The organism is Ruegeria sp. BH6 (genome assembly GCF_056538105.1).
Genome location: NZ_JBQFSR010000008.1, coordinates 1 through 113,832, shown reverse-complemented (window position 1 = coordinate 113,832; position 113,832 = coordinate 1). Strand labels below are relative to the sequence as shown.

Sequence of the window (113,832 nt, the reverse complement as noted above, 5' to 3'; positions counted from 1 at the left end):
ATGCGTCGAGGGGATCTTCACCGAAGAACCAGTGGATTGCGATGCTTCGCTTGCTGAGATCATGAACCGCCTTTCCCAGCGCACCGAAGCCGCTGTTCGCGCGGGCAAGGTTCCGGTAACTTTGGGCGGAGAGCATTCACTCAGCTACGGTGCCGTAATCGGAGTGGCGCGCGCATTAGGTCAACCAATCGGCATCGTTCAGATCGACGCCCATGCCGACCTGCGCAATGCCTATCAGGGGGAAAAACACTCCCACGCATCGGTCATGCATCTGCTCGCTGAAGAAGATATCCGATTGGCCCAGTTTGGCGTGCGCGCCCTTTCGACCGAAGAAGTGCAAAGCCGCCTGAAAAATCACGTTTTCCACGTTGATGCCGAGGAGTTGGTCACCGGTAATATCCACGCCGTCGACCTGCCCGAGGATTTCCCCGAGCTGGTCTATGTCAGTTTTGACGTGGACGGGCTGGATCCCGCCATCATGCCCGCCACCGGGACACCGGTGCCCGGTGGGCTGGGCTACTATCAAGCGCTGCGGTTGGTCGAACATATCCTGAAAAGCCGCAAATGCGTGGGCTTTGACGTGGTCGAACTGGCCCCCAACGGCAATACCGCCTGGGACTTTACCGCTGCGCAGATCGTCTACCGCCTGATGGCTGCCTGTTAACCCTCGGATGTTTCGTTCAGTTCCATGTGCCCCTCGCCCTTGTTCAGGACACGACGCAACATGGGCTCGAAGAACTCCAGCGGTTTGGTCGGGTAATCCGGGTCGAACGCCTTTTGGTCGTATTCATGGCAGAAATAGCGGCAGTCCTCCCAATAAGGGCTGTCGCGATACTTGTCGCGGGCGTTGCGGTCGCCGCCTAGATGATGGTTGTAGTAGTACCCCTGAAACACACAGTGATGTTTGAGAATCCAATAAGTTTTCTCACTGACATAGGGCTTCATCATCGCCGCTGACAGCTCACCATGGTTATAGGGTGACAGAATATCGCCGGTGTCGTGGATCAGTGCTGCGACCACGATTTCCTCGTCCGCGCCGTCTTCAAAAGCGCGCGTCGCGGCCTGCAGGCTGTGCTGATAGCGGTTCACGGGATAGGGCGTCCAGTCTTCGTCCAGCGACCGGATCGCGTCCAGAATCCGGTCAGGCAAAGCGGCATTGTATGCCTCTTCATACTCCATGACGGCGTCCCAGTCGGCCTTGGTGGCCTCTTCGAAACTGGTCCAGGTGGGTTTGTGGCTTTTGTCCAGCATGGCGCGGTCCTTTGGCTGATCTGTTGAAATCAGAGTAACGCATCCCTCTTACTGAAAAAAATGAATTGATTTTATCAGTCTGATGAAAAAATAGTATCGCCATGCAATTCAAAGCAATCGAGACCTTTCTATGCGTGGCCGAGACCGGGGGCTTCCATGCCGCCGCGCGCAAACTGAACGTGACACAAACCGCCGTCAGCGCCCGTATCCGGCTGATCGAAGAAGAAACCGGCAAGGCGTTGTTCACCCGCGGTGCAGGCGGCACCAGCCTGACTGAATTCGGGCAACAGTTCCGACCATATGCCGAACAGATGCTGTCGCTTTGGTCATTTGCATCGCGCGAGCTGCCAGCCCAAACGCAGAACCGGATCGCGCTGCGTCTTGGTGCGCAACTGAGCATCTGGGACCCGCTGCTAGTCGATCTGGCCGTTCAGTTCGAACAGCGCCTCGGGCAACTTTTGCTGACGTTGAACTATGACCACGATCTGAACATGGTCGACGCGGTCGCCACCCATGTTCTGGACGCCGCATTGACCCACGAAACACCCAACGATCCGCGCGTGCAATCGCACGAGTTAAACCCCGAACGCCTGTTGCTTGTCAAAACTCCGGAAACGGACGATCCAGTTTTCGTCAATCTGGAACTGGGCGAGGTCTATCAGGACCACGTCCGTTCGGCTGTGCGGCAGGCCACGGGGCAGACGGTGTTTCTGGGCAATTGCCTGATGGCCCTGCGTTATGTCCTGCGGCGGGGCGGAACCGGGTATTTCCCGGAATACGTCATCCGAGATCATCTGTCCGCGGGTCAACTGACCCCTGTGGCCGGGGCCATTGACCTGCTGCTGCCGCTGCATCTGGTGACCCGCCGTGACAGCACAACCAGCGACGATGTCCTGACCTGCCTGACCGAGCTGCGCGCAGCCTAGGCCTGAGAGATCGCGCTCGAGGCATCTCTGTGGCGCCTGCGCAGCAACGGCCGCCCGGCAACCAGCAAGAACAGACAGGCGACCGCGATGCCGATGACCGCCGGCAGATACAACAGCATCCACAATTTCGGTTCTTCGATTACAACGGGCGAAACAAAGCCCCGCACCCCTTCAAGCACGACCAGAATCGAAAACGCACCCAGTATCTGAGGCCACAGACCAAATCGCGAAAAGCTACCCAACATCAACGTGGCATACCCGGCCATTGCCACGGCGATACAAATGGCAACCCACGAAAACCGCTGATGCAATTCGTCGACCAATTCTCCGATGGGAAAGCCTTCGGCGACGCTGATGGCGGCGCGGTCTCGCAAAAGTTCAATGGTGGGAATGGCTTCGAGACTGCGCTCGGCCATGATGTTCGAATTCGTCAGCGCGGAAATGTCATATGAGGCGTCCTCGAACAGCGTCGATGACAAGGTTCTGCCCTCCTGATCCAAACGCAACGCGATCCCGTCCAACATCACCAAGTGGATCCCAGATTCATTGTTGACCAGATAGGCTGTCTTCGAGGAATAACTGACCGGGTTCAGCGCATCCCGCCGGTCAGAGACGAAGACCTCAGACAGCGTGCCGTCCAGATCAATCTTGCCGATATAGACTGTGACGCCATGCGCCGGGTGCAGGAATTCGCCCTCGTTCAGCAATTGCGCGGTGACGTCCCCTGCAACCTCGGCCTGGCGCTGCTCAAGCTGTTCGACCGATGCGGGGCGCAAAAAGACGCTGATGACTGCCATCATCAGCCCGGCCACCAACCCAAACAGGAATACCGCACGGGCCAGCCGCCATGGGCTGGAACCGGTGGCCAGCATCACCGTCATCTCGCTTTCGCGGCTCAGCCGGTTGGTGGCATAAACAGCGGCGGCAAACACCGCCATCGGCATCACCGTGCGGATCAGCGTTGGCAATGTCAGCGCCGAGAATTCCAGAAACACCATGGCCGATTGGCCACCGCTGATGACTCGGTCAAACAGGCTAACCGATCGGGTGATCCAAAACACACCGACCAGAACCAAGGTGAAAAAGCCGAACAGAATCAGCAATTGCCGCAGGAAATATCCATCAAAGCGCGACATGGGTCCTCTTACGTGTGTTCGTGGTGGTCGGACATTATGTCATTCCGTCGCTGTAGGAAACCGGGATTGGCCAATTGTCACCACCACGAAAAGCGCGGCAATGGCCTGGCTTGCTGAACCCAAGACTGTGGCGTGGCCGATTCACGCGGACTATACCTCTGGAAACTCTTTTTTTTCGGATCAAGGTGTGTCCTCCTTACCCGCCCATCCCGCTGTATCTCGGCGCTGTGTATCTACCTCTTCGAATTCCTGCTAAACAAAAACAAAACAAAAAAACATCCTTGAGCAGACGAGCAGATGAGAGGTCTAACCGCAGCGTTGGCAGTTCTCTTGACTATGAGCGCGCCATTGGCATCGAAAGAAATACAGGTTGGCAATGACTCAGGCGGGCGGATTCTGGACCGCAAGGTTCAGATCGAAATCGCCAACAGGACCAACGCGCGCATACACATTGTCGGGGATTACTGTAATTCCAGCTGCACCATGCTGTTGGGGGCAGACGATGTGTGTGTATCCTCCGAAACGCTTTTCGGGTTTCACGGCCCGTACCGTGTAAACCGGACAAAGATGACCGAAAAGGAATTCGACCAGAAAAGCACTTCGCTTGCCACGTACTACCCGCGCCCGATAAGAAACTGGTTCATGTCCGAGGCAAGGTTTGTGGGCCCGGATGAGTTTCTGTATGTGTCCGGTGAATATCTGATAAGCATCGGCGTGCAAGAGTGCGCGTAAGACTTCTGCAGGCTGTCACTTCTCACAACAACCCATATGCAGATCGCACGACTCATGCGCATCCATTGAAACAGCGATTTGAGTGGAATGGCAGGGGCAGCAGGGTTCGAACCCGCGACCTACGGTTTTGGAGACCGTCGCTCTACCAACTGAGCTATACCCCTAAGGTGCGCCTCAGATATGCCAGCCGCGCGACGGACTCAAGAGGCTTTTTCAGATTCCGCGCGACAATTGCATTCGACAAACAAGTTGCGTGCGGCGTTGAGTTCTATAAGACACGGTTTGGTCAGTACGAGGGACCCCATCCGTGAGTATCCGCAAAAAGATCGCCGACAGCGAAGCCGTTCTGAACTGGGCTGCGCGCCGCATCGCAAGCTATATCCGGATGGTCAATCGCAACACCACATGGCAACGCATCGGGTACGACGAACTGGACCAGTTGGTCGAACAGGGTGAGCCGGTGATCGTGGTGCTGTGGCACCAAAGGCTGGCGCAATCCCCCTATTTCTTTCCTTTGGAAAAAGGGCCGATCTGTTCGATCACCTCATCCGCAAGAGCGGGTAGTATGGTGGGCCGAGTGCAGAAACTGTTCGGCATGGATACCATCGCCATGACCAGCAAAAACGCAAATAACATTGCGATATCGCGCCAAGTGATCGGCAAGATTAAGCAGGGCATTTCCATAGGCATCGCCGCGGACGGTCCGCGCGGTCCCGAACGGGTACTGTCCACTGTGCCTCTGGTCTGGGCGCGCACCTCGGGCAAGCGGGTGTTCGGCATCACCTTTTCGGCAGAACATGGCCGCGAGGCGGGGACATGGGATCGCCTTTTGATGCCGCGCCCCTGGCGGAATAAGGGTGTCTTTCTGTGCCGGGAATGGACTGAAACCGTGCCGCGGAAAGCGTCCGAAGAACAGATCGAAACCCTGCGCCAAAGCCTTGAGCAGCACATGAACGACATCACCGCCGAAGCCGACCGCATGGTCGGGCGCGAACCGTGGTCGCCTAAGGGTTAGCCGCCCCTCAGCCGTTGCATCAGATAGATTTCGCTGCCTTCGGGGATCGGTTCGGTTAACCCGCTGGCGATAACCCGCCCGTCGATGGCGATGGACACCCCCGCATCAATCGGGGCCTGCAATTGCGGATGGATCTTCACCAATTCTCGCAGCAACTCGCCTGTGGTCTTGGCCTCAACCTCCACCACCTGCTGGCCCCCGGTCAGTGACCGGAGGCTGGACCAGAGGTGAACCTCAACCATTGTCCTTTAGCGCCGCCAGAATGCGGGGCGGTGACATCGGCAGTTGCTTCATCCGAACGCCCGCCGCATGCGACACCGCATTTGCGATGGCGGCCAAAGGTGGCACGATGCCCGTCTCACCCACACCACGCACGCCAAACGGATGGCCAGGGTTGGGCACTTCGACAATCACCGTGTCGATCATCGGCAAGTCACTGGCGACAGGGATACGGTAATCCAGGAAGATCGAGTTCTGCAGGCGGCCATCCTCGCCATAGATATATTCCTCGTTCAGTGCCCAGCCGATGCCTTGCGCGGCACCGCCCTGATACTGGCCTTCCACATAGGTAGGATGGATCGCCTTACCCGCGTCCTGAATGACCGTATAGCGGGTAATCGCAGTCTTGCCTGTTTCCGGATCGACCTCAGCATCAACGATATGGGTGCCAAAGGATACGCCTGCGCCTTCTGGCGTGGCCTCGAAATGGCCCGAGATAGGCCCGCCGGTTTGACCCATGTGGGCGGTGATATCGGCCAGTGGGCGCGGGTCGAAATCACCTGCGTTTGGACCCGAAGGTACAGCGCAGCCGTTTTCCCATTTCACCGCATCCGCCGGAATTCCCCAGCTGGCGGCAGCGCGTTCGCACAGCTTTTCAACCGCGTGTTTTGCTGCCTTGATGGTTGCCAAGCCGCTTGCATAGGTCACGCGCGAACCATGCGAAACGTCGTTATACCCCAGCGTCGCAGTATCGGCGACGGTCACACGGATATTCTCATACGGAATGCCCAGAACCTCGGCCGCCATCAGCGCCATTGACGCGCGTGAGCCGCCGATATCGGGCGTGCCCACCATCAACTGTGCCGAGCCATCCTCGGACAGCGCCAGCGAAACCGACGTTTCACCCCCGTGGTTGAACCAGAACCCGCAGGAAATCCCACGACCCTGCCCCGGCTTCAGCGGGGCTGAGTAATGCGGGTGGGCCTTCGCGGCCTCAAGCGTTTCCACCAAACCGATCCGCTCATACGTCGGGCCATAGCTGGCTTTGGTGCCTTCATGGGCGGCGTTTTTTAGACGAACTTCGATCGGATCGAGGCCCAGCTTCTTACACAGCTCGTCAATAACGGATTCAACCGCAAAAGCCCCCATCGGTGCACCCGGCGCGCGGTAAGCGGCCTGTTTCGGGCGGTTGGCCATCACGTCATACCCAATCTGGCTGACATTGGTCAGGTTATAGGGTGCAAAGGCACACATGGCGGTCATGTCACCCGGGGCGCCCGGAAACGCCCCGCCCTGCAGGCGGAACACGCCTTGGGCTGCCGAGATGGTGCCATCCTTCTTCATCCCGATCTTGATATCCATCGACGCCGAGGATGTCGGGCCAGTGGCCCGGAACACCTCGGACCGGGTCATCACCAGCTTAACCGGGCGGTTCGCCTTGCGGCTCAGTGCCAGCGCGACAGGTTCGATGAAGACTGTGGTTTTACCGCCAAAACCACCACCAATCTCGGACGCAGTCACGCGCAGTTGCGAGGTTTCGATACCCAATAGCGCGGCACAGGTCTTTTGTGCGATCCAGTGACCTTGAGTGGTACACCACAGCTCACCCTTACCGTCGTTGCCCAACATGCCCAAACAGGCATGCGGCTCGATGTACCCCTGATGGGTTGCCTCGGTGACAAAGCTGTCTTCGATAATCAAGTCAGCTTCGGCAAAGCCAGCTTCTACATCGCCGTGCCCGCTTTCGTGGTACCGCACGACGTTCGGGTGCATCCCCTCGGGTACGGAATAATCCGCAGCACCTTCGCGTAAGACCGGCGCATCCTGCTCCATCGCTTTGTCTACGTCGGTGACGTGCGGCAGCACCTCGTATTCAACCTCGATCAGCTTGAGCGCATCGCGCGCCGCCAAAGCCGAGGTCGCCGCCACAGCCGCGACTGCGTGCCCGTCATAGAGCGCCTTTTCACCCGCCATGACATTTTCCAGAACATTCCAGAATTCACCCTCAAGGCCGGGTTTGAACGGCACTTCGGCAAAATCCGCGCGGGTGACGACGGCTTTGACATCCTTGTGCGCTTCGGCCTGCGAGGTGTCGATCTTCACAATCCGTGCGTGGGCGTGGGGCGAACGCAGAATCGCGCCGTGCAGCATGCCTGGCGCAGAAACATCCGCCCCGAACTTGGCGCGACCAGTGACCTTGTCCAGACCATCGGGCCGATCCGGGCGCGTGCCGACGAAGGTGAATTGCGTTTTACGATCGTCGAGTGCCATTATGAAGCCTCCCGCAGTTCTTCGGCCGTTTCCATCACGGCGCGAATGATCTTGTCATACCCAGTGCAGCGGCAAAGGTTGCCTGCCAGCCAGTACCGGGCCTCTTCTTCGGTCGGGTTGGGGTTCTTCTCCAGCAGCGATTTGGCCGCGACCAAAATGCCCGGCGTGCAGATACCACATTGCAGGGCGGCATGCTCGATGAACTTTTTCTGCAGCGGATGCAGTACGTCACCCTCCGCGATGCCTTCGACGGTTTCGATCTGCTTGCCATCGGCCTCGACCCCTAACATCAGGCAGGAACAGACCAAACGGCCATCAACCGTGACCGAGCATGCGCCGCAATCGCCGGTGCCGCAGCCCTCTTTCGCACCAGTCAGGTTCAGCTTGTCGCGCAGACAATCCAGCAGGGTTTCGCGCGGATCGCAAAGGTAATCGACCGCGTCACCATTCACGGTGGTGGATACGTGGAACTTGCTCATGCTTCCTCTCCCTTGGCGCGGGCATAGGCAATTTTCGCGGCGCGCTTGGCCAGAACGCCGGCGACCTCGGTACGGAATTCGATAGTGCCGCGTTTGTCGTCAATCGGGTTGCAGGCGGCGGATGCCGCAGCGGCCAGTGCGTCCAATGAAGCGTCGTCCAGCGCGCTGCCGATGATGGCCTTGGCACAGTCCTCAACCAGCAGAATGGTCGGCGCGACAGCGCCCAATGATACGCGCGCCTCGGTGACGGTGTCCCCGTCCAGACGCAGGCTGACGCCAACGCCAACCACGGCAATGTCCATCTCAGTGCGCGGGATAAAGCGCAGGTATGCGTCGCCGCCATTGTCGCCCCGTGCGGGGATGTGGACGGCCGAGATCAACTCGCCCTTGGCCAGCGACGTTCTACCGGGTCCGGTTGGGATGTCTTCGACCGCTACCTCACGGTCGCCATCCGGGCCGGTCACCGTGACCGTGACACCCGCCGCAACCATGGCAGGCACCGAATCCGCCGCCGGAGAGCCGTTGCACAGGTTGCCGGTCAGCGTCGCGCGCCCCTGAACCTGGGTCGAGCCGATCAGATCCATCGCCTCGACCACGCCGGGCCAGTCGCGACCCAGTTCCAGATGTTCGCTCATCTCAGCGCCAGTGGCAGCGACGCCCAGCGTCCAACTGCCGTCGGCGTTGCTGTTGATATCGCGCACGCCGTCGATCTTCTTTATGTCGATCAGCGTATCGGGCGTCACAAGTTCTGATCGCAGTTGCACCAGAACATCGGTGCCGCCTGCCAGAAACCGTGTGATGCCCGTCGCGTTTGCGGCCAGTGCCGAAGCTTCGGCAAAGCTGGCGGGGCTGTGATAATCCATGAAATACCTCGCACCTGTTGATCAGGATTCACTGGGTTCAGAGGGGACGTTAGTGCAGCAGCATGGCCGCGTCCATGGCAGGAGCGACCAAATTTCATGTTACCCGATGTCGTTTCCAGACCTGAGGTCAGAGGTCGATCTCGATCACACCGTCTGGCTGCGCCGCGCGACTTTGGCACAGGATCATCGCATCCGCGCGTTGCTGGTTCGACAGAACGAAATCGCGATGTTCAATGTCTCCCGAAATCACACCGCATTTGCAGACCCCACATATGCCGTCTGAGCATTTGACGTCCACGTGAATCCCCGCCTCGGTCAACACCTGTGCGGCGTCCTTTTCCGCAGGTACGATCAATTCCCGACCCGATTTTGCCAGCCGTAAGGTGAACGGATGGTTTTCATATTCAGGCTGTTCAGGGACCGAGAAATACTCCAGATGCCGCGCGTCCTCAGGGAAGCCCTGCGCCTCGGCCGCTTGTATCACACTGTCCATGTAGCGGTCCGGCCCACAGGTATAAACGTGCCAACCCGGTTGGTAGCCCGACAGAACCGCTCCTAGGTCGGCGCGGGTGCCTTCGTCCGAGAAATGAAAATGTACATGTTCCGCCCAGGGCATCGCCGCCAGATCGTCCAGAAACCCCGCACTGGCGCGGGTTCTGGCTGAATAATGCAGCGCGAACGGCTTGCCCAGCGCGTGCAGGCGGTGGGCAAAGGCGATCATGGGGGTAATGCCAATCCCGCCGCCCATCAAAAAGGTCTTGGTGGCCGTCTCATCCAATTCGAAATGGTTGATCGGTTTTGAGATGAACACCTTGCGCCCTTCGTTAAAGATGCGGTGCAGCAGGGCCGAACCGCCGCGCCCGTCGTCCTCGCGCAGCACTCCGATTTGATAGGAGGACCGGTCAGACGGATCGCCAGACATAGAATACTGCCGCAGGAATTCCGGCGCGACCAGCACGTCCAAATGCGCCCCTGCGGTCCAGTCGGGCAAGGGCGCGCCGTCGATGGCCGCAAACTCGTACTTGGTCACATCCGCCGTCATCTTGTCGACTTTGGTCAGCTCAACCCGCATCACTGGCGCGTCGCCCGCAATAGTGTAGCGGTGGATTACCGACATATCGCCAGCAGCTTTGCGGGCCTTGTATTCCTCAGCCGTGACCATCGCTTGATAGGCGGTAATCCCGGCTTCGCGATCCATCGCAAAGGGATAGGGCCACGGGTGCGGCGCCAGATAGGCGGGGTATACCGCCAAAGTCTGGTCTTCGTATTTCAGGTCCAGGTCTGTTTGCAGACCACGCCGGTTCAGCGGGTGAGCGGTGGGACGATAGGCGCCGTCAGTCTGCAACTCGATATCCCACCACCATTTCTTGGTGTCGTTCAAACTGCCATTTCCGACCGCATCATCCAGTTTTGCCAACACAGGTGCTGCTTGTGGCAGGTTGATCGCGGCCCAGCGAAAGGGGCGCTCCTGGAAAATACCCTCAAGGTTCCATGGACAGGTTTTCATGCACCGCCCGCACATGGCCCCACCTGACGTGCCGATCCGGTACGTGGCACATTTCTGGCTGTCGGATTTCCAGATTTCATAGCCGTTGAACATCAGTTTCGGCCCGGCCGTGATCGCCCCCGAAGGACATTCACGCGCACATTTGTTGCATGCCTCGCAAAAGCTCTGCAGACCGAAATCGATGGGCTTGTCGTGGCTAACCGGCATATCCGTTGTCACCACACCGGACTTCAGGCGCGGCCCCAGATAGGGGTTCAGGATCACCTCTCCGATCCGACTGACCTCACCCAGACCAGACAGAAGCAACAGCGGCGGTTGCAGCACTTCACCGTCCATGACGGTATGCGCTTTGGCCTTGTATCCGAGGTTACGGATTTGCTGCGCAATCACGCCGCCAAGAAGGGAAAACCGCAAGTAAGCCCGCATGGACTGGCTGACCGCGATCCAGTCGTCACCACTGGACCCTTCCATGGTTTCACGCCCTTGGTCGATGATCATACTGATCGCCTGATCATGCGGGGGGTTGATTTCCTCTCCAGCAGCGTCGTGGGAATACCAGCTCCATTCAGGGCACCGGCTGAGGCCAACGGCATCGGCACTTAGAAAATAGCTTGCGGCCTTAATATTCGCGGCATTGCGCGCGGCATCGGTAGGCTGCGACACCTCAGCACTTTCACCATCCTGCAAAAGCACGAAGGCCCCAAGCGCCCGGCGCTGCGCAAAGCTGGGGGCAGATTTGCGGACATAATGCCCACCCTTTGCCGCGTCCTGCAGCGGTTTGCCCATATCGCCAAACAACGCACGGGCGAACATGTCAGCACGCTTGGGGACGCGGGCGACATTTTCTTCGTCGATATAAGTGGTAGGGCTCTCAACGCGTTTAAGCTTTTCGAACGGATGTGCGCCGTCCACATAGCGCCGTTTGGCGTAAACGTCGCGGTTCAAGGCGTTCTTGGCAAACCCGGTGCCCAACCACCAGGCCGGACCCTGTGTGTGAAACCACGGCTGTTGCGCCATGGGTATCAGAGGCTGGTCATGCGTGATCTCTAACTCGGTCGTTACGGCGGTCAGACCGAACCGTTTGCCCAACCACGGGGCCACTATGTCGCCACCCTCAACCGTGGCTAGACCGGCCGCCACTGCCAGCCGGCCCAGATCAACCTCGGACGACATCGCGGTATGCGCCCGCGCGTCATAACCCAGCAGGCGGATGTAATTGGCGATCACCACCGCATTCTCAGTCGCCAGCAGACAGGCGCGATGATCCTGCGCGTCGATGATCCACTCGGCCCCTGGCTCGGTCGGGTCTGGATCACGATTGTGTTCGTACAGAAAAACGATGGCGTGGCGATGCGTGTCCATCGGTTTGGGCGCGGCCTCCATGCTTTCCTTCAGGTCCGCCATGATCAGGTCGATCCCCGAAGCCAACGTCTTGGTCTGTCGCGTCTTCAGCGCATGGGCCAACCGGTCGATATCGGGGTTGCGACGTGGCTCAGACAACAACGCCTCAGACGGCAACGGGCCGCAGCCCATCATCGAGGCATCATTGAAATAACCAAATGCCTTAAGGTGGCTGGCGCGCTCGGACGGGTCCGCCGGAATCTCTGATCTCGCCGGATTCACGAACCCGTCGCGGATGGCGTCCATCATCGCCTGAAACTCACCCATCGCGTTGACGATGCTTTCGGGTTGGTCCGGTTGGCGAAATCTCAGCTTTGGCATCTGGGGCACTACAGACAGATCCGGCATCTCGATCTGACGCTCCAACCGCTCCAGCGGATACCGGCCCATATGGACAGGTCTGTTCTTATCCGAAAAAAAGCGGATTCCCATTGCGCGCCTCCTGTTACTGACTGTCACCTAATGCGCCGTAGACAGCAAATCCATTCATGAATAGTCATATATGATATGAGCAAAACTGATTTCACGGATCTGGACGGCAAAGTCCTGCGAACCTTTCTGACGATCCTCGAGGAAAGCTCGGTTTCAAAGGCTGCCGACCGGTTGGGTGTGACTCAATCGGCAATCAGCCACACGCTGGCCAAACTGCGGCAGGTTCTGGGGGATCCGTTGTTCGTGCGCTCGGGCCAGGGCCTGACCCCGACCGAGCGCGCCTTATCGCTGAAAGAGCCGGTACAACAGGTGCTGGACGGCATGCGGGCACTGACTGACGAGCGTCCGTTTGATCCGCTGGCCGATGAGATCAGCATCCAGATCGCCACCAACGACATGCCGCGCGACCTGATCTTTCCGCCATTGCTGCACGCGCTTCGGGCCGAAGGCGTGCGCCTGCGGCTGGGGTTCATCCCGTCCGGAGTCCCCGACCCCGACCTGCTGCGCAGCGACCGGTGTCAGTTGATGCTGACCCCGCTGCCGCCCGATGGGCCGGATATTTTTCAAAAACGCGTACTGATCAGCCCGCTGATGATTTTCTACGATGCCGATCAGCGCAACCCGCCAGACAGTTGGCAGGCCTATTGCCAGTCTGAGCATATTGAAGTGCGATTTACCGACGGACGCAGTTCCCGCGCTGTGATGCGTGGTGTGGACCAAAGCCAGATCCGGCCACCAACCGTCACCCTGCCGCATTTCCACGCGATTCCGTCCTTTGTGAAGGGCAGCGACCTGATATCGACGGACACTGTGCTGATGAAACACGGGCCATTGGCGGCACTGGACTGCGCGCCATTGCCGTTCGAGTGCGAGCCGGTCTCGATTTACATGGTCTGGCATCAACGCTCGGCCAATGACCCGGCCCATCGCTGGTTGCGCGCACGGATCGAGACCATCGCCACGACGCTGCAGAATTGATCACCGGGGCGGTCGCGGATCAGAACCGTGCCTTCATCAGATGCATCAACGTCGCGCCCGTCTCGAAATAAGCACGTCGCAGGGCGGTCCAGCTTTCGCGGTATTCAGGAACCGCGGGCACAGGCAGCAGGCTCGGGTCGTCCTGCAGCAGGCTTTCTGCCATCAAGCGGCCAAAAACCGTACCCGGACCGATGCCCCGTCCAGAATATCCGTGTGCTGAAAGGGCATTGGGACCGATCTGCGTGATCTTGGGGATGTGGTCCGAGGTCATGGCGATGCGCCCATGCCACCCCTCGGTCAACGGCTGATCTGCAAGTTGAGGAAACAACTCGGCCAGTTTGCGCCTGCACCATGCCGCGTGAACTGCCCGGCCCACCTGGCCCAGATCACCCATGCCTCCGATGATCAGCCGCCCTTCGACATCCATACGGAAAGAGGTCATGACCAACCCGGTGTCCCAGCCCCCCTCCGCCCCCGGCAGAATACTGGCCCGCAGATTGTCCGACAGCGGAGCCGTAAAGAACTGGAAGTAATAGACCGGAACATAGTCCGGGGCGGTATCTTGAAGACCCTGATGATAGGCATTGGTGGCCTGAATTACCGATTTCGCCCGCACCGAGCCATGCGGGGTTTTCAGCACCCAATGACCATTGTCGTACTTCATCGACTGCACCGGGCATTGGGTGACAATCCGCGCCCCGGCCTCGGCAGCGGCACGGGCCAGACCACGCACATAGCCCAATGGGTGAATCGTCCCCGCACGCGGATCAAACAGCGCGCCATGGAATGCCGCGCTGCCAGTCCGTTGCGTGGCCTGATCGGCGGGCAGCAATTTAACTGGGGCTCCCGTGGCGCTCAACTGGGCGTGACGCCTCTGCAAATCCTGCAGGCCCGAGGCGGAATGCGCGCAGTGTAACGTCCCATTGCGAACAGGATCACAGTCGATGCCATGCCGCTCGATCAGGTCAAACACATCCGCAGGTGCCGCGGCCAAAAGATCGATCAACCGATCCCCGGCCCGCTTGCCCAGATGCGCGCGGATATCCTCGGGCGGCAACCACAGCCCCGCATTCGCCAGACCGACGTTTCGGCCTGAACCGCCGTGGCCAATGCCTTGCGCCTCCAACAGGCAGACCGACGCCCCGGCCTGCGCTGCCGTCAATGCTGCGGAACAGCCAGTATAGCCGCCGCCGATTACGGCCAGATCAACCGTTAGATCACCGCTTAGGGGGCGGTCTTCCACATGCTCGCGGCAGGTTTTCAACCACAGGGATTGGTCGTGGTCACTCACGCTAAGCTCCAGAATTTTGCGCGGATCATTGCGGTGGACTCAGCCGGTTGCAAGTGCCCTTTGATCATCACGGCCCATTGCGATCAGAAACGGCTCGACCTGTTGCCGCGCCTGAAACGCCGCCTTGTCCGACATGCCCTTCCAATCGGCCAGAACCAGTGATTGCGCCACGGCACTCCCCAGGGTCGCGCCCGGGCCGGTGACGATGAACAGGTCAGGGGCGAACTCGCGCGCAGCGGTCTGGATGGCGCGGGTAAAGTCATAGGTCTCGGTCACCTGATGGCCCAGAGTGTAATCCCACAGCGCCTGCGTATTTGTCGCGCCCGGCCACCAGATTTTGCCGCGCCCATCGATCAAGGGGCGATCAGGCTGCGCAAACAGATCCGGTGCCAGTCGCGCGCGCCCTTCCGCAGCGACCGGAGTCTGCAAGGACGTATGAAACGCCGCGTGGTTCGCCAACCGCATCGGAAAGCGTTCCTGTACAACAGGCTGAGAAGCTTCGAACGCCTTCAACCCCGCTTCGTTCCCGGCCAGCACCAACATCCCACCCAGATCGATGGACAGCGCCAGATCACACCCGTCGGTTGCGTTGATCCGCGCCACATCCGCCAGCAACTCGGCCTTGCGCGCCGGAGCATCCCGCCAATCGTCGCCCGCGTATGGATAGACAAGCTGCCCGCCAATCAGCTGTTCCTGCATCAGCGTGCCCATCGTGTTCACCACACGAAAACCATCCTGCGGCGACAGCGCACCACCAGCGGCCAGGGCAATATACCAGCCCATCGAATTGCCGGTGACCGCGACAACCTCGATATCGTCCGCCAAAGCCTGCGCATCGGCAAACGAGGCCGCATAGATTAAGGGCGAGGCCACATCGCCCCGCGAATACTTGGACATCGTATACCGGCCTGCACCATCCAGGGCGGTCACGGCGTCCTGCCCCGTCTCGGCACGGATGGCGTCGAAGCTGTGGAACAGGTCCATCCACTGCGCGTGATGGCGGTGCAGAAAGCCCAGCTCGGGCTTGTTATAGGTGCCCCGACCGGGGCAGATGACGACGGCTGTGCGGGTCATTGGCGGCCTCCGGCCAGTTTCAGCGCGGCGGCAACGATACCGCCCTTGGATGGCAGTGGCGCGGCATAGGCCGGACCCGTGGCGATAAAGCAATCCTCGGCCACAACGCGTGCGGTTGGCGTTGCGGGGTTTTCTTCGGCGAAGAATGTCATCAGCGCCTCGGACTGGCTGCCGGTGCGGCGGCATTCATCTACGACCAGAACATGTGCGCAGGGCTTGGCGGCCTCGCGCAGGGCCTCGACTGGCAAAGGCGCCAGCCAGCGCATGTCGATGATGCGCGTCTTTATCCCGGCTGCGTCGAGCTTGGGCAGCGCCTGTTGCGACAGATAATGCCCGTTGCCATAGGTCACGATGGCCAGATCGGTGCCATCCCCATGCACGCCAACCTCACCCAACGAAATACGTTGATCCGGCGAAGGGTAGGTGGTCATCCATCCGCCATCTTGCGCCCCGTGCAAATCGCGCATCGGATACAGCGCGATGGGCTCTAGAAACACCACCACCCTTTGCTCTTCCCGCGCCAACCGCACGCATTCACGCAGCATCTGTGCCGCATCTGCACCAGAGGACGGACAGGCAATGATCACGCCGGGAATGTCGCGCAGCACCGCCAGGGAGTTATCGTTGTGGAAATGCCCGCCGAACCCTTTCTGATACCCCAGCCCCGCAATCCGCAGCACCATCGGGTTCGTGAACTGCCCGTTCGAGAAGAACGGCAGCGTCGCGGCCTCGCCCCTGATCTGATCTTCGGCATTGTGCAGGTAGGCCAGGAACTGAATTTCGGGGATCGGAATAAAGCCGTTGTGCCCCATTCCTATCGCCAGCCCAAGTATGGATTGCTCGTCCAACAGCGTGTCGATCACCCGATCCGGACCAAAGCGTTGTTGCAATTTCTGCGTCACACCATAGACGCCTCCCTTACGGCCCACGTCTTCACCCATACAGACGACTTCACCGTGTTCCAGCATCAGATCGGTCAGCGCCCAGTTGATCAGGCGGCTCATGGGCTGGGGGTCATTCATCGCCCGCAAATCGCCGCCAAAGGCTTTGGCGCGCGCCTCGGCATCCGGGCCGTTGGTGGGTTTGCAGATACGTTTCGGTGGAACCAGACTGGCCACCACCTCGGCGGCATCTGACAAGTGAGGGCGGGTGGCGGCCTCAGCTGCGATGCGATCCGTGCGGGCGCAGGTGTCATTGTAAATCTTCAACGCCTGATCCGGCTGCAACGCGCCCGCTTGATCCAACAAACGCACAGTATGCAGCAGCGGGTCGTTGGCCTCATCAGCTTCGACCTCGGCTTTCGACAGATAGGTGGTCGGCACATCCGCCCCGGCGTGACCGTAGAGGCGCACTGTTTTCAGGTGCAGAAAGGCGGGCTTTCGGCGGGTTCGCACGTAATCGGCGGCTTCCTTGGCCACGGCGTAGGTCTCGAATATGTCTAACCCATTGGCTTGGAAATACTTGACGCCCGGCCGATGCTCCATCGACGATTGAATCCAGCCCTTCGGTGTCTTTACCGAGATTCCGATCCCGTTATCCTCGCACACGAACAACAACGGTAACGGCGTCGATTGCACGCTGGTCCAACCGGCCGTGTTGAACGCCCCCTGCGCGGTCGAATGGTTGGCCGAAGCATCCCCAAAAGAACAAACAGCAATCCCGTCCAAGGGCAACTCGCGGTGTTCCGGATCATGCCGCCGCGCCGCGCCCAGGCTATAGGCCGCGCCCACCGCTTTGGGCAGGTGGCTGGCAATGGTCGAGGTCTGCGGCGGGATCGTCAGCGCCTTTGAACCCAGCACCTTGTGTCGCCCGCCCGAGGTCGGGTCATCCTTGGAACATGCAAAGCTAAGCAACATGTCCCAGGCGATCTGCTGGCCCGGCACCTGTTCGGCCCGGGCAATCTGAAACGCCGCGTCGCGATAATGCAGAAAGGCAATGTCGGTCGGGCGCAGTGCATGGGCGACGGCTGCCATCCCCTCGTGACCCGAAGAGCCTATCGTATAGAAGCCCTGCCCCGCCTTCTGCATCGCACGGCTGGTGCGATCCAGCGCACGGCTGAGGACTTGCGATCGAAACAATGACACCGCATCGGGGTTGCTCAGACCCGGTCTGGGGGCGGCCCCATCAGGTAAATCGCGCTGTGCGACTCGGGTCAGGAAATTCTCGTGAACGATCTGAGCGCGATCCATGGCCAGTTCCCTGATCCTGTGTGACTTAATCCGGAGTGTTGCCGCAGCAGCACCCCCCTTTTTTGCAGGCTTTCGAGGGCAGAAGCAAAAGAAAGCCGCAAGCACCCCGGAACTAAACACCCGATCCGATGCACAGGCTTACACGCACATACCCTGAAGAAATACCTGCATTTGTATCGGGCTGGCGCGCGGCAAAAGCCAGTGATATTCCTTTCGAAAGGTATGAGGATTTGTCATATGATCGCCCCGCGCCGCTTTTTGCCCTCGATCCCCTCTTTGCTGGCGCTTGAGGCCGTTGATCGCCTTGGCAGCGCCTCTGCCGCCGCCGAAGAGCTGTCACTGACGCAAAGCGCAATCAGCCGTCAGCTCAAGACGATGGAGGAACAGCTTGGCGTCGCCCTTATCCAGCGCAGCCAGATGCGGTTGCATCTGACGCCTGCGGCAAAGGAATATGTCCAGGTCGCCCGCAAAGCGCTGAACCAACTGGCGCAGGCGTCGCTGAAGCTCAAGGCCAACCCGACCGGAGGGTCGCTAAACCTGTCGATCCTGCCTGCATTCGGCATGCACTGGCTGGCGCCACGCCTACAGGATTTCGCCCGCCGCCATCCAGAAGTCACCGTAAATCTGAATACGCGGCTGCGGCCCTTTGATTTCGACACGGAACAATTCGACGCCGCGATCCACTTTGGTCAACGCGACTGGGCCGGCGTGAATTACCTGCCCATTATGCGCGAAGATGTGGTGCCCGTTTGCGCACCCGATATGCTGCCCGACGACAGCGATGACATTGAGTGGTTGATCAAAGCGCCCCTGTTGCATTTGGAAACACGCCCCGAAGCCTGGGAGAAATGGTTCGCCGCACAAGGCCGCGAGGTTTCTGGGATACAGGGAATGCTATTCGATCAATTCTCGACCATGGGACAGGCCACTATCCACGGGCTGGGCGTGGCATTGCTCCCAAGTTACTTGATCGATGCTGATCTGGCAGCGGGGCGGCTTGTCCCAGCGTGGCACGGTCCGGGTGTCAGCCTTGGGAATTTCTATCTGGTCTGGCCACAATCGCGGGCGGAATCCGAACCACTCAAATCATTCCGAGCGTGGCTGCAAGGTCAGATTGATCAGGCCCCCAACACGTAAGCCAGAGGTGCAATGCGGCTCTGCGCCGCCTTCGGCCTTGCGTCCTGCCTGGCCCAACGGGAGGAGATGTTTCGTCAGAAACATTGATGACGGGCGGGAGTAACCGGTCTGATTAAGTATCCAAAGATCGGGCAATGAGTTCCTTCATGATCTCATTGGTGCCGCCATATATCATCTGAACGCGGGCATCCGCGTAAAGGCGGGCAATCGGGTATTCCATCATGAACCCATACCCACCGAACAGCTGCAAGCATTCATGCATGATTTCGTTTTGAACTTCCGACCCCCAGTATTTCACCATCGAAGCGGTCGCCGCATCCAGCGTGCCAGCTTCAAGCCGTGCGATGCAATCATTGACGAAGCTGCGCAAAACCTCGGCCTTGGTCTTGCACTCGGCCAGCTTGAAGCGGGTGTTCTGGAAATCCATCACCCGTTGACCAAATGCCTTGCGTTCTTGCGTGTACTTCACCGTCTCAGCGATGGCGAAATCAATTGCGCCCAGCGCACCGATGCCAATCGTCAGGCGTTCCCAGGGCAATTGGTTCATCATTTGGTAGAACCCCTGCCCCTCTTCCGCGCCCAGAAGGTTGGTCATAGGCACCTTAACGTCTTCAAAGAACAGCTCAGCCGTGTCATTGGCCTTCATCCCCAGCTTCTTGAGGTTGCGCCCCTTGCGAAAGCCCTCGGCGCTCTCGGTCTCAACCCCAATCAGTGAAACCCCTTTTGAGCCCAGCGCCTTGTCCGTCTTGCACGCCACAAGGATCAAGTCTGCCGATTGCCCGTTGGTGATGAATATCTTGGATCCGTTCAAACGGTAGGAATTTCCATCCTTGTCGGCCGTCGTGCGAATGGCCTGCACATCCGAGCCGGTCCCGGGTTCGGTCATGGCAAGCGCGCCGACCATCTCGCCCGACGCCAGTTTCGGTAACCAGTTTTGCTTTTGATCCTCGCTGCCATAGGCGTTGATGTAGTGAATGACGATGGATTGGATCGCATAACCCCATCCGGAATCCCCGAGCGAGGATTGCGCGTACATAGTAACTGCATCAAATCCGATGCCACCACCTACACCGCCGTAAACCTCGGGGATCGCGCCTGCCATTAGCCCTATGTCGCCAGCCTTGCGCCACATGTCGCGATCCACGACACCATTTTCGATCCAGCTTTCGATGTTGGGGATCAGCTCATCATCCATGAACCGATCCGCCATTTCGGCAAACATCCGGTGTTCTTCGGTTACCCAACTGGCGGTCGTGGTAAATAGCTGCATGCGGTATCCTCCCCAAATCTTTCGTTGATCAAGGTAGCTTTGGAGGCATTGCAATCCAATCCACCCAACGCGTTGGAACGTAACGTTCTTTTGAATGTTTGGGTCCGGTCAGGCCAGCGCCGCGTCCAGCAAGACCCGGGCAGCCGCCTTAGCATCCCCCGCCGGGTCGCAGGTTTTCAAGAACACAGCCGTCACAATCGCGCCTTCCTGCAATAGAACAATCTGGCAGGCCAGATGTTCTGGATCACGGGCACCGGCCTTCCGCGCCAGATCGATAAAATGATCGAGCAATATGCGCTTGTGCTCGGCGGATTGCTTGTGGATCGGGTGGTCAATTTCCTGATACTCCGCCCCTGCTTTGATGAACATGCAGCCGCGGTATTCTTTCTCATCAAACCACTCGCCCAGCGCATCGAAACTTGCGAGCAACTGGCCGACAGGGGTATCTGCGAGCTCCTCGATCCGAGAAAAGAACTCTTTTCGGAAGTTCTCATCCCGCAACTGCAAGGCAGCCAGAATCAGCTCTTCCTTGGTGCGAAAGTGTTTGTACATCGAGGTTTTTGACACGCCCGTTTCCACCACCAGCTTGTCCATTCCGGTGGCGTGAAATCCGTCACGATAAAAGACCTGCAAAGACTTGCGGACCAGTTCATCGCGTTTGTTTGGGCGCATGTGTCACCTCCTACATGTACAGATCAGTACATAATACCGCACTGTCCTCACGGCAACCGTAGAGTGCGCTGCGGTGAAATTTCAAAATAAGACTTGCAAAAGTTTACAGATCGGTACACATTGCCAACAAGATGTACCGATCAGTAAACCATGGAGCGTTCAGATGAGACACCATGCCAGCCTTTTCCCACCCCAGTACGTCCCGGTTGTTTTAACCTTGGCGATGCTTGCAGCCATACTGACATGAAAGACCACGCAATGAGCCGACCCCCGCTGCCCCCGTTCAGTTTGGAAACCGCCAAACAGAAAGTCCGAATGGCGGAAAACGCTTGGAACAGCCGCGACCCGGATGTGGTCACTCCGGCCTATACTGATGACAGCCAGTGGCGAAACAGGGCAGAGTTCCTAAACGGTCACGCCGAAATCCACGCCTTTTTGACCCGAAAGTGGAGCAAGGAACTGGATTATCGCTTAATAAAGGAACTGTGGGCCTTTTCCGGCAACCGTATCGCCGTGCGCTATGCATACGAATGGCGGGACGACAGCGGACAGTGGTTTCGGTCCTATGGCAACGAGAACTGGGAATTTGCACAAGATGGGCGGATGGCCAAACGCTATACCTCATTAAACGACTTACCAATTTCCGAGGGCGATCGCCTGTTTCATTGGCCACAAGGGCCCCGTCCCGATGATCACGCCGGGCTGTCTGACCTGGGGTTGTAAAGGGGTAAAAACATGCCGCGTGCCTTTTCCGAACTGACATTTACACCAGCCGTCCGTGCGCATCAGGAAAGGATGGGCTCAGCCAAGACTTACGCCAAGTTTGTTGACGGCGGTCCGCAGCAAGGCCATCAGATCGGACCGGTTGAAAAGGCCTTTATCGAAGCGCGCGATGGATTCTATCAGTCCACCGTTTCCGAGACCGGCTGGCCTTACGTTCAATATCGCGGCGGACCGATTGGGTTTCTAAAGGTTCTGGCCCCACAGACCATCGGATACGCCGATTTCACGGGGAATAAACAGTATATTTCGCGCGGGAACCTGGATGGAAACGACCGGATCGCCCTGATCCTGATGGACTATGCCAACCAGAGGCGCCTCAAGATTTTGGGTCGGGTGGAGTTTACTGAGGGCGCGGCCGCCGCCGCCGACCTTTATCCCGAAGGCGCAAAAGCCCCCACCGAACGCGCCGTCCGAATTCGGGTCGAGGCGCTGGACTGGAACTGCCCCAGCAACATCACACCCCGCTTTACCGAAGCCGAGTTGCGCCCGCATCTTAGCGCGCTGGGCCAGCAACTGGCTCAGTTACAGGCCGAGAACGAAAAACTAAGACAGCAACTAGCGCAACGGTCCTGACCCCGTTGCACCCAAAATTCGCAAACTAAATCAGATAATAGGGTCCACAACCATGCTACGCTTTGCCTTGAATGTTGTTCATCTCGGCCTGATTGGGGCACTGTTGCTGGCTATGGGCCTTGCGTTGGCGTTTTTTGCCTCGCCTGAATCCGTGCGCTCCCCCCTTCCCTTTTCGCACGATTCCCTTTTGCTTGATCAGCTATCGAACAATTGATCTGCGCTGCGGAATTCTACGGATATCTGACATGACCCCTTGACCTTCCCGTGACTGGAACCCTCATCTGGAGGGTAAAAGTGACGATAGGATGAGTCGGATGGCTGCGCCGCAGACAACTCAGTTGAAAATCTCAGGCATGGGATGTGCCTCTTGCGTCGGTCGGGTGGAAAGCGCCTTGCTGGATGTGCCGGGTGTGTCTGACGCATCGGTCAACTTTGCGACGGAAACCGCGCAGGTTACCTATGACGGTCAGGTCGGCGGTTTGATCAACGCACTGTCACATGCCGGATATCCCGCTGCGACCCGGCAAACGACCCTGAAGATCGCCGGTATGAGCTGTGCCTCGTGCGTCTCTAAAATCGAGCGCGCGTTGAAATCTGATCCGGCAGTGGTCGACGCTCAGGTCAATCTGGCCACGGAAAGCGCGCAAATCACCTATGTAGACGGCGCAACCGATCCACAGGTGCTGGCGAAACGCTGCGAAGAGGCCGGGTATCCGGCGCGCGTGGCGGACGCTGCCGACCCCCAGACCGATGGGCGCAAAACCGAAGAGGCCCATGCGCTGACCCGCGCCACCCTGTTTGCCGCCATCCTGGCCCTGCCCGTGTTCGTATTAGAGATGGGCGGGCATATGATCCCGGCTTTCCATCACTGGGTGCAGGCAAGCATCGGCGCGCAAACCAGCCATCTGATCCAATTCGCGCTGACCTCAGTGATCTTGCTGGGGCCCGGGCGGGTTTTCTACGCAAAGGGCATCCCCTCGCTGCTGCGCGGATCTCCGGATATGAATGCGCTTGTGGCTTTGGGCACGGGCGCGGCGTACTTGTTCTCGGCCACGGCCACCTTTGCGCCGCAGATCCTACCGCAGGGCAGCGCAAACGTGTATTTCGAGGCCGCCTCGGTCATCGTCGTTTTGATCTTGCTGGGTCGCGTGATGGAAGCCCGCGCTAAGGGCCGCACCGGGGCCGCAATCCGCAAACTGGTAGGCTTGCAACCCAAAACCGCGCGGGTCGAAATGGACGGTCGCTTCATCGACCGTCCGATCGCCGACATTACTGTTGGGGACATCCTGCAAATCCGCCCAGGTGAGCGGGTTCCTGTGGACGCAGAGGTGCTTGAGGGCACTTCCTACGTGGATGAAAGCATGATCACAGGCGAGCCCGTTCCTGTGGGCAAATCCCCAACCGATCAGGTTGTTGGCGGAACGGTCAACGGCACCGGCGCGCTGCGCCTGCGCGCCACGCGGGTCGGGGCTGATACGGTTCTGGCGCAGGTCATTCGGATGGTCGAACAGGCGCAAGGGGCCAAGCTGCCGATTCAGGGGCTGGTCGACCGGATCACCGCATGGTTCGTGCCGGTGGTCATCGCCGTCGCACTGCTGACGATTGTCGTCTGGCTGATCTTTGGCCCCGCGCCTGCGCTGCCGATGGCACTGGTTACCGGGGTCTCGGTCCTGATCATTGCCTGCCCCTGCGCGATGGGTCTGGCGACGCCGACCTCGATCATGGTCGGCACCGGGCGCGCAGCTGAACTGGGGGTTTTGTTCCGCAAAGGCGATGCGCTGCAGCAATTGCAGCAGGCTAAGGTCATCGCGCTGGACAAGACCGGAACCCTGACGCTGGGGCGGCCCGAACTGGAAAGCGTCACTACCACGAACGGCTTTGATCGCGACACCGTTCTGCGGTTGGCCGCAGCGGTAGAGGCGCAGTCAGAACACCCCATTGCGACCGCAATCACCCGCGCGGGCCCGGACGATCTGCCCGCAATATCCGCATTTAAATCCCTAACCGGGCTAGGCGTTCAAGCGACGGTCGACGGACACGATCTGTTGATCGGGTCGCCGCGGCTGATGGCGCAGCACGGGGTGGACTTAACCACCCTGACTGCCGAGGCCGATCTGCGCGCCAGCGAAGGTGCCACACCTCTGTTCGTCGCCATTGACGATCAGGCGGCGGCTCTATTGGCGGTCTCGGACCCGGTGAAACCCGGCACGCAGGACGCGTTAGAACGATTGCACGCGATGGGCCTGAAACTGGCGATGGTGACCGGCGACAATGCCCGCACTGCACAAGCGCTGGCCGACAGGCTGGGCATCGACCATGTCACGGCCGAGGTTTTGCCGGACGGTAAACTGACCGCGATCACCGCGCTGCGTGAACAATTCGGAACATTGGCGTTTGTCGGCGACGGTATTAACGACGCCCCAGCGTTGGCGGCGGCGGATATCGGCGTGGCCATCGGAACCGGCACTGACGTGGCGATTGAAACGGCGGATGTGGTGTTGATGTCGGGTGATCTGCGCGGTGTGGCCAATGCGGTCGAGATCAGCCGCCGCACCATGCGCAACATTCGCCAGAACCTGGGCTGGGCCTTTGGTTACAACATCCTGCTGATCCCGGTGGCCGCTGGGGTGCTGTTCCCGTTCAGCGGGCATCTGTTGTCCCCTGCCCTCGCTGCCGGGGCAATGGCGTTGTCCAGCGTCTTCGTGGTCGCCAACGCGCTGCGCCTGCGCCGTGTCCGGGCTGCACTGCCCGAAACATCCCAAGACCACACATCCCAAACCGTGACGCCATGAATATCGGAGACGTTGCAACCCAGACCGGCCTGCCCGCCAAGACGATCCGGTATTACGAGGATATCGGCCTGATCAAACCTATGCGGGACGACAACGGCTATCGTCGGTTCCGCGAACAGGACGTGCATAAGCTGAACTTTCTGGGCCGCGCCCGCGCGCTGGGGTTCACGATCGAGGATTGCCGCACTCTGATGGCCCTTTATGAGGATGAAACCCGCGCCAGTGCCGATGTCAAAAAGGTTGCCCGCGCGCATCTGGCGCAGATCGAAACCAAGATCGCCGACCTCAACGCGATGCGCGATACGCTGGGCCACCTGATCGACGCCTGTGCCGGAGATGACCGGCCTGATTGTCCGATCCTGCAGGATTTGGGTGGCAAACCCTGACACGGGGTTGCTCTTTGCGCGCGGCTTTGCTTTGTCTCTGCCTGGCAATCCGGCCCGCCAAATGAAATGGCCCGGACAACAGAGAGGATCACAATATGGCAAAAGTTGCGTTTCTGGGTTTGGGCGTCATGGGCTATCCAATGGCCGGTCACCTGCAGGCGGCGGGCCATGAAGTAACCGTATACAATCGCACTGCCGCAAAGGCCGAAGCCTGGGTTGCCCAACATGGTGGCGCGATGGCAACCACCCCAAAAGAGGCCGCCCAGGGCGCGGAGTTCGTCATGGCCTGCGTCGGCAACGATGATGACCTGCGGATGGTCTGCACGGGTGAAAATGGTGCCTTTGACGGAATGGCCGACGGCACAACTTTCGTTGATCACACCACCGTTTCCGCCAAGGTGACCCGTGAGCTTTATGCGGCGGGCCAAAGCAAGGGTATCGCATTTGTGGACGCCCCGATCTCGGGCGGTCAGGCGGGAGCCGAGAATGGCGTCTTGTCGATCATGTGCGGTGGTGATGAGGCCGCCTATGATGCGGCTGAACCGATCATGCAGGTCTATTCCAAGATCTGCCGTCGGATCGGCGACAGCGGCGCAGGGCAGATGACCAAGATGAGCAACCAGATCGCCATTGCCGGTCTGGTTCAGGGTCTCAGCGAAGCGCTACATTTCGCTGAAAAAGCCGGATTGGACGGTCGATCCGTTGTTGAGGTGATCAGCCAGGGCGCTGCGGGCAGCTGGCAGATGGCGAACCGCTATGAAACCATGCTGGATGATCATTTCGAACACGGTTTTGCGGTTGACTGGATGCGCAAGGATCTGGGGATTTGCCTTGAGACGGCAAACGAAACCGGGGCGTCCCTGCCGGTTACGGCGTTGGTCGATCAATTCTACAAAGATGTGCAAAAGCTGGGCGGCGGACGGTGGGATACATCTTCGCTGTTCAAGCGGTTGCGCGCGTTGGACTGACGGCATTGGGGGGCTGTCTGCCCCCTTTTGGACCGTTCGGCCAATTCACCCTCGAGGATATTTTCGGCCAGATGAAGGGGAACCCCGTGAAAATTGGACAGGGAAGCGTATGAGCGACTTGACCGTATTCTGGGCGGATGCCCTGCGCGCCCATTGGGGGCTGGACGCCAAGCTGACGCGGCTGGATGGCGAATATGATCTGAACTTTATGGTGCGGGCTACCAATGGTCAGGATTATGTACTCAAAGTCATGCGCCCCGGATGCGAAGCAGAGTTCGTTGATCTGCAGGTCAAGGCATTGGCCCATATCGCGGGTGAGGCGCCGGGGCTGCCATTCCCTCAGGTCTATCCCGCCCTTACCGGGGCGCAGCTGCCGCAAATTGCCGATCAGCAAGGGCAGATGCGGCTGGTCTGGTTGCTGGAATGCCTGCCGGGGCAATGTTACGCTAAGGCCGCGCCTAAATCCGAGGCGTTGATCTTAAAATTGGGGCGTGTTCTGGGTGCCACCGACAAAGCGTTGGAGCGGTTTACCCATGACGGGCTGCATCGTGCAGATTTCAAATGGGATCTTACGCAAGCCGGTTGGATCGCCGATCGGCTGGATGCGATCACTGATCCTGCTCGTCGGGTTTTGCTGTCCGAGATTTGTGACCAGTTCGCGGCGATCTCGGGTTCGTTGGCGGAACTGCCGAAACAGGCGATCCATAATGACGTCAACGACTACAACATTCTGGTTGAGGGCGAACTGGGTCAGCGTCAGAGTATCTCGGGCCTGATTGATCTGGGCGATATGTGTGCTGCGCCGCGTGTCTGTGATCTGGCGATTGCGGGGGCCTATATCGTTCTGGATCACCCTAAACCGGAACGCGCGCTTGCCGCTCTTGTGCAGGGCTATCATGCGGCTAATCGGCTGCGCCCCGATGAGATTGATTTGATCTGGCCCTTGCTACGGATGCGGCTGGCGGTGTCCGTTGTAAACTCGACCCATATGGCGATCGAGAACCCGGACGATCCTTATGTGACGATCAGTCAGGCCCCCGCATGGCGGTTCCTTGAGAATGCAGGCGTGAACGGTGACCTGATGGCGGCGCGGCTACGAACGGCCTGCGGTTTGCCCGTTACTGACGGGGCCGAACGCATCCACGCCTATCTGTCCGAACATCGCGGCCAGTTCGCCCTGATGTTCAATCAGGATCTAAGCGATGCGCCCATGGGCTCGCTTTCGGTTGAGAACTCGACCTGGCCGCAGAACCCGTTCCATATGCCACTGGAAGAGGCCGCGTGTGTGGGTGAGGAATTTGGCCAAGGGCTGTGGTTGGGCTTTTACAACGAACCCCGCCTGATCTATGCCGAGCCCGGGTTCCGCAAGGGGCCCTGGAAGGCTTCGGACCGGCGCACCGTGCATTTGGCGGTGGATGTGTTTGCCCCGGCAGGCACCGTGCTGCACGCGCCGATGAGCGGCCGGGTCGAAGCGGTCGAGAACCGCGACGCCCATTTGGACTATGGCGGCGTTGTGATCCTGCATCATGAAACGCCCGAGGGCGATCCCTTCTATACTCTTTATGGTCATCTGGACCCCGAAGTTTGTGACCGTCTGAAGCCGAGCGATCCGGTGGCGCAAGGCGCGGCATTTGCCCGGCTGGGCGATGCTAGTCAGAATGGCGGCTGGGCCCCACATGTGCATTTCCAACTGGCCCTGACCACGGATGGAATGCAGACCGACTGGCCCGGTGTCGGCGATCCCGATGAGATGGAGCTGTGGCACGCCGTCTGCCCCAACCCCGCGGCGCTGTTGAACCTGCCGGATGAGAAAGTGTTCTATCGCCCCACCGACAAGCAAGCGATCCTGCAGGGGCGGCACGATCATTTCGGCGGCAACCTCAGCCTGACCTATGACGATCCGGTCATGCTGGTGCGCGGTTGGAAACATCACCTGTTCGACGAATGGGGGCGACCCTATCTGGACGCCTACAACAACGTGCCCCATGTGGGCCACGCGCATCCGCGAATTCAGGCGGTGGCGGCGGATCAGCTGAAGCGGATGAATTCAAACACCCGTTATCTGCACCCCGCACAGACAGCCTTTGCCAACAAGATTCTCTCGAAACTGCCGGATCATTTCGAGGTCTGCTTTTTTGTCAATTCAGGCACCGAGGCGAACGAGTTGGCCTTGCGTCTGGCCCGCGCCCATACCGGCGCCAAGGGCATTGTCACCCCGGATCACGGCTATCATGGCAACACCAACGCGGCTGTTGCGATCTCGGCCTATAAGTTCAACAAACCCGGCGGTGTCGGTCAGGCCGACTGGGTCGAGCTGGTTGAGGTTGCCGACGACTATCGCGGGTCATTCAAGCGTGACGACCCGGACCGCGCTACAAAATTCGCGAATTTTGTAGACCCTGCAATCGCTGCTCTGCAAGACAAGGGGCACGGGGTCGCAGGTTTCATTGCCGAGACCTTCCCCTCGGTCGGCGGCCAAATCATTCCGCCCAAAGGTTACCTGCCAGCGGTATATGAGAAAATCCGCGCTGCGGGCGGTGTGTGCATTGCCGATGAAGTACAAACCGGGCTTGGGCGACTGGGTGAGTACTATTTCGGCTTTGAACATCAAGGCGCGCTGCCGGACATCGTCGTCATGGGCAAACCTATCGGTAACGGCCATCCGCTGGGCGTACTGGTTACGACCAAGGAAATCGCCCAGAGCTTTGACAACGGGATCGAGTTCTTTTCAACCTTTGGCGGCTCGACCCTGTCATGCCGGATCGGCAAAGAGGTGCTGGACATCGTCGATGACGAAGGCCTGCAGGACAACGCCCGCGATATGGGCGCGCGCCTGATGGATGGTCTGCGTCAGATTGAGTCCGATTTCGGATGCGTTGGCGATGTGCGAGGAATGGGCCTGTTCCTTGGGGTTGAGCTGATCAACCCGGATGGGTCCGAGGGCACCGAAATCTGCAAATACGTCAAAAACCGGATGCGCGATCATCGTATTCTGATCGGCAGCGAAGGGCCCAAGGACAACATCCTGAAAATCCGCCCACCGCTGACGATCGAGGCCGAGGACGTCGACATGATCCTCTGGGCTATGCGGGACGTTTTGACCGGAGTGGGTGATTTCACCCCTGCCCCAGCCTGCGATCACGAGCATCACCATGCTGGGTGCGGGTGCTGCTGAGAAATAAACCCCGGCCTAGGGAGGGCCGGGGTTCTGCGCCACGCTGCTGCCTAATGCAGCAGGGCTGCGGGGGGTTGGTGCCCGGTTGTGGGCAGCGGAATCGACGCGGTCATGCGTCGCAGCGCCAGTCCAAGTTGTTCTGATAATGAGGCCAGAGCGGGGGCAAAATCCGGTCGCACAATCAGGGACGCCATCATCATCGCGTCTTCACGGGACCCTTCCGAAGCCGCCGCGATCATCTGCGCAAAGCAATTTTCGTCAGCGCCAAGACAAGAACACCCCAATCCGTGACGGATCAACGGGCGGCGCCCGTGATGCGCGCACAGCGAACACAGGCGGTCAAGCGACATCATCGCAGCGCGCCCGCATTCTGCGCCCAACGCAATTTCAAAATCGCTGGCGGCATCTGCGCGGCCCTGGGCACCATCACCCCAAAGCCGCAAGTACATCACGGCTCCGGCTTCGACGGGGCCAAGGTCAGTTAAGCGGCCAACAGCCGCCCCACCCCGAGAGGAAGTTTCGCTCATTTCGTCAGGATCAATTTGCCTGCGCGGGTGATGCGCAGCGTATACAGCTGGTCGCCCAATTCGATATGGGCCAGGTTACCGCCATTGGTCAGTTCTTCGGCCTTATGCGATGGCAGCATGGATACAGCATAGGATTGGCTGGGATTCGGGGTCTGCATATTCATCAGGACAACTCCAGAGGGGGCTGGGGCGAAATGCCTTAATCTGTTCGCGTTTTACTTGATCTGGCTGACCCTGACAGGGGTTGGCTGTGGACTTGAATAATAATCTGATTAAAATAGTCAGGTATGTCAAGGCCCGTTCTGGTGAATTCTCCAACCTCGCACGATTGCACCAAAAATTCAGGCAGGGTACCACTTTCTCAGAATATCAAACCAAGGGGGCAGCCAATGGCCGCGACTATCATGTTTGACCTAGATGGAACGCTCGTGGACAGTCTTCCTGATCTTGCAGCGGCCGCGAACAATATGTTGCGTGACGCCGGCGTAGCGCCCTTATCACAGGACCAGATCAAACAATTTGTTGGCAACGGGCTACCCAAACTGGTCGAGCGTGTGATTGAGCATTGCGACCTGCCGATGGTCCAGCACGGTGATCTGACCCGGTTGACGCTTGCCCATTACAACGCCGCCTCCAGCGATAAAACCGTGGTCTATCCCGGTGTGCTGCAGGCGCTGAAGCATTTGCGTGACATGGGCTGCGTTCTGGGGGTTTGTACCAACAAACCCGAAGCCCCTGCCCGCCATGTGCTTGAGGCGATGGGGCTTGCACCCCATTTCGATGCCGTCCTTGGCGGTGACAGCCTGAACACCCGCAAACCCGACCCGGCCCATCTTGAGGCCAGCTTTGCCGCCGTTACCACAGCCGGTCCGCAGTTGTTTGTCGGAGATAGCGAGGTGGATGCCGAAACCGCTCAACGTGCACAAGTGCCGTTTTTGTTGTTCACCGAAGGTTATCGAAAATCACCGGTTGCCGACATTCCACATACAGCAAGCTACGACCGATCCTCTGAATTGCCCAAACTGGTTGCACAAGTACTGCTATCTCTGGAGCAAAGCGCCTGAGAGCCTATTTCTAGAGGGGGATCGAAACGGGTCGCGGCCAGTGACTGAGGGGCCGGCCGAGGGGGTAAGTAGCCAGCCCCTCACAGGGGAAAAGTGGTATCGTCCGATATGACCCGTTCGATAAAACACAGTTAACGAATCGGCCTGAATTTCGATATAGGGGGTTTCCCGTAGCGCGCCGGACAGTGTTGAAATCACAGTTAATTTTTTCGCCCATTTTGGCGCAAACAGGGGTTTTGCCCTGAAAACAGATAAAATAGGCGAACCCTTAGCGCGCTTGTAAGGCAGGACCGTGCGGCTGCATGTCCTACCGGGCAAATGACGTTGGACGGTACAGTCCACCACCTTGGCGTTGAACTGGAAAATCCGCTGGATCACAGATTTTTTTGGAACACACCGCGCGACTGTGGTCGAAAAATCCGCCGGTTCAGCGGCCATTCATCTTCCACTCTATACATCCGGTTCGTCTCTCGGTAAGGAGCGTGCTTCGACAATGATCCGTGTGTTGGACGCTCTGAGGGTGACCGCATCACCCAAGAGAGCCGAGCTATGAAACAGACAATCGCAGATGCGCTGAAGCGCAAAGGATATGATACCCTGACCCCGGTCCAGGAGGCCGTGTCCGCACCTGAATTGCAAGGAAAGGACCTGCTGGTTTCGGCACAGACAGGATCGGGAAAAACCATCGGGTTCGGCCTGGCCATCGCGCCGACCATTTTGGGCGATGCGCAGGTTTTCGGCACCTCAGACGCGCCTTTGGCACTGGTGATTGCGCCAACGCGAGAGCTGGCAATGCAGGTCAAACGCGAATTGGGATGGCTTTACGCCGACGCGGGCGTGTTCATTGCCTCATGTGTTGGCGGAATGGATATGCGCGACGAACGCCGGGCCCTGTCACGTGGGGCGCATATCGTGGTCGCGACACCGGGGCGTTTGCGCGATCATATCATGCGCGGGTCGATTGATCTGACGGCCGTGCGCGCTGTGGTTTTGGATGAAGCCGACGAAATGCTTGACCTTGGGTTCCGCGAGGATCTGGAGTTCATTCTGGATGAAACGCCCACAGACCGCCAAACACTGTTGTTTTCCGCCACGGTTCCGCGCGCCATTGCCACCCTTGCCACCCGGTATCAACGGGATGCCGAGCGTGTAAGTACCGTCAGTGAACGGACGCAACACGCCGATATCGAATACCGTGCAATGAATGTGGCCCCGCGCGATGGTGAAAACGCGATCATCAACGTGCTGCGTTATTACGAGGCCCCGAACGCCATCGTCTTTTGCAACACACGTGCGATGGTTGCACGCCTGACTGCCCGCTTGTCGAACCGTGGATTTTCGGTTGTGGCTTTGTCCGGTGAACTGACCCAAAGCGAACGCTCAAATGCCCTGCAGGCCATGCGCGACGGGCGTGCCCGCGTCTGTGTGGCGACCGACGTGGCCGCGCGCGGGATTGACCTGCCGAATCTGGATCTGGTGATCCATGCCGAACTGCCCAACAGTCACGAAACTCTTCTGCACCGTTCAGGTCGAACCGGGCGCGCGGGGCGCAAAGGGGTCAGCGCCCTGATCGTCGCACCGGCTTCGTTCAAAAAGGCTCAACGGCTGTTGAAATTCGCCAAACTGACTGCTGATTGGGGTCCGGCACCTTCCGCAGACGCAGTCAACGCACAGGATCTACAGCGGATGTTCGGCTCGGACGACTGGCAGGTGGATCTCGTCGAGAGCGAGCGCACATCGGTCGACGAACTGGTGTCCAGATTCTCGCCGGAACAACTCGCCGCGGCCTATGTCCGTCAATACAAACGTCAGCATTCTGCTCCGGAAGAGTTAAGCGACGTCAAAACCACAGGGACAAAGTCAGAGGCACCTTTTGGCCCGAGTGTGTGGTTTTCGCTGTCGGAAGGACGCAACGATAACGCGTCTCCGCGCTATGTTCTTCCCATGGTGTGCAAGGCCGGGAACCTCACCAAATCCGATATCGGCGCGATCCGTATCGCTGACGATATGACCTTTATCGAAATTCGCGAGAGCAGCGTTTCCGAATTTTTGGACGCGATTGGACCTGAGATGAAGGTCGAGGGCACAAAAGACATCGTGCGGTTGGACACGGTCCCCGACTTTTCGAAACCGACAAAGAAAGGCCCAAAACGAGGCGTGAAAGGCAAGAGAGACCCGCAAAAGTCTGAGCGCAGACCGCCTCGCCTTGTTGATCCACAGCCTGCGAAGGCGCGAAAAAAGACGGCATCAAAGCCGCCTGAGAAAACCAAAGTCGACACTAAGCCCAAGCGCGATGGCGATAGCCTAAGCAGTAAAGGCAAAAAACCAAACCGCAGCCCAAAGGGCCCGCCGCCGCCCAAGGGAAAGCCAAACAGCAAGAAAAACCGCGCACGCGCTGCCGCGGCAAAGGGTGGCAATTCTGTACCGAGACGTTCAAAGTAAGCTGAAACGTTCCCCCGACCCGAATTCGCCTGTGTTCGTTCTTGGGAGGCAAACAAGCAGCACTGAAAAAGCGGCTTTTCTCGCGCTGTCAGAAAAGGTTTAATCCACCCGTTTTAAGCTTTTGCTAAATGGGTCAGTGGCATGAATATTGCAGACATCGTCGACTTTGGGCGTTACCCCCTGGGAAATGCAGATTTCGGTACGAAGGCAAGATCGTCACTGAATGAAAACGGTGTCTTGGTCCTTGAGGAATTCATCCGCCCCGAGGCACTGGCAATGATGCAAGCCGAGGCTTTGACGGGACAAGACCAGGCATATTTCTGCACTCAAAGCCACTCGGTTTACCTAACGCCGCCAAATCCAGAGTTTGACGCATCACACCCGGCAAATCGTCAAGTGGAGTCGTCCAAAGGATGTATCTGTGACGACGTGGTGTCACCGACATCGCCCCTGCGCATTCTGTATAACGACCCATCATTCCACAGCTTCATCAAGCAGGTCACGGGCGAGACTGAACTGCACCCTTATGTCGATCCGCTGTCGTCTATCAACATTCACTACGCAACCCGCGGACAAGAACTCGGTTGGCATTTCGACAATTCCTCGTTCGCAATCACATTGCTGATCCAGAAACCCGACACCGGTAGCCGTTTCGAATATGTAAAGGACCTGCGGGACGCGAGCGCAGGCGACATGAACTATGAAGGTGTCAGGGCTGTTCTGGACAAGGAACTAAAGCCACAAGTTCTGAACATGGATCAAGGCACGCTGGTTCTGTTTCGCGGTAGAAACTCCATTCACCGGGTCTCACCGAATGAGAGTGACAAGACAAGAATGCTCGCCGTGTTGGCCTATAACTCGGAACCTGATGTGGAACTGTCAGAGAGTGCCCGCATGACCTTTTACGGTCGATTGAACTGACGTCGGCTTACTGCAATGCAGTACGAACATGCGCGAGATGGGACCTGGAAGGCCGCCAGTTATTCCACTGAGTCCAATTCTGAGGTGGCTCGCAGAAGCGCCGCCTCGCAATTTAAGATATTGATTTAAAATCAAAATGACCTGGAAACATCGACTGCAAGACAAACAAGCAGATTTTCAAAGCCTCTCGGGGTTTGAAAATATCTGAGTGCAAATGGAAGTCGGTCCAGAGCCCTTCCAACAAAGCAATCAATGCATCTGTTGCAAGTTTGGCGTCTACGTCTTTGTACCCACCTTCGCTTATGATTTGCTGCAACAGTTCAAGGATCACTGCCCGGAAACTTTTGTCCCGTGAGTCGATGAAAGGGAATATGTCGGGGTTCGAGAGCGCTTCGGCCCGAAATGAAAACCAGATCGCAACGTCCCGTGCATTCAGGACCAAAGGGTCGAAATCCGCCTTGAGGATTGAGATCAACTTGTCCGCAGGGCCTAATTCCGGACTGTCCGCGATTGCTTTCCACTGCCCGGCATAGCGCGCTGACAACTCCTCGGCCACGGCAAGCAGCAATTTCTCTTTGGAACCAAAGTGCAGGTTCACCATCCCCCTCGACAGTCCTGACAGCTCCTGGATTCTGGCCGAGGTCGTGCCGCGAATACCGTATTTATGAATGGCAGCCGCAGCCGCCTGAATCAGCTGCTGTCGGTTCTGCAACTTACTCAGATCGCGGGCATTGGTCGGAGTATCGGCCTCGAGAGTAATCTTGTTTTTCCTTCGCTGGGTTACTCGCCTTTGCTTTCTCGCATCTAGTGAAGCGAAAGTTCAAGGATTGACATTGAATGAATGTTTGTTCATTTTGTGATAAATATTACATCAAGGTGCCCCATGACCCTGTTCAACTCCGACTTTCAGTCCGTACGTGACTGGGACAACGAACACTTCCTGCATCCGTGGGAAGGGATGTCATTCCTTGGCCAAAATGAACGAACCTTTGCCGAAAGTGGCCGAGGCGTTCACATCGTGACAGAGGACGGAAAACGCTTGATTGATGGGCCTGCGGGGATGTGGTGCGTTCAATTGGGCTATGGGAACGCTGAAATTGCAGATGCGATGGCCCAGCAAGCGAAAGAGATGGCGTATTTTTCGCCCTTCAACAACGCCAACTCGGCCCCAGCCCGGCTGGCACATGAGATCGCCAAAAGAACGCCGGGTGACCTGAACCATGTGTTCTTTACAACCGGCGGCTCAACAGCCGTTGATAGCGCCCTGCGGTTTGTGCAGTTCCGCAATAACCTGCTTGGCAAACCTGAAAAAAAGATCGTGATATCGCGGCAAAAGGCCTATCACGGTTCGACTTATTTGGCGGCCTCAGTATCTGGAAAAGAGCGCGACAAAGGGTGGTTGGACCAAGCCTCTCACCTGACGCGTTTCCTGCCGAATGTGAACCCGTACACGCGCCGCGCCGATCAAACGGTTGAAGATTTTCTAGACGAAAAAATCGCTGATCTAGAGAACATGATCCTGGAAACCGGCCCTGACAAGGTCGCGGCTTTCATCGCTGAACCGATCCTATGTTCTGGTGGGGTCATCGTGCCTCCGCAGGGGTATCATCAGCGCTGCTTGGACATCTGCCGGAAATACGATGTCCTGTATATTTCAGATGAGGTTGTGACTGGATTTGGGCGGCTTGGGCATTGGTTTGCATCCGAAGACGTCTTTGGCATTCAACCAGATATCATCACCTGCGCCAAAGGTATGACGTCTGGCTATGTCCCCATGGGGGCCTGCATCATCTCTGATCGACTGATCGCAGATGTCTGTGGTGAGAACGCGCCGGAGGCTACGTTTTCAAACGGGTTCACCTATTCGGGCCACCCGGTAAGCGCGGCGGCTGGTTTGAAAACCATCGAAATCATGGAGCGCGACGGTATTCTGGAACATGTCCGCGCGCTTACGCCGCTGTTCGAAGAACGCCTTCAGGCTCTGGCGGCCTTGCCGCTTGTGGGTGACGCCCGAGGTATGGGGCTGGTTGGCTGCGTCGAATGCGTTGCCGATGCTAATGCTGATAATCTTTTGGACCTTGATAAGTCTGTTGGCGCATTGATTGACCAGCATTGCCAGGAAAACGGGCTGATCCTGCGACCGATCATCAACATGTGCGTGTTTTCCCCACCGCTGATCATCACGGAAGGCGAGTTGAACCAGATGTTCGATATCCTTGAGAAAGGTATTCGGTTGGCAACTGAAGACCTGACACAGCAGGGTGCGTTTAAGGCTTAGAAGCCGTCTTGATGCGGCATCACTATTTTACAAGTTGCAATGCCGCATCGCCTTCCGCTGTCCTCAACCCGCCTGCATCGCCTCAGGCGGTAATTTAATCGGAAACTTGGCCCGCACCTCTGCATCAGCCTTGCTGCCAAAGTAGTTCGGATAGTGATTGGATAGGATGTCGTTGACCACCGACCGACTCCGCTCAAACATGTCCTGTCGACCTGCCTTTTCCCAAGTATCGGTCAGTTCCCGATCCAGCAGGGTCGGGTAGACATATTCCGTCTCCATATATTGCAGGGTCTGCGCGTTACCAAGGAAATGACCCGGATCAATTGCGCATTCATGGATAACGTCGACCGAAAGCGTGTCGTCGCTCACCTCGATCCCGCGCAGCGTTCGCGAGATCATGCCCGCAGCCTCGTTGTCGATGACCATAGACTCAAAGCTGCAGCCCATCAGACTGCCAAGCATACCGCCAAATTCGCAGAGCCTGTTGGCACCGGCATGCGCCGCCAAAGCAAAGGTCAGTGCCTTTTCTAACCCGTATTGCGCATCCGGGATTTTGGAATCCGTCATGCCGCACCCAACGCTGGTCGGCAGGTTATAGAAATTGCCCATCTGGATGGCCGCAGCTGAAATTAACGCCTGTTCGCCACTGCCGCCAGTAAAGGACCCAGTACGCAAGTCGGTGATGAAAGGCCAAGCTGCAAAGACGACCGGAGTGCCCGGATTGATGAGGTTCGCAATGGCGACGCAAGACAAGGTCTCAGCAACCGCTTGCGCTAAGGTTCCTGCCAAAGGCGCCGGCGAAGTCGCCCCGGCCTGTGGGGGAACGGCAAGATCGCACACCAGCCCCATCTTCGCCGTATCGATCAAGATCTCCAGATTTTCGCGCCCGAACCTAAGCGGGGATACGATGGGACAGCCTCCAAAGATGACCGAGGGCTTTTCAAGGAACTTGCCCTCGCCACCCGATGCCAGATCGAACAGATGGATCGCATCCTGAATGTGCTCGCGGGTTCTGAAGGTCAGGCAGGAAGGTTTTTCGCTGCCTGCCAGAATGGCGTAGAGCATGCTCATGTCATGCTCATAATCCTGTGGCACATCCGTCGCCAAAACCGTGTCACCGGTCATGTGAATATTATCAAGCCGGTCGACCAAGCGGGTGAAGTCGTAAATATCCTTGAGCGTTGATGGCCTGTAACTGCGAGTCTCGGCATCAAAGGTTGTCACCGCCGTGCCGGAATTTGCGTAATACACCTTTTCTTTGGTGCAGTGCATGTCGTCCTTACCGGCCCGAGATCCGCGTGCATGGACATAGAATTCACTGGCGGCTTTGGCCAACAGATCTTCCATCAAGGCGCGAGGAAAGCACAACCTGCCGTGCGCGTTCAATATCGCCCCTTTTGGCACCACAAGATCGAGAACTTCCTGCGTTGGGTCCCCCACGCCTGTGCGTTCCAGAATGCTAAGCGCGGCCTCGTGAATGCGCGACATGTCCGCGTCTGACAGGGGCTTGTATCGCCCACCGGGAATGCCCGGCCAGATTGCTTGCGAGGCTGCGTTGCTGGTTCGCACGGCTGCGCGTGCCTCACGCCCGCCCCCGCGCCGTCTTGATCTGCGCTGCGTTAGCTCTGTCATGTTCTTTCTCCGAATTTTGCGCGTCTCAGATCATGCTGAAGTAGTTGCGATAGAAGCCCGAAATGCTCCATTCCATCTCGGACAATGGCCCGGGGACGAAATGGTGCGAGTTCACGCCTTCCTGATTGTGACGGATGATCCGTTCGTCATCGAGCGACGTGACATGCCACAGCCATGTCAGGGTATCCTTGTCATAGTCGCGCCCCTCTTCGGCGTCGCCGCGCACGTACCAGACGATCTGAATATCGGTGTCTTGCAGAGCACGCGGCACGAACCGATACCCGACCACGTGATCGGCATAAACGAGGAAATAGTTTAGCGTACCGATCCCCAGATCGGTGGCCCCGCCGTCTTGGGATTTCAGCTCACCCAATGGCGGCGCCAAGGGCGCGCCATCCTTGCTGCCGGTCAAGTAGCCGGGGAACAGTGGGTACCGCCGCCAATAGACATCTGCGCCCGGTGCGACTGCGTTTTCTCCAGTCAGATCAAGCTCCTCGAGGGGAACCCCGGCTTCTTTCATCCGCTCGTGCAGTGCCCCGCTGAACTCAAGAACCTGGGCCGGATCTTTCAAGGAATGACTGCGCGAATAGTCCTGATGAGATGGCGCGCAGTGATAACATTCCAAGTAATTCTCCAGAGCAAGCTTCCAGTTCGCCGGAACCGGGTATGAGGCCTCATGGGCAATCTTCAGATTCTCAAAACCGAACGGCTTTGACAGCGGGGCCAGTCTATCCAAAGCGGCGTCCAGCGGCGGCGCGTCTTCGGACGGGCAAACAAAAATCAGACCCTGAAATATCTTTACCTGAACCGGGAACAAACCGTACTGGCCCGGGTCAAAATCCGCCCCCATTGACCGCCCGTTTCTGAGTTTACCGTTCAGGTCAAAGGTCCACGCGTGATAGGGACAGATGAAGTTTCGCGCCTTACCTTTCTGTTCAATGCAAACGCGCGATCCCCGGTGGCGGCAAACATTTAGATGCGCGCGCACCTCACCCTCGCGATCCCGAACAATGATGATGGATTCAGGCCCGTAGTCGAACAGGAAATAGTCGCCCGGCTCGGCAATCTGGCTGACATGTCCGACCCAGATCCAGTTGCGATTCCAGAACGTGCTGATATCGTTTTCGTATACTGCCTGAGACGTATAGAAATGGCGCGGCAAGGCGAACCCTTCCCGCTGCGCTTCCATCAAGTCGCGCATTACTTGCAAGTCATCTTTTGGCATAGCGCACCTCATGCAGATTCAAGGGAAACGATTTCCCGACGGAAAAATTCACGGTCGATGTCGCCCGCGTCGCGTTCAAAATTCCTGGCTGCCATGTGGCCCGAATATACAGCGTCAGCGATCAAACCGGGGTTTGCCGCATCACCGATCAGTTCCAGACTTGTCAGTGGCTTGTCGGGCAAATTTCGCAGTTCCTCATAAAGGGCAGTCTCTCGCGCACGCTGCGTGACCAAAACAACTGATGCGCACTCGACGCTTTGTTCGCGTCCGGTATAAGCGCATTGAACTTTCGCCAATCCGGGCGTGATTTCGACCAGGGTCCAGGACAACACCAGCCGAACACCTTTTTCCAACAAACCGCGTTGCACTTTGACCTGTTCCAAGGTCAATTCAGTGAAAGGTGAAACCATTGAGGCCGGGGTTACAAAGACGACCTCTCGCCCGGCCTGCGCCAGATGATCCGCCAACACACCACCGAGATAGGCCTGATCATCATCGTAGACCATAATCGGGCCATCCCCCGGCATTACCCCTGACATGATGTCGTCCGGAGTGAATACTTGAGAGCCTGACTCTATCGATACGCCCCGGAACGCAGACTTCCCGCGACCGTCTAGCCGCCATGACGCGCCAGTTGCCAGAAAGACATTCGGAATGCCCAACTCGACAACCTCGCTTGCTGACAAGCGACTGTCGGTGAACAGTTGCACGTTCCCGCGTTGCTGCAAGTCATAGATCCTGTGATCTGTCACGCGCTTCCATGCGGATAGCCCGGCCAGACCGGATTCCTGCAACACGCGACCACCAAGCTCTTGCTTGGCTTCGGCCAGGGTTACGTCATAGCCCCGACGCGCCAATTGCATGGCGCATTCAAGCCCGGCGGGACCGCTGCCGACAACAAGCGCGGCTTCTTCTTTTCCTCGGCTCTCTATGATTTCAGGATGCCATTTCCGGCGCCACTCCTCCCCCATCGTCGGGTTTTGAGTACACCGGATAGGAACGCCCAGCGCGTCGGAGGACACACAGATATTGCAGCCAATACACTCGCGAATTTCCTCGATCCGACCTTCCCTTATTTTGTTGGGAAGAAACGGGTCGGCAATGGATGGTCGCGCTGCGCCGATGAAATCAAGGATACCTTTCCTGACAAGTGACACCATCAAGTCCGGAGACGTAAAACGCCCGACACCCACAACAGGCTTGGACGTCACCTGTTTGACGAATTCAATGTATGAGGTTTGAAAACCGTCGCGGGGCTCAAAACGTGTCGTCGCCGAGTCATTGCTCCAGTCCGCGACGTTGACGTCCCAAAGGTCTGGCAGGTCTGCCAGCAATTCGACTACGGCACGGCCTTCTTCCTGCGCCTGCATCCCGTCTGATCCCAGCATTTCATCAACTGCGAAACGCAAGGCGATAGCACACTCATCCCCGACCTCTTCTCTGGTTTCTTCCAGAAGCTCTCGGGTTAAGCGCACCCGGTTCTCCAACGAGCCTCCGTATTCATCCGTTCGGTCATTGAACTGAGGCAGCAGAAAATGATGCGGCAGGGTCATGTGATGACCGGCATAAACATACACGATGTCAAAGCCCGCCTCGCGCGACCGCCGCGCCGCCGCGCGGTGCCACTTGCGAAACTCGCGAATGTCCGACTTATCCATCGCCCGAGCCTGTTTGGGATACGCCGTTTGCAAGGCAAGTTCTGACGGGCCTAGCAAAGGCGCGCGGCTCAGGTGGTTCTGCGCATGGTGGCCGTTATGTGCCAATTCAATGGCCGCCAACGAACCCTTGGCATGAACTGCATCGGTCATCAGACGCAGCGCTGGAATATCCCGTTCGTCCCATAGTCGGTTTTCCGCATATGGGGACAAATCTGAAGTGGGATGAATTTCCGTCTCCTGATTGGACACTACGGCCCAACCACCCTCGGCCTTCATTGCCCGCATGGCAGCTTCGGCCTGCGGTCGCAGATGTCCCATACCATTGCAGTGGGGCACCTGATAGAACCGGTTTCGGGCCGATACAGGTCCGATCTGAACCGGTTCAAAGAGAACAGAATATCCGTCAGCGCCTGACATTGTCGCGCTTCCTCCAGAAAATTTGGAAATGGTTCTGTGGGATCGGCGGGCTTTCTAAGGCACCGCCAATCCCAATTGTGTAGTTAGATGGTTCTAAAAGCCCGCTTTGATGCGCTCGAACTCCTTCAACATCTTCGCTTCAATCTCAGGATTGACCGCGTCGAAGAACAGGCTACCGTCAAAGAAGCTGTCCACGTCCGAGAACCCGTAGGTCTCAATCAACTCTGGATCAGCTTGCGCAAATGCGTCTTCATTAGCATGGGCATAACCCCAGCTTTCGATGATATACTTACCGCTGGCGGCCGAGCTGAGCGCGTTGAGCATGTCGTAGACCTGTTCATCGGACTGTTTGGCAGACTTCAGATGCACGTAACCACAGACCCAGGTGGCGATGCCTTTGTCCACATCACGCATCATGACTGCTGGGGTTTCGTTCCAAATCAGGTTCAACTCCGATTGGTTCCAGCCCCAACCCAGGGTCACCTCACCACTGGCAATGGCTTGATCCAGTTGACCTGCATCAGACCAGTAGAAACGTACATTGGGATGAATTGCCCGCAGGTAATCCGCCGCCTTCTGGAACTCCTCTTCGCTCATATCGGAATAGCTTGAGGCACCAGTTGCCAGTGCAGCCATGGCGAACGCGCTGGAGGCTGCATCCGGAACGGCAACCTTGCCCTGATAGGCCGGGTCTAACAACAATTGCAGCGAAACATCATCAGCCGAAATCATGTCGGTGCGGTAGATCAGGCCGGTGTTCCCCCATTCAAAGGGTACCATATAGGTCTGCCCGTCGATCGTGATACCATCGACCTCTTTGATCTTGGGCATCAGCTTGTCCCAGTTTTCCAGCTTGCTGGTGTCAATCGGCTTGATCATATCCGCTGCCACCCATTTTCTCAGGGCGTCCGTACACGGATGGGCCAGATCGGCCTCAAACCCGGATTGAAGCTTGGTGAAAGCCTCTTCCACGCTGCCGAAATAAGTGTAGCTGGGCGGCCCGCCGTATTTTTCGACGTAATCACCAAAGAATCCCTGATCCTCATATCCTGACCAGTCGAAAACGGTCAGATCAGCCGCGTCGGCCAATGCTTGGCTTGCCGTGAAGGTGGCAACCACTGCTGCCGTAAGTGATGCTGTTTTATTCATGTGTTTCCTCCCAAAGATTCACGTTTGCCCAAGTCGATCACCGAGGCGCTTTGAACTCCAAGCCAGACGGTATCGTCGCGGCTGTGATCAACTGTGTGAAAGTAGTTTGGCACTGCAACGGCGATGCTTTCCGGCAACCCGTCGACGCGCACATAATAGTGGACGCTTTCGCCATAGAAGGCGACGTCCGACACCTTGCCCTGAACATGCGCGTCGTACCCATCCGGTTTTTCCGCGCTGATCTCCAATTGCTCGGGGCGAACGCCGACCAATAGATCCATGTCATGCACCTGAACGTTGGGGTTCACCCCGATAGTCATCGAGCCAAACCCTTGAACATTCACGTCCAGCGTGTCGGCGTTCTCAGCAGTCACTTCGGCATTCAGAAAGTTCATCCCGCCGATGAAAGAGGCCACTTCTCGGTTGCAAGGTTGGGAATACAGAACCTCGGGCTTGTCGACTTGCTTGAGCTGCCCAGCAAACATGACCCCGATCCGGTCGGACATGGTCATCGCCTCATACTGGTCATGCGTGACCATGACGAAGGTAATGCCAAGCTTTTGCTGCAAGCGGCGCATTTCCAATTGCATCGCTTCGCGCAGGTTTTTGTCCAGCGCGGATAATGGTTCATCCAGCAGCAACACCTTGGGCCGCATGACCAATGCGCGGGCAAGCGCCACACGCTGCCGTTGCCCACCTGACAACTCATTGGCCTTGCGATCCTGCAAGCCGCCGAGTTCCACCATCTCAAGCGCCTCGGCAACGCGTTCCTTGATTTCATTTCGGGATAGCTTTGTCTTTCGCAAGCCGAACCCGACATTGTCACCCACATTCAGGTGCGGAAAGATCGCATAACTTTGGAACACCATGTTGGTGGGCCGCTTGTTGGCGGGCACCTCGCCCATCGTCCGCCCGTCAATCCGGATCTCGCCCTCTTCATGATCCTGAAACCCCGCGATGATGCGCAAGGCCGTTGTCTTTCCACAGCCCGAAGGCCCAAGCAGCGAAAAGAACTCGCCCTCTTTCAAGGTCAGGTTCAGGTCGGACACGGCCACAAAGGAACCAAAGCGTTTTTCGACGCCCTGTATTTCGATGATGTTCTGTTCGCTCATCAGGTTGGTTTCCTTAGGTTTCAATCTGAGGATTGGATGGAACGGCGGCGGAAATATTCGGCAATCAACAGCAGCAGAACCGAGGACAGCAAAAGCAGCGACCCCAGCGCCAGTGTATTAGGCAGCTTTGCCGGAAAGCGGATCTGGCTCCAGATATAGACCGGCAATGTCGGGCTGTTGCCGGACAGGAAGAAGGCCAGAACAAACTCGTCGAATGACACGGTGAACGTGACCAAAAGACTGGCGATGATGCCCGGTGCAACGATTGGTAGGGTGACACGCCGAAAGGTTCCCACAACGCTTTCGCCCAGATCAAACGCGGCCTCTTCCAACGACTGGTCGAAATCGTCAAAGGCCGATTTCATGATCGACACGGCAAAGGGCAAGGCCACAAAGACATGGCCAAGGATCACTGTCGTCAGCGATGGCTTCAGCCCGACGCTGATGAACAGCACCAGCATGGAACTGGCAACGATAATGCCGGGAACGACCAGCGGGAGCATGACCAGACCTTCGGAGAATTCCCGCCCTTTGAACCGGTACCGGACATAGGCGCGCGCAGCGAAAAGGCCCAGAGACGTCGCCATCAAGGCAGTCACGCTGCCAACGATCAGCGAGTTCACCATCGCTTGAAGCAGCGTGTCCTGCTGACCCAACTGCGCGTACCATTTCAGCGTGAACCCCTTGAGCGGGAAGGCCACGATGGTTCCGTCATTGAACGAAAACAGCGGCAAAAGCAGAACCGGCAGGTAGAGAAACACCAGGTAAGCGATCGCGTAAACAAGCAACCATGGGATACGAATGGCCTTGGTCATCTGATCCTCCGCCCCAGAGCGGTGACGACCACCACGAACAGGATTGCAACGCAGCCGACCGAAAGCATGGCGAGCAGAGACAGGGTTGCACCCAAGGGCCAATTATTGGCCGCGCCAAACTGCACCTGGATTAAATTGGCCACCATTTTCCCCTGCGATCCACCGACCAGGGCCGGCGTGACGTAGTCGCCCACTGTGGGGATGAAGATGATCAAGCAGGCGGCGATGATCCCCGGTACCGTCAGGGGCAAAGTCACGCGCACAAACCGTTCCAGCTTGCTGCAACCGAGATCGGTTGCGGCCTCTAACAAGCTGCGGTCGATCTTTTGCAGCGACACGTAAATCGGCAGGATCGCAAATGGCGCCCATGCATGTGCAAGTGTAAGGACAACGGCGAATTCATTGTAGAGCAGGAAGGTCAGTGGTTCCTGAATCAGCCCCAGCGAAATAAGGGCCGAATTCATCACCCCATTAAAGCCAAGGATCAGCTTCCAGCTGAACACCCGCAGCAGGTAGCTGCTCCAAAATGGAATGGTGATCAGCAATAGCCAGAGGGTCTTTTTCTGCGTCCGAAATGCGATGAAGTAGGCAATCGGATAGGCCAGACCGACTGTTGCCAGCGTCACCGCCCCCGCTATCGCAACCGATCGGATCATAAGATGCCGGACCAGCGGATCGGTGAACGCCTCTTGGTAATTCGCCCATGTCAGCGTGCGGTCAATCTCGACATAGGTCTGGGTCCAAAAGCTGTAGGCGACAAGAATGCACAGGGGCACGGCCACAAGCAGACCGACATAGAGCGTCGCAGGCGCGCTCAGTGCCAGGCCCTTGCCCGTTTCACTTCGTATGACTCCAGCCATGCTTCCCTGCTGAACTTTGCTTTCGGTGGCGCGACAATATCGATCACAAAATGGACAATCGTCCATTTAAATCTGGAATTTTAGGGCTAGCTGTGTCAACTGATATTTTCACAACCGGGGCTGGCCAATTTCCCAAAGGCCATTAGAAGGACCCGCAAGAGACTGAAAACAAACAAAACCACCTGATCAGATGACTGGAAGACGACAAGAAATTCGAGAACGAAACCGCCTATCACTGATCGAGGCGGTACTCGACTCGGTCGCAGAAAAGGGGATTTCCGAGACGTCGGTCAGCGAAATCATTCAACGCGCCGATTTATCCCGCGGCATGATTCACCTTCATTTCGGGGGTAAGGACAACCTTGTCGACGAAGCTGCGCGCTATTCTTCCGAGCAATATTACAATGGCATCTATGCCATGCTGGAAACGACCGGACAAACAGGCCAGGAACATATTGAGATGATCGTTCGGGGTGACTTGAGCGAAGCCATTCTCAATAAGAAAAACGTCGCAATTTGGTACGCGTTTCGAGGTGAGGCCAGGAACAGAGCGGCAATCGCTGCGTTTTCAGATACCCGCGATGCAAAGCTTAGGAAACTGATCTTCAACGCGTTCGCCCGCATAGCGAAAGAGACTGAAATCGAACACCCAAATCAAGTTGCGCGCGACGCCACCCACGGCACGCTCGCCATGTTGGAAGGCATGTGGACTGACTACTTGCTTCACCCGGATTCATTTGATCGCGACGAAGCAATCCGAATTGTCTTTCGGTTCCTGAGGGCAATGTTCCCCAAACACTTCGACCTTAGTGGCGCCCGGTTATATCAATGAAGCTTGCGACGCAGTGCCTGTCTGGCCACTTTAGCTTGGGATACCCGACAAGGTTTGCGCTTTCCTTCTTGTGTTGCAGTCACAAGACTGACTGAACGCGCCAGATTTCCATACATAAGATTGCCCACAGCAATAGGAGTCCTTCGGTGGTTCGTCCCTGCCCTCATCAGGATTCAGTCGGCCCATAGCTTCCGTCTTTGCGATGCACTTCGCGCCCGCTGAGTGGCGGATTGAAGACGCAGACAAGCCGCAAATCAGCGTCTGTTGCGCGAACGAGGTGCCGGTCATGTTGATCCAATGCATAAAGAGTAAATGGCTCAAGCGAATGCCAAGTTTCATCGCCTGAGGTCTTTATCTGCCCTTTGCCTTCGATACAGTAACACGCCTCTAGATGATGGGTGTATTCAAGCTCAAGCATTTCACCCTTTTTGATGATCGTATCCGTAAGCGAAAAACCCATGCCATCAGATGCCAACAACAGTCGTCTGCTGTTCCAACCCGGACCGGAAACATCCCGATCTGTACCTAGGATTTCATTGAGTGCCCTAACAATCATATTTCTGCCTCGTTGCTACCGAACCGCGCGGTTCATCCCGCCGTCGGACAATATACTCTGACCGTTAATATACCGGGCTCCCTCGCTGGCAAGAAAGACACAAGCCTGTCCAATCTCTTCAAAAGTTGCTGACCGCTGAGCGGGAATTTCACGGCGGGCCCGTTCGGACAGGTTTACGTTCTCGCAGAAGCCGGGCAGCAGGTTATTCATTCGAATATTGTAACGTGCATAGCGATCCCCATAGAGCTTTGAGAAACTGTGCAAAGCGCCGCGCAGCATGCTCATGGGATAGGGCGCACGTGGTTCGATTGTGTTCATGGACGAAATATTTACGAAAGCGCCCCCGCCTTGTTCAATCAAGATAGGCGTGACGATACGAGCAATCTTGACGACGTTCAGCACATACATGTCCAGACTTTCGTGCCACAACTCATCGCTCAGTTCCAAAAGCGGTCCGTCAAAGTCGGGGTCGAATCCCACCGTTTTGATGGCTTCGGGCACCGTTCCGCCGTGGCCCATGTTGCTGACGATTGCATCAATCCGCCCATATTCGCTTATGGTGTCGTCGATCATTGCTTGCAGATCATCGACATCCAGCACAGAACCGCGGCGGCCGATGCCCCCAAGCTCCTCGGCCAGTTCGACCGAGCGGTTCGACGGGGACATCAGCGAAACCTTGTAGCCTGCTTTTGTCATTTCGACCGCACAGCCCCGGCCAATGCCTTGGCCTGTACCTGTCATCAGCGCGACTTTGGATTCGGGCATGGGAATTCCCTTCTTTAGGCAAGCAAAGTGTGAGATTTTTTTGTGTTTAGATCAGTCTAACTTCTTACATTTAAGCGCAGCTATCGAATTTCTGGCACGTTACTGTTAGATTTTCTCACATTATGGAAAATCTCAGACACCTTCGTGCCCTTCAGGCGTTTGACGAAACTGCAACCCATTCCAGCCTGACCAAGGCAGCGGGTGTGCTGAACGTCACCCACGGAGCGATCAGCCGACAAATAAAGTTGCTGGAACTGCACCTTGGGGTGACACTCTTTCATCGCCGCCCCAACGGCGTTGAATTGACCAAAGCCGGCGAACGCCTGCACCAATCAACACGCGGGGCATTTTCTGCATTGCAGTTGGGCGTGATGGAGGTGAAGCGATTACATCACCGCCAGTCGATTACAGTGTCTTTATCCACATCATTGGCGCTCAAATGGCTTGTGCCGTTACTAAGTTCGTTTCAACAAGAACATCCGGGTATCGCGCTATTGCTGGACACAAATGATGCCTTTGCCGATTTCGATACGTCCGAGGTTGATGTAGCCCTGCGATTTGGAGAACCGGGTTGGAACGGGCTTTATCACGAGCAAATAAGACAAGAGGAGCTGGTCGTCGTAGCCGCGCCATCGCTTGTCGAGAATACACAGCTGCCAATGCGTGCCACTGACATCACCGATCTTCCATTGTTGCACGATGCCTTCAACATCGGCTGGGAAAGCTGGGCCGCGCAAGTTGGTCTGAACGCGGATCAGATCAAGTCGCAGAGCATCAAATACGTGGATAGTGCTGTGCTTTTGGAGGCCGCGATTGACGGACAGGGCGTGGCATTGGCAAGACACCTCTTGGCGGCGAGAGACTTGGAATTTGGTCGTCTGATCCGTCTGGACGAAAGCCATGTTCCGCTGGATCGCGGGCTCTACTTTGTCTGTCGACCCAGCGATCAGGATCGAGTCTCGGTGAGAATTTTCAAGAAATGGCTTTTGTCGATTTGACTTACGGGTTTCATAAAATTCCCCCTAGACGGATACGGCCTGCAACACCTGATCACGCGTAAGGTTATCTCTTGTGCCTTTGATCATGACTTCGCCACGCCGTAACACGACAAGCCTGTCAGCAAGGTCATAGGCAAAGTCGAAATACTGCTCGACCAGAACAATTGCCATTCTACTTGTCGTTCTGAGGTGCCGGATCACTTCGCCAATCTGTTGGATGATGTTCGGTTGAATGCCTTCGGTTGGCTCATCAAGCAGCAACAGGTTCGGCTTTGTGATCAGCGCCCGCGCGATGGCCAGCTGTTGCTGCTGGCCGCCGGAAAGGTCACCGCCGCGCCGGTTCTGCATCTGTTTGAGGACCGGGAACAGGTCGAATACCTCATCCGGGACGAAATGCTCACTGACAGGCAGGCAAGAGAACCCCGTTTCCAGATTCTCGCGTACTGTCAGCAAAGGGAATATCTCGCGCCCTTGCGGGACATAGGCCACACCTTTCCAGGCCATCCGATGCGCAGGTAAGACACCCAATTGTTCCCCGTTAAGCTCCAATTTTCCACCGGAACGCGGATGCGTGCCCGAGATTGCCTTCATCAGGCTGGTTTTCCCGACACCGTTGGTCCCCATGACGCAGGTCACTTCACCTTGCCTGGCTTCCATGGAAATCCCGTTAAGAATTTGCGAGTGCCCATAGTGCAAAGTCAGATCGGTCAGCTTCAGCATTGTTTAGCGCCCCAGGTAGACATCGATGACGTCTTGATTAGATGTCACGAGATCAAGACTGCCCTCGGCCAAAACAGATCCTTCGTGCAAAACCGTGACCTTGCAGTTCAGACGCCGCACAAACTCCATGTCATGCTCAACCACCACAACAGCGCGGGTTTTTGCAGCCTTAACAAGCAAGTCTGTAGTGTGTTCACGCTCTTGCGGTGTCATGCCTGCGGCGGGTTCGTCAACCAATAGCAGACGTGGGTCTTGTGCAAGCAGCATGCCAATTTCCAACCACTGTTTCTGCCCATGGCTCAGTTCACCGGATTTGCGGCTTAGTTCCTGATGCAAACCAATTTCGGCGGCCAGATCTTTGACTTTCTGCAGATCATTTGCCGAAGGGCGGTAAAGTAACACACCCAGCCAACCACGTTTGTTTTTAAGTGCCATCAGCAGGTTTTCCTGTACAGTCTGATCTTCGAAGACGGTTGGTTTCTGAAACTTCCGCCCGATCCCTGCCTGCGCGATTTTTGCCTCGGTCATGTCCAACAAAGAAATGGACTTCTTTCCCCAGATAACCCGCCCCTCATCAGGTCGTGTCTTACCTGTGATGATGTCCATGAACGTGGTCTTGCCTGCACCGTTAGGGCCGATTACAGCACGCAATTCGGCATCACCAATTTGGAACGACAAGTTATTGATCGCGCGGAAACCGTCAAAAGTGACCGAGACGCCGCTCACCTCTAGCAGAGTACTCATTCAATGGCCTCCTTTTCACGCAACGCACCGTCATCGGGACCCAGGTTGGCACCGTGGCGATCCGGGTGTCGCCGGTCGCTCAATAAGTCGAATAACCCGCCTATCCCTTGCGGAGCGAACAGAGTGACCAGCACGAACGAGACGCCCAGCAGCACCTGCCACCAGTCGACCCATTTGATGGTGTAGAAACCCAACGGAATGTTGGGCGCTTGCCCGCCGGTGAACCAGGTGCTGAGCAGGCTTACAAACGCCGCACCGATCACGGCACCATAGAGACGCCCGCGCCCACCGATGGCGACCCAGACGGCCAGATAGATAGACGCGATGGGGGCCATCTCCTCGGGGTTGATGATGCCTGCCTGCGGGTAATAAAGCGCACCCGCGATGGCGGCTGTGCAGGCGGTCAGGGTGAAGACGGTCAGCTTGTAAACCTCGACCGAATATCCAAGAAACCGCACCCGCGCCTCGTTATCGCGGATGCCGCGGATGACCGAGCCAAACTTACCCGAAACGATCCACGCCGCCAGCATGTAACCCAATCCCAGCGCCAATGCCGAAGCCCAGAGGAACCAGATCGACACCACGTCCTGCGAGGCGGTCACGCCGGGCAAGTTCTGCAAGCCCGACAGCCCGTTGTTGCCACGCAAACCGCTGTCGTTTTGGAACAGATACAGCGCCAAGGCCAATGTCATCGCCTGAGTCAGGATCGACAGGTACACACCGGTAACGCGACTGCGGAAAGCCAACCAGCCAAAAATCAGCGCAAGAAGACCGGGCACCAGCACAATCATCGCCAACTGCAGAACCAAACTGTGGGAAAATGCCCAGATCAGCGGGAATTCCGATGATCCGACGACGCCGAAAATCTGCGTCCCGATGGCGTCCACGACCTCGGACGGTGTTGGCGGGATGTCGGCCTGCGACAACGACTCGACCACGATCAGGCGGGTGCGTTCGTACATCAGCCACATGCCGATCATGTAGCCGCCCAGCCCGAAGAAGGCGAAGTGGCCCAGCGACAGGATGCCGGTGAAACCCCAGACCAGATCCATCGCCACTGCGATCAGGCACAAGCATAGGGTCTTGCCCAATGTCTTGACGAAACTGGTTGAGATTACGCCGAACCCGAACCCTTCGGACAGGATGGTCACGCCCAATGTGAACAATGACAGGATGGCCAGAAAGACCAGCACGGAAGGGTTCTTGGCGACGAAGCTGCGTTCCATGTCTCAATCCTCCGCCGCGCGACCTTTGAGGGCGATGATGCCCCTTGGTCGGAACTGGATGAAAACAATGATGAAGACGATCATGTAGGTTTGTGCCGCAAGTGTGTTCGAGGGGTTCATCCACTCGATCCCTTTTTGCAGGAAGCCGATCATCCCCGCCCCGGCCAGTGCCCCCCAGATGTTGCCAACGCCGCCTACGACCACGGTCATGAAGCTTTGAACGATATAGTCGCTGCCCAGATCCGACGTGACCTTGGCAAAAAGGCCAATGGCGACCCCTGCAATCCCGGCGATGCCGGAACCCAAGCCAAAGGTCAGCATATTCACCCGCCCGGGATTGATCCCCATTGATCCAGCCATGCCTGGGTTCTGCGTAACCGCGCGCATCTCAAGCCCCAGCCGTGTGCGTTTCATGATGTTCAGGAACAGCCCCAGAAAGGTCAGAGCCAGCACGAAGATCGCGATGCGGATATAGCTGATAGAAACCACATCATTCAGCACCCACGCCCCATCCAGCCAACCCGGCGCTGTCAGTGGACGGGCCTGCGTGCCAAAAATGTTCTTGGCCAGTTGTTGCAGGGCAATTGAGATACCGAATGTCGCAAGAAGCGTCTCGAGCGGGCGGGCATAGAGCCAGCGGATCACCAACCGCTCCATCGCGACACCCATGGCGAAGGTGACGGCAAAGGCCATCGGGATCGCGACAATAATCGACAGCGTGTGGTCGGGGATGAATTGCTGAACGACATAGCCCGTATAGGCGCCCATCATGATGAATTCGCCATGGGCCATATTGATCACGCCCATCACCCCAAAAGTGATGGCCAAACCGATGGCCGCCAGAAAATAGATTGATGCCAGTGAGATCGCGTCCAGCGACAGGTCGAGTGTCTGGTTCAACCCGACCTTGAATTCAATATGATCCAAAGCCTTCTCGGCAGCGGCAGTTACTGCAGGCGAGGCCTCGTGATAGGTTTCAAAGAAGACATGTTTGCCCAGCGCGTCATCGATATCCGCCTCTGTTACCAACGCGGAAACCGCCCCCGTTTCAACCAAGGCGGCATATGCTTGAGTGCGAGCGGTTTCGTTGTTCAATTGTGCAACCGGGACGCCACCGACGCGGCCTCGGTCGATATTCGCTGACAAAGCCGTGCGGATGTCGTCCTGAGACACACGCGGAGCCGCAAGGTTGCTGGCGACCAGCAAGTCATATGCTTCGTCCCGCGACAAGGCCTCTGATCCGGGTTCCAGAACGACAGCGATATTCTCATCCGTCGGCAGATTCGGCGCGACCATTCGTGTGGTCACCACCAAAGGGTTCAGCGCCGCGCGCACGTCGACACCCAAGTCGTTTGACATTTCCTCAACCGCAGCCACGCGAGCCGCGGTGTCTGCGTCGTACCCAATGGTCAGCAATCGTTCGAGCCGCTGTTTCTGCGCCTTCAAATCTGCATCCGTTTCATCCTCGATCGAGGCGCGCAAAGGTTCAAGCAGAGCGCCTTCGGGGTCACGTTGAATAGATTGCAGAGCGGCCAGGCGCCTTTTTCGATCCTGATCGGTCAGTTGGTACTGCACCAAAGCGGTCCCGATCATGGCACGGACGCCGCTGTTGGGTTTCAATTGTTTCAGATCGGATTTCTCGTAGGTGCCGATTACCTCGCCTGTGTCGAAATCGGTCAGCTCGTATGACCGCCCTTCAACCCTTTTTCCCGCAAAGAACAAACCATCGGATTTGCGCATCCACATGTCCTTGGCGGCCCATGTTTCAAGCATCACCTGCGCTTGTGGTAACCCACTGGCCGTAATCGCATCAATCGCCGGTTTGATCGTCTTGCGCGAGCTCTTGGCGATGATCTCCTGATGGCTTTGCAAGATCGGCTCCAGGCCAGCTTCTTGCGCGTTGGCGGGTAGGCAGGCAAACAGAATTGCGAGGCTCGCAAGGAATAGTCGAAACATGTGGTGAAACCCGTGTGTCTTGGCGGCAAGGCGGGCGATTACACCCGCCTTGCTTGCAGATTAGTAGTTCGACAGGGTCTGAACGCACGTCTTGGTTTCGGTGTTGTACATACCGCAACCAAGATCCTTCCAATCCGATTTCAGGACCGCCGATTCCGGCAGGTAATCGGTCCAGGCGTCGCCTGGCACAACATCTGTCTCGCTAATGATGTCGAACTGGCCGTCTTCCTGAATCTCGCCAATCAGAACCGGCTTGGCGAGGTGGTGGTTCGGCAGCATGACAGCAGTACCACCGGTCAAGTTCGGGAATTCCTGCCCGTACATCGCGGCGCGCACAGCGTCGACTTCGGTTGAACCGGCTGCGGTCGCGGCGTTCACCCACATGTTAAAGCCGATGTAATGCGCCTCCATCGGATCGTTCGTCACGCGCCCGTCGCCCATGGTGGCTTTCCAGGTGTCAACGAATTCGGCGTTCTCATCGGTGTCGGCCGACTGAAAGTAGTTCCAAGCCGCTAGATGGCCGACAAGGTTGGCGGTATCGAGACCCGACAACTCCTCTTCCCCGACCGAGAAGGCCACAACCGGGATGTCATCCGCCGATACGCCGGACGCGGCCAGTTCCTTGTAAAAGCCGATATTTGCATCACCATTGATGGTCGAGATCACGCCAACCTTCTTGCCATCTGCGCCCAGCGCAACCACGTCAGCCACGATCTTGGACCAGTCGGAATGGCCGAAGGGCGTGTAGTTGACGAAGATATCGTCATCCGCGATGCCCTTCTGCTTCAGATAGCTTTCCAAAATATTGTTCGTGGTTCTGGGATAGACATAGTCGGTGCCAAGCAACGCAAATTTCTCGACTCCCAGTTCATCCAGGAAATAGTCGGTCGCAGGGATTGCCTGTTGGTTTGGCGCGGCACCGGTGTAGAACACGTTTTTCGAGCTTTCTTCGCCCTCGTACTGAACCGGGTAAAACAAGAGACCGTTGAGTTCTTCGATCACCGGCAGAACCGACTTGCGACTGACCGATGTCCAGTTGCCAAAGATCACATCCACCTCGTGAACAGTCAGCAACTCACGCGCTTTTTCCGCGAACAAGGGCCAGTCCGATGCGGGGTCCACGACGACCGCTTCAAGCTGTTTACCCAACAGACCGCCTTTGGCGTTTTGCTGATCGATCAGCATGAGCATGGTGTCTTTCAGCGTCGTTTCCGAGATTGCCATCGTGCCCGAAAGCGAATGCAGCACTCCGACCTTGATCGTATCTTCGGCCGACAATGCAGCAGTAGCTATGGCCGCAAAGACAACCGATCCGGCGAGCGTGGATTTGAGCGGTTTCATGTAATCCTCCTGGCGGGGCCGGGAGAGAGGGCTTGCGCAAAGGCACGTTTCTCTTCTACCTGATCCCCGCAACTGTTGTTGCGTTTACGTGTGGCGGTTGTGTTCGAGGTCCAATTCGCGCAGCCGTCACACACCCCCGGGTCATCTCCGCGGTGGCACCTATACGGTTTCTGCATTGCAGCAAGATTGGCAACTTGCCTCTAACTCAATTTGCGGAATCAGCCAGAAGCGCCCAATTTTTCATCCAAGACTAAGGTCACTGTCTAAAAATTAGACGCACGATGTGGAAATAAGCAGTTTCCGACACTGCAAGTTAGTGTTCTGACCCTTCAACAGTGAAACAAGAGGCACCAAACCACGCGCTAAAGGTGCCTTATTACCCAAGTTTCAGCCATATTACCCACGCACAGTGCGGTGCCGCCGCGTGCTGCTGGCACCGTCAGTTTGAGCACCAAGAAATTGGGCGACAGAACGGTTCTGGACAAGTTTCGCCAGTCGGGGTCCTTTAAGTGCCTGTTTCCCAGAACCACGACGCCTGATCTTGATGCCGTTCTATTGAACACAGCAGGTGGCGTGACCGGAGGCGACACATTCCGGTTTTCCGGCAAGGCAGCGGAAGGCACGGCGCTGACATTGACAACACAAGCCTGCGAACGCGCTTACAAGGCTCAGCCCGAAGAATGCGGCCAGATCACCAACCATCTGACAGTCGAGACAGGCGCCCGGCTGAACTGGTTGCCGCAAGAAACCATTCTGTTCAATGGCTGCACTTTGGACCGACGCCTCAGGATCGACCTGTGCCCGGATGCCCAGACGCTGATGGTAGAGCCGCTGGTCTTTGGGCGCGCGGCCATGGGCGAAACATTGACCGATATCCGCCTAAACGATCGGATCGAGATACGGCGCGAAGGGGTGCCGGTGTTTCTGGATGCAATCCGGTTCTCTGGCGATTGGCACGCGCATATGTCCAAGCCGCATACCGCAAATGGCGCAGGGGCGATGGCGCTGATCGTCTTTGCCTCAAGGTCCGCCGCAGGTCAGTTGGACCCTGTTCGCGAAATGCTGCCCGAAACCGCCGGTGCAACCCTTATCCGGGACGACCTGCTGGTTATCCGTGTTCTGGCCAAAAGCAGCTTTGCCCTTCGGAGCGCGTTGATGCCGCTTTTGCGCAGACTGAACAAAGACACGTTACCCCGATGCTGGATGCTCTGACATGAACCTGACCCCTCGTGAAAAAGACAAACTGCTGGTCGCCATGGCAGCCGAGGTCGCCCGAAAACGGTTGGCCCGCGGCGTCAAGCTGAACCACCCCGAGGCTATCGCCCTGATCACCGATGCCGTGGTCGAGGGCGCGCGCGATGGTCGTTCGGTCGCCGATATGATGCAAGCCGGGGCCGAAGTGATCACCCGAGGCCAATGCATGGAAGGCGTACCCGAGATGATCCACGAGGTACAGGTCGAAGCCACCTTCCCGGATGGCACCAAGCTTGTAACAGTCCACAACCCCATTCGCTAATTACCAAAGGAGATACAAATGAACCGCATGCTCTTTCCCGCTCTTATTCTGGCTGGTCCGGCCATGGCCCACACGGACACTCATGTTCATGCACACGGCAGCGATTACGCCGCGTTGGCAGCTGGGTTGGCCTTGATCGCCGTCATCGCCATCACCGTGATCTTGAAGCTGCCGAAATGATCCCAGGTGAGATCATACCTGCCGACGGGTCACTGACGCTCAACGCCGGTCGCAGCAGCCGTCTTGTTGTTGTCGCCAATACTGGTGATCGGCCAGTTCAGGTCGGTAGCCACTACCACTTTGCCGAAGCAAACTCTGCCTTGGATTTTGGTCGCTACGCGGCCTTGGGGATGCGGCTGGACATCCCCGCAGGCACCGCTGTGCGTTTTGAACCGGGCCAAATTCGCGAGGTTATGTTGGTGCCATTTGAGGGGCGCCGGCACATCTACGGTTTCAATATGCACATCATGGGGGCTTTAAAAGATGCCGGGCAAGATCAGTCGGGGTGATTATGCCTCTATGTTCGGCCCAACGGTCGGCGACAAAGTACGATTGGCGGATACCGATCTGATCATAGAGGTTGAAAAAGATCTGATCGTGGAACGCGCAACAGCTGCACGGTTCAGCGAAACCGGGCACCGCGAAGATGTGTATGGAGAAGAGGTCAAGTTCGGCGGTGGCAAAGTCATTCGCGACGGGATGGGCCAATCTCAGGCCACACGCGCCGAGGGGGCCGTTGACACGGTCATCACCAACGCACTGATTGTAGATCATTCCGGAATTTACAAAGCGGATGTGGGGCTGAAGGACGGGCGTATCGCCAAGATCGGCAAAGCCGGAAACCCGGATACGCAGCCTGGCGTGGACATTATCATTGGCCCAGGAACCGAGGCAATTGCAGGCGAGGGCCGCATCCTGACGGCGGGTGGGTTCGACAGCCATATCCACTTTATCTGCCCACAACAGATCGAAGACGCCTTGCATTCCGGCCTGACGACAATGCTTGGCGGTGGTACCGGCCCGGCACATGGTACTTTGGCGACCACTTGCACCCCCGGCCCTTGGCATATCGGTCGGATGTTGCAAGCTGCGGATGCCTTTCCGATGAACCTTGCCTTTGCGGGCAAGGGCAATGCCTCGCTACCCTCGGCGCTGGAGGAGCAGGTCAAGGCAGGGGCCTGCGCGCTGAAACTACACGAGGATTGGGGAACGACCCCTGCCGCCATCGACTGCTGCCTGTCAGTGGCCGATGCGATGGATGTTCAGGTGATGATCCACACCGATACGCTGAACGAATCCGGATTTGTCGAGAATACCGTGGCTGCCATGAAAGGTCGCACCATCCACGCCTTCCACACCGAAGGCGCAGGTGGTGGTCACGCCCCAGATATCATCAAAATCTGCGGTGAGAACCATGTTCTGCCGTCCTCGACCAACCCGACGCGACCGTTCACCGTGAATACGGTCGAAGAGCATCTGGATATGCTGATGGTCTGCCATCATCTCGATAAATCGATCCCCGAGGACGTGGCCTTTGCCGAAAGCCGTATCCGGCGCGAGACCATTGCCGCCGAAGATATCCTGCACGACATGGGCGCGTTCAGCATCATCGCCTCCGACAGTCAGGCCATGGGCCGTGTGGGCGAGGTGCTGATCCGTACATGGCAAACGGCTGATAAGATGAAGAAACAACGGGGCCGGCTGCCCGAGGAAACCGGGGACAACGACAACCTGCGCGTCCGCCGGTACATCGCGAAATACACCATCAACCCGGCTATCGCCCATGGGCTAAGCCATCAGATCGGCAGTATCGAAGAAGGCAAACGCGCTGATCTGGTGCTGTGGAACCCGGCGTTTTTCGGCGTGAAACCCGAAATGGTTTTGCTAGGCGGCACGATTGCCTGCGCGCAGATGGGCGATCCCAATGCCTCAATCCCGACACCGCAGCCTGTCTATAGCCGTCCGATGTTCGGGGCCTATGGCCGCTCGGTCGAGCATTCGGCGATCACATTTGTCTCTGAGGCCGCACAGACCGACGGGATTGGTGATTCACTGGGCTTGGCGAAGCAAACTGTCGCCGTGCACAACACGCGGAATATCGGCAAACGCGATCTGTTGCTGAACAATGCAACACCCCAGATCGATGTCGACCCGGAAACCTACGAGGTCCGCGCGGATGGTGAATTGCTAACCTGTCAGCCAGCCGAAGTTCTACCGATGGCACAGCGATACTTCATGTTCTGATTAAAAATTTCGCTGCATTGCAGCAAGCGCATCCCGGGCATGACCAATTGCCCACTACTAAGCGAGTGCAATATGACAGATACTATCACGCAAGGGAGGACCAACGTCTCGCAAGCATACGAGGGTCCCAATGGCACACACAGAAAATCAACCGCATTCCGGTTTTTCCGTATTCGGTCTGTTCTCGACGATTGGTTCGTCGATCTATTCGGCTCTTGCTCGATTGGCCGAAGCACGATCGCGCACCGATCAAATCCAGTTCCTGCAATCGCTGAGCGACGAAGAACTGCGCAAACGCGGCCTGTCCCGCGACCGTATCGTACAACACGTTTTCGCGGGTTCTATCTGGTAACAACTGCCCGTTCCACAGAGGGGGCGTTGGCATGACCATCCTCCTTTGTACAGCACGGCAATATTCTGATCATTTACACGGCAAGCCTGCGGACGCCCTGTCACTGACCTATGATGACCGTTTTTTGCGCCGCAAGGTTCTGACCTGCGAAAGTGGCGAACAGATTCTTGTCGATCTGGCGCAAACGACGTCGTTGAACCACGGCGGCGCTTTGGTTCTGGATGACGGCCGCGAAGTAGAAATACAAGCTGCACCCGAAGCGTTGCTGGAAATAACAGCCCCGGATCTGACGCGCGTCGCTTGGCATATCGGCAACCGCCACACGCCTTGTCAGATCGAAAAGGATCATCTGCTGATCCAAGTCGATCACGTCATCCAAGACATGCTTTTGAAAATCGGGGCTTCGGTGCGGGAAGTGCATGAACCGTTCACCCCCGAAGGCGGGGCCTATGGCCATGGCAGGACTCATGGCCACGCCCACTGACGCCGACATCCTGACGCTGACGCAATGGTTGTCGCCCGCTTACCCTGTAGGGGGCTTTGCCTATTCTCACGGGCTAGAGACCGCAATTGACGAAGGGACCGTCACCGATTCACGAGGCACCCAAGCCTGGATTTCAGATGTGCTGGAACATGGTTCTGGTTGGAACGACGCTCTGTTCGTTGTTTCGGCATACAACGCGCAGGATAAAGATGAACTTATCGGCGTCGACGTTACTGCACGGGCCTTTTGCGCGTCGTCCGAAAGAAAAATGGAAACCGAGTTCCTAGGACAGGCATTCGGGACGGTGACTGGAAATGTCTGGGATTTAGACCTTCGAAAGTACTCCTATCCCGTCTCACTAGGCCACGCCGCGCGTTTGCAAGGCCTTCCCCTTTTGCTGACGACAAAGATGTTTCTGCAAGCCTTTGCAAGCAATCTGGCCTCTTGCGCAACACGCCTTGTGCCGTTGGGCCAGACCGCGTCTCAGAAAGTGATCCGAGAATTGACACCGCTATGCGCCCGTATTGCCGAAACGGCGCAAAAGGCCAGCCTGGATGATTTGAACTCGACCGCGTTCCTGACAGACATCGCGTCGATGAAACACGAAACACAGTATTCAAGGATGTTCCGAACATGAGCAGTATGAACGGCCCCCTGCGCGTTGGCATCGGTGGTCCGGTGGGCGCCGGAAAGACCACTTTGACCGCAGCGTTATCCGAAGCCCTGCGCGATGCCTGCTCAGTGGGCGTTATCACCAATGACATTTACACGCAGGAGGATGCCGAAGCGCTGATGCGCATGCAGATCCTGCCGCAAGACAGGATCATTGGCGTGGAAACCGGTGGGTGCCCACACACAGCGATCCGCGAAGACGCCTCGATTAATTTGGCTGCGGTCGCCGAAATGCAAGACCGCCATCCCGATCTTGATGTGGTTCTGATCGAAAGCGGCGGGGACAATTTATCGGCTACGTTCAGTCCGGAACTCGCAGACCTAACAATTTATGTGATTGACGTCGCCGCCGGAGAGGAAATTCCACGCAAAGGCGGGCCGGCGATTACGAAATCGGACATTCTGGTCATCAACAAAACCGACTTAGCGCCGCATGTTGGTGCTTCGTTAGAAGTTATGGAACGTGATGCGCAAAGAATGCGCAAAGGACGGCCGTTTTTGTTCTCGTCCCTTCGTCGCAGAAAAGGGGTCGACGCAATTGTGGACCTCCTTGTGAAAGGCGGAGGTCTAAGGATTTCGCAAGCGCGTTAGATCGCCAGTAAAGATGGTAAGTTGTCGGCACACAAAGCCGATGTTGGACATCGATTGAAGGGGGCAAAAGGACAATCGTGTTTTTCACGCTTGTCCGGAAGCTACCTAAGATTGGTGCGCACGATCATCCTGTGCGCACCAAACTCAACAGGTGCGGATTACAACTCTACAACCACTTTCCCGACCGCAGCTCCGCTCGTCAGGTGCGCATAGGCTGCGCCGACATCGGCCCACCCAAACTTGTGTTCGTCAACAATAGGTTTGAGCCCCCCTGCATCCGCCAGATTCGCCAATGTCTTGAGGATGTCACCATGGGTTTGCCGCCCGACATCATGCATCATCGGGATCAGCATGAAGACGACGTGCAGGGACAGACCTTTGAAATGCGCGGGCGTCAAATCAATCTCGACCATCGCAACGGTTGAGGCGACATGGCCGTTGAGCTTGGCCGCTGCGAACGAGTTTGTCATGTTCGGCCCACCAACGCTGTCGAACACCACATCAAAGCCCACGCCATCAGTGTGCGCAGCCACGTAGTCTTCAACCTTTTGCGTTGTGAAATCCAAAGGACGCGCACTCAACCCTTCAATCAGAGCCATCTGATCCGCGCCGCGACCTGTTGCGGACACGGTTGCACCAAGGTGACGGGCAATTTGCACTGCGACATGGCCAACGCCTCCGGCGCCGCCCTGTACCAGCACGGTCTGCCCATCGCCTACACCAGCACGGGTCAACCCTTCGTAGGCGGTGATACCGACGAGGGGCAGCGCTGCGGCTTCCCGCATACTCAGCGATTTGGGTTTGCGTGCAATCAGGCGGGCGTCTGCGTTCATGTACTCGGCCAGAGTGCCAGGAAGGTCCATCAGACCACCGGCGCAACCGTACACCTCATCACCTAGGGCAAAGTTTGTCACTCCGTCGCCCAATGCAACAACTGTGCCTGCAAAATCCATGCCAAGTACGGCAGGCAGCGCGGGGGACAGGGGCAGTTCTGCCCCCATGCTTCGGATCATCGTGTCGACTGTGTTGACGCTGGTGGCCGCCACCTGGACCACCACATGTCCGGGTGCCGCAACCGGGTCTGGCATTTCTGCGGGCTCAAACTGTGCGTCGGGTCCATAGGTATTCAGAACCATTGCTTTCATTGGGAAATTCCTTTTCTAGCACCACGCTGGGGCGCGCATCGAGATATCGGGCGCCTGGACGTAGTTATTTTGATGGGGGTTCAGTTGATATCTTGCACCTGCATAACCAGGTCGCCCCACTTACGCTGATTTTCGATGTCGTGTTCCAAACCTTGTTCATCCGCGATGGCAAACCGTTTGACAGCCGGGGTTTTGCTGGTGGCCTGATAAAGCCAATAGGCTTCGGCCTTCAGTGCCTCATGAATGGGTTTGTCGATGGATTCATAGACCATCTGCTTGCAGGCGTTGATCGACTCTGCCGGAAATTGCGCGATCCGTTCGGCCAGCGCGGTAACATATGGGCCAATCTCATCCGGCTCCAAAGCCTTGTTGATCGTGCCCAGACGCTCTGCATTATCCGCGTCATAATCCTGCGCGCTCAGGATGATCTCAAGCGCTTTGCCAAGGCCGGTTTGGCGTGCCATCCGCGACGCGCCACCGCCGCAGGGCAGGATACCCATACCGACCTCCATCTGCATGAACTTGTACTTTCCCCGCGCGGCAAAACGCATGTCGAGCGCCAGTGCCAATTCGTGCCCGCCACCGCGTGCGAACCCTTCCAGCTTAGCAATAGTGGCCTGCGGCACCTTGCTGATCCGTTCGCAAACCGATTGCAGGTCCAACAGCTGTGCATCCTCGCGGGAAACCGCCTCGGTCGACATGTCTTTGAGAAGATCGGTGTCGTAGTGGCAAACCCAGATTTCTGGGTTGGCGGATTGGAAGATCACTACTTTGGTGTCGCGGTCGCGCTCTAGCCGCATGGCCAGGCTGTTGAGGTCGGCCAACATTTCCTGGCCTTGCACGTTCACGGAACCGAAATTGAATGTCACCGTGGCGATACCTTTTTCAACGGCAACCTCAAAAGTTTGGAAGTTTTCGTATTTCATCAGGCAGTCCTTTCTTGGGCCTCGACGCGGCACGCGTGAGGGGTGATAGGAGGTAAAGGTGGATGTGTGTTTGGGGCGGCCGCGCCGCCCGGATCAGCCTGTCTTTCCGATCAAGCCCTTGATTGTGTTCATGACGTCGGCCGCGTGCTCTTTGTCGAGCGCTGCGGCATGAGGATCAGCGAAGGCCCCACTGTCATTGTCAAAATAGGCACCTGACGCGTCAGCAAACCGCCCGCCCAGGGCCGCATCCATCAGTATATCAGCGCCAATACTCATATCGTTCCCTGAAACGCCAAAGCCCTCTTTCACCATCTTCGAGGCCAAAAGCGACCCGGGATTCACCGCGACCATCACCGGCCCATTGGGTTGTAATTTAGCCCATTCCCTTGTCCAGATCGTGATAGCCAGCTTGCTTTGGGCATAGGCCTCCATGTCTGTCAGCGGCACATTGCCCTGCATTGCCTTGACGTTTACCGGTGCCTGCGCCGCCGATGACAGGTTCACAACGCGCCCGTCGGCGGGAATGATCGGCCATAACAATTCGGTCAGCAGATAGGGGGCAAGCGTATTCACGACAAAGCGGATGTCCTGTCCATTCTCAAGCGCCGTTTGCGGGGCTTTCAACACACCCGCGTTATTGATCAACACATCCAGTTGGTCATGTTTGGCGCGTATGGTTTCGGCCAGTTTTCGAACCGCGAACAGATCGCTTAGATCAGCGGTATAAGTTTCGACATTGCTACCGACTTCGGCGGCGGCGCTCTCCAATTTGGGTGCGCTGCGCCCGTGCAAAAGCACTTGGTGCCCGTCAGCGGCCAGTTTCTTTGCTGTCAGCAAGCCAATGCCGTCAGTTGAACCGGTGATAAGAACAGTCTTGGTCATCAGTTTTATCCTTTAGGAAAAGCCTGGCAGCACAACGTCTGCCAGACGTTCAAGTGTTGTGTCGATGGGTGCTTGATTGAACCTGAGGTTCAGCGCCACGTGATTGACCCCAAGGGTTTCAATCTCGCGAAGATAGTTGCACAGGAAATCAGTTCCGGACTGAAACCCAAGGTGGATCGGGCGCGGAGGTGCAGCGGGATCGGCAACGACATCGACATAAAGCGATTGCATAACCGGCTTGTCCGGTTGCCCTGCCGCCTTCGTGCGTGTTCGATATTCCGCGATGACCCGACCTTGGGCTGCGGCATTGCGTGGATAGGTCATCCAACCGTCCCCGTTCCGTGCCACCCAATCGGAGGTTTGCTGGCTGCCGCCAGTGATAAGCAACGGCAAACGCGTGCCATGCGGCTTTGGCAACAGATCAATGTCGCCAGACAGTGTGCCCTGCCCGCTTTCATGTGTGGGATAGCCCAATCCGACTGCGCGGATGTACTCAACACTATCGCGGAAACGTGCCCCCCGATCGTCAAAGCCCTTGCTCATAGCCGGGTACTCCTCGGGCCGGTCACCAGAAGCAACACCCAAGAGCAACCGACCACCCGATAGCACGTCCGCGGTCGCCGCCGCCTTGGCCACATGGGCTGGGTGACGCAGTGGCAGGATCACACTCGACGTTCCTAGCGCAATCCGGTCTGTCACCGTTGCCAGCGCACCCAAATAGACAAATGGATCGAAAACCTGTCCGGCATCACCAAAACTTGGAACATTGAAAGGCACGTCGCGCAACCAAAGTGCTGCAAACCCAAGGTCCTCTGCCCTCCGCGCGGCCTCTAAGTGGCCCTGCATCGTCGGCTCTGCGCCGACCGCGTAGGGTTCAAGCGGCAACACAAGGCCGACACTCAGCCGGCCCTGACGAAACACCCGGTTGTAGGCAACATTGATCTGGGCAAACTCGGTGGGCTGGATTCTATTCAACATATCTGACCCCCCATTAGTACCGCACCAAAGTGCGGCTCTCGATGCTCTTGCGAATGGTGGTGACGTTTGGATTCTCGATCATATCAAGCGCGCTATGTGCCACCGACGGTAGCCCTTGACTGTCGTAGATGTTGAAAAACGCAGCCTCGTCCGGCGTCATCTTGGAAAGATAGACCCATTCATGGTCAGGGTTTCCTACCAGCCCCATGATTTGCCCTTTGCGGTCGGGATAGATCAGGCCCAGCAGAATCCAGTCAGACGGGTCAACTGAAGACGGGCGAACAAAGCCCAGCGGGGCGGAATTGATCGGATGTTCCACAGGACGCCACACATTGACAAAGGCAAAGTGACCTTGCGCCCATTCAGCTGCGGTCTCGGCCCCCAGCAGATCGACAAGGCGCTGCTCAGCCCCGTCCTTGCTGTAGTCACTGTGGACGTTGCGCGCGGGCTTGCGCGTGGCACCGGGATCGTCGACCCGAACGGTGTGGTCAAAAATCACAACCTCTTGCGCACTCAGCCTGTCCAGAAGCATCCCGGTCAGTTCCGCATCATATGTCTGTTTCCAGGAGTCCCCGGTAAAATCCCGGACCTGCGATTTCAGCAATGTGAATTCTACGGCATCAGATGCAAATGTGACTGACGTTGCCTTCGTGCGGGTATCCGCCAGCGCAACAGTCGTTGGAGCCAGTTCTGGGGAAATCAGGTTGCCCGCGACCCCACCTGAATCAAGTTCAAAAGCTTGCCGATAGGGCTTGTGAACATGGTAGTTGACTGTGGCTGTCCGTGTCATCTGCGCCTCCTGCCTAGTCCCTTTTGCGTCTACGAAAGGGATTTAATGTCGATCAAATTGCAGATAAACTGCCAATATCAGGATTTATAATTCGGGTTTTGGATATAATGAGCCTTGATACAGATGCGCTCCGACTGTTTGTAAGGGCGGCAGAAATGCTCAACATCAGTGCTGCGGGGCGCACGTTGGGCATGGCCCCAGCTGTCTCCAGCGCAAAGCTTGCCAAGTTGGAACAGAGCCTGCGCTCTGAACTATTGCACCGAACGACCCGCAAAGTGTCGCTGTCTGTCGAAGGGGTCGATTTCCTGCCCTTCGCCCGCGAGATCATCGCGCAGGAAGAAGCCGCGCTTGCGGCCCTGGGCAAGCAGACGACAACGATCCGGGGCACATTGCGCTTTGCTGCGCCAAGCAGCTTTGCCCAACTCTACATCGCGCCGATCCTACCGAGGTTTCTTCAACAGCACCCTGATCTCACACTGGACTTGCGCCTTTCTGATGTTCAGTTCGACCTGATCGAAGGCAGCTTTGACCTTGCACTTAGAAACGCTCCGCTTGTGGACACCAGCTTGAAAGGCCGCAAATTGGCCGATGACCGGCGCATCCTGTGCGCCGCGCCGCACTATCTTGAAACGCACGGAACCCCCAATACGCCCGCCGAACTGGCAAACCACCATCTGATCGCCTTCCAAAACCGTCATCCGCGCCTGCTGACAGGCCCGGCAGGCGAACGTGCTGTATTCGACCTCGCATCTGCCAAAGGTCAATTGATTATCGACGACGGCCAAAGCCAGGTCTGCGCCACGCTGGCTGGGGCCGGTATTTCATTGAACGCGTTATGGAGTGTGCATGAGCACCTGAAGTCAGGCCGGCTGACACAGGTTCTGCCGAACTTTGAAGCCGCAGAGGACAATGTCTTGTGGTTGATCTATCCCAAGTCCAACGTGCTATCCCCCAAAGTGCGGGTGTTCATGGACTTTCTGATCGCAGAGATTGGCGCAAAGCCATCTTGGGAAACATGAACCGGAAAAGATCTGTCGCCGTCGTGTGAGCACAGATCGGGTTCTATGGCATCAAGCGATGTTGATTTTGCCAAGGCCGCCAATCTAAGTCTATCGTTGCCATACACGGCTTAACGTCCAATACGCCAATGAAATCCTTGACCTACTTTGAAACAGAGTCCTTCATTGAGTGGAACATGATCAGAAAACACCGTTTGCACGACGGGTCAAACCAACAAAGGAAAGCATGCTGGTAGGGCGCAGGCGATAGTTCTGCTGAAACAGCAAGCAAAAATGTAGATGTCCGATATAGCGTCTTGGCTAAAAAAACATGGTTTGTCCAAGTATGCTGCTGCCTTTGCAGAACACGAAATCGAACATGGTGATCTTTCTGAGCTAACAGACGATGACCTTGTGACAATCGGCCTCCCCCTCGGACCAAGGCGGCGTTTCATGAAGGCTGTTCGCTTCGATGCAGAGGCAGACCTTGACCCACACAACACCGGTACCGGCCCCGAGATCATCGCGGAACGGCGACAGCTTACCGTCATGTTCATCGATTTGGTCGGATCAACGGAAATTTCACAACGCGTCGATCCGGAAGATCTGGCCGATGTTCTTCGACTTTTCAAAGAAACATGTGCTGCGTCGGTTGCTGCGTTTGATGGCCATATTGCCAGCTATTACGGCGATGGGATTATGGTCTTTTTTGGATTTCCCCACGCGCATGAAGATGATCCAGAGCGGGCAATTCGGGCGGGCCTGCGCATTATGAATGAAATGCCGAAAATTCGCACCCACGCGAAACTTAACGTCCGTATCGGAGTTGCGACCGGATTGGTTGTCGTCGGTGATCTGCGTGGCGAAAACATGTTTGAGGACGGGACGGCGATGGGTGAGACACCGAACCTGGCCGCGCGCCTTCAGGCAATGGCGGATCCAGGAACGATGATCGTCGCCCCCAGCACGCATCAGTTGGCCGGTGATACCTTCGAATACGTTCTCCGAGGCGCGTTCAAGCTCAAGGGTTTTGCTAAAGAGGTCGAAGCTTGGCAGGTGACGGGTGAGCGGCAAACCGTCAGCCGTTTTTTGGCAATAGATGATGTGTTGCTTAAGCCGTTGGTGGGTCGCTCCGCAGAATTAGAGACCCTCAATGACAAATGGACGCTTGCCAGCGGTGGTCACGGGCAGGTTGTGTTGGTGTCGGGTGAGCCAGGAATTGGCAAGTCACGGCTGGTGGAAGAATTCAGGCAAAAATCTTCGGACTTGCCCGGCACGCAGATGCGATATCAGTGTTCTCCCTACCATTTTGCGACTGCGTTCTATCCTGTCATTCGACAACTTGAGAATGTCGCCAAGCTCCGTTCCGAAGACTCGAACGAGGCAAAGCTTGAAAAAATCCGTGCTGTTCTGGGCGATGAATCCAACGATGCATTGCAGCTGGCCGCGTCCCTTCTGTCCATCCCATTCGAGGATCAATTGGGGCCCCTGAACCTGACGCCTCAGCAACTCATGGATCAGTCATTAGACCTGCTGCTAGGCAATCTCACGTCGGAAGCAAGGGAGCAGCCGGTTCTATTCTTGTTTGAAGATGCGCATTGGATTGATCCAACGACCAAGCTGCTTTTGGACCGAATAGTGGAGCGAATTCGAGACCTTCCGGTTCTGGTCGTCATGACATTCAGGCCCGAGTACGACCCTGGCTGGACGCTGCAATCGAACCTCACGAAAGTTGTTTTGAAGCAGTTGGATTTTCAAGAGGTGAAGAGCATTGTGGACGAAGTCGCAAAAGGTGAGGTGATCTCGGACGAGATGTACGACGCGGTCGCGGCAAGATCTGACGGAGTGCCGTTATACATAGAGGAAGTGACCAAAGATCTCCTTGAATCGGGCATTCTGACCAAGGGCCGAGACACTTATACGATGGGTGGGGCCTCTCCGGCCAACTCGGTTCCCAGCACGTTACATGATGCACTTATGGCGCGCCTTGATCGTTTGAGCTCTGCCAAAGAGGTGGCCCAGATAGGGGCCGTAATCGGGCCTCAATTCACCTATCCTTTGATCTCTAAAGTGGCCGATATTGGCGATAAAGCGCTGCGTGCGAACCTGGAACTATTGGTAGAAGCAGGCATTGTTACCGTTTCTCGCGCCGAAGATTTTGAAACCTTCAGCTACTGTCATGCCCTCATTCGTGACACTGCCTACAACAGCCTATTAAAGCGGGAACGTCGCGTTCTGCACTCTCGCGTAGCGCAACAACTTGATGACACTTCGACGCACACGGGTGATGCCAGCCCAGAAGTGCTGGCCCATCATTACACTATGGCTGGCATGCGTAAGGAGGCCGTCAATTACCGGTATCTTGCCGGTCAGCGTGCTGTCCAACGATCCGCGAATACAGAGGCGAACACGCAGCTTTCCCTGGCGATCGAACAGTTGAGTGAACTGGAACAAAGCACTGAGCGAGACCGCAAAGAAATTGAGATTCAGGTTCTGAAAGCAGGCGTTCTACGATCAACCTCAGGAATTGCTGCGGATGAGACCGGCTCGGTCTACGCAAGGATCCGCGACTTGTGCGAACGCGTTGAAGAAACCGATCATCTGTTCCCGGTTCTGAACGGTTTGTATTCCTTTCATTTGGTGCGCGCCGAGTATGATTTGGCCAAGAACGTTGCCACGCAATTGCTGGAATTGGCGACTACAACACGCGAGACGCAGCACCAAATGGTGGCACATCGCGCCATGGGCGCCGTGTTGTTTCATATCGGGGAATTGGCCTCAGCATACGAGCATTTGAACAAGGCGTTAGAACTCTACAGCCGGAAACGTGATGGCCACCTCGCGTACATTTACGGGTCGGACCATGCGGCCATCACTTCGTGCTTTTTAAGTTTGGCCATGTGGATGCGCGGGGATCCAGACAACGCTCTTGAAGTTCAGACGCAAGCGGTGGCGGGCGCAGAAGAACTTGAGCATGCCCACAGCATTGCGCAGTCGCTGACCTATCTGTGCATGCTTTACCTAATGAGACGTGAACCTGAAAACGTACTCGGGGCTGTTGAAAAGCTTGAGGCGCTTTCAATCAAACACTCATTCACGTTCATGTCCTTGACTGCGACCCTCTGGCGAAGCTGGGTGAATGCGTATCTTTCGCCAAACCAGGAAACGATCCTTGCGTTACTGAAAGCTTCAGAAGCTTGGAGGGTAAGCGGGGCGGGAAACTATAAGCCGTTCTTTCTTACTCTGATTGCCGAACTCACACTTAAAACCGGTGATCGGGAAGGTGCCTTGAGCTTTTTGGCTCAGGCACGTGAATTCCAAAATCAAACCAATGAAGGATGGGCCCAATCTGAGACGGATCGGGTCTATGCGCTTGCGCTGTGCGAGAATGAAGTGGCCGAACAAGAGTTTCGTGAGGCTTTGAAATCTGCGAGGCGGCAGAAGGCAGGAATGCTCGAGCTACGCGTCTCGGTAGATTACATCAAGCAATGCAATCGTTTTGAACAAGCGCAAAGTGCCGACTTTGATCTAAGTGCCGTTTTAGAGAGGATCACAGGAGGTGAGCATACGACCGATGTGAGTGATGCATTGAAGCTAATTGCTGAAAAATCCGTCAGTTGAATCTCAGATATCCGCATGAAACGGCCGAAGCTGAAGCTTTGTGTTTTCGTTAGGTATTTGTGCAGATTTTGTAACGGCAATCGCACAGTTTGTGTCCGTGCAGCCTTTTTTACGCACGCGGCGAATAGCTAGTTTTACCGTCCGCAACCCAGCAAAAAATAACCGGCTACAAACGGCTAGAATGGGTCGCAATCTCCTTCCATTGATGGCCTATCAGGAATTGGGCCCTTGTTCAGAAGATCCTACGGGCTCATCCAGATCCAACACTGCGGGGTCGATCATGCGTTTGTTTGCGCTCATCTTGACAGAATTCCGCATTGCCTCACTGCGCCGGAGCAATCGCCGGAAACGCGCTTCGTCGAGCATTAGCAGTGTCGAGGGGGCCAATGCCCGCACGTTTACGCGACGGGGCCGTTTCAACAGCATGGCCAATTGCCCAAACATTTCACCACGACCTAACCGCGTAGTATGTCTGCCGAGTTCCACTTCGACTGCCCCAGAAGCGATAAAGAATACACTCCCCGCGAATTCGTCTTTGGAAATGATCGTGTCACCCGCGTTGGCATATCGGGTTCGCAATGCTCTGCTGAGTTTCCTCAGTGACGCTTTGTCGAGATCAGAAAATAGTGGAAACTGCCGGACCAGATCCCGTCCTTTAAGGGCAATGTCCAGTACCGGACGCCCTTCAGACAAAGCACGTCGCGCCGCCACTTCCTGCATCAACACCGAATAGAGCTCTTCGCCCACAAGGCCGTCCTCGCGCATGACCGCGTATTCACGCTCTTCCAGCCGGAGCGCCGTTCGCCGGATGAACCGCCGCTCCAGCTTTTCGGCGTAGCCTGGATATTGGAGCCGCAATCCGTCAAGCGCTGCCTCAACCGCCTCGGATCGACGCGCCAACAGGTCGTCAAGCAATTCCGCAACCCGGCGGCCGTGGATTCGACGTATGCGCCCACGGACGAACCCATCAAGGTCCCGCAGGATCAGTCGCTGCATGAGCAGTCTTTCAAACCGATCCGTTGTAATACGCGTGAGTGGAAACGAGATTCGAAGCCGGTTGTGCAAAAAAACGGCGATCCGGAAAGACCTGCCGTAAACGACGGACCGGTTAGACGCGCGCTGATAGCCGAGCCGCCCTCCGGTCCGTGCGCCTTCTATGAGGCGATCCGCGTCGGACAGAATCTTCTCACTCAGCACAGATGACGTGGTGCGCTCTCGCATCCGGGCCAATACGGAATCCCGCTCTGCCCCAGCCAGCGCAATAAGGCCAAGTGTGATCCGATCACGATCAAGAATCTGCGCGCTGTCTTCAGCCGCGTTTACGGCCTCGTCGAGGCGTTCACTGAACTGTTTGGCTTCGTTTCTGACGATATCGTGGGTCAAGTCGTAGTTTTCTGCAATGCGGGACACGTCCTCGCGCACCGATTGCAAGGCGACGGCGACCACTTGGCGTGACAGTGCCGTATCAAGCGGAGAGAGCCTATCGAGCCCCAGTTTTGTGATCACTGCGCGCAAGGTTGTTCCCTGCACAATCAGTGTAAACAGCGTAAAGCCAGTGGCCAGGATGCCGACCAGTCGCTTGGTCTCCAGCGGGATATGCGTGCTTTCGGTGACTGCCAGCGCCAACGCCAGTGTCACGGCTCCCCGCAGTCCACCCCACAGCATCGCGGTGCGATAGGGGCGTTCAACAGCTGGCGACAGACCGATTGTCGTGAGCAATGGCAACAAGCCGAACAGAACCGCCGCCCGTGCAAATACTGCAGCAAGAACCACGACGGCCAACAGACCGAAGTCAGACGGCTGCACCCCTTCCAACAGTCTCGGAATCAGCAATGCCGCAAGAATAAAGATCAGCGCGCCCGCCCAATGTGCCAGCAGGTCCCATACTTCTTGAAGATTTGTCCAACCGGCCGGTGACAAACGACCGGGACCCGTGAGGTTAAGCGTAAGACCTGCGGCCACCACGGCGATAACACCAGAAGCCCCGATGCTTTGTTCTGCAACGATATACGCGAGATAAGGCAGTGCAACGGAAATAGAAATTTGTGCCATATCCCAGCGGTCGACGAACGCCATCACCCAAACAGCCATGCGCGCCATGAGCCAACCGGTGAAAGCACCTCCTGCGATTAGCAGCGGAAATTGCCCCACAGCTTCACTTAGCAATGGGTCGGGCCTTCCGAGCATGACAAAGCTCATGAATAGTCCGAAAAGAGCAATGGCAGCGGCATCGTTAAGGAGGCTTTCGCCTTCGATAATTCGCGATAGCCTGCGCGGTGCGGAGATCGATCGAAAAATGCTGACAACCGCCGAAGGGTCAGTTGTCGACACAATTGCGCCGATCAACAGACAGGCGGCCAGTGGCAGCGTACTTACCCAACTCAGCGCATAGCCAATGGAAAGTGTCGCCACGATCACCGCGACAACCGCCATCATCAGGATGGGCATCCAATCGTCCAGCATCCTGCGCAGGTTCATGCCAAGCGTCGCCTGAAAGAGCAATGTTGGCAGGAAAACATAGAGGAAGACGTTAGACCGGATCGGCAGGTCAATAATCGCTTGCGCGCCCGGGTTCAGCGCATCCGTCAGGTCGGTGTTAAGAAAGAATGCCGCGCCAAGCCCAATCACTATCCCAAGAACAGCGAGGATAACGCTGTAGGGCAAGCGCAATCGCGCGGCCAGTGGTTCCGCCACCCCGATTACAACAAAAAGAGAAGTGATGATGGTCGTAATGACGACGATATCCATCCATACGTATTACCTGAGAACTCGACCTAATGGAATCCACCCTTCAAGCGTTTCGACCACATCGGATCAAAGTGTTAAAATACACTCGCCAGGCTGTGCAGTTGCAGCCGATGCCAGCAGTGACTGGGCAAACTACGGCACCAGACCCACGATTTGAAGGATTGAATAAGCCAACCGATTAGGCCGCCCCCAGGCGTTAGGTTCCGATGACTTCAATGGGCGCCAAACAACTTTAAGATCACTGGCCACATTCGGAGCAGTGCTATCCATCAAGCTGTGACCATGAAGAAGTTGCAAGGCGCGTAAGCTGCTAGCTTTCTTGTGGTACCCTCTGCCATATCAGCGGCAGAGGGCCTATTGCGTCACAGGGCCTTTCGGAAGATAATCTTGTCATCGCCGTCCGCCCAGAAATCGCGGATGCGCGCTTCTTCCTCATAGCCATTCTGAGCATAGAACTTGCGCGCGAGTGCAAAGTTGTCAGTGCCAGATGTGTCTACGATTAAGATACGTTGCCCTTTGTCTTTCAAATACTGTTCCGCGGCCTTGACCAAGGCCGCGCCCAGACGTTTGCCTTGCAAGTCTGGGCGCACCGCGAGCGCGAGCATATTCCAGGTTCCGTCAGCAAGGTCTTCTGGAACGATGTAGCACAAGCCGACGGCTTCGTCGTCTGAGTGGCACGTAAGCCAGAGAGCTTCTGTTTCCCCTGACAACGTAGGTGCCAGCATATCCGGAAGCATCTCGCTTGGGAAAAGTCCTGTATTGTCCAGCACGGCTTTGAGACCTGGAATGTCGTCAGAAGACGTTGGCTTGATTATTGGATTTGTCATTTTCTAATTTACCTTAAGGCACGATGCGGGCAGCAATCCGGAGCGACTTTTTTTCGACACTCCGACACAGTATTTCAGCGCACCAAAAGGCACTTGAAAGGCCAGCACCCCACTTTTTGTGCCTTTTCGTCAGTTACAAGCCGACTGGCCAGCATACATTCCAAGTCCGGCACCAGCCGCCGTTGCAAGGGTCTGGCCCGTGCCTGAACCAACCTGATTGCCTAAGACGCCACCCAAGGCTGCACCCCCCAAAATCCCAGCGGCACATCGGGCGTCGTTTTGTGCTTGAGCCTGAGTTGGTGTTGTCGGGGCTCCACATGCTGCCAAAAGCAACGTGCCACCAAGCAGGCATACTACTGCTGTCTTCTTCATGTCGGTTTCCTTACGTTCACGCGTATGTCTTAGATGCTTGTTTCTGGACATGTAGGGTCTGCTCAACTGCTCTCCAACCCGTGGTCGATTTAGACGCGAAAACCCGCCTAGTGGCGCGGTGATTCGCCAATTGAGCATTCTCGTCGCGCAGCTTTGGGGTGAACCACGCAGTTAATCAAGGCTTCCGGAGTTGCTCCACTTTAGTCGACGTGTGCCTTAGTGAAGCACATCGGCAATCTGTCACTGACCTGCGCCGTCTGGGTGCAGGGTCGAGGAGACGTATTTAACCACATCCACAAACTCCTCCACCATTTTCGAGTTCGCCGTCGCCCGTCGCGCGACGTAGAGTTCGATGCGTTGACTGTCTGTCCGATACGGGATGCAGCTCAAACCCGCAGGTGCCAGAGTGCGGATCCAAGCTGGTGCCAGCCCGATGCCCACCCCGTGCGCCACCAGCTGCAACATGGTGGATTTGTCAATGACTTCGCAGGCGATGTCCGGTTGCCATCCTTGGGCACGAAAGCTGTTCCACAGCAGGTCATGCAGGATCGGGCGCGCGTGTTTTGGAAATCCGATAATCGGCTGATCGCGGATATCCGCCGCTGACAGCATTGCTCGGCCCGCTAGCTCGGATGCGGAGGGCAGCACCACAACGGCACCCTGCTGGTACAAAAGATCTGCCTGCAGAAATTCTTCCGTTGGGGGGTTGCGAACAAAAGCAATGTCGGTCCGATGGTTCGCAAGCTCTTGCGTATGGTAGTCCGAAGACGAAATCTCAAGAATGTCCACGTGCACCGAAGGTTGCCGTTTGCGGAATTCCATCAGCGCCGGCGGCAACAGCATCGAGATTGCTTCGTCCACGCCGCTGACCCGCAGCGTTTTCAGCCCGCTGTCGGCCGTGTGTCGGGCTTTGGAAACGGATTTATCGATATCCGCCAGTATCCGTTTGGTGTCGCGCAGGAATTCGGACCCCGCTTGCGTCAGGCTGACCTGCCGAGTTGTTCGAAAGAACAGAGCAAAGCCCAGCTCGTGTTCCAGCGCAGATATACGGTCGGACAAGGCCGGCTGACTAAGGCCGAGGCGTTCGCCCGCCTTTCGAAAATGCAATTCTTCGGCGACGGCCACAAAGCACTGAAGTTGGCGAAGTTCCAAGTCACACTACCCCGGCTAATGTATGACGCGCACCCGTTGCCGCTCTCCCAGTCCGCTTTCATATTTGCGGATCGCATCCGCAAATTCCAGCGAGTTCAGGGTGTCGTCGCGGCCCTCAAGATGGGCGGTTTGCGTCGCGTCGTCCATTTCAAACGGCAGCTTTGCCTCGCCGTGTCTGATGACTCGGTTTTCGATATCAATCGTATAGTTGGCACCATCCTCATGGGACGCCGCTTGCATCAACTGATCCCGAACCTCAGGACTGACGATGGGCAAGGCAAGGCCATTCTTGCGCGCGTTGTCGTAGAAAATGCCCGCAAAGCTGGTGCCGATGATGCCCTGAATACCCAGTTGAACCAGCCCCCAGACCGCATGTTCCCGGCTGGACCCACAACCAAAATTGTCGCCGACGATCAGTATCCTAGCCTCGTGCCAGGGATGTGTGTTCAGCACAAAATCCGTGCGCGGCGTATCGTCGTCGTGAAAGCGCAGGTCGGCGAATGTGCCATCCGCCAGCCCTTCGCGCGTGATCGTGATCAGAAAGCGTTTGGGCATGATCACATCGGTGTCGACATTGGCAAGCGGCAAGGCGGCGGCCAGCCCGTGAACAGTTTTTGGCATCTAGTCCACTCCTTCACTCAGGAATTCGCGTACATCCGCGATACGACCATGGATGGCGGCGGCAGCCACCATCTCCGGGCTCATCAAATGGGTGCGTGCCCCGCGGCCTTGCCGACCTTCAAAATTGCGGTTGGTCGAGGACGCAATTCGTTCGCCATCCATGGCGATATCGTCATTCATCGCAAGGCACATCGAACAGCCGCTTTCCGGGCGCCAGTCAAAGCCCGCTTCGATAAACACCCGGTCGATCCCCTCAGCCTCGGCCTGCAGGCGGGTAAAGGTCGAGCCCGGAACGACGACGGCGTTCACCGACGCGGCAACCTTTTTGCCATTCAGGATTTTGGCTGCGGCGCGCAGATCCTCGATACGGCTGTTGGTGCATGAGCCGATAAAGGCGCTGTCGATTTCAATATCGGTCATCGCCTGCCCCGCTTTCAGGTCCATATAGCCCAGCGCCCGGTTCAGCGCCTCGCGTGCCTTGGGCGTCATCCCTTCGGTCTCGGCAGGGACTGAGCCGTCGACAGGAACCGACTGATCCGGGCTGGTGCCCCAGCTGACAAGCGGGGCAATGTCGGCGGCGTCAATCTCAAACACCGTGTCATATTCCGCGCCGGGGTCAGCGTTCCAGTCCAGACCGCCAAAATCCAGCGTATCGCTATGCGCGCGGCCCTTGATTTTCTCAAGCGCCTTTTTGTCGGCACCGATCAGGGCGGCCCGTCCGCCCAGCTCGACTGCCATGTTGCAGATTGTCATCCGCCCAGACATTTCCTGTGCACGGATGGCCGAGCCTGAAAACTCGACAGCATAGCCATTGGCGCCGCCTGCACCGACCACCTGAACCACCTTCATGATGACGTCCTTGGCGGTCACACCGGGGGCGAGATCGCCATCAATACTGATCAACATGGTCTTCAGCCGCTTATAGCGCAGGGTCTGCGTCGCCAGCACATGTTCAACCTCAGACGTGCCAATGCCAAAACCCAACGCTCCAAAGGCCCCATAGGTGGTGGTGTGGCTGTCGCCGCAGGCAATCAGCATCCCTGGCGCGACAAGCCCCTGTTCGGGGACAACAACATGCTCGATCCCCTGACGGCAGTCACCCAGACCATAAAAGGCGATGTTGTGCTTTTTGCAATTGGCTTCCAGATTGTCGATCAGCAGCTTGGACGCCGCATCATGCGGATCGCGCTGCCGTGTAGCGTTCACGTGATCTACGACCGACAAATGGGCCTCGGGCCGCCAGACAGAGAGCCCTTTCTGATCCAGCCCGGAAAAGGCCTGCGGGCTGGTGTATTCATTCATGATATGGAAATCGACATAGATCAGCATGTCGCCGTCCGGCAGGTCGCAGACCTTATGTGCGTCCACCAGTTTATCGTAAAGCGTCCTGCTCATTCGGCTGCATCCTTCTGATCGGTTTGCCGCAGGAAAAATGCGCGCATTCGGCTTGCTATTTCGTCTGGGATCTCTTCGGCCATGTAATGCGTGGCATCAACGGCCTCTCCCTCGACCCAGTGCGCCCGCGCTTGCCACAGCGCCATCGCGTCAAAACAGGTCTCGATCACCCCGCGCTTGGCCCACAGGACCATAAGCGGTTGTTCTATCTTCCGCCCGTCGTCCCGATCGTCATGTTCGATGTCGATGGTCGCAGCGGCACGGTAATCTTCGCAAGTGGCATGGATGGCCTCGGGTGTGCTAAAGGCCGCGATGTATTCGTCAAGCGCCTCGGCGGTAAAGGGACTTTCACCTTTAGCCTGATTGAAGCATTTGAGTTTCCAGAACTGTGCGGGGTCATTGCCGATGATCTGTTCCGGGATGGGGTGTTTCTGAATCAGAAAGAACCAGTGCCAATAGGCGGAGGCAAACTCCTTCGAGGTGTCGCGATACATTTCACGCGTCGGAGCGATATCCAGTAGGACCATCGCCTGGACATTCTGTGGATGATCCAGAGCCATTCGATGCGTGACGCGCGCACCTCTATCATGGGCACCAACCAGAAAAGTCTCATGTCCCATCTGAGACATGACCGAGACCATGTCCTTTGCCATTTCGCGCTTCGAATAAGGCGTATGCTGATCATCCGAGGCGGGTTTGGACGATCGACCATATCCGCGCAGGTCGGGACAGATGACATGGAACTGATCTGTGAACTGCGGGGCAACCGCATGCCACATGGCCGATGTCTGCGGATAGCCGTGCAACAACAAAAGGCTCGGATTGCCGGGGTCGCCCCCGTGACGAACAAAAATCTTCTGCTCGCCGACATTCAGAGTCAGTTCCTCGAAATCCAGAAACATACCGGAGTGCTCCGCTAAAATGGGTTGTTATTCACGATACCCGACTTTTACACCGATATTGATCGAATATACTGATCAATTTTTCTGAAAAATCATCACCGCCCAAGCATGTACTCTCGCTCAGCATCTTTGATCGGGTCAGACCGACCTGACAAAAAGGGCAAAGGCAACAAAGTTCTGAATCTTCGATCTGCCGTTCCCGTTAAAAAAACGAGGCGGTCAATGCGTTCCAGACCTCGGATGACCCGCCTTTGGATTGCCCACCACACCTAGGTCAAAAAAAGGAATTTTGCCCTTACAGCTTCCTAGTCTATAAAAGGTCGCGCGGTGTTTTTCCGGCAAAGAAAGCGTCTAAATTGTCCAAAGCGCGAAAGCCCATGGCGTCCCGGGTTTTAGTCGTGGCGCTACCTATATGCGGCAACATGAAGATGTTTTCGTGCGCTGCGAACTTTGGATTTCCGCCCGGTTCTGTCTTAAAGCAATCAAGCCCTGCGGCGGCCAGCTTTCCACTTTCAATGGCTTGCAGCAGCGCGTCTTCATCAACAAGAGCGCCACGAGCTGAGTTGACGAGTATTGCATCGTCAGGCAGCGCAGCCAGCCGTTCGGCATTCATAAGGTCCAGAGTTTCGGGCGTCGCAGGACAGTGAAGCGATAAAAAGTCGGCCACTGGCAAAAGAGTATCGACGCTTTCGTGATAAATTGCCCCCTGTTCCTTATCAGGTGACAGGCGGGTGCGGTTGAAATAGTGAATTTCCATATTAAACCCGCGTGCTTTTGTTGCAAATGCCCGACCCACGCGCCCCATCCCGACGATGCCCAGGCGCGCACCCGTGAGTTGCTTGCCGACCATGAAAGATGGGCTCCAACTGTCCCAAGTACCTGTACGCATAAGGCGATCGCCTCGGACAGCGTGTCGCGCCGCACCAAGCATGAGCAACATTGCAAGTTCCGCCGTAGCGTCAGAAAGGACATCTGGTGTATTTGTCACCACGATCCCCCTTGCTGCCAAGGCCGGCAAGTCGCAATGGTCCACACCAACAGAATGGTTCGCGACAATTTTTAAACGCGGGTCAAGCTTTGACACGACCTCTGCTGAGAAGTGTTCCGAATGGCAGGGCATTATTGCGTCTACCTTGGAACTCATCTCAATGATCTCTTCTGACGTGCCCGGAGTATCGGCTTCGTTCAGGATCACGTCATAATCCTTTCGCGCACGTGCAATGGTTGCGTCGGACACGCGGCGCGGCAGCCATAGGACTGGTCTGTCACTCATGCGTTCAGTCCTTTTTGACGGCGTCTTCCCAGAAATTATAAAGCGCCAAGGCAATCACAAAGACCGCAATACACAGGAAAGGCAAACCTCCCCAAAACCCGGCAAAACCAGTTGAAATGCTGTGTGCAAGGCCAAGAACAAAAACCATCATCAGACCGGTGCCGATAATGCCCATAAGAATGTTTGTAAGTCGCGACATCGTTTAATTTCCTTACTGTTCTTGTTCGGCGAGGGTGCGTTGTACCCATGATGCAGTGCGCAGAAGCCGGTCATCTTCCTCGACTGCGCCAATCAATTGCACGCCGATTGGCAGGTCATTCTGTCCAACCAGCAAAGGCAAGGTGAGGCACGGTAACCCCGCCAGCGTCCAAGTCAGGCAAAAGACTGAATCGCCAGTATGCCCTGCTGTCAGTGGCACGGCCTCTCCAGTAGCCGCAGGGGCAAGGATTGCATCGAATTCGGTGAAGTATTCTGCGAAAAAGCTTTGAGCAGAGATCATGACAGCCAAGGCATCTTCATACTGCGCCAAGCTTATTTCTGTTCCTCGGGTTATTGCAGACTGCATCTCAAGGCTGAGTTCCGGCCAATGAGCTTCGGAAATCTCAACCATGTTCTCGCGAATTTCGTAATCGTAGATCGTTTTGTGAACATTAATGAGGTCAGCTAATTGACGGGATGCCGAAAATCGCTCGACCCGGCCACCCAAGCATTCGACAACGGCATTAAGGCCTTCGACGGTATCCACATCCAAACGATCATTGAACGGAAAATCCAGCCAGGCGATGTTCGGTTCGACAGGCACCTCTGCCCGCACGCCTTTCAGCATGTTAGCCCGCGGTCTCGCAAAGCTGCCGGGATCGGCTTGGTCATAGCTAGACAGGACGTCTGTCAACAAAGCTATGTCTTCCAGAGAATTTGCAAATCCGCCGACATGATCCAGCGACACAGATGTGCGAAAGACACCGCTACGCGAGATTGTTCCGCGGGAGGGTTTGAAACCGTATACGCCACAATACGAGGCGGGGCGGATCACCGAACCACCGGTCTGGGTTCCAATCGCCAATGGAACGTGCCTGGCCGAAACTGCAGCGGCAGATCCGCTGGAGGACCCGCCCGGAGTTCGGCTGTGATCCAAAGGGTTGGTGGTGTCGGCCGGATTCATGAAGGCAAATTCAGTGGTCTTGGTCTTGCCCATGATCACCGCTCCGGCTTCACGAAGATGCTCAACCAGCCGAGCGTCCGTCTCAGGTTGGCGGCCTGAAAAAATTGCCGATCCGCATTGCGTGGGCATGTCTTTTGTATCGACAATGTCTTTCAGTCCGACGGGTACACCATGTAGCGCCCCTATCGCCCGCCCTGCCTTGCGAATACGATCCAGCTCACGCGCCTGATCGAGTGCCACGCCGGCGTCCAGGTATGCCCATGCGCGAACCTTGTCATCCGTTTCCTCAATTCGCGCCAAGCAGGCCTCAACCAATGCTTCGGATGAAATGCGCCCGGTTCGAATAGCCTCGGCGGATTGAACCGCCGAGAACAGTGACAGATCATGCTTTGTCATGGCACCCAAACCCCAAACAGATAATCAGGAAGCCACAGTGCGATCCCCGGGAACTGATACATCAGCACCATGCACAGGATCACGATAGCCAGATAGGGCATCAGACCTTTGAAGATCTCCATCAACTGGATCTGGTTCTTCAGAACCCCTTTCAGATAATAGGCTGACATGGCCATGGGAGGCGTCAGGAATGAGGTCTGTAAATTCAGTGCAACCAGCATCGCGAAGAAATACGGATTGACCCCAAACGTATCCAGCATCGGCAGAAAGATCGGCACAAAGATGATCAAGATCTCGGACCATTCAAGCGGCCATCCGAGCAGGAAGATAATCAGCTGAGCAAGGACCAAGAACTGCCAGGGTTGAAGGTTCATACCGACGACCCAATGCTCGATCACATCGTGTCCACCAAGATAGGAAAAGATCGAGGCGAAGGTCCAAGAGCCAACAAACAACCAGCACACCATGGCCGTTGCCTTAGCTGTGAGAAAGACACTCTGTTTGACTTTGTCCCAAGTGAGCGATCGATACAGCATCGCCAGAACCAAACCGCCCAATGCGCCCATTGCCGCCGCTTCAGCCGGGGTCGCCAGACCACCAAGGATAGAGCCAAGCACCAGCATAATCAAAACGGTCAAAGGCACAAAGGAAACCAGCAAATCCATATAAATCTGCCGTTTCGGAGGAATGTCTTCCTCTTGTGGTTTAGGTGCCAGCGACGGGTTTATCCAGACGCGCACCATCACATAGACGATGTATAACCCCGCCAACAAAAGACCCGGGAAAACAGCCGCAGCATACAGGCGCAATGGTGATAGCTCTGCAATGGCGGCATAGACGATCAGCATAATCGACGGTGGGATCAGAATTCCCAAAGTTCCGCCCGCGCAGATAACGCCAGAGGCGAAGCTGCGCTGATACCCGGCATTCGCCATCGCAGGATAGGCCAGCAGACCCATCAGAGTAACAACTGCACCAACAATCCCAGACGCGGTCGAGAAAACTGCGCAGGTCAGCAGCGCCGCAATGGCCAACGAGCCCGGTAGATTTCGCGCCGCCATGTAGAGCGAGAAGAACAGGCGATCGACGATATTCGCCCTCTCGACCACGTATCCCATAAATAGGAATAATGGGATGGCAACTAGCGTATCATTCTCCATCACCGAGTAGGTGTTTTGGTTCAGGAGGTAGAAGATGTTGTTGTTGAAGATGTCCGCAATGGTCTCGGGCGCGGACTGGTAGTAGGCGTAGTACCCAAAACCGACACCCATGGCGAGCAACGTGAACGCAATGGGAAAACCCAGCAGCACCAAAACAATGAAGAGGCTGAGCATCAGGATGGCGACTTGTGGATCAGTCATCGCTGCGACCTCCTTCTTGAGTGCCAGTTGTTCGAATTTTGTCGATGGTATTTTCCATCAACATGTCTTCGGTTTCGCGCACGTCATCGAGCCGCTCGAGCCAGACGCCATTTCGCATCGCCAGCCAGCACCGGGCCATTTCGGCAAGGCCTTGAAGCATAAGAAGGAAACCAGCGACCGGGATCAGGGTTTTGAAAAAGTAAATCTGGATGCGCGCAGGGCTGTTCCAGCTGACCTCTTCATAGCGCCAACTGTCTTTCGCGATCTCCCACCCGTACCAGAACAAAGCGAACATCCCGGGAAAGAAGAACAGAATGTATAGAACAAAATCGACCCGAGCCTGCCAGCGGACAGAGAACAGCCGGTACAGAACATCGCCGCGGACGTGCGCGTCTTGCGCCAACGCATAGGCCCCGGCCATCAGAAACAACGCGCCATACATCTGGACCATCATGTCGAACGCCCAGACGGTGGGCTTGTTCAGCACATACCGGACGAACACTTCGTAAGACACGGAAAGTGTCAGAATTAGGATGCACCATCCAAAGGCTTTGCCGACCCATTGGCTTAGCCCTTCGATGGCGTGGATTGTCTTGATCAAGGTCAGTTCCTCGCCTGTTCTGCCCGGAGTTCAGGAGGCCGCGCCACAACGCGACCTCCTCATTTCAAAGGTATTCAGGCCTCAACCGAAGTAGTGCTTGTACGCAAGCTTGTAGTCCGGTTGGTTCAGGTTGAGATAATTCATCACGGTCTTCGCATAGGCCTTCTGGCTTTCAATTACCTTTGCGAAGAACGGATCCTCGTTGGCAATCCGTTCAACGACCACATCCCAAGCATTCAGCTGTGCCTGCATCACACTGTCGGGGGTGCGATATACGTTAACGCCCTGCTCCTCTGCCAGTGTGACCAGATCCTCGGAATAGCGTTTGGTGTTGTTCCAGTAGAAGTTGGAGTTTTCGGCTTCTGACGCATACTTCAAAATGGCTTGAAGCTCAGGCGCAAGGGCGTTGTATTTGTCCTTGTTGAACGTGACCTCGAAGAACTCCTGACTCTGGTGGAACGACGCAAGGTGATAATGCTTGGACACATCCTGCATCCCAAAGTCTCGGTCCGACGTTGGATTGTTGAATTCCGCCGCGTCGATCAGACCTGACTTCATTGCTGGCTGAATTTCACCTCCCGGCAGCTGTACGACCGACATTCCCATCTCAAGCAAGACATCTGCCGCAAGACCAACGGTGCGGTACTTCAGACCATTCATTTGATCTGCGCTTGTGATTTCTTCTTTGAACCAGCCAAGCGGTTGAGCCGGCATGGGTGAGTTGAAGAATGATACGACGTTGAGGCCCAGAATGCCCATCAATTCGTCGAATAGTTCCTGACCACCACCATAGTTCACCCAACCCAGAACTTCCTGGCTGGACCAGCCAAAGCAGGGGCCAGTTCCAAAGAGCGACGCTGTCTTTGACTTTGAGTACCAATAGGCCGGCACGTAATGCGCAGCATCCAGAACGCCGCGGTGAACAGCATCCTGCATCTGGCTTGTTTTTACGACGGAATTCACGGGCAACAGTTCGATCGTGAGTTTCCCGCCGGACATTTCGTTCACGCGATTAACGTAAGACTGCGCGTTTTCCAGAAAAATACCGCCTCCCCAGGCGGCCTGCATCTTAAGGTTGGTTCCTTCCTGAGCATGGACAGCCGGAGCTGCAAGCGCACCGGCGCCCACAACGGCAGAGCCACGCAGAAAATTTCTGCGGTTCAAAGATTTTGTCATGTTTCCTCCCTTAACTGGGCCTTGACCGATTTTGCCTCGGCATTGGCACCAATCCGCTCTCCAGCGGATAAGAGTAACGATAAGACAGATTCCAAATATTTCAAAATATTTTGGAAAACTCTTGAAATTTGGACAGCAAATCCAATCAACCTATTGATTATTTTATATTATTATTTTTCATTTTTTTACCCCGCTGAACGAGCTAGAATCTTTCAGCAAGAAACTGAGCATTGGTTGCCCTGAGTATGAATGAACAAAAAAACCCGCTTCGCCGAGGACGCCCGCGCCTAAAAGCGAATGAGGAGAAAGCCGAAACATCGCCCGTTGTTGCGCTGGATCGCGGCATTCGCGTGCTGATCGCTCTCTCAGATACGCGCTGCGCGACACTTGCGGAACTGGCCAGAGTCACGGCAATCCCAGTTGCGACGGTACACAGGCTTCTGACCACGTTGCAGCAGCGAGGCATGGTTGTTCATTATGCCGAGCAAGGCAAATGGCGAATTGGACCGCAGGCCTATCGGATCGGCAGTACGTTCGAAGATGGATCAAATTTGCTGGAAGTCGCACCGTCAGTGATGCGCACACTGTCAGAAGACACCGGTGAGACAGCAAATCTGGCAATCGAAGAATGTGGGCAGCTATTGTTTCTCATTCAGGTCGAATCCGATAACCCAATTAGGGCTTCTTTCAAAAACGGAACTGCGGCGTACTTTCACACATCCGGTGTTGGAAAAGCTATGATGGCATTTATGGACGAGGCCGCGGTTGAGACCCTTTTGGCCCCACAAACACTAGTCCGCCAGACGCCCAATTCCATTACAGACCTGAAAGAGCTGAAGTCAGTACTCCGCAAGTCCAGAAAGCGTGGATGGGCCTTGGACGATGAAGAACGGTTTTTGGGTATGCGTTGTATTGCTGCACCTATCTTCGACTCGCTGGGCAAAGTTGTTGCGGGCGTTTCGGTTTCCGGTCCAGTTACAAGATTTCCCGAAAACAAGCTTGAAGATCTGGCAGCATCGGTTGTCCAAGCTGCCAAAACCATTTCAGAAAGGCTCCAAAATTCCCCAATTGGAAGCTGATTGCATAAACGCCGCAGGTTATTGAAACTTGTTGCGATTTTTGAATTTTCGGTGAAAGGCCGCAGCACTGGATGGGTTTTTTTAGGGGCAGTGCCGCAAAAAATGCTGTGGAATGCGCTAATTCTCGGCTTGGGACAACGATTGACATTGTGACCCTCATCCAATGGCTCTGGCCATCACACTGTCAATACGAAAGATAAATTCTCTGTGATGTGATACAATAAGCCCGAAAAACCTGAGGGGGGCAACGTGGATCAACGATTGCGTGCCTGGCTGAGTCGCCTGGGATTGGAGAGCTATGCTTCGTTGTTGGAAGAAAACGACGTCGACATTGAGACTCTGCGCCATCTGAATGACGAGGACTTGAAAGACCTTGGCTTCAGCCTTGGGCACCGTCGTCGCCTGCTTGCGGCCATTTCGCCAGCGGCACAAGCCGTAAAGAAAGACACGATTGAAAACGCAGCACCCGAGCGGCGACTGCTTACTGTTTTGTTCGTTGATATTGTGGATTCCGTTGTCCTCTCAAGACAGCTGGACCCCGAAGAGATGCGGAATCTGGTCACAAAGTACCAGTCGGCAGTCGTATCAGCTGTCCTTCGGTATCAAGGCTATGTCGCCAAGTTTCTCGGAGATGGCGTTTTGGCCTATTTTGGGTGGCCCGAAGCCCATGAAGATGAAGCTGAACGAGCAGTAAAGGCAGCAAAAGATGCCTTTGCAGCAATCCAGGAAATTCACTCACAAGACGGACGGCAACTCCAAGCGCGTGCAGGTGCAGCTAGCGGAGAAGTTGTTATTGGAACAATAGTTGGCGATGTCATGAATGATGACGCCGCCGTCATCGGGGCAACACCCGGCTTGGCTGACCGGCTTCAACGCCTGGCGCGGCCATACGAAATTGTTGTTGGCCCATTAACCCGTCAACTCTTGGGCCGCCGTTTTGAAGTGGAAGACATTGGCCAACATGAATTGAAAGGGTTTGACGAGCCTGTACAAGCCTGGCGCGTCGGCACGGAAACAACTGTCGAAACACGTTTTGAAGCATCCCGGTTCCAAGGTTCAACGCCATTGGTTGGACGAGCTTCGGACCTCCACTTAATTCGTGATGCATGGCAGCAAGCAAAGGCAGGATCGGGTCAAGTGATTTCATTGACCGGAGATCCGGGCATCGGCAAATCGCGATTGGTAGAAGAAATGCGGCACGAAATCTCTGGAGACAGGCGTTTCGGCTATCGTTACCAATGCTCTCCTCATCACACAAACGATGCCTTTTTTCCATTGATCACCGGGATGCGGAGAGCAGCCGGGATTGCAGAACAGGACTCGGTAGCGGCGCAACTTGAAAAACTAGAGAACATACTGGGGCTGACGGATATCCCGTTGACCGAAAGCGTGCCTCTGATCGCGTCGCTGTTAAGGGTAGAAACTGAAGGGCGCTACGATGCCCCGGATTTCCCTCCGGTGCAATTGCGCCGCGCGATAATTCGCTGCCTGATAGATCAAGTGCTGCGTATGAGCGCACAGCACCCGATCATCATAGTTATTGAAGACATCCATTGGGCCGATCCGTCGACGCTGGAGCTGCTGCAAAACATGATTTCTGAGGCCGCCGAAGCGCCAATCATGTTATTGCTAACGTACCGACCGGAATTTCAGCCTTATTGGAACGACTGCGGCTATTGGCGTGAGATTGTCCTTAGTCGGGTCGGTCGGCGGCAATCTTTGCGGATATTAAACTCCGTTTCTGGGGGAGACGTGAGCGAGGAAGCCGCCGCGCAAATTGTTAAACGTGCCGATGGCGTGCCGCTCTACATCGAGGAACTGACCAAGGCATTTCAAGAGGCGGGGTTGAGCAGTGGGGATGTTGTTCCCGCCACGCTTCACACATCGCTTTCAGCACGCCTGGATCGGCTTGGGTCGGCAAAAGCGATTGCTCAGATTGGATCCGTCATTGGGCGTGAATTCGATCACAAAGACATTGTGGACTTGTCGGCAGAGGTCGGCATGGACTGCCTGCAAGCGCTTGAAAAGCTTGTTGAATCTGGATTGATACTCCGCATGGGCGTTCCGCCAATGGCAAGCTACATGTTCAAGCACGCTCTCGTCCAAGATGCTGCCTACTCCACTTTATTAAAGAGCCGACGCCACGAGTTGCACTCAGCATTTGCCGATCTGCTTGAAAGAAAAAGTTCTGATAACAATAGCGAGACCGCAGGAATTGTGGCCCATCACGCCTTTCTTGGCGAGGATTGGCCGCGTGCTTTCCGAGAGTTTCGCAGAGCGGGCGAAGACGCGGTTGAACGCTCGGCACTGCGCGAAGCAGCAGGCCAGTTTCGCAGGGCGCTCGACGCGCGTAAAAAATTTGAAATGGATGCCGAAACTGCAACCGCAGCAATAGATACGAAATTTGCGCTACGGAACGTTCTTTGGGCACTGGGGCAGTTCGCCGCTATTCTAGATCCACTTGACGAAGCCGAGAAGTTGTCGCTCACGTTGGAAGACGATGTGCGCCTTGGTTGGGTTTCCGTTTATCGTGGCGCAAGTTTGTGGCAAGTCGGACGCTCGGCTGACTCCAAGGCAGCCGCCGAACGCGGGCGCGATATTGCTCGGGATTCCGGTGATCGATCGCTGGAAGTTGCGGCTGATTTTTACCTTGGCTGTACATTCGTAACCTCTGGTGAACTGCGCACAGCCGAGAGATACTTCGAACGTGTTGTTTCAAATCTGCCTGGCGATGCTGCGCTCGAAAAGTGTGGGCTGCCTTTTGCACCTGCGATTATCGCCCGGTCCTGGCTGGTCTGGTCTTACGCCGAGCGTGGCGAATTTGAACGTTCTTCACATCATGCAGAACAAGCCGTTGCGCTTGCGGATCTTCAAGACAATCCTTTCAACCGCGCGCATATCGGTTACGATATTGGCTATTATCAGATTGTACGTGGTGACATCGCGGCTGCGCGTGCGACTCTTGGCAACGCGAGTTCGATCATCGACGTTTGGGGCCTCACCTATCTATCCCCTTTCACGAACGGATTTCTTGGGTTTGCTGAAATCCTGGCAGGAGACATTGAGACGGGCCTGGCGAGGCTTGAACAGTCTTGTCAGTTGTATGATGACATCGGGCTTGGTTTGTTCAAGTCCCTGGTTTTTACCCAGCTGGCTTTCGGATATCTCAAAGCCGGTCGCATCGAAGACGCATCCAAACGTCTCGGTCGCGCACTCGATATAGCGCGCAGTCGTGGTGAACGCGGTCACGAAGCCTTTGGTTTGTTTGTGATGGGCGAAGTCTTAAGCAATGCAGGCGCTGGTGAGGAATACGACGCGATGAAATGCTATGAGCGTGCCTTGGAGATTTCAACTGAGCTGGAAATGCGCCCATTAGCGGCACAGTGCGAACGTGGGCTGAGCCGAATTAAATCCAGGATGGGGCATACCGATGCCCAAGATCCTATGAGCCGGGAAAACAAGTTTTTTGATGGACTTGATCATCCCAGGGACAAACGAACCTAGGCGCATGTTAAACAACGGTGTGAAGCTGGAAGAAGCCTCTCGAGCAGAAGGTTAGGGGCTTCTTGGGACAAAGCGAAAAAACAGATGAAATTTTTTGAATGATAGGCATTTGTTTGATGCTTGTTGCGCGAGACTTACGATGTGCGACAAGACTGATCGCTAGATTTTTACGCTCACAGGACGATTGCGAACCTGCGATGAGAGCCCACTACTGCCATTAATCATACTGCAGCCTTTCGCTCTCGCGCGCGTTCAAGCGTGATGAGTTTGGGTGCTGAGATTCCCGTACCCAGAACTTTCGCACCGGTCTGCAGCGGATAGTTTTCACGCACAAAATCCCCTGAGGACTGATGTCGCCGGGTCCTCTTCAGCGTCTTTAAGCTAGGTGTAAAATTCGCCCATACGTGTCTGACGTCAGCAGCAATGGGACAATTCAGGGTTTTTGCATAGAGGAGGGTTTCCGGCTCATCGTAGGCTTCAAGGATCGAAGATCAGACGGGAACCATCGCTACCAACGCCGGTTAATGCAACAGCGCCAAGGGAACCGTTCAAATTGAGCTGGCTGTTAACTGCGCGTCAGGCACCAGTCAAGAAGTGATACGGCGTCATCCGGCAACGATATGGCAAGGCCGTCAGCGAAGGCCTGAAACTGTGGGATGGATGCAGGCCCTACGCCAACCAGCACCGGAACACCGTGTTCCAAGGCCTTGCCCATCACCGAGCGGAATCCACGGCCAGCGCATTCCTCGGGGCCGAACTTATTCAGTATGAACAGATCGGCGTTCTCGAAACTGCTTTGCTCCACTTGCGCCACGGCTTCGGCAAGCGCACTGGGATCCAATCTACACGCCTCCGAGCCGACACCGAGGTTCTGCGTAATCTTGATGACCGCTCCATCTGGCAGTACTCGCACGCTCATATCGCACCCATCCTGATAAATGGGCGAATGGCTCGCCTCCTTCACGATTCCGCGCAGTTCAAACCCGTTGTTGTTCAGCTCATCGGCCAGTTCCGATAACAACCTGTCAGCTTCGCCCCGTTTCTGCGAAGAGACGTATGCAATTTTCATCCCTCTGTCCTTTCATTGTATGCCGCACTCACTTTCGTCTGATGCCTGCGGCCGCTCAAAACTGGGCGCCGTGGTGTTCCTCTGAGAGCAGGCATAAATCCGATCAGAAAAGCAGTCCAGCCAAGGCACCACAGCACAGCTACGCAGAGTACGAGAGGAAGATCCGGAAAAACCGGTGCCGCAATGCGAATGCAGGTTGCAATCCAGATCGCCCAAACTCCAATGGTAAACCCCCAATTGGCCCTCAAGCCACCTTCGGTGGTATGCGCTGCTGCCCGGCCTGCGATCGCCATAATCATTCCGGCCATTCCGCCGATTGTGATGGCATGCAAGGCGTCCGCCCTAGGATAGAACGACGGTGCAAACCCCGATAAACCCACGGCGATCAAACCAAAGGGTACCCAAAAAAAGGCCAGGTGCAGTGCCACAAGCAATGGGTTCCCGATGATCGCCAGCGTCCGCCATTTGAGCATTGACCACAAAACTGCCAATGCCGCACAAATCATCGCGAAATATGCCAAGTCTGATGCGCCAATCAGTCTGGCCGCAATGGCCAAACCTAACAGCACCTGCGGTATGACCAAAGACTGAGTGCTCGGGACCAAAGGCCCGACGCGGTCGTGGAGAGTAAGCCAATTACCTGTGAAAGCAGGAATTGCGCGCAATCCGATGTTGATCATCAGCAATGCAAGACCAAGCAGAAATACATCAACCATTTTCAGGCTTCTGGACGGGGACCCCATCAGCGTCGCGGTCAAAAACAAGAATTCACCGATACCAAGCCCCACTATCGCACACACAAAGCCAAGCTTTTGATAGATGCCCGCCAACAGAAGTTGAGTTCCGATTACAACCGCCAGTAAGAGAAAATACCCGGCATTGAAGACGACAAGCAGCCCGGAAGGCACGAAATCCGCCAGCGCCATAGCAACACGCGCAAGGGCCCACAACGCCAACAATGTGATCAAAACTCCACCCTGAACCGGCGGTCGGCCTGTCCAGCTTGGCAATGCCGTCAGCAGATACCCACCAATCGCCGCGCCAACAAAGCCAAAAATCAGCTCGTGAACGTGCCAGATAATTGCAGGCTCAAACGCTGGACCAAAACCATCAGTCCATGCGCTTAGGGGCCAGAGGGCAATCGTGAACAACGCGCAAAGAAATGCCGCGGGAAACAGGACACGGTATGGGACGATCTTGCGCGAAGTCATAGTGTTGCGCTGGTCAACCCTGATCACTCGGCGCCACGCACGCCAATCAGGAACCCGTCGTTCAGCTGGAAATCAGGAGCGCCGGGCAGAAAGTCATCCGCCATAGCTCCTCGCCCAACATTTCGGTCGAGACGCTGGCGACACGGTTCACGTTTTTGCGCAATAAAGGTCAAAGAACGCGACAGGGGCGTAAGCAGGGCAACCCGCAGCGCGCCCGTCACGCGGCAGAGCATATCAGAATAGGGTTTTGAGGGTTCGACAAACAGACCTCCTGCTGTTTTAGCAAGGTTTACCACACGGGTTTTCCTAAGCTTCCTTTGGCGCGAAGGAATTGATCGTTGTCAATCTGCCACCGTATTTGCGTTGTTGCCGGGGAAAAAAACTGAGCGCGGTTTGCAGGATGGTTGATCTGAGCCGAAAGAACTGTGTCATAGAACGCCGACTTCTTGCAATCTCGCTACTACAAGATTGGTCATGTTGGCGCATCGTTTGCCGCCAAATGGGAAAATTGCTTCGAAGCCGCCCCGTACCCGGTTTTCAATTGTAGTTTGCAACCTGCGGCGGGCGCGATAAAGGCGTGTTTTTACCGTTATCGGGTTGACCTGAAGCTCGGTGGCGATGGCAAGAATACTCATTTCCTCTGCTTCGCGCAGCAGAAACGGCAGCCGCAGATGGGGCGGCAGGTCGGAAACGGCAGATTCAAGCAAATCTCTCAATTGCGCGCGCCCAAGCGTTGCGTCGGGGAGTTCAGAATTTTGTCCGGGGAACATAATCACACTCGGTGCACTGGTTTCGTCCACGGTGTTGTACTCTTCAGCAGTACGCTCTCGTCTGCGCTGCATACGCGACGTGTTGATCACGATCCGGGTGATCCAGGTGGAAAAGCTGGCATGCTCACGAAAACCCTGCAGTTTGCTGAACGCCGACAGATAAGCCTCCTGCAGCGCTTCTTCTGCCTCGGCGTCGCTGTCAACGATACCTCTGGCAACGCGAAACAGGCGGGGGTTCAAGCGACGGATAAGTTCCCGGACCGCCAGCTCGCTTCCGTCACGCGCGGCATTTACAAGCTCAGCTTCTGATTTGGCCGCATCGCTGGTTGCTTGTTGAGTGAGGTTTGTTTGGACCTTCATGATCAGTCCTCCCTGCGAACGGTAACTTCCGAAAGGATCCTCTCAACCAAAGGCAAAGCTGTCAGAATATCTTCCGAAACATCGCTCTTGTCGTGTGAACTTCCCTCCCAGTCGGCGTCGCTGGGGGTTCCAACTACTATGCGACCAACCATCGCCGCCATTTCGTGTGGCAGGCAATAGTAGTCATATACACCTGGCGTAATCAGGGTGACTTCAAAATACTCATCCGGAAGCAAAAAGTCACTGTCCCACGGGTCGGCCGCAGCGGGAATGCGTCGCCTTCGATCATAGTTCGCCGGATGATAGGCGGTTGCTGTATGACTGTTGCCGGGATCACGATTGGTGAACCGGACGGTGGTGCCTGAAGACACAGCAAGTCCAACAGGATCATACCAGATACGTTCGCCGCGCGGGCTGCCGCGCATCTCAACCGTGGCGATCGGTTGCGCAAGCGCGATCCGCGAACTGGCGACGGAAGCAACGGCCAATCCCCCAAGCCATACAGCATGACGGCGCGTACAGATCATTCGGCCAGACGCTCTTTTGCGTTTTCGTCGTGAAACAGCACGACATGCGCGTGCGGCTTGTCCACGCCGGGATGCCCGGCATTGAAATAGATATCTGTCGAGCTGACGGTGTGTGAACCGATGTTCAATCCGTCAAATGATGCACCGTTTTGCAGATCGTCGAGTGGTGTCATGTAGACCGTGGCTGACAATCGACCGTCGCGATCATATGCGAGGAACGGACCTGCGGGCAGAGTGGTTGGGTCGACGAAGAGCGTTCCCAGACCAGGGATGAACTCGGGCAATGGCAATACGTCGCTCACTTTCACATAAGGATCGCCGGCTGGGGCATTGGCGAGAGCTTGTTCATCGTGAGCCTTAGCAGTTGGGGCGGCAGCGACAATAAATCCAAAAGCAACTACGGTTTTTCTGAACATGGTTTGGTCCTTTCCAAGGGTTTCACCGGGTTCGCTTTAGTGCGTTCCTGGTTCCTTAGATGCAGGAAACACGGAAAGGTTCCCGAAATTCGACGAAATCGCGCAAGCTGATCGTGAATGCGCTGCAGGGTGGCATTGTCAGCTATGTATGAATTCAACTACTTCCGGAATTTGCACTCTCAGCGCATGTCTCCTTCGACGGGGCGCGCCGCAGCATCCTGAAGGTAGGGTGGATGTCAGGATTGGACCGCTGTGGACTAAGTGCTGAGGTGCCCGGTTGGCGGCACCAGGTGGAATATGCCTTTCGCGCGCTGCAAAGGATCAAATCCGCCCTCGCATTTATATCAGGCTCGAGGAATTGGGAGAGGTTGAAGTCAAAAACAGCGCTTGCCCGTTGCGATGTTTTGCAATGCCGTTCGACAACTTGATCGGCGATCCAGAACAGGACTACTTCGCCGCAGTGCAACTCGTCTAAGCTGCCGCTCGCTGCGAGCGCAAATTCTTGGCTACATGACCCTGGAAAGCAATTGAAACACCGGCATGAGTTTCCCGAATAACACAGACGTTCGTTCTATGAGGTTCGGTTCGATAACAAACGCAGGAGCCCCGGCGTCCATCCAAACGGCAAAGCCCTTGCGGCGCAATGCCTCTGCGTGGGGATGATCTTTGTCAAAGCCAGTCGGAACGCGTTTCAATTCTGGGTCCTCGATCCGGAAACCATCCTGTCGCATATCTTCAGTGAGCTGGATCAACTCTGCCCCTTTTGGACCAGCCATTGCCGTGCGGAACGCGTCCAGTGCATTTTTGTCATACTGAAATACCCCGCAGCCAAGGGACAGTTTTTCGGGCGATAGCCCAAAGAACCACATCGGTGGTTGAACCGCGTTGCCCTGCGGAATGAACGCAATATGCAGGTGTGCGTTGTAGGGCGTCTTGTCCTTGGAGAACCGGACATCACGGTAGATGCGAAAGATCTTACTGCGGTGGCCCTGCCCAGTCAGGTCTTGCAATGCGCCAGCCATGCCGTCGGCAAAATGCTTGCTGGGGTCCTTCAACTGGGTTTCGTAGGTTGTCTTGTGCGCTGCGAACCAATCCTTCGTGTTGTTGGCCGTAAGACCCTCAAGAAAACCAAGTGCCTCAGACGAGAAACTCTCAAATGTAGCCATCACATCCTCCATTCAGTCTTTCGCCGGGAGGGCTGCGGCGTGTTCGAGGCAAAGTTCTACCCAGCGTCGCAATGCTGGGTCATCGCAGTCGCCCTCTTCAAAATGTACAAAGCCCCCCAGTTTACGGGTTCCATGGATCACTTCCTCAGCCATTGGATCCTTCAGTGCCATGCTCTCGTTCGCCTTACCCACCCGGAACATGAACCGACCGACCCCATCTTTGTGACGGCGAGCGCCGCAGAGCATGTTGCCGTTTAAAAAGAAACACTGGCCGCCCATCATCCGCTTTTCGGAGATGCCCGCATGCGCGGCCAAAGCATCGCGCACACGAGTGTTAAGGTTTTCATCTACCGGCATCAGACGGCTGTGCCGAGTTGCCAGAGGATCGCGAAAGCCAGCACCATCATAGTCAAGGTCGTCAGGGCCGCCCCAATTGCGCGTCCTTTGCTTTCTGCTGATGCGCGCAAACCGAAGTAGTGGATGAGGCGGGCTAGCAGCAGAACCCCACCACAGACAGCTATGAGCCAGGGTGCCGTTCCCGCAATCTCGGCACCCGCGAGGGCGAGCAGGGCGAGCGGGACATATTCGATGAAGTTCCCGTGTGCCCGCATCAGGCGTAGCAGTCCCTCATCCTCACCATGGAGCAAAAGTATCCCGGTCCTGGCACGACGCACGCCAACGGCGATTGCCATGGGAATGCTCATCAAGACAAACACCGCTGTCACGATCAGCGCAATTTGGGGCAGTTGTTCCATCTGATCCCTCCTTTCGAGCGACGTTTAGGACGCCATGCTTTCATAGGTAATCAGCGCGAACCGCGCGCCCTGCGGGTCGGTTAGCGTCGCCATGCGCCCGACCCCCGGCATATCCATCGCAGGCTGAATGACCGCAGCACCCTTGGCTTGCGCCTTTGCAATACTCGCATCCACGTCGTCCACGGTAAAAAAGATCGTCCAGCTTCCATTGTCCTCAGGCATCGGTGAAAAGCCGCCAATAGGCGTCTCGCCCACCACTGCGGCCGAATAACTCGACCCGTCCTGCATCGGCATGTCGTTTATCGCCCAGCCCAACACATCCTGATAAAAGGCTTTGGCTTTGCCCTGATCCGGTCCGGAATGCCCGATCCATCCGGAATTGCCGACAGTTGTCATCTCTAGAATACTCATGGGTGTCTCCCTTGGTTGTGCCCGCCACATACGGGTCTGATCCAAGGACGCGCGAGGTGCCGGCTTTCCTACACGCCGCGCAATTCTTTTTGGCTGATCGCGATTTTATCCGCGATCACAACGCGTTCAGGGCCCGTTGGAGCGAGTGTCATCACGGTTTCAAAGGCGGCGATGGCGGCTTTGTGGTCGCCAGTTTCCTGCAACAGACCGCCCCGCATCGCGTGATACCAGCGATAGGTGGTCAGATCTTCTGCCACTACCTCCATCGCCTTCAACGCATATTGCGGGCCGTGCAACTTGGCCTGTGCAGCGATCTGGTTCAGTTTAACCACAGGGGTCGGCTGCAGCGCATGAAGGGCGGCGTAGTGGCTCTCTATCAAGGCCCAGTCGGCGTCTTCAGATGAGGCCGCGTGGGCGTGGGCCGCAGCGATTGCGGCCTGGATGATATAGACCCCGCGATGACCAATACGTTGGGCTTTTTGCAAAAGGCCCGTTGCCTCGGCGATGTCCGAACGGTCCCAAAGGTCGCGATCCTGATCGTCCAACGCGACAAGCTTTCCATCCGCATCAATACGTGCCCGCCGACGGGCGTGTTGGAGCAACAGCAACGCCAACAAGGCGGACTGCTCACCCATGGCCGGGAACAACGCCACAAGCAGGCGGGCGAGGCGGATGGCCTCTTCACACAATGTAAGCTTCATCTGTTCGGGACCGGCCGAAGTCGACCACCCTTCGCTGAACATCAGGTAGACCATCAGGGAAACTTCACCCAGCCGCGCTCCCCTCTCTGCTGGGCTGGGCGTTTCAAAAGCAACCGAGTTGCTCGCAATCTTCTTTTTGGCACGGGTGATCCGCTGTTCCATTGTCTTTGGTTTAACCAGGAATCCGCTGGCAATCTCGTCGACGCTCAACCCCGCGACCACGCGTAGAGCGATGGCAATCTGATCCCGTTGATCCAATTCCGGATGGCAACATACGAACAACAGTCGCAAAACATCGTCGCGCATCTCATCAGGGTCAGGTGTTTCGGTGGGTGCTGGTTGAAACTCCTCTGTGTGGCGCGATAGAATTGCCGCGCGGCGTTGGGATTTGCGGACATGGTCAAGACCCGCGTTGCGGGCGGTCGTCAGCAGCCACGCCAACGGATCACGGGGCGCGCCATCCTTGGGCCAAACCGTCAGCGCCTTCAGGCACGCATCGGCAAAGGCTTCTTCGGCCGTATCGATATCGCGAAACACCCGCGTCAGGGCCGCAATGGCACGTGGGCGCTGTTGGGCGCATGTGGCCTCCAGCCAGTCCGACATGAGCTACTCCGATGAAATAACACCCCCAGCCCAGGCCACAGGCCGTACTTCGAGCCGCGCAACGGGCGAGGAAATCATCTTTGCGTATTCCAAAGCCTCATCAAGATCTTTGAAATCGGCGGCGTAAAACCCAAGGAAGTTTTCCTTCGTCTCGGCAAACGGACCGTCGGTAATCAGTGGCGCGGTGCCCCCGCTGGTGGCCGGTTCGACCATCACTGCAGAGGTCGGCGGCATCAGCTTTATCGAAACAAACTCCCCCCGCTTATTTAACGCTGTTTGCAGTGCACCATGGCCCGACATTACCTCATCCTGGCGATCTCTCGGCAGAGCCTCAAACACGCCCGCCTCTCCATAGATCGTGATTGCATAGATCATTACTACCTCCGTCCTTTTGATACATGCTGCAAGGACGCGCGAGCACATGCAAATCCGACAGCCAACCAATTTGGGTGTTTGGCGCGATACCGTGGTTCCGCAATTGCAACACGCATTGCGCTCGGAGGACCGATATCTTCCTGCCGATCATCTGAAAAAATTCAGTCATTTTGCAGCACAGAAACTCGCGGCGCTTTATTACGCCGACAGGATCGGGATAATTAAACCAGTGGGCCCTGAAACTAAGCAGGTTCCCAAAGCTCAATCGGATTGCCTTCAGGGTCATTGAGCCACGCAAACTTGCCATTCGGATAAGGAGAATCTGGATCGCGACGCACTTCGACACCTTTGGATTCCAACTGCGCAATCATTTTTTCAATGTCGCGAACACGAAAATTCAACATAAATGCCTTTTCCTGATTTCCGAAATACTCGGTCACCTTCTCGAACGGGGCAAAGACAGTTTCGCCCGCTTCCTGTGTCCAACAGGGCGTTTCATAATCATTGGGAACAAGATCAATTCCCAGATGATCGCGGTACCATTCTGCCAACGCGGGAGGATCCTCAGATCTGAAGAAAAACCCGCCAAGTCCCAGCACTTTTTCCATCTTAAAAACAAGACCTGCTGTTAACCAGAATACGTTACTTCAATTTACCTCATTTGATAAGCTCAGCCCACAGGAGACATCCATGGAACACACTGGCCCTGCAGCGCAACTTTGACAAAGCCGCCTATCGCATTAGGGTCCCGACGCCGATTTGGTAACGTGTTCACGCGCAATGCGTGGAGTTAACCTCTGTGTTCAGAAAGTACGGATCGAAGGTAGTTTGTAGAGTGCCATGTCTGGCTTGCACAGATGATGCCGGCGCAGCCCTTGAGGATTAGCCGATGTTGGCTCGGCTGTCTGATTGTGCCTCGATATGTCCGCCCGGATTCTGGGTCCCGCAGCATTCCCTCCCAGGCAGTACCGTTGAACACAAGACCCGTCAGGATCAAATCGCCTATCTTCGCATGGGGTGTCTGCCCCTCCCAACTCCAGAGCAACCGACCGCATTTGGTGGCACCATCCCCGCCACAATCCTCGAATTCAACTATGATACCAATCCCGGGCGATGCGTAGCGACCGCTGAGCTCGAAGGCATCGCCGCGACTGGCTGCCAGCCCCCCAACAATCGCTACAAACAGAAGTGCTGCTTTCAGACCAACAGGCCGGATGCGCGGCGCAACGCGGGCAAACTCGGTGAGGTACTTGGGGTGTTCCGTCTTCATCAGCCGATCCCACCAAGAAAAATACAGGCCGAGGTTGTAACCGGCATGGGCGTGATGCAGATCGTGATGGGTGACGCTTGTCAGCCAGCCGAAGACAGGGCGGCCTTTCTGATCGGCTGGAAAGATCTCGATCCCGCAGTGACCCACTGCATTGCGCAGCATCATATGGGTTACAAAAACGAACAGCGCCAATGGATGCGCCGGGAGGAGAATCAATACCAAAGGCAAGTAGACGGCGTTTACCACAGCCTCACCGACATCGAAGCTATAGGAGGTGAAGGGCGTAGGTTGGTGTGATTTATGGTGCAACCGGTGGAACCGCCGAAACAGCGGCGGGTAGTGCAGCGCGCGGTGTGTCCAATAAAACCACGCATCGTGGAGGACGATCAGCGCCACGATGCTGAACGCGAAATAGGCCCAGCCAAATGTCGCGACCTGTTGGTATATCGTGATGACCCCTGCCCTGGCGCCCAGCACGATTGATGTACCAGCAGCAGTAAAGATCAGAACGGTCCGCAGGCTTACTAGTATCTCGCGACGGATCTGGCCCTTGGGTAGATCCGACAGGCGGACTTTTTGCGCGGCAAGCCGACGTGCCAGAAGGACATTGATCAACAGATACGTACCGCCTGCGCCCAAAACATAGCGCAAGAAGTCTCCGCCAAAGACATTTGCATAGACGGAAAGCAGTGTAGTGAGATGTGTCATTGGCTTCTCCAAGTGCGAAAGGACATGCAAAACGACCTGACGCATGCGGGTATCGGATTCCCTCTGATTTCGAAAAACGATGGGCAACTTGAGTTTTCGGCGAGTATTTTTCATTTTCGACATGGTCCAGCCATTGACCGGCAAGCCAATTCGCACTTCGCTTATGCGCGTGATGTCAGATTTAGCGGTCTTCGATATTTTCCTGCGTGGTAGCGCCGTTGGCGTTCTCTTTCTCTGTGCTGTGATCTTTTTGGCAAACGGAAACCGAACCCGGAAAAGTCTGGCCGTCGTGCTGCTGTGCCTGAGCCTAGGCACTTATGTGATCGTGTCCTCTCCGGGTATCGATCTGAGCGAGGGGCCAATCCGGTTTGTACTTGTGATGGTCGCGGGCGTGATCCCGGTTCTGATCTATTGGGCCGCGATTGAGCTGTTTCAGGATGACGTTGTCATTCGACCCTGGCAGATCACCGTCGCGGTTCTTATCGTTGGAACAAGCTGGTTGACCCAGCTGCAATTTCCGCTGGGTGCGGTTCGTGGCGCATGCGTGCTGATCTTCTTTTTGCACATGCTGAAAATTGTTGTTTCAGGCGAGGTCGAAGATTTGATTGCCGAACGCCGCCGGTTTCGCCGTTGGTTTCTGGTCTGGCTATTGACCCTTGGCATAATCATCACGGTGATTGAAATCACCCATTTGGATCAGGTGCTTCCGTATTGGGTATTCCCCCTACAGGCATCAGCAATTTGCCTGTCTGCAGCGGCGTTCCTGGTTTGGTCGGTGCGTGTTGCACCCGACATTTGGATCGAACACTCTGCTGCCTCGCAGCGCGACATAAACCCGAACCCTGCGCAAGCGGCATTGATCAAGCGTATTGATACTGCGATGGCTGCAGGTCTTTGGAGAGAGGAAGGCCTGACCGTGGCACAAATGGCCGCCAAACTCGGGACGCAAGAGCATCGGCTACGGTCTGCGATCAATCAGGGAATGGGACACCGCAACTTCACCAGCTTCGTGAACGCATTTCGCGTTCACGAGGCGCAAGCGATGCTGGAAAAGCCGGAAATGGCCGAGCGTACAGTGCTCAGCATTGCTTTTGACGTTGGCTTCTCTTCGCTTGGGCCATTCAATCGGGCCTTTCGCTCGCAAACAGGCAAGACCCCTACAGAATACCGAAATGAAGCGTTGTTACGAGAGGAATGATCGCAGCCAGCCGCCCTTTGCTGACCTTGATCAAAGTGTCCAGTGCAGCGTTTCTGCTTATTCACAAGCGAACATTGATGCGCAGCACCTCAGACTATTCTTCTTTCTCCTGCAAATACGCAACAATTGACGTACGAGGCCCTCACTTCCTGGTGGCTAGCTTGTCCACATTTGCCGCTGCCCAATCATGCATAACTTGTAACACTGGTATCAGGCTTTGGCCCAAAGGTGTGAGGCTATATTCCACATGCGGTGGGATCGTTTTGAAATCTTTGCGCGACACAAACCCGGCGTCTTGCAACTCGCTAAGCTGGCGGGTCAGAGTCCGGTGCGTGATGCTGCCAAGATTTCGTTGCAGTTGATTGAACCGCGAGGTTTCCTGCGCCAGCCAATAGATGACCAAGAGCTTCCACTTACCCGATATCGCCTCAATCAAAGGTTCAATGAGGCAATTTTCATCCGGTTCAACAGGCGCCATAACAGTATCCAAAATGACCGTACTTGTCGTTGTGATCTTGTGTTTCTAATTACGGCTCAGACGAATGGAAAGCAATGAGGAACAGAATGGACAAGCAGAAAGTCGTGATAGTTGGCGGTGGGTACGTCGGCTTTGAAGTCGCAAAAGAGTTGGATGAATACGCTGATGTCACTCTGATCGAGCAGCGAGAGGCTTTCATGCAGCCGCCAGCGGCCATTCGTGCACTACTAGAGCCCGATCTGCTGGATCAGATCATTTTGCCATACGACCGCTTGCTGAAGAATGGGCGGGTCATCCGTGGCCGTGCCGCTACTGTGACTCAATCCGAGGTAACGCTGGAAGACGGCTCTGCTTACCCTGCGGATTACATCGTCCTGGCCACTGGTTCGTCTTATGCAGCCCCTTTCAAACCGGCGGGCGAAAGTATGGATGACTTTCGCAAGGCCAGTGCCGATGTCAGCGCTCGGCTGGCGTCTGCGAAATCGGTCGTCATCGTTGGGTCCGGCCCCGTCGGTACCGAGTTGGCCGGAGAGATTGCAGCGGCACAGCCCAGTAAGGGCATCACTTTGGTTTCGTCTGACAACAGCTTGTTTCCGACGTATCCCGTCAAGCTGGGGGCAGAGCTCAAACGCAAGCTGGAACGCGCCGGCGTGAACGTCGTGGTAGGCCAAAGGGCAGAGAATCTGCAGCACGCGGACAAACCTTATGCCGGATCAGTAAAACTGTCAGATGGCCGCGTTATCGAAGCTGATCTGGTCTTCCCCGTGATCGGGTCCAAACCAAATACGGCATTGGCGCAAACGCTGCCCGCGGTGACCGTGGCGCCCTCTGGCCGGATTAAGACGGATAGCTGGTTGCGCCCGTCCGAGTACCCAAATGTCTTCATCGCCGGGGACATAGCCGACGTCGGTGACAGTATGACGATTGTTGCGATCTCTCGTCAGAACCCTTGGCTGATCAAGACCCTGAAACAGGTCCTCAGCGGGCAACCCGTAGAGAAACAAAAGCCCTACGCGCCTTGGAAAATGGCACCGATCCTCGTTCCGCTAGGCCCCAAAATCGGAAACAGTTGGCTCTTTGCGACTGTCGGTGACTGGGTCACACGGAAGATGAAAGGAAAAGAACTCTTTATCCAGAAGTACCGCAAGGCATTTGGGCGGTGACGGTCTGCCCTGCCCCAGCCATCATTTTTCTGGCATCAAGACGCTCTAGGAATTCGCCCAATGCTCCGTGTTGACCTTCCCAAATTTCCGACCCGCCATGGTTACATGAGCGAGAGAATCCAGCAGGCCTATATTAAATCGGCAATCGATAAGGGGCTGCTACCACCGGAAGCACTCCGGATGGCAGAGGTTGTCTCGCTGACGGCCCCCGGTGACCTGAGCAAGCCCATTCAGTTTTGGCAACTCTATTCCGTCCTCGGGCAAGAGCCCATCGTCGGCATCGTGCATAGGTTCTATGAACGTGTCTTTGCCGATGAGCCTTGGTTCACGTCCGTGTTTGAACGGGTCGGTGGGCTGAACCACCATGTCACAACTCAGGCGTCAATGTGGATCGATGTCATGGGCGGCGGCCCGTACTATCACGGCGCAGAGTTCCGGCTGAGTTTCCATCACACCCACAACGCGATGGCCCTGATGAACGACAAAGGGGCCAAGCGTTGGGCAACCCTGATGCGAGAAACGCTTAATGCATCCTCGGATTTGATGGCGGATGATCCCCGTGTCCGAACCAGCCTAAACACCTTCCTAACTTACTTCATGACCAAATACGCGGATGAGTTCGCGTTTGAGGATCGACACGTTTTTGGTGACACAAACGGCCAGCTCAAGCGCCGGATCAATTTCATGAAGATGACGACCGAAGCGATCGAAGCCTTGAGCGAGGAAGAACTTAGCGAAGCACTGATGGAGCGCGGTGTTGATGTTTCGCAATATCCAAACAAGCAAGCATTGGTAGGAAAGGCACTGATGGTGTAACCCATCCGGCTCATAGCGGACTTAGGCAAGGCCGTTATGAGCCGTGGTGAGGCTTCACCAGACCGGCCATTTGCGGCGACCGAAAACTGAGGCGCGTACGAACTCACCTGCTGCGCAAACACACGAGCCGTCATTGCCGGGCTGTACGGAATAGCCAGTCTCTTGATTATGGCGTGAACATGAATGCCGGTCCCCAACAGTGTTTATAAGTCAGAACAGGAAAGAAATGCCGGCACGCAATCCAAGCATGATCAGTAAAGGGTGCCTCACAACGGGATTCCAGAAGATTCCATGGCTTCAAGCCACCGGTCCAAAGCATCCAGACGAGACATGCCTTGCCCATCAATAACTCAACTTGCCGCAACTTTGATACAATCTCTTCCGGCTTCGGTCGCTTGTTCGCCAGGTGGTTCCTTCATTTTCTTAACCATAACGGCGGACCACTTCAGAGGGGGAGGATCAGCAATCCTGCCCGTCCACTTTGTTTTGCCGTAGTGACTTCAAAGGCCGTTTCGATCCGAGAACAAGAATTCTGGCTGCTCCACAATCGCCCCGCAATACGCGGATTACCTTTCTCGGCAACATCACTCGGCGGGGGTCGGCGCATTGCGGGCGCGCCAGGCTTGGCTGCTAATTGCCAGCCCCAGGGCAATCAGGGCCAAACATGCAGTGGCCGTGAAAGTCATCGAAAAAGCATAGGCAACATCTGCGGCCGGAGCATTAGTGGTATCTCCCTTCCCGACTATGTTGACGAATAGCGTGGGTATTGCAGAGGCACCCGTCATCAGACCCAGGTTCCGCGAGAGCCCGAGAAGGCCAGAGAGCCGGCCACGTTGTTCTTTGGCGGCGTGGATCAGAACCGCCGTGTTGTTAGCGGCAAGAAAAAGTTGGAAGCCGGGCGTCAACATGATGAGTGCAGCCAAATAGCCGCCGACACCGAAGTATCCCGGCAGGTACGCCAGGCACAGCAGACCAACAGTAGTCTGCACAAGGCCGATGGTCATCGCGCGATCCGCACCAAGCCTGTCCGTCACCCATCCGGCCGGAACGCCGAAGAGCGCAGCGACCAGCGGCCCAACTGCCATAACCAAACCGATAATCGCTTCGTTCAATTCCAGAGAAAATGCCAGGAAAAACGGACCAACGACCAAAGTGGACATCATGATTGCGCTGACCAGAAGGTTCAAAAAAAGCCCGATACTTGTCCTCTGGTCACGGAGCAATTTCATCGGCACCAGCGGTGAAGCTACACGGGTTTCGACAAGCCCAAAAAAGACGATTGCGATCAGAGCAGCGGAAAACAATGCACCCGGTGGCACTGGGATACGCGAGGCTCCGCCGCTGGTTGCCAGAGCGTAGGCCGCCAGTGCAATAACCAACACTATGGTTCCTGGAAAATCCAACTCTCGGCAGGATACTGTCGGACGTTCGGAATCGCGCGTGATTGCGGTGACAGACAGTAAAAGCGTGACACCAGCAAAGCCGGCAAGAAACCAGAATGCCATGCGCCAGTTGCCCATCGCCAACAACACACCGCCCAGTGAGGGGCCCAGGGCAGTCCCCGCAGCAGAAGTCGTGCCAAGCAATCCCATTGCCGTGCCCAACCGCTCAGTCGGGACAAAATCACGTGCGATAGACATTGGAAGCGCGATCAGGATCGCTCCGCCAAGCCCCTGCAACGCGCGTCCGGCAATCAGCAAGCCCAGGCTCGGGGCGATAGCGCACAGAACCGACGCTGCAATAAAGACGATGAGACCAGCAATCAGCAAGCGACCGTGGCCGAATAGATCGCCAAGCCGCCCGGCGGATACGATCGTGATGGTCACGGATGTCAGGTAAGCCAGTACGACCCACTGCACCTCGGAAACTGTCGCAGCGAAGCTACGCGTCAGCGTCGGAAGCATTACCGCGGCGATACTGATACCCAATGAGGCGGTCAATGTCGCTGCAGCGAGAGTGATCAGGATGGGAATGGAAGATTGCGCCTGCACTGTATCAGTCATCGTAAGCTTTCTTGTCTCATGTACCAGTGAGGAGCTATCCTGCCACTTCAAGTCGACTTGAGGTCAACCATGAAACTTCTTGATATTGGCGTCCTGTCCAAAAGGAGCGGCGTCCCCCCCCTCAACACTGCGCAATTATGAGGAGATCGGGCTGATCCAGTCCGCCGCTAGGAAAGGGCTTCGACGGCAGTTCGAGATACGCGTCGCGACGCAGCTTGCTTTGATCTCTTTAGGAAAAATGGCGGGATTCTCACTTGCTGAGATCAAGGACATGTTCGCCAATGATGGCACTCCGCAATTGCCACGCCCTGAATTGCACCTGCGCGCAGATACTCTTGATGAACAAATCCGTGGTCTCACCCGGCTACGCGATGCGTTGCGTCACGTGGCGGATTGTCCGGCAGAGACCCATATGGAATGCCCAAAGTTCAGGCGCCTCATGGAGTTTGTGTCACGTTCCGTCGCCACTCGCCAGTGATCCAAGCGCCTGCGTAGCCTGACAGCAGCCGGGTCTTTTAATGCAATTCGACGAATTGAACAGACGGGCTCGGAGTAATCATGTGCACAATTTCGATCTCGTCCAAGCTTGCCTCAGCTGATGCGAAGGCCTTACCCCCAAGCATCGGTCTTGTTCGCCTCTTAATGAACAGGTGGTCCTGTTCGACGATATTATTCAGGTACTTCCGCCTGACCATCTCTATTGGTATCGGGCAACCAAAACCCTTGAGCATTCTGTTGGTTGCTTTGATACCCGCAGTGTTTGTGCTGCTTTTGCCGATGACAATCTTTCGTGGGAGGCCGTTGACCTCCAGCATCTTGGCGAAGAACTTTGTGGCGACCTGTTTGCTGCGACGTTCTGAAAGCTTGAATTCGAGCGTTTTGGCCTGCTTGGGCTTCCACATATTGCGTGATAGCTAGTAAATGCTCGGCCATAGGCGCAAATCTGTTAATCTGAGGCTGCGCCAGAAGAATAGTAGAATGCAATCGCTTGCGCCCTGTTTTTCACCCCAAGTTTTTCATAGATGTTGCTCAGGTGAAATTTGACGGTATTTGTCGAGATTTGCAGGTCCTTCGAAAGTTCACGATTGGATAGGCCCTTGGCCAACGCTTCAAGGATGACGCGCTCTTTACGAGACAGGCTGTGAATTGGATCCTGCTGCATTTTCCGAACATCGATGAACGGAAAAACCATCTTGCCTCGGGCAACATCCGAACAAGTTTCCAGCAAAACATCGACCTCACCTGACCGGGATGCGAACCCCGCAGCTCCTGCCTGCATAGCAAGGCGCGGCACGTCTCCGGCATCGTCTCCATATACGACGAAACGGGGCGCGTTCTCCTGTTCACGCAGAACCTCGATCAATTTGGCGGCGCCCAAGACCGGCAAATTCCAGGCGATCACGCAGACCTTGACCGGAACTCTCATAACCGCGCCCAAGAAGCCTTCGGCGGTTGCTGATGTTGCCACCAGAGAGAATCGTGGATCACGCTCGAAAATCTCGGACATGGCCGACAATACCAGTGGATTGTTGTCGGCAAGCATAACGTTAATCGGTTGCTGTGAAGGCTCTGCCATTGATTTTACACCCAAAAACCCAAAAAACTACCCGTAAGAATAGGTGCTAATTTGGTATACCGCGGTATTTCTGCCAAAACGGGTAGTTTTTTTCTAATCCTATTAGAAGTCCCGAAGCAGTAGTAAGTTACGTTGCGCAATGATGCAAGCAACGCTTTCCTGATCCACAACGCGATATTTGGGCGTGATTGACCACGCCGACGATCAAGGAGGATCGAATGACTTTTCAGATTTATCCCACGCTTGAGATCCCCGAGACACTGGCTGCTGGTCCGGGGCCGGGCAATACCGATGCTCGTGTTTTGCAGGCCTTCGCCAATGCCGGGGTTGCGGATCACATGCAGGGCGACGTTTTGCGTGGGATGGTCGAATGCAAGCACATGCTGCGCAATATCTGGGGAACCGATAACACATATACATTCGCGGTCGCGGGCACTGGTTGGAGCGCACTGGACACCATGTTCTCGGCTGTCATGCCCGGTGATAAAGTCGTGGCCTTTGCCAACGGCACCTTTTCCGGCATTGATGCGCTGACCCTACGCATCAAGGCGGCCACGCCTGAGGAGCATGCCGCCAGCCCGCTTGATCCACAGGCCGCCAGCGTAACGGTCGTTGATGTTCCGCACGGACAGCCGGTCACTGGTGAACTGGTTGAAGCCGCGCTGGAACAGCACAAACCCAAATGGGCCTTTATGGCGCATTGGGAAACGGGTTCGGGTCGCGTCAATGATCTGCGTGGCTTCTCGGACGCTTGCGAGCGTCATGGGGTGATGGGCCTGGTCGATGCGGTCTCATCCCTCGGCGTCGATGACTTTTCGATCGATGACTATCCGGGGATCGCCGGTTGGGCCTCCTGTCCGCAGAAGGGCCTGTGCTGCCTGCCGCTGACCTATGCGCCGGTCAGCTTTACAGATGCCTTTATTGAATCCCTCAGAGCGACGGGTGCCTACAGCTATGTCCACAATCCTCTATTCGAGGCACGTCACTGGGGTATTGTCGACGGTCAGGACGTCGAAAAGGGAACCTATCACAGAACCCATTCCGGATACGCAGTCGCCGCGTTCCATGAGTCCCTGCGTCTGACACTTCAGGAAGGTCTGGCCAGACGGACGGCATCCTACAAGACCCATGAACGCGTGCTGCGCGATGCTGTTACGGCCATGGGATGCGAGGTGACTTCTGACATGCCCAGCCTGGTCGTGTTGAATCTGCCGCCGGAACTGGCCGGGCGAGAGATGGAGCTGGTGCAGAACTGTCGGGCAAGGGGTTTTGGGATCTGGCCGACGCTCAGCGCGCCGGTTCAGGTACGCATCGGCATCCTCAATCAGCTCAACCGCCAGGCCGTCAGCCGGATCGTCCGCCTGTTTGCCGAAGCCATGAGGGAACTGGGCGGCAATGTCGATTTCGAAGAGATCGAGGCATTGCTCGAAAGCCGTTACGGCACATCGATCGCTGCTTGAACGCACTGCATGAACGGGAGGAATGCAGATGGATATCCATGAATACCAGGCGAAAGAGGTTCTTTCGAATTTTGGCGTCGCCGTACCGTCAGGTGCCTTGGCCTATAGCCCGGAACAGGCGGCCTATCGCGCCCGCGAACTGGGCGGAGACAAGTGGATTGTCAAAGCCCAGGTCCATGCGGGTGGCCGCGGCAAAGCGGGTGGCGTCAAACTGTGTAACAGTGAAAACGAGATCCACGAGGCCTGTGACGAGATGTTCGGCCGCAAGCTGGTGACCCATCAGACCGGACCGGAAGGTAAAGGCATCTATCGTGTCTATGTCGAGTCCGCTGTGCCGATTGATCGCGAGATCTATCTTGGTTTTGTTCTGGACCGCTCCAGCCAACGGGTCATGATCGTAGCCTCCTCCGAAGGCGGGATGGAGATCGAGGAGATCTCGGCGGAACGCCCGGACAGCATCGTGCGCTCAATCGTGGAACCCGCAGTTGGACTGCAGGAGTTCCAGGCCCGCGAGATAGCCTTCAATCTGGGCCTTGAGGCTCGTCTGGTTCAGCAAATGGTACGGACGTTGCAGGGCTGTTACGCCGCCTTCAGCGATCTGGACGCCACGATGGTTGAAATCAATCCACTGGTTATCACTGGCGACGACCGTGTGCTGGCATTGGACGCAAAGATGAGCTTTGACGACAACGCTCTGTTCCGTCATCCGCAGATCGCTGAACTTCGGGACAAAAGCCAGGAAGATCCCCGTGAAAGCCGCGCGGCGGACCGTGGCCTGTCTTATGTCGGGCTGGACGGCAATATCGGCTGCATCGTGAACGGCGCTGGTCTGGCCATGGCCACGATGGACACGATCAAACTGGCCGGGGGCGAGCCCGCGAACTTCCTCGATATCGGTGGTGGTGCCTCACCCGAGCGCGTGGCCAAGGCCTTTCGACTGGTTCTGTCCGACAAGAACGTTCAGGCGGTTTTGGTCAATATCTTTGCTGGTATTAACCGCTGCGACTGGGTCGCCGAGGGCGTTGTGCAGGCGCTGCGTGAGTTGGATATCGACATCCCGGTCATCGTGCGACTTGCCGGTACGAATGTCGAAGAAGGCCAAAAGATTCTCGCCAAATCCGGCCTGCCGATCATCCGCGCCACCACTTTGATGGAAGCCGCTGAACGGGCGGTGGGCGCATGGCAGAACGATCTGTCCCAAAACACCAAGATGAGGGCCGTGTAATGAGCATTCTTCTCGACCGCGACACCCGCGTAATCGTTCAGGGCATCACTGGACGCATGGCGCGCTTTCACACAAAGGATATGCTGGCCTACGGCACCAATGTTGTCGGCGGAGTTGTTCCTGGCAAGGGTGGTGAAACCGTTGAAGGTGTACCGGTGTTTGACACCGTGAAACAGGCCGTTGAGGCAACCGGAGCGGATGCCAGTCTGGTCTTTGTTCCGCCTCCGTTTGCTGCAGACTCCATCATGGAAGCTGCTGATGCGGGCATTCGCTACTGTGTCTGTATCACCGACGGTATCCCGGCGCAGGACATGATCCGGGTCAAGCGGTACATGTACCGCTACCCCAAAGAAAAACGTATGGTTCTGACTGGACCGAACTGCGCCGGTACAATCTCTCCCGGCAAGGCTCTGCTGGGTATCATGCCGGGCCATATCTACCTGCCTGGGAATGTCGGCATCATTGGTCGCTCGGGCACACTGGGGTACGAGGCGGCAGCACAGCTCAAAGAACGTGGCATTGGCGTTTCGACCAGCGTCGGTATCGGTGGCGATCCGATCAACGGGTCCTCGTTCAAAGATATCCTGCAACGGTTTGAAGAGGACGAGGATACCCACATCATTGCGATGATCGGCGAAATCGGCGGTCCGCAAGAAGCCGAGGCAGCGGAATACATCCGCAATCACATTACAAAACCGGTCATTGCTTATGTTGCCGGATTGACCGCCCCCAAAGGTCGAACCATGGGGCACGCCGGTGCGATCATCTCGGCTTTTGGCGAAAGCGCCAGCGAAAAGGTTGAAATCCTGTCCGCTGCTGGTGTGACCGTGGCCGAAAACCCCGCCGTGATTGGTGAGACAATCGCACGAGTGATGGAGGCTGCGTGATGGTTAAACCTTCGGTCTTAGTCACCCGTCGCTGGCCTGCCGCCGTCGAGGCGCAACTGGCCGAAAACTACAACGCCGTGCTGAATACCGGGGACAAGCCAATGTCCCCGGCAGACATCCGGCGGGCGTTGAAAACCTATGATGCTGTCCTACCCACGGTCACCGACACGCTCAGCGCCGAGGCATTGGATGTGCCTGGCGCGCAGACCAAGATCATTGCCAATTATGGGGTCGGCTATAGCCATATCTGCGAACCTTCGGCGCGTGAGCTAGGCATGACGGTAACAAATACACCGGATGTCCTGTCCGAGTGTACGGCCGATCTGGCCATGACGTTGCTACTGATGGTTGCGCGCCGGGCAGGTGAGGGCGAACGCGAATTGCGCTCCGGCAAGTGGACCGGCTGGCGGCCGACGCATCTTGTGGGCACAAAGGTCAGCGGCAAGACGCTGGGCATCATCGGTTATGGCCGGATCGGCCAGGAAATGGCTCGCCGTGCCCATCACGGGTTCGGTATGAACGTCCTCGTCTACAACCGCAGCGAGGTGGCCGCGGATGTATTGGGCCAGTGCGACGCAATACAGGTGGAAACGATCGATGATCTCTTGCCCCAGTGCGATTTTGTGTCACTGCACTGCCCCGGCGGCTCCGCGAACCGGCACCTGATCAACTCGCGCCGACTGAGCCTGATGAAGCCTGACGCATTCCTGATCAACACTGCGCGCGGCGAGGTGATTGATGAATGGGCTCTGATTCAGGCGCTGATGTTCGACATGATTGGTGGCGCAGCTTTGGATGTGTTCGACGGCGAGCCCCGCATCAGCCCGGATCTGCTGCAATGTGACAACCTCGTGATGCTGCCGCATCTGGGCAGCGCAACGCGCGAGGCCCGCGAAGCGATGGGCTTCCGCGTTCTCGATAATCTGAGTGACTTTTTCCAAGGCCGTGAACCACGTGACCGGGTGATCTGATGCAAGCGCTGGCCCAAAATATTCAGTCCCCCCTGAACCGTTCAAGCTATGCTGATGGGTTGCGCTTGGAACTGCGGGCGTTGTGGCGGAACATTTTGATGAAACGGGCGCCGCATGTAGCGACATGGGCCGGGGCCTCACCGCTGCAATCCATCCCCACCGGACCCGAGGCGACGCCCTATTTGCAGGCCCTGTCTATCTGGTTCCAACTGTTGCGTATCATCGATGAAAACGCCGAAGTCAGAGATCGTCGACTGACCGAGACCAATAGCGGGCCCGAAGCGGTCGAAGGCGGGTTTGCCGAGGTGTTGTCTGACCTGTCCCTGGCAGACAGCCCAATGGAAAAACTGACCGCTAATCTGTGTGCCGGACCCACCCTAACCGCGCATCCAACCGAGGCCAAACGGGTCACCGTACTGGAAATCCACCGGCGGATTTATCGCAACCTTGTCAGTCTTGAAACGCAACGCTGGACCCCAACTGAGCGCGCCGAATTGCTTAAAAACCTGGAAGGTGAAATTGACCTCCTGTGGCTGACCGGTGAACTTCGCCTGACGCGGCCAAGCCTGCACGATGAGATCGAGTGGGGTTTGCAATTCTTCAGGGACGCAATCTTTGACGCCGTCCCGCAAGTCATGGATCGGTTCGATAAAGCCTGCCTGCACATGCTGGGAAAGACCTTGAGCAAAACGCCCAGTATTCGCTTTCACAGCTGGATCGGAGGCGACCGGGACGGCAATCCGAATGTCACGACAGAGATGACCGCGCTGGCCTTGCAACGTGGGCGCGAAACGGTTCTGGACCTCTACGGTCAAGCCCTTAAACAAGCCGCAAGCAAGCTGAGTATCAGTGCGCTCATATTGCCGCTGCCCGAACCACACAGGACACGTGTACAAGAAATTGTCGACCGGGCTCCGGACGCTGGCCGCAATCAGAACGAACCGTTCCGGAAGGCTCTGGATGCCATACGCCTTCGGCTGATAAAAGACGGCTATAACCACATTTCGCAATTCGTGAACGATCTAAACGCGCTTGATGCCGCTTTATGCGCGGTCAAAGCCGAAAATCTGGCGCGAAGACATATCCGCCCACTGCGCCGGGCCGCAGCGGTTTTTGGGTTCCGCACCGCAACGCTGGACATACGCCAGAATTCCACCGTCACAACCGATGTTCTGGCCGAAATTTGGTCACAATCCGGGCAGGCATTGGAATATGGTACGCCCGAATGGTCTGCCCGTTTGCGGGCCGAATTGGCGGATCAGAACTTGCCCTATCAAAATCGGGAAGCGCTGAGTGATCAGGCCCAAGAGCTCCTTGCCCTCCTGACACTTGTCTACAGCGTTCGATCGGGACCAGACCCCAAGGCTATCGGACCATTCATCCTGTCAATGACCCGTTCCGCCGACGACATTCTCGGTGTCTATCTTCTGGCCCGGTACGCAGGATTCGGGTCCGAAACTCTGGATTTATCAGTGGTCCCACTGTTCGAGACGATTGCCGACCTGCGCAATGCCCCAGCGATATTGCTGGACGTTCTTGATGTTCCGCTTTCCCGCCGCAGCCTTAAAACCGAAGGTAACGTGATCGAGGTGATGCTGGGTTACTCAGATAGTGGCAAGGATGGCGGCTTTTTCTGTTCAACTTGGGAATTGGAACGCGCGCAACGCAGGATTGTCACGGCACTGGCCTCGCAAGGTTTCAAGGCTACATTTTTTCATGGGCGCGGCGGCTCTGTCAGCCGGGGCGGAGCACCTACCGGGCGCGCCATCGCCGCACAACCCAGCGGAACCATTGCCGGACGCTTGCGTGTTACGGAACAGGGTGAGGTTGTTTCGACCAAGTATGCTAACCGCGGCACAGCTGCAGCGCATCTGGAATTACTGCTCTCAAGCATGCTTCGACATACGGCTAACCACAGCGAAACCCCGTCCCGGCCCGAATTTGACGATGCGCTGGATGCCCTATCGGAACTGTCGCAAACAGCCTATGTATCGCTTCTGCAGATGCCGGGTTTTCTGGACTACTTCCAGCAGGCAAGCCCCGTCGAGGAACTTGCTCGCCTAAAAATCGGCTCCCGCCCGACCCGTCGGTTCGGCGCAGCTAGTCTCGATGATCTGCGGGCTATTCCATGGGTTTTTGCGTGGTCGCAGAACCGCCACCTGATTACCGGTTGGTACGGGTTTGGTGCAGCCATGGCCAGCTTTCGCAAGTTCCGAGGTTCGCGCGGTGACGAAGTTTTGCAAGAAATGTTTCAGAAATCTCGCCTGTTCCGCCTCGCTGTCGATGAGATGGAGAAATCGCTCTATCAGGCTGATATGGGCATCGCCACGCAATACGGCGAATTGGTGCGCGATAAGTACATTCGCCAAAGCATCTCTCAGGCGATCAAAACAGAATTCGATAACGCTTGCAGCGCTGTGCAGTTTCTGACTGGCGGTCAGACAATAGGTCACCGTTTTCCCCGGCTGTGCGAACGATTTGATCGCAAACGGGCGGAGTTGGCTCGCATTCACGCATTGCAAGTCGAACTGCTGCAACAAGCCCGAAACAAATCGCAAGCAGGATCAGTCCCTGTGCCGCTACTGCAATCCATGAACGCTATTTCTGCTGGCCTTGGCTGGACCGGCTAACCAATTTCAGGAGATATGCCCCGTGAATGTCCCGCATCGTCTAGACGGTTTTTTCACCCAATCCCTATCTGATCGTGACCCTGAGCTTTTTGGTTCGATCACATCTGAGCTGGGCCGCCAGCGCGACGAGATCGAACTGATCGCGTCCGAGAACATCGTCTCTGCCGCCGTGATGGAGGCGCAGGGCTCGGTGATGACCAACAAATACGCCGAAGGCTATCCCGGGCGGCGCTACTATGGCGGCTGCCAATTCGTTGATATCGCTGAAAACCTGGCCATCGACCGCGCCAAGCAGTTGTTTGGCTGCGAGTTTGCCAACGTGCAGCCGAACTCGGGCAGCCAAGCGAACCAGGGCGTGTTCCAGGCGCTGATCCAACCCGGCGACACCATCTTGGGCATGAGCCTGGATGCCGGCGGTCACCTGACCCACGGCGCGCGCCCCAACCAGTCGGGCAAGTGGTTCAACGCGGTGCAGTACGGCGTCCGCAAGGAAGACAACATGCTGGATTATGATCAGGTCGAGGCGCTGGCGAAAGAGCACCAGCCCAAGCTGATCA

At 56.4% G+C, this 113,832-nt stretch carries 105 protein-coding genes, 1 tRNA gene and 2 pseudogenes (1 of these 108 only partly in view); 42 read left to right on the top strand and 66 right to left on the bottom strand.

Translation table 11 applies throughout. From position 1 onward, the window contains the following. Positions 1 to 664 carry the 3' portion of an agmatinase gene (gene speB / locus ACR0B8_RS16150; RefSeq protein WP_170362073.1) on the top strand. The gene continues 179 nt to the left of window position 1, outside the view, so the window shows 664 of its 843 coding nt (coding positions 180-843); its start codon lies beyond the left edge, outside the window; it ends in the stop codon at positions 662 to 664. Here speB and ACR0B8_RS16145 read toward each other — a convergent pair. Further along, on the bottom strand, positions 661 to 1,251 hold the full coding sequence (locus ACR0B8_RS16145; RefSeq protein WP_170362072.1) for an HD domain-containing protein: 591 nt from the start codon (positions 1,249 to 1,251) through the stop codon (positions 661 to 663). The two genes, speB and ACR0B8_RS16145, sit on opposite strands and share 4 nt — an antisense overlap. A 101-nt stretch (positions 1,252 to 1,352) precedes the next feature. On the opposite strand from ACR0B8_RS16145, the gene ACR0B8_RS16140 reads away from it, so the two are divergent. After that, on the top strand, positions 1,353 to 2,177 hold the full coding sequence (locus ACR0B8_RS16140; protein ID WP_170362071.1) for a LysR family transcriptional regulator: 825 nt from the start codon (positions 1,353 to 1,355) through the stop codon (positions 2,175 to 2,177). Here ACR0B8_RS16140 and lptF read toward each other — a convergent pair. After that, on the bottom strand, positions 2,174 to 3,313 hold the full coding sequence (gene lptF / locus ACR0B8_RS16135; RefSeq protein WP_170362070.1) for an LPS export ABC transporter permease LptF: 1,140 nt from the start codon (positions 3,311 to 3,313) through the stop codon (positions 2,174 to 2,176). The genes ACR0B8_RS16140 and lptF overlap by 4 nt on opposite strands. A gap of 297 nt (positions 3,314 to 3,610) precedes the next feature. Between lptF and ACR0B8_RS16130 the strand changes: the two genes are divergently transcribed. Continuing rightward, positions 3,611 to 4,045 (top strand): hypothetical protein, encoded by a 435-nt coding sequence (locus ACR0B8_RS16130; protein ID WP_170578183.1) that lies wholly within the window; start codon positions 3,611 to 3,613, stop codon positions 4,043 to 4,045. Positions 4,046 to 4,133: 88 nt separating this feature from the next. Here the strand turns inward: ACR0B8_RS16130 and ACR0B8_RS16125 are convergent. After that, positions 4,134 to 4,209: transfer RNA gene (locus ACR0B8_RS16125), tRNA-Trp, on the bottom strand. 143 nt (positions 4,210 to 4,352) lie between these two features. Between ACR0B8_RS16125 and ACR0B8_RS16120 the strand changes: the two genes are divergently transcribed. Beyond that, positions 4,353 to 5,060: a lysophospholipid acyltransferase family protein gene (locus tag ACR0B8_RS16120; RefSeq protein WP_170362068.1), complete on the top strand. Its 708-nt coding sequence runs from the start codon at positions 4,353 to 4,355 to the stop codon at positions 5,058 to 5,060. Here ACR0B8_RS16120 and ACR0B8_RS16115 read toward each other — a convergent pair. The 5 genes from ACR0B8_RS16115 to ACR0B8_RS16095 all read right to left on the bottom strand — a co-directional run bounded on the left by ACR0B8_RS16115 (position 5,057) and on the right by ACR0B8_RS16095 (position 12,232). After that, a complete protein-coding gene (locus ACR0B8_RS16115) occupies positions 5,057 to 5,302 on the bottom strand; it encodes a MoaD/ThiS family protein (RefSeq protein WP_170350861.1) in 246 nt (81 codons plus the stop codon). The genes ACR0B8_RS16120 and ACR0B8_RS16115 overlap by 4 nt on opposite strands. Then, positions 5,295 to 7,550: a xanthine dehydrogenase family protein molybdopterin-binding subunit gene (locus ACR0B8_RS16110; protein ID WP_226689644.1), complete on the bottom strand. Its 2,256-nt coding sequence runs from the start codon at positions 7,548 to 7,550 to the stop codon at positions 5,295 to 5,297. Before ACR0B8_RS16110 ends, ACR0B8_RS16115 begins: the two co-directional genes overlap by 8 nt. Continuing rightward, entirely contained in the window at positions 7,550 to 8,029 is a 480-nt protein-coding gene (locus ACR0B8_RS16105; protein ID WP_170350859.1) for a (2Fe-2S)-binding protein, read from the bottom strand. The genes ACR0B8_RS16110 and ACR0B8_RS16105 overlap by 1 nt, the downstream gene beginning before the upstream one ends. Further along, positions 8,026 to 8,892, bottom strand: a complete 867-nt coding sequence (locus ACR0B8_RS16100; protein WP_170362065.1) for an FAD binding domain-containing protein — start codon at positions 8,890 to 8,892, stop codon at positions 8,026 to 8,028. Before ACR0B8_RS16100 ends, ACR0B8_RS16105 begins: the two co-directional genes overlap by 4 nt. A gap of 127 nt (positions 8,893 to 9,019) precedes the next feature. After that, positions 9,020 to 12,232, bottom strand: coding sequence for a 2Fe-2S iron-sulfur cluster-binding protein (locus tag ACR0B8_RS16095; protein WP_226689643.1), 3,213 nt, complete (start codon positions 12,230 to 12,232; stop codon positions 9,020 to 9,022). Positions 12,233 to 12,307: 75 nt separating this feature from the next. Here ACR0B8_RS16095 and ACR0B8_RS16090 point away from each other — a divergent pair, with 75 nt between their 5' ends. Then, positions 12,308 to 13,210 (top strand): LysR family transcriptional regulator, encoded by a 903-nt coding sequence (locus ACR0B8_RS16090; RefSeq protein WP_170362063.1) that lies wholly within the window; start codon positions 12,308 to 12,310, stop codon positions 13,208 to 13,210. Between the two features lie 19 nt (positions 13,211 to 13,229). Here ACR0B8_RS16090 and ACR0B8_RS16085 read toward each other — a convergent pair whose 3' ends face one another. From ACR0B8_RS16085 to ACR0B8_RS16075, 3 genes are read right to left on the bottom strand one after another with little or no spacing between them, the layout of a single operon-like run. Further along, the gene (locus ACR0B8_RS16085; RefSeq protein ID WP_226689642.1) at positions 13,230 to 14,501 is read right to left on the bottom strand and encodes an NAD(P)/FAD-dependent oxidoreductase; all 1,272 of its coding nucleotides are present in this window, start codon (positions 14,499 to 14,501) and stop codon (positions 13,230 to 13,232) included. 39 nt (positions 14,502 to 14,540) lie between these two features. Then, the gene (locus tag ACR0B8_RS16080; RefSeq protein ID WP_226689641.1) at positions 14,541 to 15,575 is read right to left on the bottom strand and encodes an ACP S-malonyltransferase; all 1,035 of its coding nucleotides are present in this window, start codon (positions 15,573 to 15,575) and stop codon (positions 14,541 to 14,543) included. After that, the gene (locus ACR0B8_RS16075; protein ID WP_226689640.1) at positions 15,572 to 17,764 is read right to left on the bottom strand and encodes a dehydrogenase E1 component subunit alpha/beta; all 2,193 of its coding nucleotides are present in this window, start codon (positions 17,762 to 17,764) and stop codon (positions 15,572 to 15,574) included. The genes ACR0B8_RS16080 and ACR0B8_RS16075 overlap by 4 nt, the downstream gene beginning before the upstream one ends. A gap of 237 nt (positions 17,765 to 18,001) precedes the next feature. Between ACR0B8_RS16075 and ACR0B8_RS16070 the strand changes: the two genes are divergently transcribed. Next, on the top strand, positions 18,002 to 18,901 hold the full coding sequence (locus tag ACR0B8_RS16070; protein ID WP_226689639.1) for a LysR substrate-binding domain-containing protein: 900 nt from the start codon (positions 18,002 to 18,004) through the stop codon (positions 18,899 to 18,901). Between the two features lie 112 nt (positions 18,902 to 19,013). On the opposite strand, the gene ACR0B8_RS16065 is transcribed toward ACR0B8_RS16070, so the two are convergent. Both ACR0B8_RS16065 and ACR0B8_RS16060 read right to left on the bottom strand, forming a co-directional pair. Continuing rightward, positions 19,014 to 20,171 (bottom strand): acyl-CoA dehydrogenase family protein, encoded by a 1,158-nt coding sequence (locus ACR0B8_RS16065; RefSeq protein WP_480659001.1) that lies wholly within the window; start codon positions 20,169 to 20,171, stop codon positions 19,014 to 19,016. 108 nt (positions 20,172 to 20,279) lie between these two features. Further along, positions 20,280 to 20,843 carry a TetR/AcrR family transcriptional regulator gene (locus ACR0B8_RS16060; RefSeq protein ID WP_170350850.1) on the bottom strand — a complete coding sequence of 188 codons (564 nt, stop codon included), beginning with the start codon at positions 20,841 to 20,843 and terminating at the stop codon, positions 20,280 to 20,282. 258 nt (positions 20,844 to 21,101) lie between these two features. Between ACR0B8_RS16060 and ACR0B8_RS16055 the strand changes: the two genes are divergently transcribed. The 6 genes from ACR0B8_RS16055 (at position 21,102) to ACR0B8_RS16030 (ending at position 29,520) form a co-directional block, all read left to right on the top strand. After that, positions 21,102 to 21,566, top strand: coding sequence for a nuclear transport factor 2 family protein (locus ACR0B8_RS16055; RefSeq protein ID WP_217354102.1), 465 nt, complete (start codon positions 21,102 to 21,104; stop codon positions 21,564 to 21,566). A gap of 12 nt (positions 21,567 to 21,578) precedes the next feature. Continuing rightward, a complete protein-coding gene (locus ACR0B8_RS16050) occupies positions 21,579 to 22,199 on the top strand; it encodes a pyridoxamine 5'-phosphate oxidase family protein (protein WP_226689637.1) in 621 nt (206 codons plus the stop codon). Between the two features lie 314 nt (positions 22,200 to 22,513). Beyond that, entirely contained in the window at positions 22,514 to 24,991 is a 2,478-nt protein-coding gene (locus ACR0B8_RS16045; RefSeq protein ID WP_480658999.1) for a heavy metal translocating P-type ATPase, read from the top strand. Continuing rightward, positions 24,988 to 25,377, top strand: a complete 390-nt coding sequence (gene cueR / locus ACR0B8_RS16040) for a Cu(I)-responsive transcriptional regulator (RefSeq protein ID WP_170362056.1) — start codon at positions 24,988 to 24,990, stop codon at positions 25,375 to 25,377. Before ACR0B8_RS16045 ends, cueR begins: the two co-directional genes overlap by 4 nt. A 95-nt stretch (positions 25,378 to 25,472) precedes the next feature. Beyond that, complete coding sequence (locus ACR0B8_RS16035) at positions 25,473 to 26,345, top strand: NAD(P)-dependent oxidoreductase (RefSeq protein ID WP_170413580.1); 873 nt, start codon at positions 25,473 to 25,475, stop codon at positions 26,343 to 26,345. A 109-nt stretch (positions 26,346 to 26,454) separates the two neighbouring features. Next, complete coding sequence (locus tag ACR0B8_RS16030; protein WP_480658996.1) at positions 26,455 to 29,520, top strand: aminotransferase class III-fold pyridoxal phosphate-dependent enzyme; 3,066 nt, start codon at positions 26,455 to 26,457, stop codon at positions 29,518 to 29,520. A gap of 50 nt (positions 29,521 to 29,570) precedes the next feature. Here ACR0B8_RS16030 and ACR0B8_RS16025 read toward each other — a convergent pair whose 3' ends face one another. Both ACR0B8_RS16025 and hemP read right to left on the bottom strand, forming a co-directional pair. Beyond that, positions 29,571 to 30,047 (bottom strand): hypothetical protein, encoded by a 477-nt coding sequence (locus ACR0B8_RS16025; protein ID WP_226689632.1) that lies wholly within the window; start codon positions 30,045 to 30,047, stop codon positions 29,571 to 29,573. Continuing rightward, the gene (gene hemP, locus ACR0B8_RS16020; protein WP_170350842.1) at positions 30,044 to 30,211 is read right to left on the bottom strand and encodes a hemin uptake protein HemP; all 168 of its coding nucleotides are present in this window, start codon (positions 30,209 to 30,211) and stop codon (positions 30,044 to 30,046) included. Before hemP ends, ACR0B8_RS16025 begins: the two co-directional genes overlap by 4 nt. A 225-nt stretch (positions 30,212 to 30,436) precedes the next feature. Between hemP and gph the strand changes: the two genes are divergently transcribed. The 3 genes from gph to ACR0B8_RS16005 all read left to right on the top strand — a co-directional run bounded on the left by gph (position 30,437) and on the right by ACR0B8_RS16005 (position 34,474). Beyond that, positions 30,437 to 31,111 carry a phosphoglycolate phosphatase gene (gene gph / locus ACR0B8_RS16015; protein ID WP_226689631.1) on the top strand — a complete coding sequence of 225 codons (675 nt, stop codon included), beginning with the start codon at positions 30,437 to 30,439 and terminating at the stop codon, positions 31,109 to 31,111. Positions 31,112 to 31,660: 549 nt separating this feature from the next. Beyond that, positions 31,661 to 33,553: a DEAD/DEAH box helicase gene (locus tag ACR0B8_RS16010; protein WP_226689630.1), complete on the top strand. Its 1,893-nt coding sequence runs from the start codon at positions 31,661 to 31,663 to the stop codon at positions 33,551 to 33,553. Between the two features lie 141 nt (positions 33,554 to 33,694). Continuing rightward, a complete protein-coding gene (locus ACR0B8_RS16005; RefSeq protein WP_170362050.1) occupies positions 33,695 to 34,474 on the top strand; it encodes a HalD/BesD family halogenase in 780 nt (259 codons plus the stop codon). Between the two features lie 112 nt (positions 34,475 to 34,586). Here ACR0B8_RS16005 and ACR0B8_RS16000 read toward each other — a convergent pair whose 3' ends face one another. Beyond that, positions 34,587 to 35,186, bottom strand: a complete 600-nt coding sequence (locus ACR0B8_RS16000) for a TetR/AcrR family transcriptional regulator (protein ID WP_170362049.1) — start codon at positions 35,184 to 35,186, stop codon at positions 34,587 to 34,589. A 171-nt stretch (positions 35,187 to 35,357) separates the two neighbouring features. On the opposite strand from ACR0B8_RS16000, the gene ACR0B8_RS15995 reads away from it, so the two are divergent. Beyond that, positions 35,358 to 36,752, top strand: coding sequence for an aminotransferase (locus ACR0B8_RS15995; protein WP_226689629.1), 1,395 nt, complete (start codon positions 35,358 to 35,360; stop codon positions 36,750 to 36,752). Between the two features lie 63 nt (positions 36,753 to 36,815). Here the strand turns inward: ACR0B8_RS15995 and ACR0B8_RS15990 are convergent, their stop codons facing one another. The 7 genes from ACR0B8_RS15990 to ACR0B8_RS15960 all read right to left on the bottom strand — a co-directional run bounded on the left by ACR0B8_RS15990 (position 36,816) and on the right by ACR0B8_RS15960 (position 45,620). Then, positions 36,816 to 38,384 carry a trimethylamine methyltransferase family protein gene (locus tag ACR0B8_RS15990; protein ID WP_226689628.1) on the bottom strand — a complete coding sequence of 523 codons (1,569 nt, stop codon included), beginning with the start codon at positions 38,382 to 38,384 and terminating at the stop codon, positions 36,816 to 36,818. A gap of 25 nt (positions 38,385 to 38,409) precedes the next feature. Continuing rightward, positions 38,410 to 39,609: an aromatic ring-hydroxylating oxygenase subunit alpha gene (locus tag ACR0B8_RS15985; protein WP_170362046.1), complete on the bottom strand. Its 1,200-nt coding sequence runs from the start codon at positions 39,607 to 39,609 to the stop codon at positions 38,410 to 38,412. An 8-nt stretch (positions 39,610 to 39,617) separates the two neighbouring features. Then, positions 39,618 to 41,684: an oxidoreductase gene (locus tag ACR0B8_RS15980; RefSeq protein ID WP_226689627.1), complete on the bottom strand. Its 2,067-nt coding sequence runs from the start codon at positions 41,682 to 41,684 to the stop codon at positions 39,618 to 39,620. Between the two features lie 93 nt (positions 41,685 to 41,777). Beyond that, entirely contained in the window at positions 41,778 to 42,833 is a 1,056-nt protein-coding gene (locus tag ACR0B8_RS15975; RefSeq protein ID WP_170413609.1) for an ABC transporter substrate-binding protein, read from the bottom strand. Next, a complete protein-coding gene (locus ACR0B8_RS15970; RefSeq protein WP_170362043.1) occupies positions 42,830 to 43,945 on the bottom strand; it encodes an ABC transporter ATP-binding protein in 1,116 nt (371 codons plus the stop codon). The genes ACR0B8_RS15975 and ACR0B8_RS15970 overlap by 4 nt, the downstream gene beginning before the upstream one ends. Positions 43,946 to 43,965: 20 nt before the next feature. After that, positions 43,966 to 44,760 carry an ABC transporter permease gene (locus ACR0B8_RS15965; protein WP_170350831.1) on the bottom strand — a complete coding sequence of 265 codons (795 nt, stop codon included), beginning with the start codon at positions 44,758 to 44,760 and terminating at the stop codon, positions 43,966 to 43,968. Further along, on the bottom strand, positions 44,757 to 45,620 hold the full coding sequence (locus ACR0B8_RS15960; RefSeq protein WP_170362042.1) for an ABC transporter permease: 864 nt from the start codon (positions 45,618 to 45,620) through the stop codon (positions 44,757 to 44,759). Before ACR0B8_RS15960 ends, ACR0B8_RS15965 begins: the two co-directional genes overlap by 4 nt. A 190-nt stretch (positions 45,621 to 45,810) precedes the next feature. Between ACR0B8_RS15960 and ACR0B8_RS15955 the strand changes: the two genes are divergently transcribed. Next, entirely contained in the window at positions 45,811 to 46,452 is a 642-nt protein-coding gene (locus tag ACR0B8_RS15955) for a TetR family transcriptional regulator C-terminal domain-containing protein (protein WP_226689626.1), read from the top strand. A gap of 166 nt (positions 46,453 to 46,618) precedes the next feature. Here ACR0B8_RS15955 and ACR0B8_RS15950 read toward each other — a convergent pair whose 3' ends face one another. Together ACR0B8_RS15950 and ACR0B8_RS15945 are read right to left on the bottom strand one after the other, a co-directional pair. After that, positions 46,619 to 47,008 carry an ectoine synthase gene (locus tag ACR0B8_RS15950; RefSeq protein WP_170362041.1) on the bottom strand — a complete coding sequence of 130 codons (390 nt, stop codon included), beginning with the start codon at positions 47,006 to 47,008 and terminating at the stop codon, positions 46,619 to 46,621. A 15-nt stretch (positions 47,009 to 47,023) separates the two neighbouring features. Further along, positions 47,024 to 47,773, bottom strand: coding sequence for an SDR family oxidoreductase (locus ACR0B8_RS15945; RefSeq protein ID WP_480658991.1), 750 nt, complete (start codon positions 47,771 to 47,773; stop codon positions 47,024 to 47,026). Positions 47,774 to 47,895: 122 nt separating this feature from the next. On the opposite strand from ACR0B8_RS15945, the gene ACR0B8_RS15940 reads away from it, so the two are divergent. Then, positions 47,896 to 48,771: a LysR substrate-binding domain-containing protein gene (locus ACR0B8_RS15940; protein WP_217356085.1), complete on the top strand. Its 876-nt coding sequence runs from the start codon at positions 47,896 to 47,898 to the stop codon at positions 48,769 to 48,771. A gap of 24 nt (positions 48,772 to 48,795) precedes the next feature. Here ACR0B8_RS15940 and urtE read toward each other — a convergent pair whose 3' ends face one another. The 5 genes from urtE to urtA are packed head-to-tail and all read right to left on the bottom strand — an operon-like array spanning position 48,796 to position 54,758. After that, the gene (gene urtE / locus ACR0B8_RS15935) at positions 48,796 to 49,491 is read right to left on the bottom strand and encodes an urea ABC transporter ATP-binding subunit UrtE (protein ID WP_226689624.1); all 696 of its coding nucleotides are present in this window, start codon (positions 49,489 to 49,491) and stop codon (positions 48,796 to 48,798) included. 3 nt (positions 49,492 to 49,494) lie between these two features. Continuing rightward, positions 49,495 to 50,235 (bottom strand): urea ABC transporter ATP-binding protein UrtD, encoded by a 741-nt coding sequence (urtD, locus tag ACR0B8_RS15930; protein ID WP_480658988.1) that lies wholly within the window; start codon positions 50,233 to 50,235, stop codon positions 49,495 to 49,497. Then, positions 50,232 to 51,461: an urea ABC transporter permease subunit UrtC gene (gene urtC, locus ACR0B8_RS15925; protein WP_226689623.1), complete on the bottom strand. Its 1,230-nt coding sequence runs from the start codon at positions 51,459 to 51,461 to the stop codon at positions 50,232 to 50,234. The genes urtD and urtC overlap by 4 nt, the downstream gene beginning before the upstream one ends. Positions 51,462 to 51,464: 3 nt before the next feature. Beyond that, positions 51,465 to 53,417 carry an urea ABC transporter permease subunit UrtB gene (urtB, locus tag ACR0B8_RS15920; protein ID WP_226689622.1) on the bottom strand — a complete coding sequence of 651 codons (1,953 nt, stop codon included), beginning with the start codon at positions 53,415 to 53,417 and terminating at the stop codon, positions 51,465 to 51,467. A 60-nt stretch (positions 53,418 to 53,477) separates the two neighbouring features. Further along, positions 53,478 to 54,758 carry an urea ABC transporter substrate-binding protein gene (gene urtA / locus ACR0B8_RS15915; RefSeq protein ID WP_170362035.1) on the bottom strand — a complete coding sequence of 427 codons (1,281 nt, stop codon included), beginning with the start codon at positions 54,756 to 54,758 and terminating at the stop codon, positions 53,478 to 53,480. Between the two features lie 444 nt (positions 54,759 to 55,202). Between urtA and ACR0B8_RS15910 the strand changes: the two genes are divergently transcribed. The 9 genes from ACR0B8_RS15910 to ureG all read left to right on the top strand — a co-directional run bounded on the left by ACR0B8_RS15910 (position 55,203) and on the right by ureG (position 60,617). Continuing rightward, positions 55,203 to 55,970 carry an urease accessory protein UreD gene (locus ACR0B8_RS15910; protein ID WP_217356084.1) on the top strand — a complete coding sequence of 256 codons (768 nt, stop codon included), beginning with the start codon at positions 55,203 to 55,205 and terminating at the stop codon, positions 55,968 to 55,970. Position 55,971: 1 nt separating this feature from the next. Continuing rightward, the gene (locus ACR0B8_RS15905) at positions 55,972 to 56,274 is read left to right on the top strand and encodes an urease subunit gamma (RefSeq protein WP_170350819.1); all 303 of its coding nucleotides are present in this window, start codon (positions 55,972 to 55,974) and stop codon (positions 56,272 to 56,274) included. An 18-nt stretch (positions 56,275 to 56,292) separates the two neighbouring features. Then, positions 56,293 to 56,454, top strand: a complete 162-nt coding sequence (locus ACR0B8_RS15900; protein WP_170350818.1) for a hypothetical protein — start codon at positions 56,293 to 56,295, stop codon at positions 56,452 to 56,454. Next, a complete protein-coding gene (locus ACR0B8_RS15895; protein ID WP_226689620.1) occupies positions 56,451 to 56,783 on the top strand; it encodes an urease subunit beta in 333 nt (110 codons plus the stop codon). Before ACR0B8_RS15900 ends, ACR0B8_RS15895 begins: the two co-directional genes overlap by 4 nt. Continuing rightward, the gene (gene ureC / locus ACR0B8_RS15890) at positions 56,758 to 58,518 is read left to right on the top strand and encodes an urease subunit alpha (protein ID WP_170362031.1); all 1,761 of its coding nucleotides are present in this window, start codon (positions 56,758 to 56,760) and stop codon (positions 58,516 to 58,518) included. Before ACR0B8_RS15895 ends, ureC begins: the two co-directional genes overlap by 26 nt. Before the next feature lie 130 nt (positions 58,519 to 58,648). Then, positions 58,649 to 58,870 (top strand): DUF1127 domain-containing protein, encoded by a 222-nt coding sequence (locus ACR0B8_RS15885; protein ID WP_170350815.1) that lies wholly within the window; start codon positions 58,649 to 58,651, stop codon positions 58,868 to 58,870. A 31-nt stretch (positions 58,871 to 58,901) separates the two neighbouring features. Further along, positions 58,902 to 59,354, top strand: coding sequence for an urease accessory protein UreE (locus ACR0B8_RS15880; protein WP_226689619.1), 453 nt, complete (start codon positions 58,902 to 58,904; stop codon positions 59,352 to 59,354). Then, a complete protein-coding gene (locus tag ACR0B8_RS15875) occupies positions 59,326 to 59,991 on the top strand; it encodes an urease accessory protein UreF (protein WP_254437270.1) in 666 nt (221 codons plus the stop codon). The genes ACR0B8_RS15880 and ACR0B8_RS15875 overlap by 29 nt, the downstream gene beginning before the upstream one ends. Then, positions 59,988 to 60,617, top strand: a complete 630-nt coding sequence (gene ureG / locus ACR0B8_RS15870) for an urease accessory protein UreG (protein ID WP_170362030.1) — start codon at positions 59,988 to 59,990, stop codon at positions 60,615 to 60,617. The genes ACR0B8_RS15875 and ureG overlap by 4 nt, the downstream gene beginning before the upstream one ends. 158 nt (positions 60,618 to 60,775) lie before the next feature. Here ureG and ACR0B8_RS15865 read toward each other — a convergent pair whose 3' ends face one another. From ACR0B8_RS15865 to ACR0B8_RS15845, 5 genes are all read right to left on the bottom strand, one after another. Then, positions 60,776 to 61,762, bottom strand: coding sequence for a zinc-dependent alcohol dehydrogenase family protein (locus ACR0B8_RS15865; RefSeq protein WP_170362029.1), 987 nt, complete (start codon positions 61,760 to 61,762; stop codon positions 60,776 to 60,778). A gap of 80 nt (positions 61,763 to 61,842) precedes the next feature. After that, on the bottom strand, positions 61,843 to 62,688 hold the full coding sequence (locus ACR0B8_RS15860; protein ID WP_170362028.1) for an enoyl-CoA hydratase/isomerase family protein: 846 nt from the start codon (positions 62,686 to 62,688) through the stop codon (positions 61,843 to 61,845). A 93-nt stretch (positions 62,689 to 62,781) separates the two neighbouring features. Next, positions 62,782 to 63,570, bottom strand: a complete 789-nt coding sequence (locus ACR0B8_RS15855; protein ID WP_226689618.1) for an SDR family NAD(P)-dependent oxidoreductase — start codon at positions 63,568 to 63,570, stop codon at positions 62,782 to 62,784. Positions 63,571 to 63,582: 12 nt separating this feature from the next. Then, the gene (locus ACR0B8_RS15850) at positions 63,583 to 64,548 is read right to left on the bottom strand and encodes an LLM class oxidoreductase (protein WP_226689617.1); all 966 of its coding nucleotides are present in this window, start codon (positions 64,546 to 64,548) and stop codon (positions 63,583 to 63,585) included. 13 nt (positions 64,549 to 64,561) lie between these two features. After that, a complete protein-coding gene (locus tag ACR0B8_RS15845; RefSeq protein ID WP_480658982.1) occupies positions 64,562 to 65,338 on the bottom strand; it encodes a CmcJ/NvfI family oxidoreductase in 777 nt (258 codons plus the stop codon). Between the two features lie 107 nt (positions 65,339 to 65,445). Between ACR0B8_RS15845 and ACR0B8_RS15840 the strand changes: the two genes are divergently transcribed. Both ACR0B8_RS15840 and ACR0B8_RS15835 read left to right on the top strand, forming a co-directional pair. Further along, positions 65,446 to 66,357, top strand: coding sequence for a LysR family transcriptional regulator (locus ACR0B8_RS15840; RefSeq protein WP_170362024.1), 912 nt, complete (start codon positions 65,446 to 65,448; stop codon positions 66,355 to 66,357). Positions 66,358 to 66,636: 279 nt separating this feature from the next. After that, positions 66,637 to 69,957 carry an ATP-binding protein gene (locus tag ACR0B8_RS15835; RefSeq protein WP_226689615.1) on the top strand — a complete coding sequence of 1,107 codons (3,321 nt, stop codon included), beginning with the start codon at positions 66,637 to 66,639 and terminating at the stop codon, positions 69,955 to 69,957. Between the two features lie 213 nt (positions 69,958 to 70,170). On the opposite strand, the gene ACR0B8_RS15830 is transcribed toward ACR0B8_RS15835, so the two are convergent. The 13 genes from ACR0B8_RS15830 to ACR0B8_RS15770 all read right to left on the bottom strand — a co-directional run bounded on the left by ACR0B8_RS15830 (position 70,171) and on the right by ACR0B8_RS15770 (position 83,943). Then, the gene (locus ACR0B8_RS15830) at positions 70,171 to 72,705 is read right to left on the bottom strand and encodes a cation:proton antiporter (RefSeq protein ID WP_170552935.1); all 2,535 of its coding nucleotides are present in this window, start codon (positions 72,703 to 72,705) and stop codon (positions 70,171 to 70,173) included. 362 nt (positions 72,706 to 73,067) lie between these two features. Beyond that, positions 73,068 to 73,532 (bottom strand): GNAT family N-acetyltransferase, encoded by a 465-nt coding sequence (locus tag ACR0B8_RS15825; protein ID WP_170362021.1) that lies wholly within the window; start codon positions 73,530 to 73,532, stop codon positions 73,068 to 73,070. Between the two features lie 129 nt (positions 73,533 to 73,661). Then, positions 73,662 to 73,904 carry a glycine zipper 2TM domain-containing protein gene (locus tag ACR0B8_RS15820; RefSeq protein WP_170350802.1) on the bottom strand — a complete coding sequence of 81 codons (243 nt, stop codon included), beginning with the start codon at positions 73,902 to 73,904 and terminating at the stop codon, positions 73,662 to 73,664. Positions 73,905 to 74,144: 240 nt separating this feature from the next. After that, positions 74,145 to 75,056: a LysR family transcriptional regulator gene (locus tag ACR0B8_RS15815; RefSeq protein ID WP_480658979.1), complete on the bottom strand. Its 912-nt coding sequence runs from the start codon at positions 75,054 to 75,056 to the stop codon at positions 74,145 to 74,147. 15 nt (positions 75,057 to 75,071) lie between these two features. Then, a complete protein-coding gene (gene leuD / locus ACR0B8_RS15810) occupies positions 75,072 to 75,677 on the bottom strand; it encodes a 3-isopropylmalate dehydratase small subunit (protein ID WP_226689612.1) in 606 nt (201 codons plus the stop codon). Next, entirely contained in the window at positions 75,678 to 77,072 is a 1,395-nt protein-coding gene (gene leuC, locus ACR0B8_RS15805; protein WP_480658977.1) for a 3-isopropylmalate dehydratase large subunit, read from the bottom strand. Next, on the bottom strand, positions 77,069 to 77,974 hold the full coding sequence (locus ACR0B8_RS15800) for an alpha/beta fold hydrolase (RefSeq protein ID WP_226689610.1): 906 nt from the start codon (positions 77,972 to 77,974) through the stop codon (positions 77,069 to 77,071). The genes leuC and ACR0B8_RS15800 overlap by 4 nt, the downstream gene beginning before the upstream one ends. A 310-nt stretch (positions 77,975 to 78,284) precedes the next feature. Then, entirely contained in the window at positions 78,285 to 79,247 is a 963-nt protein-coding gene (locus tag ACR0B8_RS15795; protein ID WP_170362143.1) for a 2-hydroxyacid dehydrogenase, read from the bottom strand. A 4-nt stretch (positions 79,248 to 79,251) separates the two neighbouring features. Then, positions 79,252 to 79,446: a hypothetical protein gene (locus tag ACR0B8_RS15790; RefSeq protein ID WP_170350800.1), complete on the bottom strand. Its 195-nt coding sequence runs from the start codon at positions 79,444 to 79,446 to the stop codon at positions 79,252 to 79,254. A gap of 12 nt (positions 79,447 to 79,458) precedes the next feature. Next, positions 79,459 to 80,805, bottom strand: a complete 1,347-nt coding sequence (locus tag ACR0B8_RS15785; RefSeq protein ID WP_170362016.1) for an amidase — start codon at positions 80,803 to 80,805, stop codon at positions 79,459 to 79,461. Next, a complete protein-coding gene (locus tag ACR0B8_RS15780; RefSeq protein WP_170350798.1) occupies positions 80,802 to 82,166 on the bottom strand; it encodes a TRAP transporter large permease in 1,365 nt (454 codons plus the stop codon). Before ACR0B8_RS15780 ends, ACR0B8_RS15785 begins: the two co-directional genes overlap by 4 nt. Next, the gene (locus tag ACR0B8_RS15775) at positions 82,159 to 82,767 is read right to left on the bottom strand and encodes a TRAP transporter small permease subunit (RefSeq protein WP_170350797.1); all 609 of its coding nucleotides are present in this window, start codon (positions 82,765 to 82,767) and stop codon (positions 82,159 to 82,161) included. Before ACR0B8_RS15775 ends, ACR0B8_RS15780 begins: the two co-directional genes overlap by 8 nt. Before the next feature lie 81 nt (positions 82,768 to 82,848). Further along, positions 82,849 to 83,943, bottom strand: coding sequence for a TRAP transporter substrate-binding protein (locus ACR0B8_RS15770; RefSeq protein WP_170350796.1), 1,095 nt, complete (start codon positions 83,941 to 83,943; stop codon positions 82,849 to 82,851). 245 nt (positions 83,944 to 84,188) lie between these two features. On the opposite strand from ACR0B8_RS15770, the gene ACR0B8_RS15765 reads away from it, so the two are divergent. Further along, positions 84,189 to 85,022 carry an IclR family transcriptional regulator gene (locus ACR0B8_RS15765; protein ID WP_226689609.1) on the top strand — a complete coding sequence of 278 codons (834 nt, stop codon included), beginning with the start codon at positions 84,189 to 84,191 and terminating at the stop codon, positions 85,020 to 85,022. A gap of 249 nt (positions 85,023 to 85,271) precedes the next feature. Continuing rightward, positions 85,272 to 88,526, top strand: coding sequence for an adenylate/guanylate cyclase domain-containing protein (locus ACR0B8_RS15760; protein WP_480658974.1), 3,255 nt, complete (start codon positions 85,272 to 85,274; stop codon positions 88,524 to 88,526). A 565-nt stretch (positions 88,527 to 89,091) separates the two neighbouring features. Here the strand turns inward: ACR0B8_RS15760 and ACR0B8_RS15755 are convergent. The 14 genes from ACR0B8_RS15755 to ACR0B8_RS15690 form a co-directional block, all read right to left on the bottom strand. Further along, complete coding sequence (locus ACR0B8_RS15755) at positions 89,092 to 89,595, bottom strand: DUF2478 domain-containing protein (protein WP_170378128.1); 504 nt, start codon at positions 89,593 to 89,595, stop codon at positions 89,092 to 89,094. Beyond that, positions 89,592 to 90,806, bottom strand: coding sequence for an NnrS family protein (locus ACR0B8_RS15750; protein ID WP_302478559.1), 1,215 nt, complete (start codon positions 90,804 to 90,806; stop codon positions 89,592 to 89,594). The genes ACR0B8_RS15755 and ACR0B8_RS15750 overlap by 4 nt, the downstream gene beginning before the upstream one ends. A 23-nt stretch (positions 90,807 to 90,829) precedes the next feature. Beyond that, positions 90,830 to 91,102 carry a hypothetical protein gene (locus tag ACR0B8_RS15745; protein WP_226689606.1) on the bottom strand — a complete coding sequence of 91 codons (273 nt, stop codon included), beginning with the start codon at positions 91,100 to 91,102 and terminating at the stop codon, positions 90,830 to 90,832. Between the two features lie 132 nt (positions 91,103 to 91,234). Continuing rightward, complete coding sequence (locus ACR0B8_RS15740; RefSeq protein ID WP_226689605.1) at positions 91,235 to 91,936, bottom strand: RNA polymerase sigma factor; 702 nt, start codon at positions 91,934 to 91,936, stop codon at positions 91,235 to 91,237. A 2-nt stretch (positions 91,937 to 91,938) separates the two neighbouring features. Further along, positions 91,939 to 92,463 carry a plastocyanin/azurin family copper-binding protein gene (locus tag ACR0B8_RS15735; protein ID WP_226689604.1) on the bottom strand — a complete coding sequence of 175 codons (525 nt, stop codon included), beginning with the start codon at positions 92,461 to 92,463 and terminating at the stop codon, positions 91,939 to 91,941. Further along, positions 92,460 to 92,879: a hypothetical protein gene (locus ACR0B8_RS15730; protein ID WP_170517149.1), complete on the bottom strand. Its 420-nt coding sequence runs from the start codon at positions 92,877 to 92,879 to the stop codon at positions 92,460 to 92,462. Before ACR0B8_RS15730 ends, ACR0B8_RS15735 begins: the two co-directional genes overlap by 4 nt. A gap of 506 nt (positions 92,880 to 93,385) precedes the next feature. Next, entirely contained in the window at positions 93,386 to 94,045 is a 660-nt protein-coding gene (locus ACR0B8_RS15725) for a DUF2461 domain-containing protein (protein ID WP_425082138.1), read from the bottom strand. Between the two features lie 12 nt (positions 94,046 to 94,057). Then, the gene (locus ACR0B8_RS15720) at positions 94,058 to 94,402 is read right to left on the bottom strand and encodes a TfoX/Sxy family protein (protein ID WP_480658970.1); all 345 of its coding nucleotides are present in this window, start codon (positions 94,400 to 94,402) and stop codon (positions 94,058 to 94,060) included. Beyond that, entirely contained in the window at positions 94,402 to 94,800 is a 399-nt protein-coding gene (locus ACR0B8_RS15715; RefSeq protein WP_170413715.1) for an MAPEG family protein, read from the bottom strand. The genes ACR0B8_RS15720 and ACR0B8_RS15715 overlap by 1 nt, the downstream gene beginning before the upstream one ends. A gap of 24 nt (positions 94,801 to 94,824) precedes the next feature. Further along, positions 94,825 to 95,211, bottom strand: a complete 387-nt coding sequence (locus ACR0B8_RS15710) for a VOC family protein (RefSeq protein ID WP_425082140.1) — start codon at positions 95,209 to 95,211, stop codon at positions 94,825 to 94,827. Between the two features lie 68 nt (positions 95,212 to 95,279). Continuing rightward, a complete protein-coding gene (locus tag ACR0B8_RS15705) occupies positions 95,280 to 96,515 on the bottom strand; it encodes an RNA polymerase sigma factor (RefSeq protein ID WP_480658968.1) in 1,236 nt (411 codons plus the stop codon). A 3-nt stretch (positions 96,516 to 96,518) separates the two neighbouring features. Next, positions 96,519 to 96,890: a YciI family protein gene (locus tag ACR0B8_RS15700; protein ID WP_170362006.1), complete on the bottom strand. Its 372-nt coding sequence runs from the start codon at positions 96,888 to 96,890 to the stop codon at positions 96,519 to 96,521. A gap of 242 nt (positions 96,891 to 97,132) precedes the next feature. Beyond that, on the bottom strand, positions 97,133 to 97,498 hold the full coding sequence (locus ACR0B8_RS15695) for a VOC family protein (RefSeq protein ID WP_170362005.1): 366 nt from the start codon (positions 97,496 to 97,498) through the stop codon (positions 97,133 to 97,135). Positions 97,499 to 97,680: 182 nt separating this feature from the next. Continuing rightward, a complete protein-coding gene (locus ACR0B8_RS15690) occupies positions 97,681 to 98,991 on the bottom strand; it encodes a sterol desaturase family protein (RefSeq protein ID WP_480686157.1) in 1,311 nt (436 codons plus the stop codon). Here ACR0B8_RS15690 and ACR0B8_RS15685 point away from each other — a divergent pair. Beyond that, positions 98,990 to 100,066: a helix-turn-helix domain-containing protein gene (locus ACR0B8_RS15685; RefSeq protein WP_170413730.1), complete on the top strand. Its 1,077-nt coding sequence runs from the start codon at positions 98,990 to 98,992 to the stop codon at positions 100,064 to 100,066. The two genes, ACR0B8_RS15690 and ACR0B8_RS15685, sit on opposite strands and share 2 nt — an antisense overlap. 142 nt (positions 100,067 to 100,208) lie before the next feature. Here ACR0B8_RS15685 and ACR0B8_RS15680 read toward each other — a convergent pair whose 3' ends face one another. Beyond that, positions 100,209 to 100,544: a winged helix-turn-helix transcriptional regulator gene (locus tag ACR0B8_RS15680; RefSeq protein ID WP_170362002.1), complete on the bottom strand. Its 336-nt coding sequence runs from the start codon at positions 100,542 to 100,544 to the stop codon at positions 100,209 to 100,211. Between the two features lie 74 nt (positions 100,545 to 100,618). Between ACR0B8_RS15680 and ACR0B8_RS15675 the strand changes: the two genes are divergently transcribed. Beyond that, positions 100,619 to 101,707 (top strand): NAD(P)/FAD-dependent oxidoreductase, encoded by a 1,089-nt coding sequence (locus ACR0B8_RS15675; protein WP_170362001.1) that lies wholly within the window; start codon positions 100,619 to 100,621, stop codon positions 101,705 to 101,707. 180 nt (positions 101,708 to 101,887) lie between these two features. After that, on the top strand, positions 101,888 to 102,523 hold the full coding sequence (locus ACR0B8_RS15670) for a globin domain-containing protein (RefSeq protein ID WP_254437268.1): 636 nt from the start codon (positions 101,888 to 101,890) through the stop codon (positions 102,521 to 102,523). A 584-nt stretch (positions 102,524 to 103,107) separates the two neighbouring features. Here ACR0B8_RS15670 and ACR0B8_RS15665 read toward each other — a convergent pair. Beyond that, positions 103,108 to 104,526 (bottom strand): MFS transporter, encoded by a 1,419-nt coding sequence (locus ACR0B8_RS15665; protein WP_226689598.1) that lies wholly within the window; start codon positions 104,524 to 104,526, stop codon positions 103,108 to 103,110. Positions 104,527 to 104,605: 79 nt separating this feature from the next. Here ACR0B8_RS15665 and ACR0B8_RS15660 point away from each other — a divergent pair. Next, positions 104,606 to 104,746 (top strand): annotated as a pseudogene (locus ACR0B8_RS15660) (hypothetical protein); the annotation flags it as partial. 18 nt (positions 104,747 to 104,764) lie between these two features. Continuing rightward, positions 104,765 to 105,004, top strand: a complete 240-nt coding sequence (locus ACR0B8_RS15655; protein ID WP_413247493.1) for a MerR family DNA-binding protein — start codon at positions 104,765 to 104,767, stop codon at positions 105,002 to 105,004. 37 nt (positions 105,005 to 105,041) lie between these two features. Here ACR0B8_RS15655 and ACR0B8_RS15650 read toward each other — a convergent pair. Beyond that, positions 105,042 to 105,416 (bottom strand): annotated as a pseudogene (locus ACR0B8_RS15650) (DDE-type integrase/transposase/recombinase); the annotation flags it as partial. Positions 105,417 to 105,472: 56 nt separating this feature from the next. After that, positions 105,473 to 106,102: a response regulator transcription factor gene (locus tag ACR0B8_RS15645; protein ID WP_226689597.1), complete on the bottom strand. Its 630-nt coding sequence runs from the start codon at positions 106,100 to 106,102 to the stop codon at positions 105,473 to 105,475. Positions 106,103 to 106,320: 218 nt separating this feature from the next. Between ACR0B8_RS15645 and ACR0B8_RS15640 the strand changes: the two genes are divergently transcribed. The 6 genes from ACR0B8_RS15640 to ACR0B8_RS15615 all read left to right on the top strand — a co-directional run. After that, a complete protein-coding gene (locus ACR0B8_RS15640) occupies positions 106,321 to 107,562 on the top strand; it encodes a pyridoxal-phosphate-dependent aminotransferase family protein (protein WP_170362915.1) in 1,242 nt (413 codons plus the stop codon). Between the two features lie 28 nt (positions 107,563 to 107,590). Continuing rightward, the gene (locus tag ACR0B8_RS15635; protein ID WP_170352142.1) at positions 107,591 to 108,787 is read left to right on the top strand and encodes a malate--CoA ligase subunit beta; all 1,197 of its coding nucleotides are present in this window, start codon (positions 107,591 to 107,593) and stop codon (positions 108,785 to 108,787) included. Continuing rightward, on the top strand, positions 108,787 to 109,674 hold the full coding sequence (sucD, locus tag ACR0B8_RS15630; RefSeq protein ID WP_170362913.1) for a succinate--CoA ligase subunit alpha: 888 nt from the start codon (positions 108,787 to 108,789) through the stop codon (positions 109,672 to 109,674). Before ACR0B8_RS15635 ends, sucD begins: the two co-directional genes overlap by 1 nt. Beyond that, positions 109,674 to 110,645 carry a 2-hydroxyacid dehydrogenase gene (locus ACR0B8_RS15625; protein WP_170362910.1) on the top strand — a complete coding sequence of 324 codons (972 nt, stop codon included), beginning with the start codon at positions 109,674 to 109,676 and terminating at the stop codon, positions 110,643 to 110,645. Before sucD ends, ACR0B8_RS15625 begins: the two co-directional genes overlap by 1 nt. Further along, positions 110,645 to 113,275, top strand: coding sequence for a phosphoenolpyruvate carboxylase (locus ACR0B8_RS15620; protein ID WP_480659860.1), 2,631 nt, complete (start codon positions 110,645 to 110,647; stop codon positions 113,273 to 113,275). Before ACR0B8_RS15625 ends, ACR0B8_RS15620 begins: the two co-directional genes overlap by 1 nt. Positions 113,276 to 113,297: 22 nt before the next feature. Next, a partial coding sequence (locus ACR0B8_RS15615; RefSeq protein ID WP_480659437.1) for a PLP-dependent aminotransferase family protein occupies positions 113,298 to 113,832 on the top strand: 535 nt, incomplete at its 3' end.

What these genes read in the sequence shown, in the direction of transcription:
- ACR0B8_RS15755 (WP_170378128.1), bottom strand. Translation starts at nt 89,595, where the DNA reads ATGAAAATTGCATACGTCTCTTCGCAGAAACGGGGCGAAGCTGACAGG.
- ACR0B8_RS15800 (WP_226689610.1), bottom strand. Translation starts at nt 77,974, where the DNA reads ATGTTTCTGGATTTCGAGGAACTGACTCTGAATGTCGGCGAGCAGAAG.
- ACR0B8_RS15655 (WP_413247493.1), top strand. Translation starts at nt 104,765, where the DNA reads ATGGCGGGATTCTCACTTGCTGAGATCAAGGACATGTTCGCCAATGAT.
- ACR0B8_RS16005 (WP_170362050.1), top strand. Translation starts at nt 33,695, where the DNA reads ATGAATATTGCAGACATCGTCGACTTTGGGCGTTACCCCCTGGGAAAT.
- ACR0B8_RS16030 (WP_480658996.1), top strand. Translation starts at nt 26,455, where the DNA reads ATGAGCGACTTGACCGTATTCTGGGCGGATGCCCTGCGCGCCCATTGG.
- ACR0B8_RS15990 (WP_226689628.1), bottom strand. Translation starts at nt 38,384, where the DNA reads ATGACAGAGCTAACGCAGCGCAGATCAAGACGGCGCGGGGGCGGGCGT.
- ACR0B8_RS15985 (WP_170362046.1), bottom strand. Translation starts at nt 39,609, where the DNA reads ATGCCAAAAGATGACTTGCAAGTAATGCGCGACTTGATGGAAGCGCAG.
- ACR0B8_RS16065 (WP_480659001.1), bottom strand. Translation starts at nt 20,171, where the DNA reads ATGCAGCTATTTACCACGACCGCCAGTTGGGTAACCGAAGAACACCGG.
- ACR0B8_RS15900 (WP_170350818.1), top strand. Translation starts at nt 56,293, where the DNA reads ATGAACCGCATGCTCTTTCCCGCTCTTATTCTGGCTGGTCCGGCCATG.
- ACR0B8_RS16035 (WP_170413580.1), top strand. Translation starts at nt 25,473, where the DNA reads ATGGCAAAAGTTGCGTTTCTGGGTTTGGGCGTCATGGGCTATCCAATG.
- ureC (WP_170362031.1), top strand. Translation starts at nt 56,758, where the DNA reads ATGCCGGGCAAGATCAGTCGGGGTGATTATGCCTCTATGTTCGGCCCA.
- ACR0B8_RS16100 (WP_170362065.1), bottom strand. Translation starts at nt 8,892, where the DNA reads ATGGATTATCACAGCCCCGCCAGCTTTGCCGAAGCTTCGGCACTGGCC.
- ACR0B8_RS15880 (WP_226689619.1), top strand. Translation starts at nt 58,902, where the DNA reads ATGACCATCCTCCTTTGTACAGCACGGCAATATTCTGATCATTTACAC.
- urtD (WP_480658988.1), bottom strand. Translation starts at nt 50,235, where the DNA reads ATGAGTACTCTGCTAGAGGTGAGCGGCGTCTCGGTCACTTTTGACGGT.
- ACR0B8_RS15620 (WP_480659860.1), top strand. Translation starts at nt 110,645, where the DNA reads ATGCAAGCGCTGGCCCAAAATATTCAGTCCCCCCTGAACCGTTCAAGC.
- ACR0B8_RS16130 (WP_170578183.1), top strand. Translation starts at nt 3,611, where the DNA reads ATGAGAGGTCTAACCGCAGCGTTGGCAGTTCTCTTGACTATGAGCGCG.
- leuC (WP_480658977.1), bottom strand. Translation starts at nt 77,072, where the DNA reads ATGAGCAGGACGCTTTACGATAAACTGGTGGACGCACATAAGGTCTGC.
- ACR0B8_RS16105 (WP_170350859.1), bottom strand. Translation starts at nt 8,029, where the DNA reads ATGAGCAAGTTCCACGTATCCACCACCGTGAATGGTGACGCGGTCGAT.
- ACR0B8_RS15665 (WP_226689598.1), bottom strand. Translation starts at nt 104,526, where the DNA reads ATGACTGATACAGTGCAGGCGCAATCTTCCATTCCCATCCTGATCACT.
- ACR0B8_RS15725 (WP_425082138.1), bottom strand. Translation starts at nt 94,045, where the DNA reads ATGGCTACATTTGAGAGTTTCTCGTCTGAGGCACTTGGTTTTCTTGAG.
- ACR0B8_RS15635 (WP_170352142.1), top strand. Translation starts at nt 107,591, where the DNA reads ATGGATATCCATGAATACCAGGCGAAAGAGGTTCTTTCGAATTTTGGC.
- cueR (WP_170362056.1), top strand. Translation starts at nt 24,988, where the DNA reads ATGAATATCGGAGACGTTGCAACCCAGACCGGCCTGCCCGCCAAGACG.
- ACR0B8_RS15730 (WP_170517149.1), bottom strand. Translation starts at nt 92,879, where the DNA reads ATGTTCAGAAAAACCGTAGTTGCTTTTGGATTTATTGTCGCTGCCGCC.
- ACR0B8_RS15960 (WP_170362042.1), bottom strand. Translation starts at nt 45,620, where the DNA reads ATGGCTGGAGTCATACGAAGTGAAACGGGCAAGGGCCTGGCACTGAGC.
- ACR0B8_RS15950 (WP_170362041.1), bottom strand. Translation starts at nt 47,008, where the DNA reads ATGATTGTTAGGGCACTCAATGAAATCCTAGGTACAGATCGGGATGTT.
- ACR0B8_RS15885 (WP_170350815.1), top strand. Translation starts at nt 58,649, where the DNA reads ATGGCACACACAGAAAATCAACCGCATTCCGGTTTTTCCGTATTCGGT.
- ACR0B8_RS15835 (WP_226689615.1), top strand. Translation starts at nt 66,637, where the DNA reads ATGTCCGATATAGCGTCTTGGCTAAAAAAACATGGTTTGTCCAAGTAT.
- ACR0B8_RS15970 (WP_170362043.1), bottom strand. Translation starts at nt 43,945, where the DNA reads ATGAGCGAACAGAACATCATCGAAATACAGGGCGTCGAAAAACGCTTT.
- ACR0B8_RS15980 (WP_226689627.1), bottom strand. Translation starts at nt 41,684, where the DNA reads ATGTCAGGCGCTGACGGATATTCTGTTCTCTTTGAACCGGTTCAGATC.
- ACR0B8_RS15940 (WP_217356085.1), top strand. Translation starts at nt 47,896, where the DNA reads ATGGAAAATCTCAGACACCTTCGTGCCCTTCAGGCGTTTGACGAAACT.
- ACR0B8_RS15785 (WP_170362016.1), bottom strand. Translation starts at nt 80,805, where the DNA reads ATGACAAAGCATGATCTGTCACTGTTCTCGGCGGTTCAATCCGCCGAG.
- ACR0B8_RS15680 (WP_170362002.1), bottom strand. Translation starts at nt 100,544, where the DNA reads ATGGCGCCTGTTGAACCGGATGAAAATTGCCTCATTGAACCTTTGATT.
- ACR0B8_RS16115 (WP_170350861.1), bottom strand. Translation starts at nt 5,302, where the DNA reads ATGGTTGAGGTTCACCTCTGGTCCAGCCTCCGGTCACTGACCGGGGGC.
- ACR0B8_RS16080 (WP_226689641.1), bottom strand. Translation starts at nt 15,575, where the DNA reads ATGACCCGCACAGCCGTCGTCATCTGCCCCGGTCGGGGCACCTATAAC.
- gph (WP_226689631.1), top strand. Translation starts at nt 30,437, where the DNA reads ATGGCCGCGACTATCATGTTTGACCTAGATGGAACGCTCGTGGACAGT.
- ACR0B8_RS15645 (WP_226689597.1), bottom strand. Translation starts at nt 106,102, where the DNA reads ATGGCAGAGCCTTCACAGCAACCGATTAACGTTATGCTTGCCGACAAC.
- ACR0B8_RS15780 (WP_170350798.1), bottom strand. Translation starts at nt 82,166, where the DNA reads ATGACTGATCCACAAGTCGCCATCCTGATGCTCAGCCTCTTCATTGTT.
- ACR0B8_RS16060 (WP_170350850.1), bottom strand. Translation starts at nt 20,843, where the DNA reads ATGCGCCCAAACAAACGCGATGAACTGGTCCGCAAGTCTTTGCAGGTC.
- ACR0B8_RS15965 (WP_170350831.1), bottom strand. Translation starts at nt 44,760, where the DNA reads ATGACCAAGGCCATTCGTATCCCATGGTTGCTTGTTTACGCGATCGCT.
- ACR0B8_RS15715 (WP_170413715.1), bottom strand. Translation starts at nt 94,800, where the DNA reads ATGGAACAACTGCCCCAAATTGCGCTGATCGTGACAGCGGTGTTTGTC.
- urtC (WP_226689623.1), bottom strand. Translation starts at nt 51,461, where the DNA reads ATGGAACGCAGCTTCGTCGCCAAGAACCCTTCCGTGCTGGTCTTTCTG.
- ACR0B8_RS15825 (WP_170362021.1), bottom strand. Translation starts at nt 73,532, where the DNA reads ATGACAAATCCAATAATCAAGCCAACGTCTTCTGACGACATTCCAGGT.
- ACR0B8_RS16055 (WP_217354102.1), top strand. Translation starts at nt 21,102, where the DNA reads ATGAGCCGACCCCCGCTGCCCCCGTTCAGTTTGGAAACCGCCAAACAG.
- ACR0B8_RS15875 (WP_254437270.1), top strand. Translation starts at nt 59,326, where the DNA reads ATGGCAGGACTCATGGCCACGCCCACTGACGCCGACATCCTGACGCTG.
- ACR0B8_RS15845 (WP_480658982.1), bottom strand. Translation starts at nt 65,338, where the DNA reads ATGACACGGACAGCCACAGTCAACTACCATGTTCACAAGCCCTATCGG.
- ACR0B8_RS15855 (WP_226689618.1), bottom strand. Translation starts at nt 63,570, where the DNA reads ATGACCAAGACTGTTCTTATCACCGGTTCAACTGACGGCATTGGCTTG.
- ACR0B8_RS15675 (WP_170362001.1), top strand. Translation starts at nt 100,619, where the DNA reads ATGAGGAACAGAATGGACAAGCAGAAAGTCGTGATAGTTGGCGGTGGG.
- ACR0B8_RS16070 (WP_226689639.1), top strand. Translation starts at nt 18,002, where the DNA reads ATGATCGCCCCGCGCCGCTTTTTGCCCTCGATCCCCTCTTTGCTGGCG.
- ACR0B8_RS15765 (WP_226689609.1), top strand. Translation starts at nt 84,189, where the DNA reads ATGAATGAACAAAAAAACCCGCTTCGCCGAGGACGCCCGCGCCTAAAA.
- ACR0B8_RS15710 (WP_425082140.1), bottom strand. Translation starts at nt 95,211, where the DNA reads ATGAGTATTCTAGAGATGACAACTGTCGGCAATTCCGGATGGATCGGG.
- ACR0B8_RS16095 (WP_226689643.1), bottom strand. Translation starts at nt 12,232, where the DNA reads ATGGGAATCCGCTTTTTTTCGGATAAGAACAGACCTGTCCATATGGGC.
- ACR0B8_RS16045 (WP_480658999.1), top strand. Translation starts at nt 22,514, where the DNA reads ATGGCTGCGCCGCAGACAACTCAGTTGAAAATCTCAGGCATGGGATGT.
- ACR0B8_RS15790 (WP_170350800.1), bottom strand. Translation starts at nt 79,446, where the DNA reads ATGTCGCGACTTACAAACATTCTTATGGGCATTATCGGCACCGGTCTG.
- ACR0B8_RS15795 (WP_170362143.1), bottom strand. Translation starts at nt 79,247, where the DNA reads ATGAGTGACAGACCAGTCCTATGGCTGCCGCGCCGCGTGTCCGACGCA.
- ACR0B8_RS15850 (WP_226689617.1), bottom strand. Translation starts at nt 64,548, where the DNA reads ATGTTGAATAGAATCCAGCCCACCGAGTTTGCCCAGATCAATGTTGCC.
- ACR0B8_RS15640 (WP_170362915.1), top strand. Translation starts at nt 106,321, where the DNA reads ATGACTTTTCAGATTTATCCCACGCTTGAGATCCCCGAGACACTGGCT.
- ACR0B8_RS15625 (WP_170362910.1), top strand. Translation starts at nt 109,674, where the DNA reads ATGGTTAAACCTTCGGTCTTAGTCACCCGTCGCTGGCCTGCCGCCGTC.
- ACR0B8_RS15735 (WP_226689604.1), bottom strand. Translation starts at nt 92,463, where the DNA reads ATGATCTGTACGCGCCGTCATGCTGTATGGCTTGGGGGATTGGCCGTT.
- ACR0B8_RS15975 (WP_170413609.1), bottom strand. Translation starts at nt 42,833, where the DNA reads ATGAATAAAACAGCATCACTTACGGCAGCAGTGGTTGCCACCTTCACG.
- lptF (WP_170362070.1), bottom strand. Translation starts at nt 3,313, where the DNA reads ATGTCGCGCTTTGATGGATATTTCCTGCGGCAATTGCTGATTCTGTTC.
- urtB (WP_226689622.1), bottom strand. Translation starts at nt 53,417, where the DNA reads ATGTTTCGACTATTCCTTGCGAGCCTCGCAATTCTGTTTGCCTGCCTA.
- ACR0B8_RS15720 (WP_480658970.1), bottom strand. Translation starts at nt 94,402, where the DNA reads ATGCCGGTAGATGAAAACCTTAACACTCGTGTGCGCGATGCTTTGGCC.
- ACR0B8_RS15840 (WP_170362024.1), top strand. Translation starts at nt 65,446, where the DNA reads ATGAGCCTTGATACAGATGCGCTCCGACTGTTTGTAAGGGCGGCAGAA.
- ACR0B8_RS15860 (WP_170362028.1), bottom strand. Translation starts at nt 62,688, where the DNA reads ATGAAATACGAAAACTTCCAAACTTTTGAGGTTGCCGTTGAAAAAGGT.
- ACR0B8_RS16010 (WP_226689630.1), top strand. Translation starts at nt 31,661, where the DNA reads ATGAAACAGACAATCGCAGATGCGCTGAAGCGCAAAGGATATGATACC.
- ACR0B8_RS16075 (WP_226689640.1), bottom strand. Translation starts at nt 17,764, where the DNA reads ATGGATCGCGCTCAGATCGTTCACGAGAATTTCCTGACCCGAGTCGCA.
- hemP (WP_170350842.1), bottom strand. Translation starts at nt 30,211, where the DNA reads ATGAATATGCAGACCCCGAATCCCAGCCAATCCTATGCTGTATCCATG.
- ACR0B8_RS15895 (WP_226689620.1), top strand. Translation starts at nt 56,451, where the DNA reads ATGATCCCAGGTGAGATCATACCTGCCGACGGGTCACTGACGCTCAAC.
- ACR0B8_RS15830 (WP_170552935.1), bottom strand. Translation starts at nt 72,705, where the DNA reads ATGGATATCGTCGTCATTACGACCATCATCACTTCTCTTTTTGTTGTA.
- ACR0B8_RS16140 (WP_170362071.1), top strand. Translation starts at nt 1,353, where the DNA reads ATGCAATTCAAAGCAATCGAGACCTTTCTATGCGTGGCCGAGACCGGG.
- ACR0B8_RS15955 (WP_226689626.1), top strand. Translation starts at nt 45,811, where the DNA reads ATGACTGGAAGACGACAAGAAATTCGAGAACGAAACCGCCTATCACTG.
- ACR0B8_RS16025 (WP_226689632.1), bottom strand. Translation starts at nt 30,047, where the DNA reads ATGAGCGAAACTTCCTCTCGGGGTGGGGCGGCTGTTGGCCGCTTAACT.
- urtA (WP_170362035.1), bottom strand. Translation starts at nt 54,758, where the DNA reads ATGAAACCGCTCAAATCCACGCTCGCCGGATCGGTTGTCTTTGCGGCC.
- ACR0B8_RS15685 (WP_170413730.1), top strand. Translation starts at nt 98,990, where the DNA reads ATGGTCCAGCCATTGACCGGCAAGCCAATTCGCACTTCGCTTATGCGC.
- urtE (WP_226689624.1), bottom strand. Translation starts at nt 49,491, where the DNA reads ATGCTGAAGCTGACCGATCTGACTTTGCACTATGGGCACTCGCAAATT.
- leuD (WP_226689612.1), bottom strand. Translation starts at nt 75,677, where the DNA reads ATGCCAAAAACTGTTCACGGGCTGGCCGCCGCCTTGCCGCTTGCCAAT.
- ACR0B8_RS15820 (WP_170350802.1), bottom strand. Translation starts at nt 73,904, where the DNA reads ATGAAGAAGACAGCAGTAGTATGCCTGCTTGGTGGCACGTTGCTTTTG.
- ACR0B8_RS15750 (WP_302478559.1), bottom strand. Translation starts at nt 90,806, where the DNA reads ATGACTTCGCGCAAGATCGTCCCATACCGTGTCCTGTTTCCCGCGGCA.
- ACR0B8_RS16090 (WP_170362063.1), top strand. Translation starts at nt 12,308, where the DNA reads ATGAGCAAAACTGATTTCACGGATCTGGACGGCAAAGTCCTGCGAACC.
- ureG (WP_170362030.1), top strand. Translation starts at nt 59,988, where the DNA reads ATGAGCAGTATGAACGGCCCCCTGCGCGTTGGCATCGGTGGTCCGGTG.
- ACR0B8_RS16110 (WP_226689644.1), bottom strand. Translation starts at nt 7,550, where the DNA reads ATGGCACTCGACGATCGTAAAACGCAATTCACCTTCGTCGGCACGCGC.
- sucD (WP_170362913.1), top strand. Translation starts at nt 108,787, where the DNA reads ATGAGCATTCTTCTCGACCGCGACACCCGCGTAATCGTTCAGGGCATC.
- ACR0B8_RS15865 (WP_170362029.1), bottom strand. Translation starts at nt 61,762, where the DNA reads ATGAAAGCAATGGTTCTGAATACCTATGGACCCGACGCACAGTTTGAG.
- ACR0B8_RS15740 (WP_226689605.1), bottom strand. Translation starts at nt 91,936, where the DNA reads ATGAAGGTCCAAACAAACCTCACTCAACAAGCAACCAGCGATGCGGCC.
- ACR0B8_RS15670 (WP_254437268.1), top strand. Translation starts at nt 101,888, where the DNA reads ATGGCAGAGGTTGTCTCGCTGACGGCCCCCGGTGACCTGAGCAAGCCC.
- ACR0B8_RS15700 (WP_170362006.1), bottom strand. Translation starts at nt 96,890, where the DNA reads ATGATCTATGCAATCACGATCTATGGAGAGGCGGGCGTGTTTGAGGCT.
- ACR0B8_RS16050 (WP_226689637.1), top strand. Translation starts at nt 21,579, where the DNA reads ATGCCGCGTGCCTTTTCCGAACTGACATTTACACCAGCCGTCCGTGCG.
- ACR0B8_RS15695 (WP_170362005.1), bottom strand. Translation starts at nt 97,498, where the DNA reads ATGGAAAAAGTGCTGGGACTTGGCGGGTTTTTCTTCAGATCTGAGGAT.
- ACR0B8_RS15995 (WP_226689629.1), top strand. Translation starts at nt 35,358, where the DNA reads ATGACCCTGTTCAACTCCGACTTTCAGTCCGTACGTGACTGGGACAAC.
- ACR0B8_RS15770 (WP_170350796.1), bottom strand. Translation starts at nt 83,943, where the DNA reads ATGACAAAATCTTTGAACCGCAGAAATTTTCTGCGTGGCTCTGCCGTT.
- ACR0B8_RS15690 (WP_480686157.1), bottom strand. Translation starts at nt 98,991, where the DNA reads ATGTCGAAAATGAAAAATACTCGCCGAAAACTCAAGTTGCCCATCGTT.
- ACR0B8_RS15905 (WP_170350819.1), top strand. Translation starts at nt 55,972, where the DNA reads ATGAACCTGACCCCTCGTGAAAAAGACAAACTGCTGGTCGCCATGGCA.
- ACR0B8_RS15945 (WP_480658991.1), bottom strand. Translation starts at nt 47,773, where the DNA reads ATGCCCGAATCCAAAGTCGCGCTGATGACAGGTACAGGCCAAGGCATT.
- ACR0B8_RS16145 (WP_170362072.1), bottom strand. Translation starts at nt 1,251, where the DNA reads ATGCTGGACAAAAGCCACAAACCCACCTGGACCAGTTTCGAAGAGGCC.
- ACR0B8_RS15705 (WP_480658968.1), bottom strand. Translation starts at nt 96,515, where the DNA reads ATGTCGGACTGGCTGGAGGCCACATGCGCCCAACAGCGCCCACGTGCC.